The sequence below is a fragment of the Mesorhizobium sp. M0185 genome (assembly GCF_040322175.1).
Classification (GTDB): Bacteria; Pseudomonadota; Alphaproteobacteria; order Rhizobiales; family Rhizobiaceae; genus Mesorhizobium.
Genome location: NZ_JAMYSY010000011.1, coordinates 1 through 108,967, shown reverse-complemented (window position 1 = coordinate 108,967; position 108,967 = coordinate 1). Strand labels below are relative to the sequence as shown.

112 protein-coding genes and 3 pseudogenes (1 of these 115 cut by a window edge) are annotated in these 108,967 nt (G+C 63.1%); 69 read left to right on the top strand and 46 right to left on the bottom strand.

Annotated elements, in window-relative coordinates:
- The 3 genes from NKJ20_RS11780 to NKJ20_RS11770 all read right to left on the bottom strand — a co-directional run.
- On the bottom strand, positions 1-78 hold the start of the coding sequence (locus NKJ20_RS11780; protein WP_352744160.1) for an ArsR/SmtB family transcription factor. It extends 255 nt beyond the left edge of the window; the window shows 78 of its 333 coding nt (coding positions 1-78); it begins with the start codon at positions 76-78; the stop codon falls past the left edge of the window.
- 99 nt (positions 79-177) lie between these two features.
- The gene (locus NKJ20_RS11775; protein WP_352744158.1) at positions 178-2,265 is read right to left on the bottom strand and encodes a tetratricopeptide repeat protein; all 2,088 of its coding nucleotides are present in this window, start codon (positions 2,263-2,265) and stop codon (positions 178-180) included.
- A 55-nt stretch (positions 2,266-2,320) separates the two neighbouring features.
- Positions 2,321-2,944, bottom strand: coding sequence for an NAD(P)H-dependent oxidoreductase (locus NKJ20_RS11770; RefSeq protein WP_352614374.1), 624 nt, complete (start codon positions 2,942-2,944; stop codon positions 2,321-2,323).
- A 283-nt stretch (positions 2,945-3,227) separates the two neighbouring features.
- On the opposite strand from NKJ20_RS11770, the gene NKJ20_RS11765 reads away from it, so the two are divergent.
- Complete coding sequence (locus tag NKJ20_RS11765) at positions 3,228-3,971, top strand: SDR family oxidoreductase (RefSeq protein WP_352743728.1); 744 nt, start codon at positions 3,228-3,230, stop codon at positions 3,969-3,971.
- 46 nt (positions 3,972-4,017) lie between these two features.
- On the opposite strand, the gene NKJ20_RS11760 is transcribed toward NKJ20_RS11765, so the two are convergent.
- Entirely contained in the window at positions 4,018-4,608 is a 591-nt protein-coding gene (locus NKJ20_RS11760) for a DUF922 domain-containing Zn-dependent protease (RefSeq protein ID WP_352451428.1), read from the bottom strand.
- Between the two features lie 115 nt (positions 4,609-4,723).
- Between NKJ20_RS11760 and NKJ20_RS11755 the strand changes: the two genes are divergently transcribed.
- Positions 4,724-5,488, top strand: coding sequence for a pseudouridine synthase (locus NKJ20_RS11755; RefSeq protein ID WP_352744157.1), 765 nt, complete (start codon positions 4,724-4,726; stop codon positions 5,486-5,488).
- 221 nt (positions 5,489-5,709) lie between these two features.
- Here the strand turns inward: NKJ20_RS11755 and NKJ20_RS11750 are convergent, their stop codons facing one another.
- On the bottom strand, positions 5,710-6,219 hold the full coding sequence (locus NKJ20_RS11750) for a hypothetical protein (RefSeq protein WP_245274855.1): 510 nt from the start codon (positions 6,217-6,219) through the stop codon (positions 5,710-5,712).
- A gap of 140 nt (positions 6,220-6,359) precedes the next feature.
- Between NKJ20_RS11750 and NKJ20_RS11745 the strand changes: the two are divergent.
- The 4 genes and pseudogenes from NKJ20_RS11745 to NKJ20_RS11730 form a co-directional block, all read left to right on the top strand.
- Positions 6,360-6,554 (top strand): annotated as a pseudogene (locus NKJ20_RS11745) (pseudouridine synthase); the annotation flags it as partial.
- 157 nt (positions 6,555-6,711) lie between these two features.
- Positions 6,712-7,059 carry an antitoxin Xre/MbcA/ParS toxin-binding domain-containing protein gene (locus NKJ20_RS11740; RefSeq protein ID WP_254819704.1) on the top strand — a complete coding sequence of 116 codons (348 nt, stop codon included), beginning with the start codon at positions 6,712-6,714 and terminating at the stop codon, positions 7,057-7,059.
- Positions 7,060-7,650 carry an RES family NAD+ phosphorylase gene (locus NKJ20_RS11735; RefSeq protein ID WP_352579470.1) on the top strand — a complete coding sequence of 197 codons (591 nt, stop codon included), beginning with the start codon at positions 7,060-7,062 and terminating at the stop codon, positions 7,648-7,650.
- A 69-nt stretch (positions 7,651-7,719) separates the two neighbouring features.
- Positions 7,720-8,007, top strand: a complete 288-nt coding sequence (locus NKJ20_RS11730) for a hypothetical protein (protein WP_352472174.1) — start codon at positions 7,720-7,722, stop codon at positions 8,005-8,007.
- 74 nt (positions 8,008-8,081) lie between these two features.
- Here the strand turns inward: NKJ20_RS11730 and NKJ20_RS11725 are convergent.
- A pseudogene (locus NKJ20_RS11725) lies at positions 8,082-8,208 on the bottom strand (HAD family hydrolase); the annotation flags it as partial.
- Positions 8,209-8,296: 88 nt separating this feature from the next.
- Between NKJ20_RS11725 and NKJ20_RS11720 the strand changes: the two are divergent.
- Together NKJ20_RS11720 and NKJ20_RS11715 are read left to right on the top strand one after the other, a co-directional pair.
- Positions 8,297-9,688 (top strand): NfeD family protein, encoded by a 1,392-nt coding sequence (locus NKJ20_RS11720; protein WP_352451433.1) that lies wholly within the window; start codon positions 8,297-8,299, stop codon positions 9,686-9,688.
- On the top strand, positions 9,685-10,455 hold the full coding sequence (locus NKJ20_RS11715) for a slipin family protein (protein WP_023680344.1): 771 nt from the start codon (positions 9,685-9,687) through the stop codon (positions 10,453-10,455). The genes NKJ20_RS11720 and NKJ20_RS11715 overlap by 4 nt, the downstream gene beginning before the upstream one ends.
- Positions 10,456-10,581: 126 nt before the next feature.
- On the opposite strand, the gene NKJ20_RS11710 is transcribed toward NKJ20_RS11715, so the two are convergent.
- Positions 10,582-11,511, bottom strand: coding sequence for a LysR family transcriptional regulator (locus NKJ20_RS11710; protein WP_352744156.1), 930 nt, complete (start codon positions 11,509-11,511; stop codon positions 10,582-10,584).
- Positions 11,512-11,616: 105 nt separating this feature from the next.
- Between NKJ20_RS11710 and NKJ20_RS11705 the strand changes: the two genes are divergently transcribed.
- Positions 11,617-12,627, top strand: a complete 1,011-nt coding sequence (locus NKJ20_RS11705) for a zinc-dependent alcohol dehydrogenase family protein (protein WP_352744154.1) — start codon at positions 11,617-11,619, stop codon at positions 12,625-12,627.
- A 109-nt stretch (positions 12,628-12,736) separates the two neighbouring features.
- On the opposite strand, the gene NKJ20_RS11700 is transcribed toward NKJ20_RS11705, so the two are convergent.
- The 3 genes from NKJ20_RS11700 to NKJ20_RS11690 are packed head-to-tail and all read right to left on the bottom strand — an operon-like array spanning position 12,737 to position 16,520.
- Positions 12,737-15,058 carry a xanthine dehydrogenase family protein molybdopterin-binding subunit gene (locus NKJ20_RS11700; RefSeq protein WP_352744153.1) on the bottom strand — a complete coding sequence of 774 codons (2,322 nt, stop codon included), beginning with the start codon at positions 15,056-15,058 and terminating at the stop codon, positions 12,737-12,739.
- Complete coding sequence (locus NKJ20_RS11695) at positions 15,055-16,038, bottom strand: FAD binding domain-containing protein (protein WP_352744151.1); 984 nt, start codon at positions 16,036-16,038, stop codon at positions 15,055-15,057. The genes NKJ20_RS11700 and NKJ20_RS11695 overlap by 4 nt, the downstream gene beginning before the upstream one ends.
- On the bottom strand, positions 16,035-16,520 hold the full coding sequence (locus NKJ20_RS11690) for a (2Fe-2S)-binding protein (protein ID WP_352451438.1): 486 nt from the start codon (positions 16,518-16,520) through the stop codon (positions 16,035-16,037). Before NKJ20_RS11690 ends, NKJ20_RS11695 begins: the two co-directional genes overlap by 4 nt.
- A gap of 717 nt (positions 16,521-17,237) precedes the next feature.
- On the opposite strand from NKJ20_RS11690, the gene NKJ20_RS11685 reads away from it, so the two are divergent.
- Entirely contained in the window at positions 17,238-17,870 is a 633-nt protein-coding gene (locus NKJ20_RS11685) for a TetR/AcrR family transcriptional regulator (protein ID WP_352617164.1), read from the top strand.
- 18 nt (positions 17,871-17,888) lie between these two features.
- Here NKJ20_RS11685 and NKJ20_RS11680 read toward each other — a convergent pair whose 3' ends face one another.
- Positions 17,889-18,329 carry a lipid-binding SYLF domain-containing protein gene (locus NKJ20_RS11680; protein ID WP_352451439.1) on the bottom strand — a complete coding sequence of 147 codons (441 nt, stop codon included), beginning with the start codon at positions 18,327-18,329 and terminating at the stop codon, positions 17,889-17,891.
- Between the two features lie 265 nt (positions 18,330-18,594).
- Between NKJ20_RS11680 and NKJ20_RS11675 the strand changes: the two genes are divergently transcribed.
- Complete coding sequence (locus tag NKJ20_RS11675) at positions 18,595-19,536, top strand: hypothetical protein (RefSeq protein ID WP_352744149.1); 942 nt, start codon at positions 18,595-18,597, stop codon at positions 19,534-19,536.
- A gap of 119 nt (positions 19,537-19,655) precedes the next feature.
- On the opposite strand, the gene NKJ20_RS11670 is transcribed toward NKJ20_RS11675, so the two are convergent.
- The 3 genes from NKJ20_RS11670 to NKJ20_RS11660 form a co-directional block, all read right to left on the bottom strand.
- Positions 19,656-20,093 carry a hypothetical protein gene (locus tag NKJ20_RS11670; RefSeq protein ID WP_156937356.1) on the bottom strand — a complete coding sequence of 146 codons (438 nt, stop codon included), beginning with the start codon at positions 20,091-20,093 and terminating at the stop codon, positions 19,656-19,658.
- A gap of 182 nt (positions 20,094-20,275) precedes the next feature.
- Positions 20,276-21,838: a serine hydrolase gene (locus NKJ20_RS11665; protein WP_352744147.1), complete on the bottom strand. Its 1,563-nt coding sequence runs from the start codon at positions 21,836-21,838 to the stop codon at positions 20,276-20,278.
- Between the two features lie 132 nt (positions 21,839-21,970).
- A complete protein-coding gene (locus tag NKJ20_RS11660; RefSeq protein ID WP_352744145.1) occupies positions 21,971-23,404 on the bottom strand; it encodes a coiled-coil domain-containing protein in 1,434 nt (477 codons plus the stop codon).
- A gap of 451 nt (positions 23,405-23,855) precedes the next feature.
- Here NKJ20_RS11660 and NKJ20_RS11655 point away from each other — a divergent pair, with 451 nt between their 5' ends.
- From NKJ20_RS11655 to NKJ20_RS11630, 6 genes are all read left to right on the top strand, one after another.
- Complete coding sequence (locus tag NKJ20_RS11655) at positions 23,856-24,596, top strand: ATP-binding cassette domain-containing protein (RefSeq protein ID WP_352451444.1); 741 nt, start codon at positions 23,856-23,858, stop codon at positions 24,594-24,596.
- Between the two features lie 55 nt (positions 24,597-24,651).
- On the top strand, positions 24,652-25,713 hold the full coding sequence (locus tag NKJ20_RS11650; RefSeq protein ID WP_352451445.1) for an ABC transporter permease: 1,062 nt from the start codon (positions 24,652-24,654) through the stop codon (positions 25,711-25,713).
- Positions 25,714-25,766: 53 nt separating this feature from the next.
- Positions 25,767-26,771, top strand: a complete 1,005-nt coding sequence (locus NKJ20_RS11645; protein ID WP_023677316.1) for a sugar-binding protein — start codon at positions 25,767-25,769, stop codon at positions 26,769-26,771.
- 47 nt (positions 26,772-26,818) lie between these two features.
- The gene (locus NKJ20_RS11640) at positions 26,819-27,568 is read left to right on the top strand and encodes a glucose 1-dehydrogenase (RefSeq protein WP_352451446.1); all 750 of its coding nucleotides are present in this window, start codon (positions 26,819-26,821) and stop codon (positions 27,566-27,568) included.
- A gap of 183 nt (positions 27,569-27,751) precedes the next feature.
- A complete protein-coding gene (locus NKJ20_RS11635) occupies positions 27,752-28,660 on the top strand; it encodes a DUF930 domain-containing protein (RefSeq protein WP_352744142.1) in 909 nt (302 codons plus the stop codon).
- A 152-nt stretch (positions 28,661-28,812) separates the two neighbouring features.
- Positions 28,813-29,613, top strand: coding sequence for a class I SAM-dependent methyltransferase (locus NKJ20_RS11630; RefSeq protein WP_352451448.1), 801 nt, complete (start codon positions 28,813-28,815; stop codon positions 29,611-29,613).
- A gap of 64 nt (positions 29,614-29,677) precedes the next feature.
- On the opposite strand, the gene NKJ20_RS11625 is transcribed toward NKJ20_RS11630, so the two are convergent.
- From NKJ20_RS11625 to NKJ20_RS11610, 4 genes are all read right to left on the bottom strand, one after another.
- Positions 29,678-30,253: a dihydrofolate reductase family protein gene (locus NKJ20_RS11625; RefSeq protein WP_352451449.1), complete on the bottom strand. Its 576-nt coding sequence runs from the start codon at positions 30,251-30,253 to the stop codon at positions 29,678-29,680.
- A 101-nt stretch (positions 30,254-30,354) separates the two neighbouring features.
- On the bottom strand, positions 30,355-30,888 hold the full coding sequence (locus NKJ20_RS11620) for an SRPBCC family protein (RefSeq protein ID WP_352744140.1): 534 nt from the start codon (positions 30,886-30,888) through the stop codon (positions 30,355-30,357).
- Positions 30,885-31,274 (bottom strand): ArsR/SmtB family transcription factor, encoded by a 390-nt coding sequence (locus NKJ20_RS11615; RefSeq protein WP_352744234.1) that lies wholly within the window; start codon positions 31,272-31,274, stop codon positions 30,885-30,887. Before NKJ20_RS11615 ends, NKJ20_RS11620 begins: the two co-directional genes overlap by 4 nt.
- Positions 31,275-31,419: 145 nt before the next feature.
- Entirely contained in the window at positions 31,420-32,055 is a 636-nt protein-coding gene (locus NKJ20_RS11610; RefSeq protein WP_352451451.1) for an ankyrin repeat domain-containing protein, read from the bottom strand.
- 229 nt (positions 32,056-32,284) lie between these two features.
- On the opposite strand from NKJ20_RS11610, the gene NKJ20_RS11605 reads away from it, so the two are divergent.
- Positions 32,285-33,139: an aldo/keto reductase gene (locus NKJ20_RS11605; protein WP_352451452.1), complete on the top strand. Its 855-nt coding sequence runs from the start codon at positions 32,285-32,287 to the stop codon at positions 33,137-33,139.
- Between the two features lie 105 nt (positions 33,140-33,244).
- Here NKJ20_RS11605 and NKJ20_RS11600 read toward each other — a convergent pair whose 3' ends face one another.
- On the bottom strand, positions 33,245-33,550 hold the full coding sequence (locus tag NKJ20_RS11600) for a hypothetical protein (protein ID WP_023677305.1): 306 nt from the start codon (positions 33,548-33,550) through the stop codon (positions 33,245-33,247).
- Between the two features lie 236 nt (positions 33,551-33,786).
- Here NKJ20_RS11600 and NKJ20_RS11595 point away from each other — a divergent pair, with 236 nt between their 5' ends.
- From NKJ20_RS11595 to NKJ20_RS11545, 11 genes are all read left to right on the top strand, one after another.
- Positions 33,787-35,079, top strand: coding sequence for an Nramp family divalent metal transporter (locus tag NKJ20_RS11595; RefSeq protein ID WP_352744138.1), 1,293 nt, complete (start codon positions 33,787-33,789; stop codon positions 35,077-35,079).
- 732 nt (positions 35,080-35,811) lie between these two features.
- A complete protein-coding gene (gene msuE, locus NKJ20_RS11590) occupies positions 35,812-36,369 on the top strand; it encodes an FMN reductase (protein WP_023677302.1) in 558 nt (185 codons plus the stop codon).
- Between the two features lie 52 nt (positions 36,370-36,421).
- Positions 36,422-37,786 carry an LLM class flavin-dependent oxidoreductase gene (locus tag NKJ20_RS11585; protein ID WP_352744136.1) on the top strand — a complete coding sequence of 455 codons (1,365 nt, stop codon included), beginning with the start codon at positions 36,422-36,424 and terminating at the stop codon, positions 37,784-37,786.
- Positions 37,787-37,826: 40 nt separating this feature from the next.
- Positions 37,827-38,675 (top strand): ABC transporter permease, encoded by an 849-nt coding sequence (locus NKJ20_RS11580; protein ID WP_352744134.1) that lies wholly within the window; start codon positions 37,827-37,829, stop codon positions 38,673-38,675.
- A gap of 58 nt (positions 38,676-38,733) precedes the next feature.
- Positions 38,734-39,732 carry an ABC transporter substrate-binding protein gene (locus tag NKJ20_RS11575; protein ID WP_352617202.1) on the top strand — a complete coding sequence of 333 codons (999 nt, stop codon included), beginning with the start codon at positions 38,734-38,736 and terminating at the stop codon, positions 39,730-39,732.
- A gap of 37 nt (positions 39,733-39,769) precedes the next feature.
- Positions 39,770-40,531: an ABC transporter ATP-binding protein gene (locus NKJ20_RS11570; RefSeq protein WP_352451457.1), complete on the top strand. Its 762-nt coding sequence runs from the start codon at positions 39,770-39,772 to the stop codon at positions 40,529-40,531.
- 88 nt (positions 40,532-40,619) lie between these two features.
- A complete protein-coding gene (locus NKJ20_RS11565; protein ID WP_352744133.1) occupies positions 40,620-41,255 on the top strand; it encodes a BA14K family protein in 636 nt (211 codons plus the stop codon).
- A gap of 128 nt (positions 41,256-41,383) precedes the next feature.
- A complete protein-coding gene (locus NKJ20_RS11560; RefSeq protein ID WP_287286361.1) occupies positions 41,384-41,713 on the top strand; it encodes a DUF2934 domain-containing protein in 330 nt (109 codons plus the stop codon).
- Positions 41,714-41,716: 3 nt separating this feature from the next.
- Positions 41,717-41,866 carry a hypothetical protein gene (locus tag NKJ20_RS11555; protein WP_023677295.1) on the top strand — a complete coding sequence of 50 codons (150 nt, stop codon included), beginning with the start codon at positions 41,717-41,719 and terminating at the stop codon, positions 41,864-41,866.
- A 146-nt stretch (positions 41,867-42,012) separates the two neighbouring features.
- A complete protein-coding gene (locus NKJ20_RS11550) occupies positions 42,013-42,273 on the top strand; it encodes a hypothetical protein (RefSeq protein WP_352587141.1) in 261 nt (86 codons plus the stop codon).
- 3 nt (positions 42,274-42,276) lie between these two features.
- On the top strand, positions 42,277-42,537 hold the full coding sequence (locus NKJ20_RS11545; protein WP_352744131.1) for a hypothetical protein: 261 nt from the start codon (positions 42,277-42,279) through the stop codon (positions 42,535-42,537).
- On the opposite strand, the gene NKJ20_RS11540 is transcribed toward NKJ20_RS11545, so the two are convergent.
- The 6 genes from NKJ20_RS11540 to NKJ20_RS11515 all read right to left on the bottom strand — a co-directional run bounded on the left by NKJ20_RS11540 (position 42,534) and on the right by NKJ20_RS11515 (position 49,787).
- Positions 42,534-43,238, bottom strand: a complete 705-nt coding sequence (locus NKJ20_RS11540) for an SOS response-associated peptidase (protein ID WP_352744129.1) — start codon at positions 43,236-43,238, stop codon at positions 42,534-42,536. The two genes, NKJ20_RS11545 and NKJ20_RS11540, sit on opposite strands and share 4 nt — an antisense overlap.
- A 112-nt stretch (positions 43,239-43,350) precedes the next feature.
- On the bottom strand, positions 43,351-43,569 hold the full coding sequence (locus NKJ20_RS11535) for a hypothetical protein (protein WP_292659780.1): 219 nt from the start codon (positions 43,567-43,569) through the stop codon (positions 43,351-43,353).
- 1,080 nt (positions 43,570-44,649) lie between these two features.
- The gene (locus NKJ20_RS11530; RefSeq protein WP_352744128.1) at positions 44,650-46,437 is read right to left on the bottom strand and encodes an ABC transporter ATP-binding protein; all 1,788 of its coding nucleotides are present in this window, start codon (positions 46,435-46,437) and stop codon (positions 44,650-44,652) included.
- Positions 46,438-46,446: 9 nt separating this feature from the next.
- A complete protein-coding gene (locus NKJ20_RS11525; RefSeq protein WP_502894854.1) occupies positions 46,447-47,475 on the bottom strand; it encodes a glycosyltransferase family 2 protein in 1,029 nt (342 codons plus the stop codon).
- A gap of 6 nt (positions 47,476-47,481) precedes the next feature.
- Entirely contained in the window at positions 47,482-48,588 is a 1,107-nt protein-coding gene (locus NKJ20_RS11520) for a glycosyltransferase family 2 protein (RefSeq protein ID WP_352744127.1), read from the bottom strand.
- Positions 48,589-48,590: 2 nt separating this feature from the next.
- A complete protein-coding gene (locus tag NKJ20_RS11515) occupies positions 48,591-49,787 on the bottom strand; it encodes an acyltransferase family protein (protein WP_352744126.1) in 1,197 nt (398 codons plus the stop codon).
- A gap of 202 nt (positions 49,788-49,989) precedes the next feature.
- On the opposite strand from NKJ20_RS11515, the gene NKJ20_RS11510 reads away from it, so the two are divergent.
- Positions 49,990-50,178, top strand: coding sequence for a hypothetical protein (locus NKJ20_RS11510; protein ID WP_352578483.1), 189 nt, complete (start codon positions 49,990-49,992; stop codon positions 50,176-50,178).
- Positions 50,179-50,218: 40 nt separating this feature from the next.
- On the opposite strand, the gene NKJ20_RS11505 is transcribed toward NKJ20_RS11510, so the two are convergent.
- Complete coding sequence (locus NKJ20_RS11505) at positions 50,219-51,625, bottom strand: DHA2 family efflux MFS transporter permease subunit (RefSeq protein ID WP_352744124.1); 1,407 nt, start codon at positions 51,623-51,625, stop codon at positions 50,219-50,221.
- A 201-nt stretch (positions 51,626-51,826) separates the two neighbouring features.
- Here NKJ20_RS11505 and NKJ20_RS11500 point away from each other — a divergent pair, with 201 nt between their 5' ends.
- Positions 51,827-52,729 (top strand): sigma-70 family RNA polymerase sigma factor, encoded by a 903-nt coding sequence (locus NKJ20_RS11500; protein WP_352744123.1) that lies wholly within the window; start codon positions 51,827-51,829, stop codon positions 52,727-52,729.
- Positions 52,730-52,826: 97 nt separating this feature from the next.
- On the opposite strand, the gene NKJ20_RS11495 is transcribed toward NKJ20_RS11500, so the two are convergent.
- Positions 52,827-54,029 (bottom strand): MFS transporter, encoded by a 1,203-nt coding sequence (locus tag NKJ20_RS11495; RefSeq protein ID WP_352744121.1) that lies wholly within the window; start codon positions 54,027-54,029, stop codon positions 52,827-52,829.
- A gap of 216 nt (positions 54,030-54,245) precedes the next feature.
- Here NKJ20_RS11495 and NKJ20_RS11490 point away from each other — a divergent pair, with 216 nt between their 5' ends.
- Positions 54,246-54,674 (top strand): VOC family protein, encoded by a 429-nt coding sequence (locus tag NKJ20_RS11490; protein ID WP_352744120.1) that lies wholly within the window; start codon positions 54,246-54,248, stop codon positions 54,672-54,674.
- Positions 54,675-54,759: 85 nt separating this feature from the next.
- Here the strand turns inward: NKJ20_RS11490 and NKJ20_RS11485 are convergent, their stop codons facing one another.
- Positions 54,760-55,653, bottom strand: a complete 894-nt coding sequence (locus NKJ20_RS11485; RefSeq protein ID WP_352744118.1) for a LysR family transcriptional regulator — start codon at positions 55,651-55,653, stop codon at positions 54,760-54,762.
- 97 nt (positions 55,654-55,750) lie between these two features.
- Here NKJ20_RS11485 and NKJ20_RS11480 point away from each other — a divergent pair, with 97 nt between their 5' ends.
- Positions 55,751-56,500 (top strand): SDR family NAD(P)-dependent oxidoreductase, encoded by a 750-nt coding sequence (locus tag NKJ20_RS11480; protein WP_352744116.1) that lies wholly within the window; start codon positions 55,751-55,753, stop codon positions 56,498-56,500.
- 152 nt (positions 56,501-56,652) lie between these two features.
- Positions 56,653-57,036: a YybH family protein gene (locus tag NKJ20_RS11475; protein WP_352744115.1), complete on the top strand. Its 384-nt coding sequence runs from the start codon at positions 56,653-56,655 to the stop codon at positions 57,034-57,036.
- 69 nt (positions 57,037-57,105) lie between these two features.
- On the opposite strand, the gene NKJ20_RS11470 is transcribed toward NKJ20_RS11475, so the two are convergent.
- Positions 57,106-57,567, bottom strand: a complete 462-nt coding sequence (locus NKJ20_RS11470; protein WP_126105586.1) for an Lrp/AsnC family transcriptional regulator — start codon at positions 57,565-57,567, stop codon at positions 57,106-57,108.
- A gap of 155 nt (positions 57,568-57,722) precedes the next feature.
- Between NKJ20_RS11470 and NKJ20_RS11465 the strand changes: the two genes are divergently transcribed.
- Positions 57,723-58,730 carry an ornithine cyclodeaminase family protein gene (locus tag NKJ20_RS11465; RefSeq protein ID WP_352744113.1) on the top strand — a complete coding sequence of 336 codons (1,008 nt, stop codon included), beginning with the start codon at positions 57,723-57,725 and terminating at the stop codon, positions 58,728-58,730.
- A gap of 80 nt (positions 58,731-58,810) precedes the next feature.
- Here NKJ20_RS11465 and NKJ20_RS11460 read toward each other — a convergent pair whose 3' ends face one another.
- Together NKJ20_RS11460 and NKJ20_RS11455 are read right to left on the bottom strand one after the other, a co-directional pair.
- Entirely contained in the window at positions 58,811-59,743 is a 933-nt protein-coding gene (locus NKJ20_RS11460) for a dimethylarginine dimethylaminohydrolase family protein (protein ID WP_352743682.1), read from the bottom strand.
- 39 nt (positions 59,744-59,782) lie between these two features.
- Positions 59,783-61,372 carry a zinc-binding metallopeptidase family protein gene (locus NKJ20_RS11455; RefSeq protein ID WP_352744230.1) on the bottom strand — a complete coding sequence of 530 codons (1,590 nt, stop codon included), beginning with the start codon at positions 61,370-61,372 and terminating at the stop codon, positions 59,783-59,785.
- Positions 61,373-61,447: 75 nt separating this feature from the next.
- On the opposite strand from NKJ20_RS11455, the gene NKJ20_RS11450 reads away from it, so the two are divergent.
- The 6 genes from NKJ20_RS11450 to NKJ20_RS11425 all read left to right on the top strand — a co-directional run bounded on the left by NKJ20_RS11450 (position 61,448) and on the right by NKJ20_RS11425 (position 66,901).
- Positions 61,448-62,335 (top strand): LysR substrate-binding domain-containing protein, encoded by an 888-nt coding sequence (locus NKJ20_RS11450; RefSeq protein ID WP_023677271.1) that lies wholly within the window; start codon positions 61,448-61,450, stop codon positions 62,333-62,335.
- Positions 62,336-62,585: 250 nt separating this feature from the next.
- Entirely contained in the window at positions 62,586-63,680 is a 1,095-nt protein-coding gene (locus NKJ20_RS11445; RefSeq protein WP_352744111.1) for an ABC transporter ATP-binding protein, read from the top strand.
- Positions 63,681-63,746: 66 nt separating this feature from the next.
- On the top strand, positions 63,747-64,862 hold the full coding sequence (locus tag NKJ20_RS11440; protein WP_352744109.1) for an ABC transporter substrate-binding protein: 1,116 nt from the start codon (positions 63,747-63,749) through the stop codon (positions 64,860-64,862).
- A 17-nt stretch (positions 64,863-64,879) separates the two neighbouring features.
- Complete coding sequence (locus NKJ20_RS11435; protein ID WP_352744107.1) at positions 64,880-65,713, top strand: ABC transporter permease; 834 nt, start codon at positions 64,880-64,882, stop codon at positions 65,711-65,713.
- A 4-nt stretch (positions 65,714-65,717) separates the two neighbouring features.
- On the top strand, positions 65,718-66,524 hold the full coding sequence (locus NKJ20_RS11430; protein ID WP_352743677.1) for an ABC transporter permease: 807 nt from the start codon (positions 65,718-65,720) through the stop codon (positions 66,522-66,524).
- An 89-nt stretch (positions 66,525-66,613) separates the two neighbouring features.
- Positions 66,614-66,901 carry a DUF982 domain-containing protein gene (locus NKJ20_RS11425; protein ID WP_352451481.1) on the top strand — a complete coding sequence of 96 codons (288 nt, stop codon included), beginning with the start codon at positions 66,614-66,616 and terminating at the stop codon, positions 66,899-66,901.
- Between the two features lie 43 nt (positions 66,902-66,944).
- Here NKJ20_RS11425 and NKJ20_RS11420 read toward each other — a convergent pair whose 3' ends face one another.
- From NKJ20_RS11420 to NKJ20_RS11410, 3 genes are all read right to left on the bottom strand, one after another.
- Complete coding sequence (locus tag NKJ20_RS11420; RefSeq protein WP_352451482.1) at positions 66,945-67,253, bottom strand: HigA family addiction module antitoxin; 309 nt, start codon at positions 67,251-67,253, stop codon at positions 66,945-66,947.
- 115 nt (positions 67,254-67,368) lie between these two features.
- Positions 67,369-68,427, bottom strand: a complete 1,059-nt coding sequence (locus NKJ20_RS11415; protein ID WP_352743674.1) for a glycosyltransferase family 2 protein — start codon at positions 68,425-68,427, stop codon at positions 67,369-67,371.
- Positions 68,428-68,895: 468 nt separating this feature from the next.
- Positions 68,896-70,227 carry a dicarboxylate/amino acid:cation symporter gene (locus tag NKJ20_RS11410; protein WP_031211944.1) on the bottom strand — a complete coding sequence of 444 codons (1,332 nt, stop codon included), beginning with the start codon at positions 70,225-70,227 and terminating at the stop codon, positions 68,896-68,898.
- Positions 70,228-70,465: 238 nt separating this feature from the next.
- Between NKJ20_RS11410 and NKJ20_RS11405 the strand changes: the two genes are divergently transcribed.
- Together NKJ20_RS11405 and NKJ20_RS11400 are read left to right on the top strand one after the other, a co-directional pair.
- On the top strand, positions 70,466-72,325 hold the full coding sequence (locus NKJ20_RS11405) for a sensor histidine kinase (RefSeq protein WP_352744104.1): 1,860 nt from the start codon (positions 70,466-70,468) through the stop codon (positions 72,323-72,325).
- Positions 72,326-72,331: 6 nt separating this feature from the next.
- Positions 72,332-73,687, top strand: coding sequence for a sigma-54-dependent transcriptional regulator (locus NKJ20_RS11400; protein WP_352744102.1), 1,356 nt, complete (start codon positions 72,332-72,334; stop codon positions 73,685-73,687).
- 30 nt (positions 73,688-73,717) lie between these two features.
- Here the strand turns inward: NKJ20_RS11400 and NKJ20_RS11395 are convergent, their stop codons facing one another.
- Entirely contained in the window at positions 73,718-74,461 is a 744-nt protein-coding gene (locus NKJ20_RS11395) for a 2OG-Fe(II) oxygenase (RefSeq protein WP_352451486.1), read from the bottom strand.
- Between the two features lie 376 nt (positions 74,462-74,837).
- On the opposite strand from NKJ20_RS11395, the pseudogene NKJ20_RS11390 reads away from it, so the two are divergent.
- The 9 genes and pseudogenes from NKJ20_RS11390 to NKJ20_RS11350 all read left to right on the top strand — a co-directional run.
- A pseudogene (locus tag NKJ20_RS11390) lies at positions 74,838-74,933 on the top strand (tetratricopeptide repeat protein); the annotation flags it as partial.
- Positions 74,934-74,936: 3 nt separating this feature from the next.
- Entirely contained in the window at positions 74,937-76,688 is a 1,752-nt protein-coding gene (locus NKJ20_RS11385; protein WP_352744228.1) for a tetratricopeptide repeat protein, read from the top strand.
- Between the two features lie 487 nt (positions 76,689-77,175).
- Positions 77,176-77,901: a 3-keto-5-aminohexanoate cleavage protein gene (locus NKJ20_RS11380; RefSeq protein WP_352744101.1), complete on the top strand. Its 726-nt coding sequence runs from the start codon at positions 77,176-77,178 to the stop codon at positions 77,899-77,901.
- A gap of 736 nt (positions 77,902-78,637) precedes the next feature.
- On the top strand, positions 78,638-79,141 hold the full coding sequence (locus tag NKJ20_RS11375) for an Lrp/AsnC family transcriptional regulator (protein ID WP_352744099.1): 504 nt from the start codon (positions 78,638-78,640) through the stop codon (positions 79,139-79,141).
- Positions 79,138-80,301: a saccharopine dehydrogenase family protein gene (locus tag NKJ20_RS11370; RefSeq protein ID WP_352744097.1), complete on the top strand. Its 1,164-nt coding sequence runs from the start codon at positions 79,138-79,140 to the stop codon at positions 80,299-80,301. Before NKJ20_RS11375 ends, NKJ20_RS11370 begins: the two co-directional genes overlap by 4 nt.
- A gap of 110 nt (positions 80,302-80,411) precedes the next feature.
- Positions 80,412-81,200, top strand: a complete 789-nt coding sequence (locus NKJ20_RS11365; RefSeq protein ID WP_023677252.1) for an ABC transporter substrate-binding protein — start codon at positions 80,412-80,414, stop codon at positions 81,198-81,200.
- Between the two features lie 86 nt (positions 81,201-81,286).
- Entirely contained in the window at positions 81,287-81,958 is a 672-nt protein-coding gene (locus tag NKJ20_RS11360; RefSeq protein ID WP_352451492.1) for an amino acid ABC transporter permease, read from the top strand.
- On the top strand, positions 81,955-82,629 hold the full coding sequence (locus NKJ20_RS11355) for an amino acid ABC transporter permease (RefSeq protein WP_352455417.1): 675 nt from the start codon (positions 81,955-81,957) through the stop codon (positions 82,627-82,629). The genes NKJ20_RS11360 and NKJ20_RS11355 overlap by 4 nt, the downstream gene beginning before the upstream one ends.
- A gap of 29 nt (positions 82,630-82,658) precedes the next feature.
- Positions 82,659-83,387, top strand: a complete 729-nt coding sequence (locus NKJ20_RS11350) for an amino acid ABC transporter ATP-binding protein (RefSeq protein WP_352744094.1) — start codon at positions 82,659-82,661, stop codon at positions 83,385-83,387.
- 635 nt (positions 83,388-84,022) lie between these two features.
- On the opposite strand, the gene NKJ20_RS11345 is transcribed toward NKJ20_RS11350, so the two are convergent.
- The 3 genes from NKJ20_RS11345 to NKJ20_RS11335 form a co-directional block, all read right to left on the bottom strand.
- Positions 84,023-84,475 carry a nuclear transport factor 2 family protein gene (locus NKJ20_RS11345; protein WP_352744092.1) on the bottom strand — a complete coding sequence of 151 codons (453 nt, stop codon included), beginning with the start codon at positions 84,473-84,475 and terminating at the stop codon, positions 84,023-84,025.
- Positions 84,476-84,489: 14 nt separating this feature from the next.
- Positions 84,490-85,155, bottom strand: a complete 666-nt coding sequence (locus NKJ20_RS11340) for a hypothetical protein (protein WP_352744090.1) — start codon at positions 85,153-85,155, stop codon at positions 84,490-84,492.
- Between the two features lie 130 nt (positions 85,156-85,285).
- Entirely contained in the window at positions 85,286-86,572 is a 1,287-nt protein-coding gene (locus NKJ20_RS11335) for a LuxR C-terminal-related transcriptional regulator (RefSeq protein ID WP_352744088.1), read from the bottom strand.
- On the opposite strand from NKJ20_RS11335, the gene NKJ20_RS11330 reads away from it, so the two are divergent.
- The gene (locus tag NKJ20_RS11330) at positions 86,561-86,863 is read left to right on the top strand and encodes a hypothetical protein (RefSeq protein WP_352744086.1); all 303 of its coding nucleotides are present in this window, start codon (positions 86,561-86,563) and stop codon (positions 86,861-86,863) included. The two genes, NKJ20_RS11335 and NKJ20_RS11330, sit on opposite strands and share 12 nt — an antisense overlap.
- Positions 86,864-87,301: 438 nt before the next feature.
- Here NKJ20_RS11330 and NKJ20_RS11325 read toward each other — a convergent pair whose 3' ends face one another.
- The 6 genes from NKJ20_RS11325 to NKJ20_RS11300 form a co-directional block, all read right to left on the bottom strand.
- A complete protein-coding gene (locus NKJ20_RS11325) occupies positions 87,302-87,829 on the bottom strand; it encodes a c-type cytochrome (protein ID WP_502893757.1) in 528 nt (175 codons plus the stop codon).
- Between the two features lie 295 nt (positions 87,830-88,124).
- Entirely contained in the window at positions 88,125-88,577 is a 453-nt protein-coding gene (locus NKJ20_RS11320) for a GFA family protein (RefSeq protein WP_352744084.1), read from the bottom strand.
- A gap of 32 nt (positions 88,578-88,609) precedes the next feature.
- Entirely contained in the window at positions 88,610-89,662 is a 1,053-nt protein-coding gene (locus NKJ20_RS11315; RefSeq protein ID WP_352744082.1) for a Gfo/Idh/MocA family protein, read from the bottom strand.
- A gap of 55 nt (positions 89,663-89,717) precedes the next feature.
- The gene (locus NKJ20_RS11310; RefSeq protein WP_352743640.1) at positions 89,718-90,503 is read right to left on the bottom strand and encodes a ThuA domain-containing protein; all 786 of its coding nucleotides are present in this window, start codon (positions 90,501-90,503) and stop codon (positions 89,718-89,720) included.
- Between the two features lie 362 nt (positions 90,504-90,865).
- On the bottom strand, positions 90,866-92,407 hold the full coding sequence (locus NKJ20_RS11305) for a DUF2778 domain-containing protein (protein WP_352744080.1): 1,542 nt from the start codon (positions 92,405-92,407) through the stop codon (positions 90,866-90,868).
- Between the two features lie 569 nt (positions 92,408-92,976).
- Positions 92,977-93,789 (bottom strand): class I SAM-dependent methyltransferase, encoded by an 813-nt coding sequence (locus tag NKJ20_RS11300; RefSeq protein ID WP_352744078.1) that lies wholly within the window; start codon positions 93,787-93,789, stop codon positions 92,977-92,979.
- 191 nt (positions 93,790-93,980) lie between these two features.
- On the opposite strand from NKJ20_RS11300, the gene NKJ20_RS11295 reads away from it, so the two are divergent.
- Complete coding sequence (locus tag NKJ20_RS11295; RefSeq protein ID WP_352744076.1) at positions 93,981-94,403, top strand: hypothetical protein; 423 nt, start codon at positions 93,981-93,983, stop codon at positions 94,401-94,403.
- Between the two features lie 294 nt (positions 94,404-94,697).
- On the opposite strand, the gene NKJ20_RS11290 is transcribed toward NKJ20_RS11295, so the two are convergent.
- Positions 94,698-95,294, bottom strand: a complete 597-nt coding sequence (locus NKJ20_RS11290) for a cation efflux transmembrane domain-containing protein (protein WP_352452320.1) — start codon at positions 95,292-95,294, stop codon at positions 94,698-94,700.
- Between the two features lie 31 nt (positions 95,295-95,325).
- Complete coding sequence (locus NKJ20_RS11285; RefSeq protein WP_352744074.1) at positions 95,326-97,527, bottom strand: heavy metal translocating P-type ATPase; 2,202 nt, start codon at positions 97,525-97,527, stop codon at positions 95,326-95,328.
- Positions 97,528-97,590: 63 nt separating this feature from the next.
- On the opposite strand from NKJ20_RS11285, the gene NKJ20_RS11280 reads away from it, so the two are divergent.
- The 15 genes from NKJ20_RS11280 to NKJ20_RS11210 all read left to right on the top strand — a co-directional run bounded on the left by NKJ20_RS11280 (position 97,591) and on the right by NKJ20_RS11210 (position 108,882).
- A complete protein-coding gene (locus NKJ20_RS11280) occupies positions 97,591-98,016 on the top strand; it encodes a MerR family transcriptional regulator (RefSeq protein WP_352744073.1) in 426 nt (141 codons plus the stop codon).
- Positions 98,003-98,500, top strand: a complete 498-nt coding sequence (locus tag NKJ20_RS11275) for a hypothetical protein (RefSeq protein ID WP_352744072.1) — start codon at positions 98,003-98,005, stop codon at positions 98,498-98,500. Before NKJ20_RS11280 ends, NKJ20_RS11275 begins: the two co-directional genes overlap by 14 nt.
- 124 nt (positions 98,501-98,624) lie before the next feature.
- Positions 98,625-100,061, top strand: coding sequence for a multicopper oxidase family protein (locus NKJ20_RS11270; RefSeq protein WP_352744070.1), 1,437 nt, complete (start codon positions 98,625-98,627; stop codon positions 100,059-100,061).
- Between the two features lie 36 nt (positions 100,062-100,097).
- Entirely contained in the window at positions 100,098-100,538 is a 441-nt protein-coding gene (locus NKJ20_RS11265; protein WP_352703986.1) for a DUF411 domain-containing protein, read from the top strand.
- A gap of 38 nt (positions 100,539-100,576) precedes the next feature.
- Entirely contained in the window at positions 100,577-101,017 is a 441-nt protein-coding gene (locus NKJ20_RS11260; RefSeq protein ID WP_352473266.1) for a DUF411 domain-containing protein, read from the top strand.
- A gap of 14 nt (positions 101,018-101,031) precedes the next feature.
- The gene (locus NKJ20_RS11255; protein WP_352744068.1) at positions 101,032-101,202 is read left to right on the top strand and encodes a hypothetical protein; all 171 of its coding nucleotides are present in this window, start codon (positions 101,032-101,034) and stop codon (positions 101,200-101,202) included.
- Positions 101,189-101,797: a DsbE family thiol:disulfide interchange protein gene (locus NKJ20_RS11250; RefSeq protein ID WP_352744066.1), complete on the top strand. Its 609-nt coding sequence runs from the start codon at positions 101,189-101,191 to the stop codon at positions 101,795-101,797. The genes NKJ20_RS11255 and NKJ20_RS11250 overlap by 14 nt, the downstream gene beginning before the upstream one ends.
- Before the next feature lie 2 nt (positions 101,798-101,799).
- Positions 101,800-102,321 carry a TlpA disulfide reductase family protein gene (locus NKJ20_RS11245; RefSeq protein ID WP_352744225.1) on the top strand — a complete coding sequence of 174 codons (522 nt, stop codon included), beginning with the start codon at positions 101,800-101,802 and terminating at the stop codon, positions 102,319-102,321.
- Between the two features lie 13 nt (positions 102,322-102,334).
- Positions 102,335-102,646: a hypothetical protein gene (locus NKJ20_RS11240; RefSeq protein ID WP_352703990.1), complete on the top strand. Its 312-nt coding sequence runs from the start codon at positions 102,335-102,337 to the stop codon at positions 102,644-102,646.
- A complete protein-coding gene (locus NKJ20_RS11235; RefSeq protein ID WP_352744064.1) occupies positions 102,646-103,404 on the top strand; it encodes an SCO family protein in 759 nt (252 codons plus the stop codon). Before NKJ20_RS11240 ends, NKJ20_RS11235 begins: the two co-directional genes overlap by 1 nt.
- A 62-nt stretch (positions 103,405-103,466) precedes the next feature.
- Complete coding sequence (locus NKJ20_RS11230) at positions 103,467-104,264, top strand: DsbA family protein (protein WP_352542788.1); 798 nt, start codon at positions 103,467-103,469, stop codon at positions 104,262-104,264.
- 26 nt (positions 104,265-104,290) lie between these two features.
- On the top strand, positions 104,291-105,013 hold the full coding sequence (locus NKJ20_RS11225; protein ID WP_352473258.1) for a cytochrome c biogenesis CcdA family protein: 723 nt from the start codon (positions 104,291-104,293) through the stop codon (positions 105,011-105,013).
- Between the two features lie 21 nt (positions 105,014-105,034).
- Positions 105,035-105,601: a hypothetical protein gene (locus NKJ20_RS11220; protein ID WP_352473256.1), complete on the top strand. Its 567-nt coding sequence runs from the start codon at positions 105,035-105,037 to the stop codon at positions 105,599-105,601.
- 126 nt (positions 105,602-105,727) lie between these two features.
- Positions 105,728-105,970 (top strand): hypothetical protein, encoded by a 243-nt coding sequence (locus tag NKJ20_RS11215; protein ID WP_352744062.1) that lies wholly within the window; start codon positions 105,728-105,730, stop codon positions 105,968-105,970.
- Positions 105,971-106,347: 377 nt separating this feature from the next.
- A complete protein-coding gene (locus NKJ20_RS11210; RefSeq protein ID WP_352744061.1) occupies positions 106,348-108,882 on the top strand; it encodes an NAD-dependent epimerase/dehydratase family protein in 2,535 nt (844 codons plus the stop codon).
- The last annotated feature ends 85 nt before the right edge of the window (positions 108,883-108,967 follow it).

Here is a 108,967-nt window from a genome sequence, read left to right as displayed (position 1 = left end):
CACCAAAAGGCGAAAAACGTCCAGCCGGGTCTCCTGGCCGAGCGCGGCAAGTGCCGAAAGGGCGAGCGTCTTGTCCATATTTCCAGATTTCCAGAAATGGGGAATAGAGTCAACGCGCGAAGACTGTGTTGAGTAACGAAATCTCACCGAAGGCGGGGAAGTCCGTAGCGGCGGCAGCTAAGGCGACAGCTCGCGCAGGGCTGCGTTGGCGGCAACAAATTCGTAGGAGTTATTGGGGCAATCGCTGGCGGCGAGCCGATAGAGCCGCAAAGCTTCATCGCTGTGCCCCTGCAGTCGGCTCAGCTCGGCGCTGAACATGTTTGTCTCGCACAGGTTTCCGCGTTTCTTTATCGCATCAGGGTCGTCGGCTTCTGCAATTGTCGCGGCGAGAGTCTGCTCGCCAAGCAGCATTCGAACAGCCGGCGCCGGCCATCGCGTCATGTCGAGCTTCTTGGTCGCTTCCTGCAAATGCCCTGCTGCGCCATTGCGACGCTCGGCAAAATCGAGCCAGATCGCAACATACGCATCCTCTGGTTTGACTGTGGCGGCTTGCGCGAAATCGGCTTGGGCTTTCTCCATGGCACCGGAGTAGAAATGGACGATACCCCGGCCCAAATAGGCGTAGACAATCGTCGGATCGAGGCTGATTGCCTGGTCGTAATCTGCCGTTGCACGTACGTATTCGCCTTTTATTGACCAGACGAGACCTCTGCTGAGATAAGCATGGGCATATTTCGGATCGAGCCCAATTGCTTTGCCATAGTCCTCGAGGGCGCGGTCGTATTCGCCATTCTTGTCCCATATCCAGCCGCGCTTCCTGTAGGCACTGGCGTGTTTCGGGTCGAGCAGGATTGCCTGATCGAAGTCGGCAATCGCGCGGTCGTCATCGCCTTTGTGTGCCCAAGCCGTACCTCGATCGTCGTAAGCATTGGGGTCTTTCGAATCGAGGCCGATCGCCTGGTCAAAGTCGGCGATGGCGCGGTCATAGTCGCCTTTGTCAGCCCAAACGTTGCCTCTGTTGTAGAAGGCACTGGCGCGTTCCGGATCGAGACTGATCGCCTGGTCGGCGTCGGCGATGGCGCGGTCGTAGTCGCCCTTATATTTCCAGGCCCGGCTTCGATTGCCATAGGCACTGGCGTCTTTCGGGTCGAGGCTTATCGCTTGGTCGTAGTCGGCGATCGCACGATTGTAATCGCCTTTGATTGTCCAAGTCAGGCCTCTATCGAGGTAGGCACGGGCGTTCTTCGGATTGAGGCTGATTTCCTGGTCGTAGTCGGCAATGGCGTAATCAGAATCGCCTCTGAGTGACCAGGCCATGCCTCGATGATGATGGACTCCGGCGACATTCGGATCGAGGCTGATCGCCTGTCCGAAATCGGAAATGGCATGGTCATAGTCGCCCTTGAGTAGCCAGGCCATGCCCCGATTATCGTAGGCGCTGGCTTCCTTCGGATCGAGGCTGATCGCCTGGTCATAATCGGCGATCGCACGGTCGTAGTCCCGCTTCCTTTTCCACACGAGACCTCGGTTGTTATAAGTTCGGCCATCACGGGGATCGAGGCTGATCGCTTGGCCGAAATCGGCGATAGCGCGGTCGTTGTCGCCCTTGCGTGCCCAGGCCAGGCCCCGGTCGCCATAAGCTCCGGCATTCCGGGGCTCGAGGCTGATGGCCTGATCGTAGTCGACAATAGCTCGGTCGTTGTCGCCTTTGTCGAGCCAGGCAGAGCCTCGGATGCGGTATGCATCGCTCTTCGGGTCGAGGTTAATCGCCTGGTCGAAATCGGCGATAGCGCGATCAGCGTCGCTCTTGAGTGCCCAGGTGATGCCTCGGTAGTAATAAGCACTGGCATCTTCCGGATCGAGGCTGATCGCCTTATCGAAATCGGCAATGGCGCGATCATAATCATTCTGCCTCGCCCAGGCGACGCCGCGCTTGAAATAGGCCGTCAAACGGCTGCTGGCGGGCTCTGTCACATCCTCTATCATGAGTGTACAAGCGGCAATTCGCCGAGCCGTATCGGCCTCGTCGTCCCCGACACAATCGCTGCTGGCAGCCAAAGCTGGGCCGCTCAGGGCAAACAAGACCATGAGCCCACGCAGCAGCGACCGACAAAAAGACCTATGCCATTTTCGAATCATCGGCTCATGGATCATGTCGTTTATTTGCATCGCAGTGCGCTTGATCAAGAAGGCCTTGATCTTTGCAACCCAACACTGCACCATTCTTGGGTCAAGGTGAGACTTGATTTTTTTGACCTTTGCCAAACCGACACCCGCCCGTGACATTCGGCGGAGACAGCGGCGGCTCGCCTGGTCCAAATCAGCCAGGCACTGTGGCGGCGACCGCATCAGCGCGACCAAGGCCGGCAACCGCTTTTCTGACCCGCTGCAGATGCGCCTGGCGTCCGGCGGCCGAGACGCTGTCCATCCGGTAGAGCGCCAGGAATTTGGTCCGGCATAGTGGATGGCAGACGGAGCGGAAGCCGCGCAGCAGGGTCCGCCGGCCGGGCTGTCCCATGATCCACGACATCAGCGGCGTGGCGCCACATGTGGTCATTGCCATCACCCGGCGTATGTGCCGCAATTTGGGCCGCGGGCCGCGTCGTGCCGTCGGCATCTCGAAAGCGAAGCCCGGCACCAGTACACGCTCCAGCCAGCCTTTCAGCATCGCCGGAAGGCCATACCACCAGGTCGGATAGATGAAGACGACCGCCTCCGCCCAGAGCAGCTCCTGCGCATGTTCGTGCACCGGTTGCAGGTTCGCCGCCTTGTCGTGGTAACCGCGCCATTCCTGCGTGCGCATGACCGGATCGAAGCCGGTCGCATAGAGGTCGAGCAGGTGGACCTGGTGGCCGCTTTCGGCAAGCGTCTCCAGCACCGTGTCGCGCACCGCGCCGCTGAAGCTGTCGGCGCAGGGATGGCAATGGACGACGAGGACCTTCATCTGGCGCTCAGACCTGTCGGTCGCGAGAGGATCGCGGGGGTGCATGCAAGCGTCGCATGCAAACAAGCCACCCGCAGACGTAGTCGATCAGCTGTTTTCATGCGAAGCCCCGCAGCCCCCATATCAAGACGCAACACCTCCGGTCGCGTCAAGGCCCGTTCATGCGCAGACGTGGGCTTGCTGGGGCCAAAACCCTAACGGTGGATTCGGTTTTTCGATCAGCATTGTTCCAGAAAGCCGGCGCCCTAGCTTCAGGGCGGGTCCAAAGCGTCAGGAGAAAAAGATGCAGACAGGAAAACTGAGCGGCAAGATCGCCTTGGTGACTGGCGCCTCTTCCGGCATCGGCGAGGCCACCGCCCTGGCACTGGCGGCAGAGGGCGCCACGCTGGCGATTGCCGCGCGGCGCGCCGAGCGCCTGGACGACCTGGCGAGGCGGATCCGTGAGACCGGCAGCGCGGCACTGCCGATGACGGTCGACGTCACCGACGAGGCGCAGGCCTCGGCCATGGTCGAACGGGTCGCGCGTGAATACGGCCGGCTCGACATGCTGCTCGCCATTGCCGGCGTTGGCGTCGCGGCGCCGTTCCGCAACACGACGCCGGAAGAGTACCGCCGGATGGTCGACGTCAACATTCTCGGGCTGCTCTATCCGATCCATGCCGCACTGCCCACGATGCAACGGCAAGGCGCCGGCCACATCGTCGTGGTCTCGTCCGGCACCGGCCGTTACATCCACCCTTCGGTGGTCTATTCCGGCACCAAGCACGCGGTGAGCGCGATGGCGGAATCGCTGCGTCGCGAGATCGGCAAAGACGGCATCCGTGTCACCTGCATCGAGCCTGGCGCCGTCAAGACCGAGTTCACCCAGAATATGCGCGCCGATGTGCGCCAGGCGGTCGAGCAAAGGCTGGGCGACATGGAGCAACTGGAAAGCGAGGACATCGCCGCCGCCATCCTTTATGCGGTGACGCAGCCGCCAAGGGTCAACGTCAACATCCTGACGCTCTATCCGACCGAGCAGGCGTGAGGGCCGCAAAGGTGGTACCCTGCGCCGCCCCCGCAGCCCTGCAGCATCATCCGCCGATCATCAGCGTGAACACAAGCTGCCGCAACTTGCCGCCCGGGCCGAATTCGACCCGGTCGAAATCGCGGCTCGCCTGCCGTTGTGCCTGCGAGATTCCGGCGAGCCGTCTCGTCACTTCGATCCTGATCTTGCTGCAGCCGCGGTCATCGGCGACGGTCAGGCCGATGGTGGCCGCCTCGATCTTGTGCACCATGTCGACGATGCTGGCGCCATGCACCTTCTCGTGAGCTGCGAGGCCGGCTGCGAAAACCTCCCAGTTCTTCTGGATTGCGCCCGGCAGCTGCGCGGCCGGCTTCGGCAAGGTGTAGGTGATGATCAGCTTCGGCCGCGCCGACACCAGCACGCAGGCGTCGCCTTGCGGCTGGTAGTCCCTCACCCAGGTCAGCTTGAAATTGGTATGCGCGATGACGCGGCGTTCGCCGAGCAGCGGCCCGCGCCCGCCGATCGAGGCGTAGAGCTCCGGCCCGGATTGCCCTGAGATGGCATAGGTCTCGACCTTCTCGACCGCCTGCCAGCCGGCATGCGCCGGCGATGTCGGCAGGAAGGCGAGCAGCAGGCAAAGGCGAATGGCTGTTTTCATGCAAGTCCTCGCAGCCGCTGCGCACGACGCAAACGATATGCAGTTCCCTTCCGTGGACATAGCCGGCGGCCGGCTATAGTGGGATGCTCGTATACAAGAATCCACAGGCAACATCATGTCGCCGCGACCGAACATTGCCCGGCAACGCCCTGCCCCCGGGGCCCAGCCTCCCGGCGTCAGCCTCTGTCGTGCACTGTCGAAGCTTGGCCTGTGCTCGCGCAAGCAGGCCGAGCTTCTGGTTGCCGAGGGGCGCGTGCGGGTCGCCGGCAAGATCGTGCGCAACGGCTCGATGCGTGTCGATCCAGGCCGCGATCGCATCGAGGTCGACGGCCGCCGCGTCGCCGCCGAGCGCAAGGTCTATCTGATGCTCAACAAGCCGCGCGGGCTGGTCACCACTCGCGACGACCCGCAGGACCGCGGCACCGTCTATGATTGCCTGGCAGGCCTCGACCTGCCTTTCGTCTCGCCGGTCGGCCGCCTCGACAAGGCCAGCGAAGGCCTGCTGTTGATGACCAACGATACCCGCTTCGCGCAGCGCCTGCTCGATCCCGCCTCGCATGTCGCCAAGACCTATCACGCGCAGATCGGCGCGCTGCCCGACGAGGCCATGCTGGCGCGGTTGCGCGCCGGCGCGACGGTCGACGGCGAATTGCTGACGGCCCGGTCCATCGAGCTGCTGCGCGGCGGCACCAGCACCGCCTGGCTGGAAATCGTGCTCGACGAGGGCCGCAACCGCCATATCCGCCGGCTGCTCGCCGCCCACGATATCGAGGTGCTGCGCCTGGTACGGATCGCGATCGGATCTCTGCAACTCGGCGACCTTGCCAAGGGCAAGGTACGCCATCTGACTGCCGAAGAGCTGGCGCTGCTTCAGGCCTAGCCGGCTGGCGGCGACTCGATTGTCAGGCAGCTGCCCGCCAAAGCTGTTCCCTGTCGGATACAGCATCAATTGCCCGCAAGAGAACCGACACCGCGGTGTCCAGGCTGCTTTCCTCGGCCTCCGGTTCGACAAGCCCTGTCCAGGGATCGAGGTTAGCGGGATCACGCTCTATCTTCGCAACCAACGTCTCGCGCGGTTCAAATTGAAATGTAAGGGGCTCATCAGTTGTCATTGTCGGAAGAAGCCTTGGCTTTGCCGCACTGGGCCAGCACCTTGCCGATGGCGGCGGATGAGCCGGCAAGCGGAAAGCTGTTCTCGCCATATTTGCCCGAGGCGACCGTGACCTCGCCCTTGGAGCGCAGCAGGGCCAACAGCGGGTCGGTGCTGCTCAATTCCACGGTGAAGGTGTTGTACATTTCTTCGAGTTGAAGCGTCTTGGTCACCGCCTTGCCGCCGGCCTTGAACGCGAACGAAGCGATGCCGGGTTCCAGTTGCGGACCGCTGTCGCCCAAATCATAGCTCAGCGTCGGCTTGCCGAAACAGGCCAGCGTCAGCTGGGCGCCGCCATTCGATCCGCCGCAGACCGACGCCATCAGCACTTTGCCGCCCTCCTCTTCCTCCAGTTTCGCCGTCCAGCCGCACGGCGCGGCAAACGCCGGCTGCGCCGCTTGCAGGACGACCTGAGCGGCGACGCAACCCGCCACGACGAATTTCGCCAATCCGCTTCGCATGATCTTCCCTTCCCAAGTCATCGAACCATCGTCGGCCACGTGGCATCAAGGACTATACAAAACAAATTGTCCCGTGGCATTACCGGCGACACCAGGGCGCTGTAGCAATTCAGGCGATTGATTTTCGATCGAGTGGAAGCGGCACCAGCACCGCCTGGCTGGAGATCGTGCTCGACGAGGGCGGCAACCGCCACATCCGCCGGCTGCTCGCCACCCACGATATCGAGGTGCTGCGCCTGGTACGGATCGCGATCGGATCTCTGCAACTCGGCGACCTTGCCAAGGGCAAGGCACGCCATCTGAGCGCCGAAGAGCTGGCGCTGCTTCAGGCCTGAGCGACCAGGCACTGGAGGCCCCTTGAACCGAAGCGGCAATTGACATTTGCATCTCTGTTTCATATTTTCCATTTGTGAAACTGAAATGCGCCGATGCAGTCAAAGTGTCAGGGCTGACACGCATGGGCGAAGCTGGCTTGGAAGCCGGAGAGAAAACATGGCTACTGCGTTGCGGGCGGTTCCCAGATTCCTGGACGAATTGGGTACGTTTGGCGGCCTCAAGGGAACCGATATTGCAAACATCACCGACGTGTCCAAGGCCACGGTTTCGAGGTGGAAGGCCGGCGACATCAAGCCCCAGCCGCGCAGCGAGCTCATTCTGTCGGACCTGCACTATATCGTCGGCCGACTGCAGGAATTCTACGAGCCAAGCGATATCCGCACCTGGCTTTACGCTCGCCACCCGCAATTGAACGGTGAAAGGGCGATAGATCTCATTCACGACGACCGCGCCCTCGACGTGCTCAAAGTCATCGACCGGCTTGAGAACGAGGTCTTTCTGTAATTGGCGATCGCCGGGCGGATGAGACGAGACAGTCGGCTCATCGATGCTATCGAGGAAATGGTTCCGGTCGAATACTCCGGGACGGTTTGGCGTGTGGTGCGCCAGGGCCGCAGCCCGATCCAGTGCTCGAGCTCCGGCGGCCGTTGGGACGATGGAACGTTCGACGTGCTCTACACCTCGCAAGAGCGCGAAGGTGCCTTGAGCGAGATGAGATTCCACCTGACGCGGGGGCAGCCAGTGATCCCTTCGCGCGTCAGATACAATCTCTTCGAGATCGATCTTGCTTTGGACCGGACGCTCAGACTGCTCGACCTGGCAGCCTTGCAGACCCTTGGCCTCGACACCGCGCGCTACGGGCAGCTTTCGTATCAGGAAAAGCACGCCGAATATCCGAGGTCGCAAGACATCGGCGAGGCCGCGCATTTCCTCGATTATGACGGTCTGATCGTGCCCAGCGCGCGATATGATTGCCTGAACGTCGTCGCGTTTTGTGATCGGCTGCCGGCCGGAGCGATGACGATCAGAACCGATCACGGGGAAATTGCCTGGGCTAGCGGCGGCCCCGCTGCCATCCATCCCCCGCACGGGTGATGCGGCCAACGGAAGTGGCGCGCTAACATTGCCTCCAAGTGCAGAGGTCTAACGCGCAAGGGAGGATCCATGCGTATGCTCCGACTGATACCGACGCTGCTGGCGCTGCTGGCCGTCTTGCCATTGAACGCTGAAGCGACCACGAAGAAGTACCCTAAGGGCCACGGCACGAATTGCGCCGAGAAGGACCAGGCGTGCCAGAAGAAATGCCAGGCTGTGCCGATCGACTACAACAGCGTCAAATCCATCCAGGGGCGCAACGAATGTCTGAATAATTGCACCATCGGCTACGATCAGTGTCTCGGGGCACCCGCCCGAATCCAGGAACAGACAATCCAGGAGGACGCCGCGCAATAGAAGCCCGCCAGAGATGGCTCCAATGCGCAAAACATAGGTGTGATCGAATGACGGCGACAGCCCGCCGGTCGCCTTCATGTGCGGCCGCCGACTTCGTCGACATGGCGCAGCATGTCGTCGGGATCTTCATAGACGCGGAACGTGCCCGATTGGCGGAGCTTCTACGGTGCCGTAGCCGCCGCTGAGCAGGCCGACATCCAGTAGGACCGTGCGATGCGTCACCCGCCGCGCGCCGCGTCATGGATTTCGGCAAAATCCAGCCCATATTCCTAGATGTGGAGCTTTGAGCGTGAAACTCGCGCGTGCGGTCCTGCTTGCCGCGGCTTTCGTGGCTGTTGCGGCCGTTTGTCCCTCTTCCGCAACCGGAGAGGCGGACGGCCGGGAGAAAATTGTGTTGCGCGTCGAGATAGACGGCGCCATCGGTCCGGCGAGTGCCAGGCAGCTCGAGGAAGCACTGGCGGTGGCCGCGGACCGAAATGCCCAGGCTCTCATCCTGCAGATGGACACGCCCGGCGGGCTGGTCACCAGCATGCGCGAGATGATCGCCGGCATTCTCGCCTCGCCGGTTCCCGTCATCGGCTATGTCGCGCCCGCCGGCGGGCACGCGGCGAGCGCCGGAACCTACATCCTCTACGCCACCCATCTGGCGGCGATGGCGCCCGGCACCAATCTGGGCGCGGCAACGCCGATCGAGATGGGCGGGCCGCTGCCATCGTTTCCCGGCGGCAAGAACGATGGCCCGGAGGCGGACAAGGACAAGAAGAACGCACCCGCGGGCGATGCGATGATCGCCAAGGCGACGAACGATGCCGTTGCCCTGATCCGCAGCCTGGCTGAATTGCGCGGGCGCAATGCCGAATGGGGAGAAAAGGCCGTGCGCGAGGCGGCCAGCCTGTCGGCCGGCGCGGCGCTGCAGCAGCATGTCATCGACTTCGTCGCCCGCGACACCACCGAACTGCTTCAACTGGCCGACGGCCGGACAGTCGAGATCGTCGGCAAAAAAGAGGCAATGGCGACGAAAGGACTGCCGGTCGAAACGCTCGAGCCAGGCTGGCTCATCCGGCTTCTCGCCGTGATCACGGACCCGAACATCGCCGTCATCCTGATGCTGGTCGGCGTCTATGGCCTCGTCTTCGAATTCACGAGCCCGGGCGCGGTCGCGCCCGGCGTGATCGGCACGATTTGCCTTCTGCTCGGACTCTATGCGCTCAATCTCCTGCCGATCAGCTATGCCGGCCTTGCCTTGATGCTGCTTGGCATCATCTTCCTGGTCGTCGAAGCCTTGAACCCGACTGTGGTCCTTGGGCTGGGAGGCGTGGCTGCGTTTCTGCTGGGCGCTGCAATGTTGCTCAGGATCGAGGGGCCCGGCTTCGAGATGTCGTGGGCCGTTATCGGCACCGCCGCCGTCCTGACGCTCGGCCTGGCGCTGTTGACCGGCAGCTATCTGTGGGCGGCCCGCAAGAACGTTCCGCGTGTTGGCGCACAGGCCATGCAGGGGCTGCCGGCGGAGGTCCTCGACTGGCAGGGCAGCGAGGGCCACGTGCTCGCCCGGGGCGAGCGCTGGCGGGCAAAAGCCGACGAACCGCTTGCAGTGGGCGACAGCGTCGAGGTGGCCGATGTCAGGGATCTTGTGCTGACGATACGGCGCCGCAATGTGAGAAGCGATGGAGCGAGGCAATGATCATCGGTTATGTGGCCTATCTGGCAGCAGCGCTCGTCGTGGTCATGTTCCTATCCGCGGCCATTCGCATCCTGCGGGAATATGAGCGCGGCGTGGTCTTCACGCTCGGCCGCTTCACCGGGGTCAAGGGCCCCGGCCTTATCATCCTCATCCCCTTCGTGCAGCAGATGGTGAAGGTCGACCTGCGAGTGGTGGTCCAGGACGTCCCGCCGCAGGACGTGATCTCGCGCGACAACGTCTCGGTGAAGGTCAACGCGGTGCTGTATTTTCGTATCGTCGACGCCGAGCGGGCGGTGATCCAGGTTGAAGACTTCATGACCGCCACCAACCAGCTGGCACAGACCACGTTGCGGTCGGTGCTCGGCAAGCATGAGCTCGATGAAATGCTGGCCGAACGTGACAAGCTCAACAGCGATATCCAGGAGATTCTCGACCAGCGCACCGATGCCTGGGGCATCAAGGTCTCCGATGTCGAGATCAAGCATGTCGACCTCAACGAGAACATGGTCCGCGCCATCGCCAAGCAGGCCGAGGCGGAACGGCTGCGGCGTGCGAAAGTGATCAATGCCGACGGCGAACAGCAGGCGGCGGCAAAGCTCGTCGAGGCCGGCAAGATGCTGGCCGAAGCACCGCAGGCCATGCAGCTACGCTATTTCGAGGCTCTCCATGACATCGCCGGTGAGCGCTCGTCGACGGTCGTGTTTCCGGTGCCGATGGATCTGCTCGGTCATTTCATCAAGCAGGGTGGTGGAGGCGGAGGCGGCTGAGCGCGTAATCTCCCCCCTCGAGGGGGAGATGGCCGCGAAGCGGCCAGAGGGGGTCGTCTCACATAGATCGCCGACGCCTTCCTCTACGAGAGACGGCGCTGACGCTCCACGCGCCGCGACCCACCCTCACCTCCGCCACGGCGGGACCGGCGCAAAGCGTTTGCCGATCCAGTCGGCGAAGGCACGTGTCTTGGCGGCTTGCCCCTTGGCCGAAGGCATGACGACATAGACGGCGCCCTCGTCGGCAAGCGTCCAGTCCTCCAGCACTGGCACCAGCCGGCCGTCGGCGAGCTCGCGTCCGACCAGCCAATCCGTGCTCATCATCAGTCCGACGCCTTGCACGGCGGCTTCGACCAGCACCTCGGCGTCGTCGGTGACCAGCGGCCCGGAGACCTCGATACTGACGCGCCGGCCCGAACTGTCGGTCATCTCCCAGGCCGGAAAGGTCTGGAAACCTGAGAAGCCCAGGCAACTGTGTTCCAGCAGTGCTTCAGGTTCAGTCGGCGTGCCCCGGCGGGCGAGGTAGGACGGCGCGGCGCACAGCAGCCGCCGGCGTGTCGCGACCTTACGCGCCACCAGCCGCGAATCCTGCAGCGCGCCGAGACGCACGGCGACATCGAAATTCTCGGCGACGAGATCGACGAAACGGTTGGAGAACTCGGCCTCGATACGAACGTCGGGAAATTCGGCGAGAAACTGCGGCAGCAGCGGCCCGATCCACATGCGCCCGAACGAGCCGGGCAGCGCCAGCCGCAGCACGCCGCGCGGCCCGCCGCCGGCATGCGCCGACGCGGCAGCCTCGGCCTCGTCGACCGCAGCCAGGATGGCGCGGACGCGAACGAGAAATTCCGAACCCGCCTCGGTTAGCGACACGCTTCGTGTCGTCCGGTGCAGCAGGCGCACGCCCAACCGCTCTTCCAGCGAGGCAAGGCGCCGCGACAGGATCGTCGCGTCGCGGCCGATGCGAGCAGCCGCCTTGGTGAAGGAGCGTGCTTCGGCGATTGCCGCGAAGGCGGCCATTTCGACCAATGCTGCCGGTTCGTGCGATTGCTGCATCAGGCGCAGAGCTCAAATGTAAAACACAAGGATTATATACCAATAGCGCAGCAGCTAGTTTCATTCAATCCCGGCCCGTCAATCGGCCATCAACCGGAGTGAGACATGAAAGCGATCGAACTGACTGCCCCGAGACTGGACGCGTTTCGCGCGGCCACCGTTCCCACGCCTGAACCGCAGCGCGGCGAAGTGCTGATCCGCCTGCGCGCCGCAAGCCTCAATTTTGTCGATGTCGCGATAGCGAGCGGCAACTATCCAGGTCCGAGCTTTCCGCTCATTCCCGTCGTCGACGGCGCCGGCGAGATCGTCGGCATCGGCGAGGGCGTGTCGAGGCTCGCCATCAACGACCGCGTCATCGCCCATGCAAAACCGCGCTGGATCGGCGGCCGTCCGCGGCCTTATGAGACCAGAGAGATGCGCGGGCTGACACTGCCCGGCTCGCTCGCCGAATACGTCGCGCTGCCGGCCAATGCCGTCGTGCCGATGCCGGCGCATCTGTCCTTCGAATCGGCAGCGACGCTGCCGATCGCCGGCACCACCGCGTGGAATGCGCTTCGCGCCGCCGATGTCGGGCCGGGGTCGGTCGTCGTCCTGCTCGGTACCGGCGGTGTCTCGATCCTGACCCTGCAGCTGGCCAAGGCAGCCGGCGCCACGGTCATCATCACCTCGTCGTCTGACGAAAAGCTGGCGCGCGCCAAGGCCTTGGGTGCGGATCATCTCATTAATTATCGTGAGACGCCGGACTGGGACGCCAAGGTGCTCGAGTTGACCGACGGGCTCGGCGCCGATCTGATCGTCGAAACCGCCGGCGCGGCTACCTTCGCCCGCTCCATCAATGCCGCGGCGCCCGGCGGCACGGTGTTCGCCATCGGCTTCGTCACCGGCGCCGAGGCCACCACGAACCTGCTGCCGATCATCATCAAGGCACTCAAGGTTGTGGGCAACAACACCGGTTCGGTATCCGACCTGTGCGACGCGGCGCGCGCCATCGGCGCCGCCCGTATCGATCCGGTCATCGACACGGTCTACAGCCAGCACCAGGCGACCGAGGCCTACGCCCACATGGCGGCCGGCGGCCGGCATTTCGGCAAGCTCGCGTTCAGTCTGTCGTGGTGAGCCTGAAAAAGGCAGAGCGTTGAAGCTGCCGATCTCCCCTCTCGTGGGGAGATCGGTCGTCACCTCGGCTTTCGCCAATCGCCAATGCGCCGACAGTCCCGACCTCCGCCTAAATCAGCTTCTCCAGCGTGATCGGCAGGTCCCGCACCCTTTTCCCGGTGGCGTGGAATACCGCGTTGGCGATCGCCGGCGCCACGCCGACAATGCCCAGCTCGCCGACCCCCTTGCCGCCAAGCGCCGAGGAATGCGGATCGGGAATACCGACCGAGATCACCTCGATGTCGGGAATGTCGGCATTGGTGGCGATGAGATAGTCGGCGAGATTGTTGTTGACGATGCGGCCGTGGCGGCGGTCGACGATGCCCTCCTCGAGCAGCGCCTGGCCGATGCCCATGATGATGCCGCCCTTCCATTGGCTTTCGGCGAGCTTGGGGTTGTAGAGCCGGCCCGAATCCAGCGCCGACACCACGCGGGAGACGCGAACCGTGCCAAAGTCCTCGTCGACGCGGACTTCGATGAAATGCGCGCACCAGCTGTGGCGGGAATAGTCGCCCTCGGTGTGCGGCAGCGCCATGGCTATGGTGGTGTAGTTCTTGTAGCGGTCCTCGACCGTCGAATTGGCCGGCATGGTGTCGCCCTTCGCCTCGATATGCTCGCGCCCGACGCTGCTGAGCAGTTCGGCGATGGAAACTTCGGGGCCGTTGCCGCGCGGTGAAGCGACGCGGCCATTGGCGACGACGAGCGTGTTGGCCTGCAGTGCATGGAACGGCGAAGCCGGATCGCTGATGGCGAGCCCGATCAGTTGGTCGAGCGCGGCACTCGCCGCCTTGTGGACGGCGCCGGTCATCACCCCGGCCAGCCGCGAACCGCCGGTGACGCCGGCACGGGCATAGCGGGAATCGCCAAGCTTGACGACGACGTTTTCCGCCGGCACGCCCACCACCTCGGCGGCGGTCTGCGCCAGGATCGTGTAGGTGCCCTGCCCCATGTCGATCGATGAGCTTTCGACCTCGACCGAGCCGTCGGCGAGAATGCGCACGACCGCCTCGCCATAGGCGCGCCGCACCGGGTAGGTGCCTGCCGCGACACCCCAGCCGATCAGCTGGTTGCCGTCGCGCATCGAACGCGGCCGGGGGTTCCGCTTCGACCAGCCAAAGGCTTCGGCGCCGGCCGCGAAGGCCTCACGCAGTTGCCGTGTCGACCACGGCTTCTTCGCATGCGGATCCTGCTCGGCATAGTTCCTGAGACGGATTTCCAGCGGGTCGATACCGACCTCGTAGGCGAGCTCGTCGATGGCGCTTTCGATGCCGAAGGCGCTCGGGTTCTCGCCCGGCGCGCGCAATGCCCCCGGCACCACCGTGTTGACCCGCACGACGTTCTGCCGCGACGAGAAATTCGGCGTCGCGTACATGACCGAGGTGACCGAGCCGAGCGGCTCGACCCACATGCCGTCGACCGAGGTCTCGTTGACGCCGCGATGCACGATCGACTGGATCTGGCCCTCCGCGTTGGCGCCGAGCGCCACGGTCTGGCGCGTCGCCGCCCGTCCGCCATAGGCGGTGAAGGTCTGCGGCCTGGTGACCGCCAGCTTCACCGGCCGTCCCAGCATTTTCGCGGCGACTGCCGCTACAGCGCCGTAGCCATAGGCAAACGCCTTGGAGCCGAAGCCGCCGCCAATATAGGGCGAGACCAGTCGTACATTCTCGAACGGCACGCCGAACCATTCGGCATAGGTCCGCGCCATGCCGTCGAGCCATTGGCTCGGCTCCCAGACCGTCAACTGGTCGCCCTGCCACTTTGCGATCAGGCCATGCGGCTCCATCGGCGCCTGGTATTCGCGCGGCGTGTTGTAGGCGTTGCAGATCCTGACCGGAGCCGAGGCGAACGCTGTCTCCGCTTCGCCCCATTCCTTGGTCATCGCATCGACGGGGATGCCGTCGCCGGCCTTTGGATCGCTGAGGTCGACGATCGCCGGCGCCTCGTCATAGGCGATCTTGACCAGCGCCGCGGCGGCGACCGCCTGCTCGAAACTCTCGGCCACCACCGCCGCGACATGCTGGCCGCTGAAGGTGATGTCGCGCGCCAGCGGGCAATAGGCGACGTCCGGCGGCGGCGTGCCCAGCCAGTCCGTTGCGGTTCTCAGCGGCAGGATATTGTCGGGCGTCAGCACCAGCAGCACGCCGGGCGACGCCTTGGCCGCGGCCGTGTCGATCGAACGCACCCGGCCGGCGGCAATGGTGCTCTCGACCAGCACCGCATGGGTAAGCCCCTCGAGCTGCTGCTCGACGGCGTATTTGGCGGCACCGGTGATCTTGGCCGGGCCGTCGACGCGCGACAGCCGGCCGCCGACCTGGTCGGCGAGGACGGCACCGTCCGAAGCGTCGCCGCGTTTGGCATCGCCGGGTCTTGTTCTCAACTCGTGAACGGTCATGCCGTTTCTCCCATTTTGAAGATGGCGCGGGCGACGACGCGCGGCGCCAGTTCGATCTTGTAGTGGTTGGCGCCATGGTCGACGGCGCCCTCGACGGCGAGCAGGCTGGCCTGCCTGACGACCTCCGGCTCGAGCACTTTGCCTTTCAGCGCCTCTTCGACGGCAAGGGCGCGCCATGGCTTGGTGGCGACGCCGCCAAGCGCGACGCGCAGATCGCGGATCGTCCTTCCGTCGGCCTCGAATTCGATGCCGACCGCGGCACTTGCCGCGGCGAATTCATAGGACTGGCGGTCGCGGACCTTGAGATAGGTCGAGCGGCGGGCGGCCGCCGAAGCGGGAATGCCGATCGCGGTGATCATCTCGCCGGGCTCGATCGCATGTTCCCTTTCGGGCGTGCTGCCCGGCAACAGGAAAAAATCATCGACGGCGATCTGACGGTCGCCGAGATGGACGATCGCGTCGAAGGCGACGAGTGCAACCGCCAGGTCGCCGGGATAGGTGGCGACGCAGGCCTCGCTGGTGCCGAGCACGGCATGGCCGCGGGTGACGCCGCCAATCGCCGAGCAGCCGCTGCCGGGCGAGCGCTTGTTGCAAGCGGGGAAATTTGCCGGATCGCGGAAATAGGGGCAGCGTGTACGCTGCATCAGATTGCCGCCGATCGTCGCCATGTTGCGCAGCTGCGCCGATGCCGCCTGCCACAATGCTTCCGAGACTGCGGGGAACCGGCTCTTGATATCGGCATGGTCGGCGACGCGGCTCATCCTGGCCAGCGCGCCGATCGTGGCGCCCCGGTCATCAACGGCAATCGTGTCCAGTCCTTTGAGATGGGTGATGTCGACCACGGTCTCGGGTTCGGCAACGCCGCATTTCGCGAGATCGACAAGCGTCGTGCCGCCGGCCAGAAGCATGGCGCCGGGAAGTGCTGCTGCCTCACGGGCTGCATCGACGGAGCCGGCGCGGAGATACGAAAAGTCCCTCATGACGCGGCCTCCATGGCCGCCTGGCGCACGGCGGCGACGATATGCGGATAGGCGCCGCAGCGGCAGAGATTGCCGGCCATGTATTCGCGGATCTCCTCATCCGAGCCGGCATGGCCTTCGCGAATGCAGGCGACCGCCGACATGATCTGGCCCGGCGTGCAATAGCCGCACTGGAAGGCATCCTGTTCGAGGAAGGCGGCCTGCACCGCATGCAGCGTGCCATCCTCCCCGGCAAGCCCTTCGATGGTGGTGATGTCCCTGCTTTCAGCCTGAGTGGCAAGCGTTAGGCAGGCCAGCACGCGCTGGCCGTCGATATGAACGGTGCAGGCGCCGCACTGGCCCTGGTCGCAGCCCTTCTTGGTGCCGGTCAGCCCGAGATGGTCGCGCAAGGCGTCGAGCAGGGTAACGCGCGGTTCGACCTCCAGCTCATGTCGATGTCCGTTGATTCGAAGTTGGATTGGAGTTCGGGTTTTGCTTGTCATGGGGCGTCTGGCTCCAGTTGCTTGACGCGGGAGGGGATGATCTGGTGCCCGGCCGGCGAGCGGCAAGATCAGCTTATGGCTAGGTGAAGGCTATCTTCCCCTTGGGGGAAGTGCCCGGCAGGGCAGAGGGGGTCGGTTCGACTTGGCGCGAGCTCCGGGAGGGCTGCGGCTTGGGAGGTCGAAAGACGTGACATACCCGATCCCGTGATTACATGAGAAAGGCGCTCCACAATCGGAGGCGCCTCCGCTTATTACCTAAGGGCCTGCTCCGCCCTGTTCAAGCCCCGGATCGAAAATGATCAAAATTGGAGGAAATTGGCAGGGCAGCCGGCCGTCATGTCTGGAGACAAAAAAGCACCACCGGCCCAAGCCGGTGGTGCTCTCTGAACTGTCTGTAGGGGCAGGACAGTCCAATGATCCTGAGGGGATCGTGCTCAACATGGGCTCATTTTTGCCCCACGGCATCGGCCGAACAGATGACGAGTGCCGGCCGCGAGGAAATATCCTCCGTCGTCATCCACCGGACGTCATCCACGGGCCGTGCACCGGAGGCGGGCAAGATGCCTCGCCTGCCGGAACGCCGGCCCAGACTCGATCCTGTGATTATATTTACTTGCGATTATATTTGTCGGAGACGTAACGAAGGTGGAAGCGTCTGCGTTCTTGAAACGGGGCCTGCCTATCCGGGTATGCTTCGGATCAGCACTGGAGAAAAAATTGGCCGCGGAGCCGCCCGTCATTTCTGGAGACAAAACCGAAGCCGCCGTTGCAAAACCGCTGCGCGCCGACGCGCAGCGCAACCGCGATGCGCTGGTCGAGGTCGCGGCAAAAGCCTTTGCCGCGCAAGGCGTCGATGCCTCGCTGGAGGAGATTGCGCGCCAGGCCGGCGTCGGCATCGGCACGCTCTACCGGCATTTCCCAACCCGCGAGCACCTGGTCGAGGTGGTTTATCGGCGCGAAGTGGAAGGACTGTGCCAGGCGGCCGACGAACTCGCCCACGATCATGCGCCCGACATGGCGCTCGAACAATGGATGCAGCGCTTCGTCGACTACATCGCCACCAAGCGCGGGCTGTCGACAAGCCTGCGCATCCTGCTCACGACCAACTCAACCCTGTTCTCCGACGTTTCCGGCAGGGTGACACTCGCCTTGCGGCGGCTGATCGATGCTGCGGTCGCCGACGGCTCGATCCGCGGCGATGTCGATGCCTCCGACGTGCTGCATGCGCTGGGCGGCATCTATTCGGCCCCGGACACCAAGGACTGGCGCGACCGCTCGCGCCGATTGGTGTCGCTGCTGATGGATGGGCTGCGGTTTGGAGCGGCCAAATCCGACCCATCCAAGGAATAACGAATGCAGTGACTGTCCTTATTTCAGCGAGATGCTCATACCGCTGAGATCGGCATTGACTTGCAGGCCTACCTGCCTGCCCGTGAGTTCGAGTTGGGCGCCCTTGTCATTTGTCATGACGATCACCTGGGCTCCTTTGCCGAGCGCGCCGCCACCGCCCGCTGCACCGTACACCCCCGTCACATCCCGGGCGCGGCGTATGTGGCGCACGGTACCTTTGAAATAGGTCTTGGAGGCGCCGAAGGCGAGGCCGCCCGAGATGCCGCCGACCGAGATGGGATATCGGCGACCATGGAAGGTCAGTGTGCCCTCGCCTCCGGAGCCGCCGATGAAAAAGGCCGCCTTGTAGACGGCGAAGCGGATCGTACCGCTGTCGGCATGCGCGACGCTGGCAAAGCTAACTGCCGCCGCAGCGATGACGGCAACTGCGACTGAACGAAATCTGGACGAAATCTTCATGATGAGAACTCCTCAAGATCGCCGCATGCCCAGCCGGCCGGGCACGTCGGCGTCGTATCAAAGTCATAGCTGAACAGTCTCGCCGGTCATTGGTTCCAAGCACGCGGCCTGAATCCGGCTGCGAGAAGACCGCCACGAAACGAGGCGGATGGCGAGCGTAGTCCTGGCTGTAAGAACAGTGGCCGAATGGTGGGGATGATCGTAGGTGTTGAGGCGGAATGGTATTAGTCTGCGCTGTCTGGGGTTTCGGGAGCGCGGCAAAGCAATGGACTTCAACTCACGCCATGGCTACCTGCTGATCGGTGGCCTGATCCTGGTCGGCGCCGGGCTCCTGGTCGTTTCGCTGATCGTCAATCTTCGCGTGGCGCACAGTGTGCGTGACGACGTACGCCATCGTGAAAAGCTGCTGGAATATTATCGCAATATCTTTTCGCAGCTGGGCGTGATCCTGATCGGAATTGGCGTGTCCCTGTTCATCTTCTTTTTTCAGCAGAATTATCAGGACCAGCGCAAACGCGAAACGGAGATCCAGCAGGTTCTCGCCAAACTGGCGGCGCGTGTTGCCCGCGGCAGCGCTGTCGTGGAGGCCCTCGGCGAATTCGACGCGCTGCTGGATGATGGCGGTGCCTATGTCAGTCCGGAACACGGCGGAAACAATGCCGCCGTCAGCGCCCACGGAACGGCGCTCGCCAAGCAGGTTTCGCAGATCCTTCTGGTCGAGCGCGACGTCGATGTTCAGGGGTTCGATATCCTGAATCTGTCACGCGATTTCGAAGCATCGTTCGTCGTCAACGAGCTCAACCCAACGCTATGGTTCAACATCGTCCGGGACGAGAGCGATATCAAATATGCCACTACCCAGATCGGCCTGGATTACAAGGACCTGCAGGATGCGATCGGCGGCGGGCCGATCGAGGTTGCGATCGCCAATCCCGAAAAGGAGCGGAAGATCAAGCAGGAGGTGCTCGACGTCTTTTATGATGCCGACCTCCTGCGCCAGCGCAGCAGGCGGTTTCTCGGCCGCGCGTGCTGGCTTTTCAGCAACGGGCGCGGCTTCGTCAAGCTTGCACCGGCCAATGAAATCGAAGCCGATGCCAGATCGCACCAGGAATGGCTCGACCGGTCGAAACCCTTCCTGACGCAGTTGAAGTCGGGAAGCGGCGATTGCTTCAAATTGCTCCAGTTCGGCCCGGCGTCTTTGAGTTGAGCGCGGCGTCGTGAGTTGAGAACGCGCCGGCGGCACGGTTCAATTTGAGTCCGGCGGCCTGGGAGCAAAACTCGATCAACTGGCTGCCGCCAAATGGCCGAGATGGATGGAAAGCGGACCTACTCGGCATTCGCATTGCGACTGAACACCTCGGCAGGAACTCGCAACTCCTCGGATTGTACGGCGGCAGGATACCCTGGAGCGGAAAATTTGATGCAGACGTCGCGCTTGTCCCTCTTGAGGTCGTAGGCGCCGAACTCTGCAAGGAAGGTGTCGCTGTATCGGATGCCGGATTCAGGATGTCGTGCCACGAGATAGATGTCGTATTGTTGGCGCTGACGAGTTTCAAACGGCCCGAATGCGATGACTTTCGAGTCCTTTTGGCCGGAGGCAGGGCATAGCCGTGCGAGCAGATAGACGTGCTCTCTGCTCGACCTTTCCAAATATTGTGTGATGTCGATGGTAGATGACACCTCCACCTTGAAATACTCTCCGTATGGAAGCTGCTTGCCAAGACTGGTCGGGGGTCTTCCTTCCACCACGCCTTGGTATTTCAACGAGCCGAGTCCCGCGCAACCAGAGAGGGACAGAGCTATGACGGCATAGAGAGCACGTACCCTCAACATCATGGAACTTTCACAACCTTCGCGCACGACAGTTCCGGCTGACGTTTGCCGGAATTACTGGATGTCCGCAATGGGGTCGAACTCGGTCGTTCGGATTGGTTGGGTGCTGACCCCTAGTCCCCCACGCGCTGCAGCGTACCGAGATGATTGTCGTCGAGAAATTCGATGGTCATGGTTGACGCCTTGCCGTCGGGGCCGACGGCAAAGCTGACGGCCGAGGGCCTGTCCGGCATCTCGGCATCGGGGAAGGTCACGAAGAGGTCGCGGTCGAAATGCTTCAGCGAATAGGACCGCGCGCCGGCGGGCCCGACCTTGAGGACAAGAGTGTCTCCTTCGCCCGACACAATAGCTTCGCCGAAGAAGTCGTTGAAGTAACGGCCTTCATAGGCACTGGCCGGCTCGGCCGGACTTGCTGGAGAGGGTGACGCGGCATAGGTAGCCTTGGCCGCCGCAATCACCGGGCCGAACATGCTCGCATAGATATTATTCCATGCCTTTACCTTATCCTTCCCCAGCGTTCCGTCGAAAACGAGATCGGCGAAGCTGTCGGACAGCCCCTCCGGCACGCCTGTCGGAAAGGCGTTGGCGACGACGACGATGCCAAGCTTCTCCTCGGGGAAGAGCATCACCAGGCTGCGTGCGCCGGCGCTGAAGGCGCCCGCGTGACCCCAGATCAGCCCGTGCCGGCCGAATTCGATATTCCAGCCGAGGCCGTAGAAGGCCTCGCCTCCGGAGACGGGATTCTTGCCGCGAGCCGTCAAGGGAATATGTGTCTGGTCCAGCGCATCGGCGGCAATGAGTCTCTTGCCGGCATAGACCCCGTTGCCGAGCACAAGGCGCATCCATTGCGAGAGGTCGCGTGCGGTGGAACTGACGCCGCCTGCTGGCGCCTGCGCATCCGGATAGCGCTGGACTTTCGCGGTCCAGGCGCCATCGATTTTGGCGTGAAGCTCGGCGCGGTTGGCGTGCTTGATGAAGTCCGAATGACGGGAGCTGGTCGAGGCCATTCCAAGCGGACGATAGAGCTTCTCTTCGGCGACCTTTTCCCATGATTTACCCGTCGGCTTCGCGGCCGCGACGGCACCCTCGGTCAGTCCGAAATTGCTGTAGGAATAACCCGCACGAAAGCTCGATGACGGCGACACGAACCGCAGCCGGCGCAGGATCTCCGCGCGGTCATAGCCGATGTCCTCGAGGTCGTCGCCGGCGGTGCCGGGAAGCCCGCCGCGGTGCGCAAACAGGTCGCGGACCGTGAGTTCGCTGGTTGGATAGGGCTGAGCGAGCCGGAAAGCCGGATCGAGGTCGGCGATCTTGGAATCCCACGAAGCGATCCCGTCGCTGACCAGCGCCGCCACGACGGTGGCGGAGACCGGCTTGGAGAGCGAGGCAATCTGGAAGACCGTGTCAGCATCGACGATCTCCGGTTTTCCGGCTTCGCGATGCCCGAACCCCTTGAGGAAGATCACCTCGTCGCCGTGCACGACGCCGATGGCCAGACCGGGCACGCTACCATCCGCGACGACGCCTTCGGCCAGCAATTCGAGCTTCGCAATGGCCGCGGCGATCCTGTCGGGTGGGATGGTATCGGCCGACGCCGCTTTCGGCGAAAGCGTAATGAGGGCGATGAAGGCCAACATCCTCCACCGGAGGTGATTCCGGTTTGTGAACAGCCGCATGCTCAGCCCCTCCGCTTCACCGGCGTGCACTATTGCAGGCCGACGCAGCGAAGGCCAGCCTCACGCTCGACCCGCGATCCTTTGACGGATATCCGCTTCACACCAGTCGAAATTCAGACAGCCGCGCCTGAGCTACGAAGCAGCGCGCAGGCGAAGGCGCCGCCTGCTGGCGCGGGCCTTCTCCGCCACCGCGGCGGTGATCTCGACCACGCCGTCTTCACGCGGTCTGGCGTTGGTGGCCTTGTGGAGCCGCTCATAGGGCAACAGTTCCTTGACCCGGGCTTGAAGCGACGCGACTTCGGCTCGCAGATCCTCGCATTCCTGCCGCTGGACGTCGAACTGTATCTGTTCGGATGCCTGCTGCAGGGAAAGCTGCGAAAAATTCGCGCTGACCGCGGAAAGGTTCATCTTGTCGTGTTCGCTCTCCTTCGTGAGAGCGGACAATTTTTGCTCGACAATTTGCTTTTCGGCCACCGCGTCGCTCGCTTGAGCCTTGAGCCTGGCGATCTCGGTGACGGCTTCGCTGTTGTGGTTGGAGGCGGCTTCCAGCCGCGATCGAAGGTCCTCGATTTCAGAACGCAAGCCGGTCATCTCCGCGACACTGCGTGCAAGCTCGGCTTCCCTGTCACCGTCCCTGAGGCGGGCCGCTTCCGTTATTTCCGATAGCTTCGTCTGCGCCATATCGAGCGATTTCTGCAGCCGCATTTCCTCTTTCTCGCTCTTGCCAAGCGCGGCCAGCAGTTCGGAAACCTGCGCGGCGTCATTGGCATGGACGGTCGAGAGTTCGTCCAGCCTGTGCCGCGCCTCGGCCTCCCGTTTCAGCGCCTTGTCGAGATCGATCGACAGACTGACATGCTTCTCCCGCAGCATCTCGTTCTCGCGCGAGCGTCTGTTGGCCTCGACCGCTCTGGCCGAGAGCGTTTTGACAAGCTCGCCGAACTCGGCCTCGCGTTTTGCGCTCGCATTGCCTGCCACGACGAGTTCCAGCCTTGCCGCCGCCAGCGCGCCGCGAAGTGCTTCCTTGTCCTCGACCAGGCTCGCCTCGTGCTGCTGCAGGGCCTCGATAGCGCTGTCGCGCTCGCGCTGCTTTCTGGTCGCTTCGTGGAGCTGTTCGGACAGCACTCTTTGCTGCGCGGTCAGGCCGGTATTTGCCAGCTCCAATTCGTTGGCGCGAAGAATGTCGCCGTGGAGCAGTTTTAGAAATTCGCCCGTCAGATGATGCGAGGTCGCGATCTCCGACAGTTTCGCATTGATCTCCCCCAGATACTCCTGCGCGTCGTGAAAGAGCCCATCGACCGCACTTAAGGCAGCCAGCCGGGTTTGCGTATGGGGGGACAGCCGTCGTGCGGTCTCGAAGGCGTCCGCATTGGCCTCGAGCTGCGAGTTGTCATCCGTTGCCGGGAGATTCTCATCCGATACAGTTTCATCCGGCACAGTGACGTCGTTCAGCGGCGACTGATCGTCCACATTGAGACATTCGCTAAACGCATCCGCCAAATCGGTTTCGAGTTCCTTGAACGCTCTCTCCACAGTCTCGGCACGCTTGATCAAACCTTTGAAATTCATGACCGAATATCCCTCTCGTGCAGCGCCGTTAAGGAGCGGATTTTCAACACTTGACCCTCGCCTCCCCCGAATGCGGGTTCATCTCCTGACGTGCGCTCTGGCCGACGCACGCTAGGGACAGGCTTGGCCACTGTCCTCGTGTGTTTGAATGACGCATAGCCGTGTTCTGCCGCGCTCCATACCCGAGGCGTTGGCACCGCTCGAAAAATGCCCACTCATTTCACCCGAAACGGATATGAAGCGGCGCAAGCATGAGGATCGCCTGGTGGCTGTTGTACGGATCGGCCGAGCGCCTCGGTGCTCTGCAGCAGCTACAAGTCACACTTGGACGAGGCGCGTTACGGCCGGAAGGCCTGACCTAATAAATGATTGTGTTGAATACGTTTCGCTGATTAGCTGCTGTGCATTGACCAGGGACAAGACCGATAAATGTTGTCCCGGGAGGACCGCGATGCCGGTGCTTGAGGTTTGCCACGTCTCCAAGAATTTCGGGGCTATCCAGGCCCTGACTGACGTCAGCTTCCAGGTGGAGCGAGGCGAAGTCGTTGGTCTGATGGGGGACAACGGCGCCGGCAAGTCGACGATAGTCAAGACTGTGGCCGGGAATTTTCCTCCGAGCGACGGCGAAATTGTAGTCGAGGGCGAGGTGTGCCACTTCCACCAGCCTGTGCAGGCCCGCGCCAAGGGGATCGAAGTTGTTTATCAGGACCTGGCGCTCGCCGATAATCTGACGGCCGCGCAGAACGTCTTTCTGGGGCGCGAGATCAAGAAAGGCTTCTGGCCGATCAGGATTCTTGACAAGCAGGCGATGATCGATCGCTCGGCAGCGCTGTTCAAGGAACTCAAATCGGAAACCCGGCCGCGCGACCTCGTCAGGAAGATGTCGGGTGGGCAGCGCCAGGCGGTCGCCATCGCGCGGACCCGGCTTTCAAATGCCAAGCTGGTGCTGATGGACGAACCAACGGCCGCCATCTCCGTGCGCCAGGTGGCGGAAGTACTCGAACTGATCCGACGCCTCAAAGCACAAGGAGTCGGCGTCATGCTGATCAGTCACCGAATGCCTGACGTGTTCGCCGTGGCAGATCGCATTATCGTCCTCAGGCGGGGCTCGAAAGTTGCCGACAAGCCAGCCGACAAAACATCGCCCGAGGAAATCACTGGACTGATAACGGGGGCCATCCGTGGCGAATAGTGTTCAGGAGTCAGTTGGCGTTCAGGGCTCAGTCGAAGAACATGGCCGGCCGGTAATGTCGGATTTCGTCCCGACCAAGGAAAAAACAGTTCTCCAACGGGTGATTTCAAGTCAGCCCTTCTGGGTGATGATCGCGCTCATCGCGCTCGTCATGTTGATGACTGCGATGGAGCCGAGCTTCGGCACGTCTGAAAACGTCGCCAATGTGACGCGCAATTTCGCACCTTTCGGCATCATGGCACTTGGCATGACGATCGTCATCATCACCGGCGGTATCGATCTGTCGGTCGGCTCCGTCATGGGTCTCGTGGTCATCGTCGCCGGCCTGTTCCTCACCTGGCATTATCCCTGGTACGTCGCCTTCGCCATGGGCCTTTTCTCCGGTCTGGCCTGTGGCGCGGTCAACGGATTCTTTGTCGCCTATGTCGGGATGCCGTCCTTTGTGGTCACCCTCGGTATGCTGTCCGTCGCGCGCTCGCTGGCGGTCGTATTCTCGGCCAACCAGATGCTCTACCAGTTCGGGCCCGATGCTCCGATCGTGAAGGCAATCGGTCAGTGGAAATGGCCGCGGCATGGTCCGAACGACTGGGCACCGCATTGGATACCAGAACTGTCGTCACAATTCTGGACCATGGTGATCTTGGCCCTGATTCTCGGCTTCGTATTCAACTTCACAGCCTGGGCCCGGCATCTCTTCGCCATCGGCGGCAATGAGGAGGCGGCACGGCTCACCGGCGTTCCGGTCAACTGGATTAAATTCCAGGCCTATGTCTTCTCGGCTTTCACCGCCGCGCTCGCCTCGCTCCTGCTCCTTGGCTATAACGGCTCGGCCATCAATGCCATGGGCCAGGGCTACGAGCTGCGCGTGATCGCCGCGACAGTCATTGGCGGCGCCAGTCTCATGGGCGGCGCCGGCACGGCCTTCGGTGCGATCATCGGTTCGGCCTTCCTCGAGGTGATCAGGAATGCGCTGCTGATGGCCGGCATCGATTCAAACTGGCAGGGTGCCTTCGTCGGCGCCTTCATCGTTCTTGCGGTTCTCTTGGGCATGCAAACCGGCGGCAAATCGATTCTCGCCGCGTCGCTGGCAGTCTTGATGCCCAAAAAACGCCGCTAGAAACCCGCCGGCGGGAGGCTTGCGGGACATCACACCAAGGAGGAGAACGTCACATGAAAAAACATCTGCTCACGGCCGCCGTCGCGCTTGGCGCAATGGTGCTCGCCGTTTCCGGCGCCCAGGCGAAATACACCTTCGCCCTGGTGCCGAAGAACATGAACAATCCTTTCTTCGACCAGGCACGCGACGGCTGCAAGAAAGCCGAGGCCGAATCCAATGGCGCCGTGGAGTGCATGTATATCGGCCCCGGCGAGCATGGTGGTGGCGACGAGCAGGTGCAGATCGTGCAGGACCTCGTGGCCAAGAAGGTGGACGGCATCGCCGTGTCGCCATCGAACGCCGCGGCGATGGCGGTTGCGCTGCAGGCCGCCAAGGAAGCCGGCATCCCGGTCCTCACCTGGGATTCCGACCTCCTGCCCGAGAACAAAGATCTTCGCGTCGCCTATATCGGCACGCACAATTATGAGATCGGCGAGAACCTCGCCAAGCTTGTCATGCAGATCAAGCCCAAAGGCGGCACGATCTGCATCCAGTCCGGCGGCGCCGCGGCGGCCAACCACAACGAGCGCATGCAGGGCATTCGCGATACACTTTCGGGCACCAAATCGGCGGCCTCGCCCGGGGATCGGCTGACGGGCCAGAACGGCTGGACTGAAATCGAAGGCTGTCCGCTCTACACCAACGATGATTTCCCGCTTTCGGTGCAACAGTTCGAGGATATCATGGCGAAAAACCCGAACCTCGACGCATTCGTCCCGACCGGTGGCTTCCCGCAGTTCATTCCCGATGCCAACCGCGCCGCGGTCGCACCGTACAAGGACAAGATCGCCTCGAAAGCCCTGGCCCTTGTCGTTGCCGACACGCTTCCGGTACAGATCGACCAGATGAAGGAAGGTTTCTCCCTTGGCCAGGTCGGCCAGCGGCCGTTCGAGATGGGCTACAAGACGATGATGGCGCTGAAGGAAATGAAGGAGGGCAAGGCTCCGCCGGCCGACCCGACCTACACAGGCCTCGATGTCTGCACTCCGGAGACAGCCGACACTTGCGTCGCCAAATAGTGCTTTTGGGCGGGAGGAAACTCCCGCCCTTTTCATAGGGGATCTCAATGCCGGAATTGTTCTCGCTCAAGGGCCGTGTCGCATTGGTCACGGGTGCCTCGCGTGGTCTTGGTTTTGCCATGGCCAAGGCACTTGCGGAAAACGGCGCGACGGTGATCGTCAATGCGCGCGACATGGCCGCCCTTTCCGCGGCCGCCGAAAGGATCGGTGCAGAAGCCCTGCCGTTCGATGTCACCGACGCGGCGATCTCAAGGGCGTCGCTCGAAGGAATCGTCGAACGCCACGGCCGCCTCGATATTCTGGTCAACAACGCCGGCATCCAGCATCGGAAACCGCTGGTCGAATGGCAGGACGAGGATTTCAACCATGTGGTTGCCGTCAATCTGTCGGCTTGCTTCCGCATGATGCGCGACGCGGTGCGCCTGATGCTGCCAAACAAGTTCGGGCGCATAATAAACACCGGATCGGTCGCAGCGATCCTTGGCCGTCCCACCATTCACGCCTATGTGGCGGCAAAGGCGGGGCTGCACGGGCTGACACGCTCCACTGCCGCTGAGCTGGGCCGTCACGGCATCACCGTCAACGCGATCGCCCCCGGCTATTTCGCCACCGAGCTCAACACCGCACTTATGCGCGACGAGGCCTTCACCAAATGGGTCGAGGCACGAACCCCCGCGGGCCGCTGGGCCCAGCCTGAGGAGCTCGGCGGAGCCGTGGTGTTTCTCGCCTCCGACGCTGCCGCTTACGTCAACGGGCACGTGCTCGCGGTTGACGGCGGGCTATCGGTTTCCCTGTGATTTCAACCGGTGACACCGTGCCGGCAGGGCGTGCCTGCTAGCCGCCTGAAATGACGACTTGCTGCATCCGCTGCTGGCCCGGTCCCCTGCACGGACGCCGACGCCAGACGATTGGATGACGCGCCGTATTGCAGCCGCCGACTTTCGATTCGCAACGGGTTATTTCGACGTCCGGCGGCATCGATGCTTGATGCCGCCAATATTTCATTCCACACACCGGTCACGATGAGAGACGACATACGGGATCAGCGCCGGGTATTCGGGTGGGCCTTGCCTGCCTCCGCGGTCGTGCATTTGCTCGCCGCCGCGCTTCTTTTGTCCGCACTGCCGCTGTCGCCCCCGCAGCCGCAGAAGGAGCAGGCCATCGCAGTGGATATCGTGCCGCCGCCTAAACCGCCGGAAAAAACCAAACCTCCTTCCCCCGCTGAACCGCCCAAGCCGGAAAAGCAGCCGGAAGCCAAGGTCGAGACGCCGACGAGCCGTGAGGTCACCGCGCAGAGACCTGTCTTCCAATTCGGTGAGAAGGACGCCGGTCCTCGCAAGTCTCTGGACGGCAACAGTGCGGAGGATGGTTCGGAACAATCGCTAGCGCCGCAAGTTCCCAGTAACCAGGATCTTGCACAGCCACCTGCCGTGACAGCGGTCGAGGGGAAAGACCAGGCTCCGTCGCCTGGCGCATCCGGGCCGCCTAAGCCCAAGCCAGCGAACGTCAAGGAGCAAAAACCCTTGAAGCTTCAGCAAGCCAAGACGTTGTTCTCGGAAGCAGCAACCGGTGATCCGATAGCGACAAGCGCAATGGGCAATATACCCCGCCCCGTGCGGATCGGTCAGCTCTGCCTCACGGAATTGCGCGAACAGTTGCGCCGCGCCTCGCCCCCCTATTTTCCCGACCTCTTGCGTTCATTCAGGCTGAAGGAAGGCACTATCATGCAAGTTCCCAGGACCGCCTTCCGTGCCAACGGGCAGTGGTACGATTTGAGCTATCGTTGCGAGGTCGATCCGGACGCGACGAAAGTCATTTCCTTCGCCTTCCGTGTCGGAGATCCGGTGCCGCGCAGCGAATGGAAGCGCCGCGGGCTACCCGCCGAATAGGTGGTCGAGGCCACGGAGGCTGGCTGGCCGGCGCCATCAAATCCGGCCGGCGATGTCTTCGCGCGCTCCGGGCTGCCGAACCAACACGCGCGAAAAGTGGCTTTCGTCAGCGGCCGCCGAAGTCTAGCATACGGCTTTGGGAGGAGGCTTCGATGACTTCAAGTTTCAACGTTCATCATGCTGCCGGCTATGAGCAGCTCATGGGCCGCTGGAGCCAAAGACTCGCGCCGCTGTTCATCGACTTCGTGGGGCTTGCCGACGGCGAAAACATCCTCGACGTCGGTTGCGGTACCGGCAGCCTGACCTTCGCGCTCGTCAAGGCCGCTGACCTCGGCGAGGTCGCGGCGATCGACTTTTCGGCCGTTTTCGTCGAGGAGGCAATCCGGCGCAACACCGATCCGCGGATAAAAATCCGTCAGGCGGATGCCTGCGCCCTGCCCTTTGAGGATGGCGCGTTCGACCGTGCCCTGGCCCTGCTCGTGCTCCATTTCGTGCCCGAAGCCGGCAAGGCAGTCGCCGAGATGCGCCGCGTCGTGCGGCCGGGCGGCGTCGTCGCGGCGACGGTATGGGACCATCTCGGCGGCATGCCGGGGATGCGCATGATGATCGACACGGTGGCGGTGCTCAGTGAAGGCGGACGCCAGCTGCGTGCCCGCTATTGCACGCAGCCGATGATGCAGCCGGGTGAAATGAAACGGACCTTTGTCGAACAGGGTCTCCGCGACGTTACGGAAACCGAGTTGATGATCCGCATGAACTACCAAAATTTCGATGATTACTGGGCGCCGATTGCCGCCGGCGAAGGGCCGCTCGGCAAATATGTGGCCGCGCTCGACCCGGAAGAGCGGGCGCGCACCGACGCCGCCATGCGCGACGCTTACGAGGCCGGCCGGCCCGACGGCCCGAGGTCCTTTGCCAATGTCGCCTGGGCCTGCCGCGGCGTCGTTGCCTGACGTTGGCGCTAATGCATGCCGCGCAAAAAGCGCATCGCATGAGGCCGATCGAACGCGACGCGCTTTAGCCGATCCCGTAGACCAGCCCGACGCGGCCGTCCGAAAGCTGTTCGACCTTGCGCAGTTCGAGCCCACGACGATTTTTCGCCGTCCCAAACAGCGCCTTTCCGTCACCGGCGAGCAGCGGATAGACGATCAGCCTGAGTTCATCGACCAGCCCGGCATCGATAAGGCTCGCGGTAATTCGGGCGCCGCCCATAAGGTAGATGTCCTTGCCGGGCTGCTGTTTCAGCGCAGCGATATCCTCGAAATTCCGCACGAAGCGCGTCTTTGGCCAGGCCGCCGAAGTCATTGTGTTCGACAGCACATAATGCGGCGTCTGCGCGGCGAAGCTGGCCCATTCGAGCTCGGCCGGCTTCGGTAACTTGCCGGTCATCGGCAGCGGCTTGTCGGGCTCGTTCTGGATGGCGCTCCAGTAGCGCTCGTAGCCGGCATACATGACGCTGCCAAGCAGGCAAGCGTCGATTTGCGGCGTCAGGCCGTATTCGTCCGACCACGCGTCGACCCAATCGGCATAGCCCTCGGGCCCCTCCATCTTGCCGTCGACGGAAATTTTCATTCCAGCGATCAATTTGCGCATGACTTCCTCCATCAGGCTTGCCGGATGCAAGCACGTTTCATCGTTTCAGCGTTGCTTCGTGTTGCTGGCGGCGACCTCAGGGATGGCCGCCGCGAGTTACATCAGGCCGGCAGGCGGCGGTCGTATTCTTCCCGCAGGCGGCTCCAGCCGTGCCAGAACGAGGTCGGCGTCTTGCCCGCCAGGCGGGCGGCCAGCAGGTCGAGGTGTATGTGCCAGCCGGCCGTGATGTTGAGCTGGATTGCACGTTCCGGCAGGCGGCGATGAACGACGGTGAGCAGCACATCGTTACCCTTCGCCTCCAGCAAGAAGGAGACGCCGCCGGTGTTTCCCCATGTGATGGAAAGCTTGCGCGGCGGATCGAGTTCGGTGATCCGGCCCTCCATCCGATGCTCTTCGGGAAAGCCCGCGGGGCGCTGGCCAGGCGGGTCCGTCAGCTCGTCGTTACGCCAGACCAATTCGAACGGGCTGCCGGCCTTCATTTCCATCTGGCCCGCGGCCATCCATTGCCGGCGCAAGTCACTCTCGGTGAGATAGGCCCAGACGCGCTCGATGGGGCCGGGCAAGAGGCGCTGGATGGTGAACGTGGCGGGCTCGCTCAGCTCGCCATAGGCGTCGATGGTTCTCATCTGGCTCATTGCTCGTCTCCTTCTTTCGGGTTGGGCGATTTCCTGGACTTATCCTGGGCTTTGCGTGCGTCCTCTTCGCGAAGAAGGCGTTCGAGAACATCGAGACGACCGGTCCAGAAGCGCTCGTAGAAGCTGAGCCACTGATGGGCGCTGGCCAGCGGTCCAGGGGCTAGTCGGCACAGATGCGTGCGGCCCCTCACCTCTCGACGAATAAGCCCTGCGTTCTCCAGCGCCTTGATGTGCTTGGAGGCCGCCGCGAGCGACATCGGGAAGGGTTCCGCCAGCTGGCTTACCGTTTTCTCGCCATCGGCGAGATCGCGAAGCATGTGCCGCCGGGTGGCGTCGCCAAGGGCGTGAAAAACCGCGTCCATCTGGGGTGTCTCTAATTCAACCATGTAGTTGAATATAGACGCATGCATTGAGATAGTCAACCGTTTGGTTGAATAATTTATGTGAAGCGCCGCGGGGCCGTTTGCGCCGTCGAACGTGTCGACGTGACGGGAGATACGGACGCGCCCCGCGACAGTAAGGGCGAGGCCCTTATTTGCCGTCGAAGAAACTGTGGATCGCGGCTTCCAGCTTTTCGATAAGCTGAGGGTTGTGGCAGCTGCCAGCCCAGATCAGGGCGTTTAGCCTCATCTCTTTGTTGATAAAGCTCACTTTCCCAGAATCCAGCAGGTATTCCGCGATCTCGTAGTGCCGCCCCTTGATAGCCTCGATGAGCGCGTTGTTTCTCCCTGTCTTGTCGGTCAGATTTACTTCCGCGCCATTCTCCACGAGCAACTTGACGACTTCGAGATGCCCGTTCTTCGCCGCCTCGATAAGAGCCGTTCTGCCGTAGTAGTCAGCTCGCGCGTTGATCTCTATTTGGGGGTGTCTCACGAGGACTGCGATACACGCGTAATGTCCCTTGGCCGACGCAAGGCTCAAGGGCGTGCTCTTCCACTTGTTTCTGGCATTCACGTCGATTTCCGGGTCTTCGATCAGCGCCTCCACCACAGCTGTGCGGCCATTGAGGGCTGAAAGGTGAAGTGCAGACCAGCCGCCGTCGTCCGACTGATTGATGTCGGCGCCAGCCGCCAATTCCGATCGAACCGCCTCCGCATCGCCTTGTTCTGCCGCGACCAGCAGGGGCGACCAGTCTCTTGCCCCTTCGGCTTCCAAGCTGTTGGTCAACGCAGTCGCCTCCTCGGATAGTCCACAGAATACCACAGAATCCGCGATAGTGGGGTCGTCCTGTATAGAGTTCCCTGGAGTCCGTGGGTCACAGAGAGCTGTCGGCCCGAAGCGGAGGATCAGCGCTTCACGTCCGTCTCCTCACATTCTCCTGATATCGACTGGCTTTGGCGGCCATTCAGACTAGATAGAGCCTGCGCCGGGCGGAACGATGCAGAAGGACCTGAACATGCCTGAACAGATTACCCTGAATAGACCTGAACAAATCAGATTGAACGACGGCTCCGCCATTCCGCAAATCGGCCTCGGCGTGTGGCAGGTCGATCCAGCCATCACCGCCAAGGTGGTGCGCTGGGGAATCGAGGCCGGCTACAGGCTGATCGACACCGCCGAAGGCTATCAGAACGAGGAAGGTGTCGGGCAGGCGATCCGCTCGGCCGGCGTGCCGAGAAGCGAGTTGTTCATCACCTCGAAACTGCGCAACGGCGCGCATCAGCGCGACGCCGCCTTGCGCGCCTTCGACGAAACGATGAGCAAGCTCGGCATCGAACAGATCGACCTGTTCCTGATCCATTGGCCGGTGCCCAGCCAGGACAGATATGTCGAGGCCTGGAAGACGCTGATCGAACTCAGGCAATCAGGCCGGATCAAGTCGATCGGCGTTTCGAACTTCAACCAGGACCACCTCGAACGGATCATCGGCGAGACCGGCGTCACGCCGACCGTCAACCAGATCGAGCTCCACCCCCGCTTCCAGCAGCGTGACAAACGTGAATTCCACGACAGGCACAACATCCGCATCGAGAGCTGGAGCCCACTGGGCAGCGGCCGGCTGTTGAGCGATCCGACGCTTGAAAGCATCGCCAGGAAACACGGCAAGTCGGTGGCGCAGACGATCGTCAGGTGGCACCTTCAGGAAGGGCTGATCGTCATTCCAAAGTCGATCCACCAGGACCGCATCGCCGCCAATTTCGATGTCTTCGATTTCGAGCTGGAAGCGAAGGACCTCGAGCTTATCCGGGGCATGGATTCGCCCGACGGCCGCACCGGCCCGAACCCCGCTACAGCCGCATTCCTGTTCTGAGGGCCGACAGTGAAGCTGCCAATCTCCCCCCTTGTGGGGGAGATGTCCGGCAGGACAGAGGGGGGCGCTGTCCCGGCAGCGATCAAAACGACCCTTCCCGCTAGCTCATATCCCCGAGCCATCCACCAGCGGCACATCTTCGCCCTCCCAGGGGCTCGGCATCGATCCCTTGCTGAGATTGGCCGACGGCAGCGGCATCCAGCACTTCAGTTCGGGTTCGGCATATTCGACGATGCGTCCTGGAGACGAGTCGGAGGCGCGCCAGCCTTCGCTGCCGAACTGATCGGCGCGGGCCCAGTAAGCCATGTCGACCTCGGCCGGACCCTGCTCGGACGGCCGAACCGTGACAAGGATTCTGCTGCCGTCCCTTGGCGCGCTCGACATGTGGCGCCACTGACCGGGCTCGTCCATTGCATTTCCTCCTGCGATCTTCGCCTCGAACGGATAGTCGCTTCGCGTTCGGAAGTGGTCAACCTGAACTTTTTTGCCTGAGACAAAACCCCTGTCCGGTCGTCGCGGAACAAGTCATGGCACGCCGGGTTTGGGCAAGTTGTTGAAGGAAGCAAAATGAGACCAGCGCCGCGACCCATCCTTACCATTATTGCATGGCAGGCCGCGTCTTTCGTTCGCAACCCGGTCCGTTCGCAATGAGGCAGGCCGGTTCCGATCATTCCATCCCACCGAAGGAGGGCAAGGGCGGCATAGGACGAGCGCTCGGCCTCGGCCTGATAACAGGGGCGGCCGACGACGATTGTTCCGCTATAGGCACCTATGCAAGTGCCGGCGCCCGTTTCGGACCCGACCTGCTCTGGACGGCCCCGGTGACGTTGCCGATGATGTACGCGGTTGTCTATCTGTCGTCGAAGCTCGGCCAGGTGTCGGGGCGCGGATTGTTCCACGTCATCAAGGACTTCTACCCGCGGTGGCTGCTCTGGTCGGTGCTGCTGGGTGTGCTCGTCGGCAACACCATCGAGGCAGCGGCGGATCTTGGTGGAATGGCGGCGGCGATCAACATATTCGTGCCGCTTCCCATTCCGCTGATCGTGCTGTTCGTCGCCGCCCTCATCTTCGCCCTCCAGGTCTTCGGCTCCTATACTTTGATCCGCAACATCTTTCGCTGGCTGGCGCTGGCGCTGCTCGCTTATGTCGGTGCCGCCATTCTGGCCAAGCCGGATGCCGCGGCGGTGCTGCGCGGAACGCTGCTTCCCAGGATCGAATTCAACCGGGAGTTCCTGTCGATCCTGGTCGCCATCATCGGTACGACGCTGTCCGCCTATCTCTATACGTGGCAGTCCAATGAGGAGGTGGAGGAGGAGATTGCCCAGGGGCGCACAACGCTCAGCCAAAGGAAGGGCGCTACCGACAGCGAACTCCGCCGCTCGCGCCGGGACATCCTCATCGGCATGATGTTTTCAAATCTCATCATGTATTTCATCATCCTGTCGACGGGGGCGACGCTCTACAAGGCGGGGCATCACGATATCGACACGGCCGCGCAAGCCGCGGAGGCGCTGCGGCCGCTCGCCGGCCAGGCCGCAAGCGTTCTGTTCGCCGCAGGTGTGATCGGCGTCGGTTTCCTAGCGGTTCCTGTCATGACCACCGGCGCTGCCTATGACGTGGCACAAGCCATCGGCTGGAAAAACAGCCTGCACGCCCGGGCTCGAGAGGCGCCCAAATTTTACCTCGCCATCGGATTTTTTACGGCGATCGCCGCTGGCCTGAACTTTCTCGGCTTCAATCCGATGAAGGCGCTGGTCTGGTCCGGCATCGTTCAAGGCTTCTCGACACCGCCCTTGCTGCTGCTCATCATGCTGATGACGAACAGCCGCAGGATCATGGGCGATCAGGTTAACAGCCGCAGCACCAACATACTCGGCTGGGCAACGACCGTCGCCATCTTCTCGGCGACGATCGGCCTGGTGGCAACCTGGTTCATGTAAATCCGGCAGGACAAGGGACGCCGCCAGTTGGACTACCCGTTCCCGCTTGCGGATTGCCCCAGCTTTGCCGGCCTTGGAAACTCCACAACATCTCCCACCGGCCGCTTGTATTGCGCTGCGACAATTGCATCGATCAGGAGATCCAGAGCCGCACGAGCCGTGCGGCTCGTCTCGTCCTCGCCGCTCAAATAGTGGCAGGCTCGTTCAAGGTGCAGGTGTGCGGCGGCAAAGTCGCTTGTCATAGGCATCTCCCTGTTGCCCGCCCGCCGGCAAGATGACCGCCTCGATTTAGCTAAAAGCAAATATCCACAGCCGGATTTGAATCAAATTGGCCTGACTCACTGCATGCCGCGGAGCCACTCCAGCGCCGTGGCCTGTGCCTCGCTTGCATCCTCCCCGAGGACCGCTAGGCCGTCGAGGATCGTGGTATCGGGACATAGTTCCTCGACGTCGCGCCGGGAGCGTCCGAGGGCGACTTGCCTTATATGTCCGGCCGGCTTCATGCGCTCTGTCCGACGCGCTGCGCCATCGCGGCTGAAGGCGCTGTGGCGGGTTTTCAGCGCGCTGCGGCGCATTGAATGAACCAATTGTGGGCGATGTGCCGCAAACTCCGTTCGCCCAATGCGCTACTTTTGAAATTTTCTCACTCTCTTAATTCTACAAACTCTCTAGATTTAACATAGATCGCTAGACCCAAGATCTTAAAATAGAGCGCTTGAGAGGGAGCCAGGAATGTCGAAAAAGCTCGTGGTGGGGCTGTCGGGCAATTTGACCCGGCCCTCGAAGACCAAGGCGTTCGTCAGCCACATTGTCGGGCAGGCCGCCGAAAGCATCGGCGCGGCCTCGGCCGTCTTCGATATCGAGGATCTCGGCGCTTCCCTGCCGCAGGCAAGGCGCCTCGGCGACCTCGACCCGGCGGCGCGCAACATTGTCGAACGGCTGCTGGGCGCCGACATCCTGGTGGCCGGCTCGCCGACTTTCAAAGGCAGCTATACCGGGCTTTTCAAGCATTTCTTCGACCTGCTCGATCCGTCGTCGCTGAGGGGCAAGCCCGTCATTCTCGCCGCGACCGGCGGCGGCGAGCGCCATTCGCTGATCGTCGAGCACCAGTTGCGGCCGCTGTTCGGCTTCTTCGAGGCGCTGACCGTGCCGACCGCGATCTACGCCTCCGACAAGGATTTTGCCAATGGCGTGCTGGTGTCGGAAGCCATCCACGCCCGCGCCCGGCAGGCGGTCGCCGAGGCATGCCGTGTAACCGGGGTGCCCTACGGCGTCGGCCTTGCCGCCTGAACGCACCACTGACCCGAGATCCCCTCTCCGATCCGTCCAGGAGCACGCCGCGATGACCAGATCCACCAAATCCAGGCAAATCAAACTGGGCGCTTTCCTGCCCGGCGGCGGACAGCATATCGCCGCCTGGCGCCACCCCGAGGCGCCGGCCGACGGCGCCACCAATTTCGAGTTCCACAAGCAGCTCGCCCTGACCGCCGAGCGCGGCCTGTTCGATGCCTATTTCCTCGCCGACAATCTGACGGTCGGGCTCGGCGCCCGCGAAGGCGGCAATGCCAAGATCGCCGGCTTCGAGCCAGTGACGCTGTTTGCAGCGCTGGCGCCGCTCACCACGCATCTCGGCTTCATCGCTACCGCCTCGACCACCTACGAGGAGCCCTACACGCTCGCCCGCAAATTCGCCTCGCTCGATCATCTGTCGAATGGCCGCGCCGGCTGGAACGTCGTCACCTCGGCCGGCGACGAAACCGCGCGCAACTTCAATCGCGAGACGCAGCCTGCCCACGCCGAGCGCTATGCCCGCGCGCATGAGCATGTCGAGACGGTCAAGGCGCTGTGGGACAGCTGGGAGGACGATGCCTTCATCCGCGACAAGAAATCGGGGCGCTTCTACGACAAGGACAAGCTCCACGACATCGACCACAAGGGCGCGCATTTCAGCGTGAAAGGGCCGCTCAACGTGCCGCGCCCGGTGCAGGGGCACCCGGTCGTGGTGCAGGCGGGGCAGTCGGAAGACGGTCGCAAGCTCGCCGCCCACTCGGCGGAAGTCATCTTCACCGCCCATCAGAACCTGGCGTCGGCGCAGGAATTCTATCGCAATATCAAGGCGCGCGTGACGGCCGTCGGCCGCGATCCCGAGCAGGTGCTGATCATGCCCGGCGTGGCACCCTTCGTCGGCCGCACCGAAGAAGAAGCGCGCGCCAAGTACCAGCAACTGAACGATCTCATCCTGCCCGAAGACGGCGTCGCCCTGCTCAACGGGCTGGCCGGCCAGACGCTCGACATCACCGGCTATCCGCTCGATGGACCACTGCCGCCGAGCAAGGAGACCGAAGGCATGAAGAGCCGCCAGGCGCTGATCCGCCAGATTGCTGACGAGCACAACTTCACCATCCGACAGCTCTACCAATGGGTGGCAACGGCCCGCGGCCATTATACCGTCATCGGCAGCGCCACGCAGGTCGCCGATCAGCTGGAGGAATGGTTCGGCAACGAAGCCGCCGACGGCTTCAACATCCTGCCGCCCTGGCTGCCCGGCGGGCTCGACGACTTCGTCGAGCTGGTGATCCCCGAACTGCAGCGCCGCGGCCTGTTCCGCACCGCCTATGAAGGCAGGACCCTGCGCGAGAACCTCGGCCTCAGGCGGCCGGAAAACCCCTGGACCGCCGCCCGCTCGGCGGTGCTGGCCGCCGAATAATCCCGAGAAACCCGATATTTTCCAAGCAGGAGGCAACACGATGACCTTGCAGCACATCGAACAGGCCGCCAGCCTCGGCACGCCTGACAGCACGACAAGCCTCGGCACGGACTTCCTGCGCCTCGGTGGCCGGGCGGGCATCCGCTTCCTGTCGCGCTACGGCGTCCTCATCGCTTTCCTCGCAATCTGGCAAGTGTCGAGCAGCGCGGGCTGGGTCAACGCGGCCGTGCTGCCGCCGATCGACATGATTGTCGCGGCACTTTGGAAGGGGCTGGTCGGCGGCACTCTGCTCAGCGACATCGCCATCAGCCTGCAGCGCGCCGGTCTCGCTTTCGCGGCCGCCGTGCTGGTCGCCATCCCGCTTGGCCTGTTCATGGGTCAGGTGCGCACGGTCGAGACCGCGCTCGATCCCATCCTGCAGGTCTTCCGCCAGACCTCGGCGCTGGCGCTCTATCCCGTCTTCATCCTGTTGCTTGGGCTCGGCGAAGCCTCCAAGGTGTTCGTCATCTTCTGGGCGACGCTGTTCCCGTTGCTGCTCAACACCATCGGCGGCGTCAAGCAGGTCGATCCGAAACTGCTGGAGATGGCCCGCGTCTATGGTGCCAGGCAGCTCATCGTCTTCCGTCGCGTCGTGCTGCCCGGCGCCGTGCCGTCGATCTTCGTCGGACTGAGGCTCAGCGCCACCACGGCGCTGCTGCTGTTGATCGCTTCCGAAATGATCGGCGCCAACAAGGGCATCGGCTTCCAGGTGATGAACGCGCAATACAATTTCCAGATCCCGCTGATGTTTGCGGCAATCGTCATCCTCGCCGGCCTCGGCCTGATTGCAAACCAGGCGCTGGTCAGCCTGCAGCGCCGGCTCTGCCGCTGGAGCAATTCCGTCGACTGACCACCCGCCCTTACCAATCTCAACCAGGCCAGAACTCAAATCAGGAAAGACCCGGACCATGAAAATCTCCCGCCGTTCCCTGCTTGCTGGCGCGCCCTTCGCCGCCGGCCTTCTCACCGCCGGCCTGCCGCGCTTCGCCTTTGCCGAAGCGGCACCCGTCAAGTTCCGCTCACTCGCCAGCCGTGGCAGCATCTCTCCGCATGAGTTGGCCGCCGAGCTCGGCTATTTCAAAGGCCTCGGTATCGAGGTCGAGAATGTCGGCTATTCCGGCGGCGGCCCGGAATCATTGTTTGCGCTGGCCTCCGGCAGCGTCGATATCGGCTCGGCTGCAACCGCCGCCGTGATCAACTCGATCTCCGGCGGCAACGACTTCGTCGCCGCCTATCCGAGCAACGGCATCAACAGCAAGGTGCGTAGCGTCTTCTACGTGCTGGACGACAGCCCGATCAAATCGATCGCCGACATCGCCGGCAAGACCATCGCCGTCAACACGCTCGGCGCCCATCTCGACTACACCGTGCGCGAGGCGCTGCACAGCGTCGGCCTGCCGCCGGATGCCGCCAATCTCGTCGTCGTGCCCGGACCGCAGCTCGAACAGACCTTGCGCTCCCGTCAGGTCGACATCGCGGCGCTCGGCTACTGGCAGGCGACGTTTGCCGGCGCCCTCGTCGACAACGGCGGCGTGCGTGGCGTGTTCAACGACACCGACGTGCTGGGCGAGCTGGCCGGCGGCTTCGTCGTGCTCAGGCGCGACTTCATCGCCGCGCATCCCGACGCCGCCCGCAATTTCGTCGAACAATCGGCGCGCGCCTCCGACTGGTCGCTGCAGAACCCCGACGAAGCGCGCAAGGTGCTGGCAAATATCCTCGACAAGCGCGGCGAGAACGGCGAGCTGGCGCGTTACTGGACCGGCTTCGGCCTGCGCCAGGGGGCCAAGGCGACGGACCGCGACATCGACTTCTGGGTCAGCGTGCTCGAGCGCGACGGCCGCCTGCCAAAGGGCAAGCTGAAGGCAGCGGACATCCTCTACCGGCCGGGCGAAACCAAGACCAACTGACAAAAGCAACCGACCAACCAGTTGGGAGACGCGCGCGATGAGCAGCACAAGCGGCGGTCAGGTCAGCATACGCGACCTGTCCAAATCGTTCAGCATCAGTGGGCGCTCGCTCGCCGTGTTGAGGACCCTCAACCTCGACATCCGCTCGGGCGAATGCCTTGTCATCGTCGGCGCCAGCGGATCGGGCAAGACCACGCTGCTGCGCATACTTGCCGGGCTGGAGGCCGCCGACAGCGGCGGCGTCGCTATCGACGGCAAGCCGGTGCACGGCGTCGGCGCCGAGCGTGCGGTGATTTTCCAGGAGCCGCGCCTGCTGCCCTGGCTGACCGTGCTCGGCAATGTCGCCTTCGGTCTCGAAGTGCGCGGCGTGCCGAAGGCGGCGGCCGAGGAAAGGGCGCACTTCTATATCGCGCTGGTCGGCCTCGCCGAATTCAGCGATGCCTTTCCCCGGCAGCTATCGGGCGGCATGGCACAGCGCGTCGGCATCGCCCGCGCCTTGACCGTGCAGCCCGAAATCCTGCTGCTCGACGAGCCGCTGGGCGCGCTCGACGCGATGACCAAGATCGGCATGCAGGAGGAACTGGCGCGCATCTGGAGCGAGGAGAACGTCACCATGGTGATGGTGACGCACGACCTCGAGGAAGCGATCTACCTTGCCGACCGGGTACTGATCCTGCCCAAGGAGAAAGGCGGCGCGGCGCGGCTGATCGACATCGACCTGCCCCGCCCGCGCGAGCGCAGCGAAAGCCGCTTCGTACGTTACCGCGAGGAACTGCTGCGCGAATTCGGCCTGCACTGAAAGCCGCCTAAGATCCCCGCCCCGCGCTTTCCTGGAACCGGATTCCCCGCCCCCGCATTTCCTTAACCGGGAGGCGAAGGAGCGCGGCATGAAAGCCTTGTTCGCAATCTTTGGCGGCTTCGTGCTGACGCTTGCCGTATTCGCCAGCGGCCTCGCCTTCGCCACCTGGCTTCTAATAGCCAAGCCGGTACGGCCGGCCGCCCCGGTCTCCAGCGTCGCCGAACTGTGGACCAGGGACCCGCGACCGGTGAACCCGGCCTCGCAGCGCCTCGAGCGCCTCCCGGCCCGCCCGGTCCCCGTTCGCACCTCGGAAGTCGATCGCACCTCGAAACCCGCCGATGCCGCCGCAGCGTCGACAACCGACATCACCGCGACCGGCTCTATCCAGCCACCAGCGGAAGAGCAGCAGACGCTGCCCGCCGCTCATGTCGAATGGTGCGCCAGCCGCTACCGCTCCTACAGGCCGGACGACAACCACTACACATCCTACAGCGGACAACAGCGCCCCTGCATCTCGCCCTATCTCGGCGCCGCCGATGACGGCAGCTATTTCGAGGCGAGCGATACGTCGTCGGTGGAGGGCTACCCGCCATCGGATGAACCCGGCGCCGCCGAGCTCTCATTCGACCACGTGCAATACTGCTTCAGCCGCTACCGGTCATATCGACCGGAGGACAACAGCTATCAGCCGTATTCGGGCGGGCCGCGCAGGCAGTGCGAGTAGGCAGGCCGTGGGGTGGCTGGCGGCCGCAGTGCATAGCGCCTTGTGCGACCCCACCCAACGATCACGCAGATTTCTTGGATCGTTCGGGTTGGCGCGGCGTTCATCCGATATCCAAAGGAGAAATCAACATGGGCGACGACCGGGAAGACAAGATTCGTGAGCGCGCATACCAGATCTGGGAACGCGAAGGCGGGATCCATGGCGATCCCGAGCGGCACTGGCACCGGGCCGAGGCCGAGATCGACAGGGAGGCGGCCCTGCCACTGACGGCAGGCGATGCCCTGCCGGAAACCCGCGAGGTCGCGAGCTCCGACGTTTTGACGGTGGAGGCCCTGGCGGTGCGCACCGGCATATCGGGCGAACAGGCGCAGGAGCTGATCGACAGGCTGGGAAACGACAGGGCGGCTATCGAACAAGCCGCGCGCAACCTTAAGGGGAAGCAGCGGCTCGGGGAGTGACAGATGATCAGAAAACTCAAAGACGGAAAATACCGCCTCTATTCGCGCAAGAAGGACGAAAAGACCGGCAAGCGCCGCAATCTCGGCACCTTCGATACCCGCGAGGCCGCCGAAAAGCACGAACGCGAGGTGCAGTATTTCAAGAGGCATTGAGGCGGCGTGCTGTCGCTTCGGTGCCTCCATTAGTTGATATTGAACAAAACGGGAACAAAAATGTCAAGAGCGAATTGACTCTGCGAGGAATGCCTTCCTATTTGTCAGTAGGTGGGGCGGTTGCTCACAAATCGAGGAGAGCCGCGATGGGCAGACGAAAAAGCCGGTTCGACAGGCTGTCGGCGAGGGATGCGGAGGCGATCATCAGGGACACTTTGAGCCTGCGCCGGACGGTGCTGTCGTCGCAGCTGCATCTGAAGGCGCATGGCGAGCTGTTCTGGCAGCTTTGCGGGCTTGTCGAGAAATTGCATGAGGTGCTGGCCAGCGTAGCGGAGAAGGAGCCAGATTATCGGATGGCGGAGCTTGGCCTGCTTCCGCTGCCCGAGGATTACTCGACCCGGAAATGAGCCATGGCCGGGCCGATGGACAGCGTTGGACGTGCCGCCAAGGCCAACATGCTGCTTATCGTGGAGTGCGGCCACTGCTACCACGTCGGGCGCTTCAGGGCGAATGACGTGGCCCAGGTGGTGGGCTGGAACAAGCCGCTGGAAGCGATCAGGTTCAGGTGCAAGCGATGCAGCCGCAAGGACACGATGGTGAAGACGCAGTTCATCGACCAGGATCATCCGCCCAAGGGCTACATCTGGGTGCTGCAGAAATTCAAGCGCTAAAACAATGAGCCTTGCGCCGGCGCCTGCTGCGGAAACTTGATCTGTGTCGCCGGTTTTTCGACGATCACCAGCGCGTCATCGGGCGCCGTGCGCTGCAGGTGCCTTGCCTCCGACCACGGCGCGGTGAGCCAGGTCTCGGTTTCTTCAGGCGTGGTCAGGATCACCGGCATTGCCTTCTCGTGGATCGGCGCGATCAGCGCGTTGGGCTGGGTCGTCATGAAGCCATGGACCTGGTGATCGCCAGGGCCGTCCTTGACCTTGCGAATGCCCTGCCAACGTGTCCACAGGCCGGCAAAGAAGAACAGCGGGCGGTCCTCGCCGAGTGCAAACCAGTAGTTGCGCTGAATGCCGGTCTCGGGGTCCTTGTCGCCGGGCGTCGGGCTGGGCTCGGCGAAGCTGGTGACGGGCACAACGCAGCGGTTCTCGATGCCGAGATATTGCTGCCAGTGGCCGTATTGCGGGTTGCGGATGTTGGTGGTGCCGTAGTCGGCCTTGCCCTTCACCCGCTCCAGCGGCGTCGGCATGCCCCACAGCAGATTGGCCAGTTCGCGTTCGCCGTCCAGCGCATTGCGCACCACCGGGCCTGGCTGGTTGGGATAGATGTCGATGGACGGTTCGAGATTGCCGAGGATATCGCGCAAGGCGCTTGTCCATTGGCGGATGGCCTCCTGGCTGGTCGTGATATTGTAAAGATTGCACATTTCAGGCCGTTCCCGGATGCTCAGGCATCTTGTTGGAAACGGTCCAAAATTTCCAGCGCTGTCCGTTGGGTTGCTGACACGGCAGGCCGTGTCAGCAATGGTTTTGTGAGACCTACCGCGCCGATTGTCTCATAGCTTGTGCGGCGACTGCCGCGAGAAAGGCCCTCGCCGCGGCATCGCAGGCCGCTCGAGACGGGCCTTTGGCGAAAAGAAGAAGCTCGGCGGCTCGAATGTTGAGCCCGTGCTTCCTTGCGAATGTGGCTAGATCGTAAGGCTTGTTGTCGTAAGGTTCGTCGTCGTAGTCGATCGTCAGATCGTAGTTTTCTTTCATTTTCTTCCTCCCTTTAGCGATCTCCCCCCTCCTGTCGCTAACGCAAAATTAACGTCGATGGCGGCGGGCGAGTCCACCAATCAGAGATTGTGTAAAAAACGTACGAGCTCGCATGCTCGCCCTCGCAACGGGCCTGCGAGCAATCGCCGCCGACCGGACCGGTCGAAAGAGCCGATTATGATGGCAATGTTGGAAAGGCTGCCACGGCCTAGTGCTACGAGGTGTCCGCGACGCCTAGCGTGCCTAAATGGCCGGCATTTTCATCTTCCAGGCCCCGGTCCGCAGCCGGCCTCGTTGGGTCCGGCTAAAGGATAAATCCGGCTAATAACACCGTAAGGAGTAGTGACAGCGGAACGGCCGCAAGCCACCAGATCTCCAACGTGTTGTTTTGCAGCGGGTCCATCATCAGCCTCACTTTTTGGTTTGTCATTGTGACACTAACGGTTGGTCGGAGGTAGCGGTTCCAAGCGACGCCGTTCATAGAGCGCTGCGTGTGCTGCATATTAGCAACAGCTTGACGACCGCTACGTACCGCTTGGACAACTTCACTGGCGCCGGTGGATGCGTATTCCGCAGGACTGCAAGCGCCCCTCGGCATCAGTCGTGCGGGGATCGATCGCCGCCCATGATCAGCGCCGAGCCGGTCATGCCCCGGAACCCGATGGCTGCATCTACCTCCGGCCGAAGTCTCGCTACCACCGAGCCGATCCGATGTTCACTCCGGCCAGCGATGCCCGTTTACAGGGACCTAAGTCTGACCTGCCTGCGCAATGGTCTTGTGTACGGCCGGCGTCGGGAACAACTGCGCCAGTCTTCAGTTGATGGCGTCACCTCCTCGAGGAGACATCGGCGCAGAATCAGTCCCTTCATGCGCTGATTAGGGTCCGCCTGCCATTGCTGGATTTGGCAGGCGGACCCTTGGTTCTGTACGCTCCAGATGAAAAGCGGGTAAGCTCGGGATCACTCATCATCCCAGAAATCCCGTAGAGACGTATGGCGGAGGTCTTCCTCGCCCCTGAGATGCTTGACCTGGCTTGACATCCGAGACGACCTCCCAGCGCGCGCGCAGCGGGGTCGCCCTCAGCCTTCCAGCGCCTCGTGCTGGTAAAGCTCGTCCATGCTGAGCGTCGCAAGCGCGGCGAACGGCGCCTGCTTTTTCACACGGCCGTGGCTCAGGATCACGACGTCGTCGCAGAACGAGATGGTGCTGCGATGATGGCTGATGACGATGGTAGTGCGGCGGCCGGCCCGCGACTTGAGCGTCTCGACGATTGCCGCTTCCGACAGGCCGTCCACCGCATTGGTGGCTTCGTCCAGGATCAGGATATCGGGATCGCGCACCAGCGCTCTGGCCAGCGCGATCCGCTGTCGCTGTCCCGCCGAGAGATTGACGCCGCGGTAGCCGACGACTGTCAAGTAACCCTGCGGCAGTTGCTCGATGAAGCCATGCGCTTCGGCCAGTTTTGCCGCGCGCTCGGCGTCATCGGCCGAGGCCGCGTCCTGGCCGTAGATGATGTTGTCGAAAATCGTGCCGTCGACCAGCTCCAGCTCCTGGCTGGCAAGCGCGATGTGCTTTCGCCATTGGCTGGGGTCGATGCGGTCCAGAGGCGATCCATCAACGAGGATCCTGCCGCTATCCGGTTCGACGAAGCGGCACAAAAGATTGACGATCGTCGTCTTACCGGCGCCCGACCGGCCGATCAGCGCGGTCGAGCGGCCGCTACGGATATCGAAGCTCGCCGCATGCAGCACCACCGCGCGCTGCTCCGAGCCGGAATAGGTAAAGGTGACGTCCTCGAACTTGATGCCTTGGCTGAGCCCGGGGAACGCTGCGCTGCCTTGCGGCGGCGCTGGCTTGTCGGATGGGTCCAGCATCCACGTCACCTCTTCCAGCGATCCGCTGAGGCCCTGCAGCTGGCTCCAGGCCATTTGCAACGATCGCATGTAGGGCTGCAGCCGGTAGAGCAGGATGACGAGGGCGACGATCAACGGGAAGCTGACATTGGCGAACCAGGCGCCGATCACCACCGCCAGGAACAGCATGGCGTGCAGAACCTCGGTCAGCGGCGGCAACGCTCCCTGACGCGTCAAAAGCACGAACGCCGCCCGGCGCACCGCATCCGATGCCTGGTCGAAAGCCGCTTTCTCGCGTTGCTCCTGGCCGAAGATGCGGATCAGCCGCCCGGCATGCACCAGATGCAGCATCTGCGATGCGAGCTGGCTGTTGCGGGAGGCGACGCTGCGGCTCGGCGCCTTCAGATTGGCCGACAGCACGGCGTGCGCGACCTGGACCAGCGCCAGACCCAGCGTCACCAGCAGCGTCATTTGCCACGACAGAAGCAGCAGGAAGGCCAATAGGATGATTGCGGCCGATGCATTGACGATTGCCCCCAAAGTGATCTGGATGGCATCCGAGGCCCGCCAGGATTCGTTGGAGATGATGTTGAGCAGCCGTCCGGGACTTTGCTGCAGGAAGAACGGGTAGCCCACCCGCAGCAGCTGCTCCGACAGCGCGCTGCGGATCGAATGGCTCGCCTTGCCGTAGATGAAGGTGGTCAGCAGCGTGTTGGCGAAAGCGAACAGGTTCTTCAGTACGATCGAGCCGAGAATCGCGACGGATATGACGATCAGGCGGTCGCGCTCGCTCAAACTCGATCCGACATGCTGGAAGACGGCGGAAAAGCCGGCCATGCCGGTCTGCCCCTGCTGCCCCATGATTATGTTCAGCAATGGGATGATCAGGCCGATGCCGAAGCCTTCAAGCGCGGCGCTGAGCAGCCCGAGCACCACCACGGCAGGAAGCAGGCGCAACTGCTTTCTTCCAAGCGCGCGGCGCAGCATCGGCAGGCTGGGCGGCATCAATCGCATGGTGGCGGATCACCTCGCCTCGGCATTTGCCTGTTGCTCCTGTCGCATTTGCGCCGGCTGCGGCGATTTCGCCAGCAAAAGCACCGCGAACTTGGCCGCGCCGAGCAAATTCATGCCGACGATCGGCCAGTGCGACAGCTTGAGTTCACGGTCGAACAGAGGGCCTTTCACCAGTTCGCGCATGGCCGCCCTCATCGACCAGTAGCAATGCCGAAGCAGCCACGGCGCGTGGCGGATATGTTTCAGGCAAAGCCCGCCATTGCCCATGCTGTAGTCGCGGTGCAGCCTTTCGATGGCCTTGCGGTCGCGCCGGCCGTGATGGTGATAGATAGTCATGTCGGGCACATATTCGACCGGGATCCCAAGTAGCACCGCCCGCACTAGATAGTCCGTATCCTCTGCGGAGCGCAGCGGGCCGCCGGCGCCGAACCGTTCGTCGAAACGGCCGATGCGGGCGGCAACGTCGCGGTGCATCGTCATGTTGCAGCCAAGCACGAAGCCGCCGGGATGGACGTCTGGGGTAAGCCGCGCGCGCACCGGCGACCGCTTGATGGTGAACGGCAGGTCGCGAGGATCGCCGATCTCGACGCGGCCACCGCGGATGACCCGTTCGCCGGCCGCATAGTGCCGCTGCAGATCGCGCAAATAATCCTTGTGGACCGCGCAATCATCATCGACGAAGACCAGCACGCGGCCCCGCGCCCGCTCCAGCCCGGCGTTGCGCGCGGCCGCCAATCCGGGTCGCGGCTCGCGAATGGCCGTGAACGGAATGTCCGACAGTTCGGCGATGCTGGCCAGCCGTTTGGCCGTGCTGTCGGTCGAGCCGTTGTCGACAACCACCAGCTCGGCGGCAAAGTCGGCATGGGCACGACACGCGGCCTGGATCGAGCTGATGCAGGGCTCGAGTACGGCGACACGGTCGCGTGTGCAGACAATGAAGCTGACCGCCGGCGCCGGTCCTTGCTGCGGCCGCGGCGACATGGCCGCCGGCACCGTCGAGCGGCCGCGCTGCTGGAGCTGGTGCGATTTGACGAACATGCGTTGCTAGCTCAACTGGTTCGAAGGCAAAACCGCCGCGGCCGGCACGGACTGCAGATACCGCGACAGGGCATCCACCTGCCTGGTGACCGACATCGAGGCGAGACTGAAGCGCGGCGCGAAGGCACCGGTCCGAAACACGTACTGCTCGCGCCGCCGGATGAGGTTCCATTTCGCCGTCCGCGTCAGGAATTCGTGCATCAGCAGCGGCTGCCTTTCCCCCGATATCAGCTGGTAGAGGAAATAGAACAGGTTCAGCGTGCCGGCCTGGTAGCTCGGCCTCGTCTCGGCCGGCAGTGCCGAAATCCTTTCTTCCAGCGCAAGGATCCATTCGGCGGCACGGCGAACCGTGTCCATCGACAGGACCTCAACGATGTCGCGCAGGCCTTGCGTCTCTTGTGCGAGCCCTTCGCGCTCGAGGTTCTCGGCGACGATCTTCAAATGGGTCCTGCGCATTTCGCGCTTGTGCCTGTTGGTCACGCTGTCGTCATGGATACGATAGGCGATCAGGCTTTCGGGGATCATGGCCGCCGGGTAGCGGTCGGTCAGCCGCCTGAACAGGTCGAAATCCTCGGCATGCTTGTAGCTTTCGTCATAAAATAGAACGCTCTCTTCGATGACCTTCCTGTTGTAGACGACCGTGGAATGCATGAAGATCGTGAAGAACATCGACAGTATTCGCAGGATATTGTCCTGGAATATCGGATCGGGCGAACCCCTGACGATGCGGTTGCCGAGCAAGGTATCGAAACCCGCGCCGCATAGAGCCAGGTCAGGCTGCTGGTTGAACAGCGCGACCTGCCGCGACAGGCGCTGGGGATAGGCGATGTCGTCGGCGTCCATCCTGGCGACCAGATCGCCGCGCGCCACGGCCAGGCCTTCGTTCAAAGTTGCGATCAGGCCACGGTTTTCGCGTGAGATGATCGAGATGCGATTGTCGGTCTGGCGGTATTTCTGCAGGATCTGCAGCGAGTTGTCGGTCGAGCCGTCATCGATGGCGATGACCTCCAGACGCTCGTAATCCTGGCGCAGGACGCTGCCCAGCGCAGCGGCGAGATAAGGTCCCGCATTGTAGATCGGCAGCAGAACGGAAACCAAGGGAGCAGCAGCCATGATCAGCTCCGATCGGTTCGGTGCAGCTTGCGCGGCAAGGGTGACGTGCCACCATCAAGCGGCCTGCCCGGATATGCTCCGGCCGCGAGCCATCCGGCATTGCCCACGTCCATGCCTGCCGAGATGGCGCCTGGGCCTTTTCCAGCAACATAGGGGAAGTGGCGCTTGAGGCTGTTGAGCGGCTTTTCGAAAAGCAGCCACGAAACCGAAGCCAGCATGAGCGTCGCAGTTCCCGCGACCAGGAACCGCCCCGGCCCTTGCTCCGAGACGTTGAGCGAGATCCAGGGCTGGGACTTAACGACCAACGCCAGCACTATCGGATGGTAGAGATAGACGCCGTAGCTGATGCAGCCAAGGCCAAGCAGCGGCGGCAGTTCGAGAAGTTTTCCGATATAGCCGCCAACCCCTGTCGAACAGCTTGCAACGATGACCACCAGCGGTACGAGAGGCAGTATCTGCAACAGCAGCCAGAGGCCCCATTCCTGCACCGGATTTGCCGGCGCCGGCGCAAACCACTGTAGAACGAAAAACGCCACCGCGAGCCCCGGCCAGCCATTTCGAAGCCATTGCGGCAAGCCGGCTGTTCTTGACCGGTAGGCGGCGAGCAGCGCGCCTGACGCCAGTGCATCCATCGACGCCGGCGGCAGCAGGTCGCGCGCCAAACCAGGCGTTCCAGCGATCGGCCAATAAAACCGATAGGCCAGCGACAGCACGATAACGCCGATGCAGATCGCTTCGAGGCGCTGGCGCGGCGCCAGCAGGACGATCAGCGGCCAGGCGATATAGAACTGCTCCTCGATGCTCAGGCTCCAGAAATGGCAGAGCAGCCAGGGCGTCCATTCATTCTGCGCCGCGTACCAGAAATTCGACAGATAGAACGCATGCCAGGCCAGCGATCCTCTGGACTGCTCCAGGTCCACCAGCCAGACGAAACCCAGCACGGCGAAATAAGGCGGGAATATCCGCAGCGCCCGCCTGATATAGAAGGATTTCAGCGCCGGTCCGGTTTCGAATTCGGCGGTCGAGCGGGCTTCGAGCAGCAGGCGGGTGATCAGAAAGCCGCTCAGCACGAAGAACAGACGCACGCCGATATGGCCCCAGAACGAGGACCCTCCAGCCGCGAAGAAATGGGAATACAGCACCATCGTCACGGCGATGGCCCTCAGCGCGTCCAATTGGGTGTCGCGCGCATTTCCCATTAGTGACGTACGCCGGCGGGACGGCGAAACTGCCAATCGGTCAATATAGCGGCTTCGTTCACGGCGCATTCCAATCGGAAGCGCCCCCCTTGCGCAGAATAGGACCACCATTGTGCAACGCAACACAAAAAGTTGACACATTTGAAACAGGAACGTGAGGCACGGCTAATAAAAGCCAAAAAACAGCAGGAACCAGCCCGAATTGTCCATTTTTGACGATTTTCTCGCACTCCCTTGGCCCGCCGATATCGGCGGCAGGGTGCTGCGATGCAGCATGTTCGCCGCCATCACGGGCGCGCAAGATCTGGGTCTGGACACAGATGCCCCCACAGGACCGGCCGGCAACCGACGCTCGGCGACCTTTTTGCTGCGCTGGCGCGGCTGCTGTTAACGCGACAACAGTGGAGCAAGCGCAAGCTTCCCCCTCCGAGTTACGCCTCCTTGCTGGCATTCGCGAGCACCACTGCGCGACGCTCCGGGAGCCCCAATCCGACGAGCGCGCCGGCGAGCGAGAGCAGAGCGGAGACGTCGATTGCCGAGGTGAAGCCATCGCTGAACGCGTCGGTGGACGAGAAGCTTCCAGTGCCGGCGAACACCGCACCGGCGATCGCGATCCCGGATACGCCACCAAGGAAGCGGAATGTGTTGAACGTGCCGGCAGCCTTGCCGACCTCCGGCCGGGCGACCGCATTGAGAACCGCGTTCTGCGCGGCAGGCATGGCCATCGACACGCCGGCACCGGTAATGATCAGCGGGGCGACTAGCTGGATATAGGGCAGATCAGGTGCTGCGATCTGCGCCAGCCAGGCCATTCCAGCCGCTTGCAAGATCAATCCGGCCACGACAAGCCAGCGCTCGCCAACGCGGTTGATCAGGCTGCCGGCGATCGGTGCGACCACGAAAAGCGTGGCGGTCCAAGGCAGCAATCCCATGCCGGCGCCGAGCGGCCCACGGCTCTGGGCAAACTGCAGAAACTGCGGCAACAGGAACACGAGGCCATACATGGCGACGCAAAGCAGGAAGTTCGCCCCTACGCCCGAGGAGAATGCGCGCGCCCGAAAGAACCGCAAAGGCAGCATGGGCTCACGGGTACGCAGCTGCCAAAGGACGAATGCGATGGCCAGAAGCAGCCCGGCCGTCAGCGCCGACAGCACTTCAGAGCTGCTCCAGCCCACAATGTTGCCGCGCATCAGACCCCAGACCACTCCAAATGCCGCCGCAGTTACCAGGACGACGCCGAGGACATCGATTGCCGTGCCCGGCCCGTAACTCTCCGGAATCCGACGCATCACCAGCGGGATGAGAACGATGCCGATCGGAACATTGAGCCAGAATATCCAGTGCCAGGAGAGGCCTTCGGAAATCGCACCGCCCGCCATCGGGCCGATGATCAGGGCCAGGCCGGTGATGCTGCTGAAGATACCCAGCGCCTTGCCTCGCTCCTCCGGGGGAAAAGCGACGCTCAGCAGCGCCATCGCCAGCGGCATGACCATTGCGGCACCTGCGCCCTGGACCGCACGCGCCGCAATCAGCAATCCGGCATTGCCAGCGAGCGCGCAGGCAACCGACGCTGCGACGAACAACGCCAATCCGGCAACGAGCGTACGGCGGCGGCCGAACCGGTCACCGAGCGCAGCCCCGGTCATGAGCAGGACGGCAAAACTCAAATTATAGGCGTTCATCGTCCATTGCAGCGTCTCCAGCGAGGCATCGAGCTCGACCCGCATCGTGCTCAATGCCGTCGCCACGACCATCGCATCGAGAACGACCATCAAGGAGCCTATCGACGTGAGGGCGAGAACCCAGACCTTCGTTGATCCCGCACTTTGCTTGCTCATGACTATGGCGCCTCCGGCTTGAACAAAGGGCCCGCCAGGTTACGGGCCCGTGATCCAGAGACGCGTAGGAACCATCAAAGGATTCCAGCAAGAGAAAGTTTTTTCGACCGAATCCTTTTGCCATCGTCGAGCGTCTATAAGACGCTGCGCCTGATGACGGGCGCCTGCCTGGGAGATACGCATGAAATTGATCCTTGTGCGATGACCGGATCCGCAACCGGCACCCCAGAAGGACGGGAGCCATTTGATCGGCTGCTCGGCGAATTGCGGCCGAAACTGCACCGCTATTGTGCCCGCATGACCGGTTCGGTGATCGATGCCGAGGATGTCGTCCAGGAAGCTACGGTCAAGGCGCTTGAGGCGTTCCCCGGGACCGGGCCGATTGCCAATGTCGAGGGCTGGCTGTTCCGCATCGCTCACAATGCCGCGCTCGACCACCTGCGCCGTCGTGCCAGGTTGGATGCCGCGCATGTCGTTGAGGATATCGATATGATCCCTGACCCCGGTATGTCGGCCGAGGGTCGACACACTGCAGCCGCAAGCCTGCAGACCTTCATGCGCCTGCCCGCGGCGCAGCGTAGCAGCGTCATCCTCATGGATGTGCTCGGCTATACGATCGAAGAGATCGGCAACATTATCGACAGCAGCGTTCCGGCGGTGAAAGCCGCACTGCATCGCGGCCGTCTGCGCCTGCGCCAAGTCGCCGGCGAGCCTCACGATCGGCCTGTGCCGGTGTTGGCCGAGCCCGAACGGGCGCGTCTGGCAGCCTATGTAGAGCGGTTCAACGCCCGCGACTTCGATGCGATCCGCGACATGCTGGCCGAGGACGTCCGGCTTGATCTCGTCAACCGGCTCCGGGCGAGTGGCCGCACGAAAGTGGGCCGGTACTTCCACAATTACGCGGGTATCCACGATTGGCGGCTGCTTCCAGGCCTGGTGGATCGGCAGCCAGCCATTCTTGTGATCGATCCGGACGACTCGGCCGGAGGGCTAAAATACTTTATCCTGCTGGAATGGGCCGGCGACAGATTGGCGAGAATTCGCGATTTCCGCTATGCGCGCTATACGCTTGACGGCGCCGAGGTGGTGCCTCTGCGGGCATAGCAATTCGCGTTTCATAATGCCGAACAAACACTGCCAGCTATTTTTGGATCGCGGCCGCTTGCCATCCAAGCGGCCGCCCTTTCCCGCCGATCCTGCTTTAAGCCGGTTGCAACTCCCTGCGCGGCAGCGGCGGGAAGGCGATAGCAATCGCCATCGCGCCAAGCCCGACAAGGGCCGAGCCGATGAACAGCCAGGAATAGCTGGCATAGGCATCGAACACCATGCCGCCGGCGAGCGGGCCGAAAGCCATGCCGAGGCTGGACAGCATGGTTACTGCACCGAACACCGTGCCGAGGATGCGCTGGCCGAAATATTCGCGCGCCAGCACCGCATAGAGCGGCATGACGCCGCCATAGGTGGCGCCGAAGATGACGGCGAGCGTGTAGAATTGACCAAGCTCGCTGACCGCCAGATAGGCGGCGATAACCACGGCCTGTATGGCCAGCCCGGTGATCAGCACCGGTTTAACGCCCAACCGATCGGCAAGCACGCCGTAAAGCAGCCGGCCACCCAGCCCTGCCAGGCCCTCGATGCTGTAGATGCTGACCGCCGCCATCGGCGCTATGCCGCACAGCATCGCATAGCTCACCATGTGGAAGATCGGCCCGGAATGCGCCGCGCAGCAGGCAAAGAAGGTCAGTCCCAACACGATGAATTGCGGCGAGCGCAGCGCCTGCGCAACCGTCATGCCGGCACCCTCGGCCGCAACGCTTGGGGCAGCGCCGTCGGCAGCGGGCTTGGGCGGCTGGCGCACCAGAAGCGCGGCCGGCAGTAGCAGCACCCACGCGGTTATGCCGATGTCGAACATCGCGGTGCGCCAGTCGTAGGCCGAAATCAGCCAGCGGGCGAACGGCGAGATGGTCATCGGCGCCACGCCCATGCCGGCCGAGACCAGCGAGACGGCGAGGCTGCGGTTCGTGTCGAACCAGGCGGAGGTCAGCGCGATCATCGGCGCGAAGAAGGCGCTTGCCGCGAGGCCGACGAGCACGCCGTAGGCCAACTGGAAAACGAGCAGCGAACCGGCGCGGCTGGCCAGGACCAGCGCCAGGCCGAGCAGCACGGCGCCGGTCATGACGACGATGCGGGCGCCAAAGCGGTCGTAAATGGCGCCCCAGGCGAAGCCGCCGAGGCCCATTACCAGGAAGTTCAGCGTCATCGCACTCGATATGCCGGCGCGCGACCATTGTGTGTCGAGCGCCATCGGTTCGAGAAAGATCGCCAGCGAGAACATCGCCCCGAGGGCGACACAGGTCATCAGCGCGCCAGCCGCGACGATAACCCAACGATAGGGAAGGCTCATTTCACTTTTCTCCCATGCCGGAAGCGTTGATACGGCACGACCTTTTCGAGCTCCGCCGAGCCGCTTGCGTCCGAAGGACGTTGGAGATGTCTTGAATCCGACAATCCGGTTGCATTTTTTATCCAGTCGGCGCGATGGCGCCATTCCACGGCTTTCTGGATTGACCGCGCACCATTCGAAGCTAGACTTCCAACCGGCGATCAGGAGCTGTCAAGCATGGCAAATCAGGAACTTCATCGCGGGCGTCTCATCGACCACCTCCAGCTGGTGGTCAGGGATATTGCGGCCAGCCGTCGTTTCTACGAGGCGGTTCTCAACGTGCTCGGCATACCGATCGGTGGCGCCGGCGATGGTTATTTCTGGGCCGACGAGCTGTTCATCTCCAGCCCCGACAGCCCGGCGGCCCTGGGAAAGCTGACCGGCCGCCATCACCTGGCCTTCCAGGCAAATGACCGCGCCATGGTCGACGCATTCTACAGGGCCGGCCTCGACGGCGGCGGCACCGACAATGGCGCGCCCGGCGAACGATCCTACCATCCCGGCTATTACGCCGCCTTCCTGCTCGACCCCGACGGCAACAACATCGAGGCCGTCCACCACGGCGCGGCCAACCGCAGCGCCGATTCAGTGAAGATCACGTTCTAGCTTCGGGTAAGGGTGGTTCGCACCGGCCGGCACGGTTGGTCTCTGCCAAAAGCTGGGTGTTTGCGTCATAGACCATGCGTCTGCCCTATCGCGTCAGCGCAGCCATTTGGCCTGCAAGGAAATCGACGAACAGCCGCGCCCGGACCGGCAGCTGTCGCCCGTAGGCATGGACTATGTGCACCGGCATGGTTGGCATCGCCACCTCGGGCAGGATGCGGACCAGGCGACCCGCGTCGAGATCGTCCTGCACGGCAAACCGCATCAGATGCGCGATGCCGGCGCCGGCAAGTGCGGCATTGCGGATGGCGCCGCCGTCATCGGTATCGAGCCGCCCATCCGGCACGATCATCGTACCGTCGGCAAATGTGACCGGATAAGGCCGGCCAGCCATCTGGTGGCGGACGAATTCATGGTCCCGTAAATCCTCGACCGATGCCGGACGGCCGCGCCGCTCGACATAGGCCGGTGAGGCCACCAGCATGATCGGCAGATTGGCGATCTTGCGCGCGACGAGCCCGGTGTCTGAGAGCGGCCCCATGCGCACCGCAACGTCATAGCCTTCGCGGATCAGATCGGCGTGACGGTCGGTGACGCTGAGCTCCAGTTTGACTGCGCCGTGCTGCGCAAGGAACGCTTGCGCCCATGCCGCGATCAGGCCACGCCCAAGCTCGACCGGCGCTGTAACGCGCAGCAGGCCGCGCGCCGTATCGGCCATCTGGACGATGTCTTCGGCATCGTCCAGCGCCCTGAGCAGCGGCGCCACGCGCTCGTAATAAGCGATGCCTTCGCTGGTCAGCCCGAGCCGGCGCGTCGAGCGCTGGATCAGCCTGACGCCGAGCCGACGCTCGAGCCGCGCCACGCTTTTCGACACTGCCGACGGGCTGGAGCCGACCAGCCGGCTGGCGGCATGGAACGAGCCGGCATCGACCGTGCGGACGAAGGCGACGAGACCGGCGGTCTTTTCGAGGATGGTGGTCATTCCGGAATTCCAGGCACGAAAGAACGGATTGCGGGCACCATAATACGCGTTTCGATCATGATTAAATACCGCTCATCGTCAACAAAGGAGAGATTTGATGAGCAAGCTGAACGGCAAGGTCGCCATCGTCACCGGCGCCTCCAAGGGTATCGGCGCCGCCATCGCCAAGAGTCTTGCCACGGCCGGCGCCGCAGTGGTCGTCAACTACGCCTCGTCACGGGAAGGCGCCGACCGCGTCGTCGCCGAGATCGAGGACCGTGGCGGCCGCGCCGTCGCCGTCCAGGGCGACGTGTCGCTAGCGGCTGATGTGCGCCGCCTGTTCGAGGCGGCGAAATTGGAGTTTGGCGGGCTCGACATATTGGTCAACAATGCCGGAGTCTTCGCATTCGAGCCGCTGGAAGCGGTTACCGAGGCCGAGTTTCACCGCGAGTTCGACACCAATGTGTTGGGCATCATTCTGACCACGCAAGCAGCAGTGAACCATTTTGGCGCGGGCGGCGGCAGCATCATCAACATAAGCTCGGTCGCCAGCCGCAATCCGCAGCCGAACTCGCTCGTCTACGCCGCGACCAAAGGTGCGGTGGACACGATCACGCTGTCGATGTCGCGGGAGCTCGGCGCACGCAACATCCGCGTCAACGCCATCGCGCCCGGCGGCATCGATACCGAGGGCCTCGCGCGCATCGGCATCGTCGGCAGCGAATTCGAGAAGCAGATTATAGCCATGACGCCGCTCGGTCGCTTCGGCCTGCCCGACGACGTCGCCCGCGTCGCGGTGTTCCTCGCGTCCGACGAAGCGTCATGGCTGACCGGCGAGCGCATCACCGCCTCCGGTGGCTGGCGATAGGCATGGAGGGCGCGAACCTGCCGGCTCGCGGACCGTGCCACCCGCGGCGCGACGCACTGCAATCGATGACGGGTGCGATCCAAGCCCTATGTAGCAGCGAGGGAGGAGCGCCGTGCGCCATCGATGACGGCGAGAAGCCAGGGAGGTAACGGATGACGGGCGACGAAAAAGCAATCCGAAAGCTGGTCGGGACGTGGATGGATGCGAGCAAGCGTGGAGACATCGCAACCGTCCTCAGCTTGATGACGGACGATGCGATCTTCATGGTTCCCGGCCGGGAACCCTTCGACAAGGAGATCTTCGCGGCAGCCGCGCTGGAGACGGCCGGCGTTCATATCGACGGCACGAGCGATATCGTGGAACTACAGCTTCTCGGCAATTGGGCCTTCATCCGCAGCCGCATCGATATGACCGCGACGCCGCCGGACGGGAAGCCAGTCCATCGATCGGGATATGCGCTGACGCTCCTGCGCAAGGAGGCGGATGGTGAGTGGCGGCTCGCGCGCGACGCAAACCTGCTGACCGTGCAAGGCTAGAGCCGGTCTCCGGCATCTCTGCACCTGGGCGAAGATGCGATGCAGGTCGCTCTGATCCTCCTCCACTGATCACACCGGCAAGAGGGCGTTCGGCTTGACATCGGCGATGGAGGCGAAAGTGTGCGTTTCGCGCACGCCGGGCAGCGGCAGGATGACCCGCTGCAGGAAATCCTGGAACACCGCCATATCGGCGATCCGCGCCTTGACCAGATAATCGAAACCGCCAACCACCATATGGCACTCCAGAACCTCCGGAGCTTTCGCCACGGCTTCGGCGAAGCGGTCAAAGACATGAGGCGCCGTGTGGTCAAGCCGGACCTCGATGAACACCAGCGTTCCCCGGCCGACCTTGCGCGGATCAAGCACGGCCCTGACCGCGGTGATGAACCCGTCGCGGAACAGGCGCTTCACCCGCTGGCTGGTTCCAGTTGGCGACAGCCCGACACGCCCGGCAAGATCAAGCGTCGTCCGGCGTCCGTCTTCCTGGAGCAACCGGAGCAGGCTGCGGTCTATCTGGTCGAGGTCGCTCATTTCACAATCCACGCTATCTGAGGGATTTGCGTGTTGATTTCACGCAGAGATGCCGAAATCGACGTATTTCATAACATAAAACCTCGCAATAGCCTGCGCTTCCCTCACCGCTGAAAGCAAACGTGGTGAGCCGATTTCGAACACAGGAGTGCAGGATGACCAAGGAAGCGTTCAGCCCAGCCGGCAGGAGTGCGGCGGAAATCAGCAAGGGAGCGACCGAGATCCTGGTGCTGAGCGAAGCCGACGTGATGGAATGCATCGACCTCAGTCAGCTTCTCGATGTTCTGGAAGACGGCTTCAAGGCGCTGTCACAAGGCAAGGTCGTCAATCCACCCCGACCACAACTCGACATCCCCGGGGCCGGCTACAGCCTCGCCATGCCGGCCTGGATGGAGGGCATGAACCTGACCGTCAAGATCGTCAACGTCTTCGAAGGCAACCTGGCCAAGAACCTGCCCAGCCACCTCGCCACCATCAGCCTGTTCGATCCGCTGTCCGGCCTGCCGGTCTGTATCATGGACGGCACCTTCATAACCGCGGTGCGGACCTCCGGCTCCGCCGTGCTGTCGGTGCGCGCGCTTGCGCGCCGGGATGCCAGGATAGCGACCGTGGTGGGCGCCGGCGTGCAGGCCAACCAGCACCTGCATCTGTTGCCGCTGGTGCGCGACTTTGCCGAAATCCGTGTCGCTTCAAAGAGTTTCGACGATGCGGCAGCGCTTGCCCGGCTGCATCCGTCGGTGGTGGCGGTCGCCGACCTCGAGGCAGCAGTGCGCAGTTCCGACGTGGTGTGCCTGGCGACCCACTCCTACCAGCCGGTGATCGACGCAGGCTGGGTCCAGCCAGGCACGCATGTCTCGTCGGTCGGGGTGGCGCCGCCCGGCGGTGAAATGCCGTTCGAGCTCATCGGCAGATCCAGTCTTTTTGTCGAAACCAGGGATGCATTCAAACCGACCCCGGTCGGATCTTGCGAGCTTGCCGGCTTCGACCCGGATTTCGGCATCGAGCTTGGCGCCATGCTGCTCGACCGCGCGCCGGGCCGCGTTTCGGATCAAGAGATCACCACCTACAAGGCGATGGGCATTGCGATGGAAGACATGGTCGCTGCCGACCTCGTCTATCGTTGCGCCCGGCGTCTGCGCAAGGGAAAGCTCATCGTGCTGTAGGCGCGCGCCGCGCGCCAGGCGGGATCGACGGTGCTGACAATGGCGCTTTCGCACAAGCGGCCGGGCTAAAGGCCGGCCCCTCAGGCCGGCTCGCGCTTCAGCGCCTGCGCCATGCAGTGAATGCCGCCGCCGGTCTTCGAGATCTCGCTCATGTCGATGGCCGCCACCTCGAAGCCGCGCGCCTTGAGCTGACCGATCAGCGTCTGGCTCGAGGTCGGCGCGATGACCCGGTCCTTGCCCAGCGACATGAAGTTGCAGCCGAGCGCCATCGTGTCCGGGAACGGCACGTCGATGATCTCGTGGCCCTTGCCCTTCAGCCAGTCGACGATGCCCGGCTCCGTGCAGGCGAGGCAGACAGCGGTCAGTTTTTCAGCGATCGGCACCACCATCAGGTCGATATGGACATAATATTCGTCGATGAAGGCGATCCGGGTCTCCCAGCCCTCCTTGTCGAACCAGGCCTGCACCTGGCGCGCGCCCTCCTCCTGCGTGCGGGCGCCGCCGCAGCCGATCAGCACCATGCCGTCCTCGATGACGTTGAAGTCGCCGCCTTCGAAGGTGCCGGCGGTGACCATGTCGTAGATCGGAATGCCGAGCCTCTCATAGGTGCGGATCGCCGCGTAGTTCTCGCCGCGCCGCCACCATTGCGACATGGCGGTGATGATGGCGCCGTACGGCGTCATGACGCTGGAATCGCGCGAATAGACCTGCATCGGCAGCTCCGGCGTTGGCTCGTGCCAGTGGGTGTTGACGCCGAAATGCTCATAGGCGGCGACCAGGTCCTTGTGCTGCGCCTGCGCGATCTGGACGTTGCACGGCGCCTCCCGCAGATGTTTGCGCGACAGCGAACTGGTCGAGAGATGACGCAGGAAATTCGGCGAGCCGAGCAGCACGTCGGTCAGCACGTCGGTCTCGTTGGCGAAGCCCCAGGCGGTCAGCGGCTTGGTTCCGCCGGCCGGGTTGCGGCGCTGCAGCGAAAACGGCTCGGTGACGATGCGGTCATGGACGGTCATGGGGTTTCTCCTCGTGAAGGGCGGCTTGGTTGATGTTGATCATGCGGCTTGGTTGCTTGGTATCCACCAATCCCGTCCGCGCGGGGTGGTGATGTATTCCGGCCAGCGAAATCCGATTGGCGGATCGTAGTCGCAGAGCGGCGCGATCCAGTTCGAGCCACCGATGCCGCCGCCGGTGCGGGTGACGAATTCATCCATCGCAGCGTCGCGCGCAGCCTCGTCTTCCAACAGGCGAAGTGCTGCCAGCGCGGCCGTCTTTGCGGCGCAGATGACCATCGGGTCGATGGTGGCAGAAATGCCGCCCAGCGCATTCATCGCCCAGGACGAAAACGCGTGGCCGTTCTCGGATCGCAGCGCCGGCCGGGCGACGTAGAATCGTGCCGTCGGTGTATGCCACGACATGTCGGTGTAATCGTCGGAGGTGGAATTGAGCTGCGATGGCGGCAAGTCACGGCGCAGGATCGCCTCGGCATCCTGCGGTGCAATCAGCCGCTCCAGTTCGTCGATGAATGGTTCCTCGGTCGCCTCGCCCCCGGCATTGACCTGGACTTCGCGGGCGATCGCCTTGGCCGTCTCGTCCCAGCACGGGGGCCCGACCGCCGCCAGCGCGTCGAAGGCAATGCCGGCCATGACGTGATTGGCCAGCCCCGGCCGCGACTTCGACACCCAGTGCCGCTCATGGCGGCAGCCGCTCATCCTGGCTGCGGCTTCCGCATTGCGGTCGAGCACGGCGGTGACCTGCTCGGCCATCGCCAGCGTCGGCACACGGATCATGTACTGGATCTCGGCCAGCCCGGCCGGCAGATTGTCGGCGGTCGCCTGGCCCGCCGTCAGGATCGCCTCGCTGATCGACCAGCCGCCCTGATGCGGCAGCATGGAATCGCGCAGCGCCTTGGACGCCATATACATCATCATCAGCGCGTCGTTGGCGCCGGGCGCCCTGACCGCCGAATGCGCCTGCGGGATGGGTGCTGCATCGCTTGCGCGAACCCAATTTTCGGGTTCGTCGCACACAAAGCGGTAGATCATCGCATAGGCCGCACCGCAATGTGTGTCCCAGCGCGCCGTGTTGCACAGCGGCAGCATGTAAAATGGATGGAAGGAGATCATGCCCGCCAGCCCATCGTAATAGCCCTTCGCGGCATGGATCGGCTTCGATCCCCTCACCTTCTCCGCCGGCTCGCCGGTGAAGCGCAGCGTGCCTGATATGCCGTGGCGCTGCATCGCCGCCTTGGTCGCCAGCAGCCCGCCGAGGTTGGCAATGCCGAGGCCGGAATGCGGATCGGTGTGGCCGCCGGCCTGTTCGCCCAGCCCCGGGCGCGGTCGCTTCACCGTCGCCGCATCCTGGCAATTGCCGGGCACTGCATCATACTCGGCATACAGGCCGATGGTCGGCCCCGCGCCATTGGTCCAGTGGGCGCAGAAGGCGGTCGGCATGCCGCCAGAACCTTCCTCGACGGAAAAGCCTTCGTGCTTCAGATGCTCGACATACCAGGCGGCCGACTGGTATTCGCGCCAGGCGGTCTCGCCGAAATCGAAGATCGCCCGCGTCCACGCCGATAGCGACGGCTGGATGTCGTCCAGAAAGGCAAGTGCGGTCGCTTGCGCGGAGGTCACCGGTTTCTCCATGGCGGAAAGAAAGCAGTGAAGCGCCCCGCCAAAAAGTGATATGTTTTCCCGGCTCATGCAAATTCGGTTCACCTCTTGAGAATTCCCTCGACGCAGGCGCTGCGCGCCCTCGACAGTTTTGCCCGCCACGGCAGCGTCTGGCGCGCCGCCGACGAACTGCATCTGACCCGCAGCGCAGTCAGCCATCAGCTTCGCCTGCTCGAACGCGATCTCGGCTTCGACCTGCTCGAGCGCATCGGCAAGGGCGTGGCGCTGACGCCGCGCGGCCAGCGCTATGCCAGCGACGTGCGCAAGGCGCTGACGGTGCTGGGCGACGCGGTGACACGCCATGCCGGCACCGGCATCGGCGGCTCGTTCAGCGTCAGTTGTACGCCGGGTTTCGCCTCGCTGTTCCTGTGCACCCATATCGGCGAGTTCCGGCAGATGTACCCCGATGTCGCGCTGCGCATCCTGACGCCGCGGCGTCTCGATGATGTCAGCAATGCCGAGGCCGATGCCTTCATCGCCTTCGGCGTCGGCAATTGGCCGAACCGCGCGGTCGAGCTGTTGTGCGGGATCTCCTTTACGCCGCTGTGCAGCCCGACGCTGCTCAACAAGATCGGCGGCTTCTCCAAGCCGGCAGACGTGCTGCGCGCCAATCTCCTGCATCTCGGCGACACCGAGGACTGGGCGCGCTGGCTGGCGCTGTCCAAGGTCGAGAACCCCGACCCGGAAGGCGGCATCTTCTTTTCCGACATGAACCTGGTCTTTTCGGCGGCGATCGCCGGCCAGGGCATCGCCATGGGCGACGAGCTGACCAGCGGCCGGGCACTGAGCGAAGGCCGGCTGGTCCGCCCCTTCGACATAGCGATCAATTCACCGCGCTCGTATTTTCTGGTTTCCGAGCACGCCAAGGCGGCGCATCCGGTGCTGGAGGCGTTTGGGCGGTGGCTGAGGTCGAAGCTGTCGGAGAACCAGCGTTAATCTCCCCCTCGAGGGGGAGATGGCCGCGAAGCGGCCAGAGGGGGTCGGTCCAACTGGGCTCGGCCTGCTGCTGCAGAGGAGGTTGGCACTTCAAGCGAAGCGACCCCCTCTGTCGCCTTCGGCGACATCTCCCCCTTGAGGGGGAGATTGGCGCATAGATGAATCAAATTTGCCGATCAGGCGAAAACTATTCGGTTGCGGTGAGCCGCCGCCCTGCCTACGATTTCGGCTACGCTAAGGAAAGGGCAGGATGCAGCACCCCGGCCGGGCCGCAGAGATCAAGGCAATCGGGATCGGCAAGAGCTTCGGCTCGTTCCGTGCGCTGGACGATCTGACGCTCGATATCGGCCGTGGCGAGTTCCTCACCCTGCTCGGCCCTTCCGGTTCCGGCAAGACCACCTTCCTGATGATCCTTGCCGGCTTCATTCAGCCGACCGACGGCCGCCTTTACAGCGACGGCGTCGACATCACCGAGCGGCCGGCCGAGCAGCGCGCCGCCGGCATGGTTTTCCAGGGCTATGCGCTGTTCCCGCATATGAGCGTCGAGGCCAACATCGCCTTCCCGCTCAAGGTGCGCAAGAAATCGGCGGCCGAGATCAAGCGCCGCGTCGGCGAAATGATCGAGCGCGTCGGGCTCAAGGGCCACGAGAAGAAACTGCCGTCGCAATTGTCCGGCGGCCAGCAGCAACGCGTGGCGCTGGCGCGGGCGCTGGTGTTCGAGCCGGGCGTACTTTTGCTCGATGAGCCGTTTTCGGCACTCGACAAGGGCCTGCGCGGCCAGATGCAGGCCGAGATGAAGCGGTTGCACCAGGAGACCGGCACCACCTTCGTCTTCGTCACCCATGACCAGAGCGAGGCGCTGGCGTTGTCATCTCGCGTCGCCATCTTCAACCATGGCAAATTGCTGCAGGTCGGCGCGCCGGACGAGGTCTACGACCGGCCGGACAACCGCTTCGTCGCCGAGTTCCTGGGCGAGATCAACATGCTGCCGCTGAAGGGCGTGCGCCCGGCCGACAATGGCTCGACGGGCCTCTGCGAAGACCGCGCGATCAGCATGCGCTGCAGGGCCGAGAAGGTCCATGGCGATGCCATCCTGGCGATCCGGCCGGAATACATGTCGATCGCCCGCGAAGCCGCGGCAGGCGAGAACGGCATTGCCGCGACTGCCGTCGCCTCGACCTATCTCGGCGCTGCAACGCGGCTCGATCTGACGACGCGCCAAGGCGCCAAGGTGACGGTCTCGGTGCCGAACGAGGTCGCCGCCTCTGCCCTCAGCAAGGGCAATTCCGTCTGGCTGACCTGGCCCGCGGAGAAAGGCTTCCTCCTTCCGGATGGAGAGCAATGACGATCGGCGTGGCGAATTCGCCAAGCTGACATTCAGGAAATACCAACGACAAAAAGGGGAACTGACATGACAAACCAAACCAAGAAAAATTCCATCGAGGCGCTATCCGCCAGGGCAGTGCGCGGCGAGATCTCGCGCCGGCAGTTCACGCAGCTGGCCGCAGTGGTGCTGGCCGGCACGCCGATGCTACTGCGCTCGACCGGCGCCTTTGCCGCGGCGAAGGAACTGGTGCTGGTCAACTGGGGCGGCGACGCCATCACCGCCTACGATGCGGCTTACGGCCAGGCCTTCACCAAGGAGACCGGCATCACCGTCAAGATGGACGGCTCCGGCCCGACCGAAGGCGCGATCGCGGCGCAGTTCAAGAGCGGCGCGCCGACCTGGGATCTGGTCGACGTCGATCCGTTCTCGGCCATCACTCTCGGCGCCCAAGGCATGCTCGAGCCGATCGACTATGCGGTCGTCGACAAGAAGAAGATGCGGCCGGGATTCGGCTGGGAGTACGCTGCCTCGACCTATTTCTTCTCCTACGTCATCGCCTACGATGCCGAGAAATACGGCAGCCAGGCACCGACCGGCATGGCCGACTTCTTCGACGTGGCAAAATTCCCCGGCAAGCGTTCGCTCTACAAATGGGGCGTGTCGAGCTGGGAAGCGGCACTGCTCGCCGACGGCGTCGCGCCGGCCTCGCTCTACCCGCTCGACCTCAAGCGCGCGCATGACAAGATCGCAGCCTTCAAGGAAAACGTCGTCGCCTATTGGGGTGGCGGCGCCGAAAGCCAGAGCGTGCTGCTCAATGGCGAGGCCTCGATGGCGATCGTCTGGTCGACCCGGGCTTCGCTCATCGAGCAGGACAGCGGCGGCAAGATCAAGTTCATCTGGGACCAGGGCCTGATCTCGCCCGGCGCGCTCGCCGTGCTCAAGGGCAATCCCGGCGGCAAGGACGCGGCGATGAAGTTCATCGCCAGCACCCAGGACCCGGAGAAGGAACTCATCATGTTCGACAAGCTCGGCCAGGGTCCGGCCAACCCGGCCACCGATGCGCTGATCCCCGCCGACAAGAAGCGCATCAACCCGGTCGATCCCGAGAACATGAAAAAGCAGATTCCGCTCGACATGGATTGGTACGCCAAGAACTACGGGGCAGCACTCGACGAATACACGAAGATCATCTCCGCCTGACAAGCCGGGATAACCGGATGAGAGCATACCTCTCCGACAGGATGGGCGCGGCGCTGTTGATGGCGCCGCTGCTCCTCTTTCTTGTGCTGGCCTACGCCTGGCCATTCCTTGGCGTGGTCAAATGGAGTTTTACGCTGCCCACGCCGGGGCTGGGGCAGTACAATGCGCTGCTCACGGATCAGTTGGTGCAGTCGGTCTTCATCCGCACGCTGCGCATCGCCGCGATCGTGACGATCGTTTCGGTTGTCGCCGCCTACGTCATCACCGTTGTCTGGGTACGCGGCACGCCGGTGCAGCGCGTGGTGGCCGAGTTCTGCATCCTGGTGCCGTTCTGGATCTCGGTGCTGACGCGCGCCTTCGGCTGGGTGGCGCTTTTGTCCAATCGCGGCCTGATCAACACCTGGCTGCAGGCGGTCGGCTTCATCTCAGAGCCGCTGGCGCTGGTGCGCAACGAGTTCGGCGTTATCGTCGGGATGACGCATTTCCTCATTCCCTTCGCCGTGTTTCCGTTGGCCTCATCGATGCGCAGCCTCGACGATCGCGTGCTGCTGGCGGCGCGTGGCCTCGGCTCCAGCCGTATGCGCACCTTTTGGTCGGTATTCGTGCCGATGACCCGCTCCGGCATCATCGGCTCGGCGCTGATCGTCTTCGTCTTTTCGCTCGGCTTCTTCGTCACGCCGGCGATCCTCGGCGGCGGTCGCAGCGTGATGATCGCCGAGCTGATCTACCTTCGCATCTTCCAGAGCCCGGACTGGGGCCTGGGTGCGGCGATCAGCGTGGTGCTGGTGCTGTTCGTCGGCGCGCTGATGGCGCTGCTTTTCCGCTATATCAGACCCAAGCAATTGGTGTAGCGCGATGCCGACCTACCGCCCCGGTCCCGTCTCGCTGGTCCTCGCCGCCCTCGTCGCGCTGTTCCTGCTGCTGCCGCTGCTCGCCGTCATCCCGGTGTCGCTGACGCCGAGCCGCATGCTGGCGATGCCGTCGGGCGAATTGTCGCTGCGCCATTACCGGGCGCTGATCGAGGATCCGCGCTGGATCAGTTCGATCCTGCTCTCGATCAGGATCGGCATCGTCAGCAGCGCCTTTTCCACCGTGCTGGCGCTCTGCTTCAGCCTCGGCATCTGGATGTTCCAGCCGCGCTTCACGGCAGCATTGGTCGGTTTCGTGCTGCTGCCGATGGTGGTGCCGCCGGTGGTCTCGGCAATCACGCTCTACTTCCTGCTGACCTCGATCTCTGGCGTCAGCTCATTCTTCGGCTATGACACCTGGCTGGGTGTCGCCATGGCGCATGCGGTGATGACGGTGCCCTTCGCCACGGTGCTGATCCTGGTGTCGCTCAGCCAGCTCGACCGCCGCATCGACCTCGCCGCCCGCGGCCTCGGCGCCACCGTGTGGGAGCGCGCCACCCGCATCATCATGCCCAATATCAAGTTCGGCATCGTCACCGCGGCGTTGTTGTCCTTCGTGCTGTCCTGGGAAGAGATCGGCGTCACCCTGTTTATCACCTCGGTCAACGCCATCACGCTGCCGCGGCTAATGTGGATGGGCCTGCGCGACAACATCGACCCGGCGATCGCAGCGCTCTCGGTGATCCTGATCGTCATCACCGTGCTGGTGCTTGTGGCGCGAAGCGTCGTGGTCAGGCTGCGCGCAGCGCTGTAGACGCCGCCTCACGCCGAGGTGACTGGCGCGAATGAAACCTTGGGCTACGATTTTCGTTATAGATGGTTCAACAGGTCGAAGGCCCCGCCATGAACCAGGGATGGTTTGCCAAGCCGGTTGCGGTTGCGGTCGGCATCGTGGGAGATATCCGCAACATTTCCAACGCACGGCAGGCTGTCGCATTGCTGGAAGCCCACTGGCGTGACACCGGCAGCGCCAAACACGGGGTGGCACTGCGCACATGCCGCCGCGCCATGAGCGACGATCGCTGGACCGAAGCCGCCAGGAACGCGTTCATCGAGGCCGCGCGGGAAGCGCATGTCCTGGTCGAGCGAGCCGTCGAACCGCAGGACCGGTCCAGGCAGGCGGGACCGTGATCGATTTGTGAGAGCCTCGGTGGTTCGGCCGATCTATTGCATCTCAGGCAGCATGCAGCCTTGGAATGGCGCTGACGTCAACCTCGCGTTCCGCGTGCCACGCATCATAGGCGGCCTGCATCCTGAGCCAGATCGCGGCGCCGTCGCCGAACATCTTTCCAAGACGGGCAGCGACAGCCGGCGACACCGGCTTCTTTTCGCGGATGATGTCATAAAGCTGCTGGCGCGAGATTCCGAGCAGATTGGCGATCTCCACCTTGGTCTTTCCGGTTGCCGGGATAATGTCGTCAAGCAGCGCTCCAGGGTGGGATGGGCAGCGCTCCATCGGACGCATCGGCTCATAAGAGGTCATGGGCTGGTTGTCCTTTCGCTTGGGGCGCCACGTACCCATAATGATATTGTTCGAAATCTACCCGGGTTGCCAGACCTCCCAAAAACCTGGCGGAGTTGTGGCACAGCGCCACCCACTAACCCATGGCATGGCGGATTCTCTTGGACAGGCGGCTCAAAAATGCCGGCCTCGACGACGCATCAAGCTTCCACGACAGCACCGCGGTCGCCATTTTCCGCGGCAACACTCCGACCGACAGGAACCAGGCGGCAAGGATTGCACGCCGCCGCAGGGATGCGGTCATTTCGAGGCTGGCGACGGCGCCGGCCGCCCCGAGCGCCAGCCGGGAATCGTCGGCCACGGGATGTCGGTCTCTGTCCGCGCAAAGCGATGCCAGCCGCTCTTCCAGGTGGACCGGATCGTGGCGGACGGCATTCGACGGCACGATGGTCAGGCCGATCCCGGAAGCCTGGTCCGACAGCGCCTGCATGCGGCGGAAATCGTGAGTTACCCGCCAGCGTGCCCGCTCGGCGAGCTTTTCACCGAAGACTGAATGGTTGGCGCCATGGATCCGGTAGGCGCCGAGGCATTCGTCGATCGATTGGACATGCCCGTACATCGGCGCCAGCGTTGCCAGATAGCCGTCGGCGCCCTGGCGGAACTCCGGCTCCGGTATCGGCATGATCGATTCGAGCGTTGCGCGGTCAAAGGCGAGCCCGCTGGTCACGGTCGTCTGATAGCGGCCCTTGTGCAGGAGTTTCGGCATGACGTCGCCGCTGTCGAAAGCCAGTTCGGGCGGCGGAAAGACATCCTTGATGCGTTGCCCCTCGTCGACGATATGCAGTCTGGACTGGACCTGGGCGGTTGCCTCGTCCCAGGTTTCGACAATGGTAGAGACGGCGGTTGGATAAAGATAATCGTCGGCGTCGAGGAACAGGACGATCTTGCCCGAGCTCGCCGCGAAGCCGGTGTTGAATGCCGCCGCGTGTCCGCCATTTTGCGCTCGCGGGCATGCGAGTATCTCATCGCGATAGGATTCCATGATTGTCGTGGAATTGTCCTGCGATGCATCGTCGACGACGATGACTTCGACATCGGCGTAGTCTTGCTCGAGGGCGCTGTCGATGCTGCGTTTGAGGAACCGCGCATAGTTGTAGTTCGGGATGATGATGGATACCGGAATGACAGGCTGCATCGCGTTTGACCTCGCATCTTGCTTTGGTTCGGCAAAGGCCCTCATGGGCCTGCCCCTCTTCAAGTGCCCCTCTTCAGGCGCGACGAGTTCCCCTCAGAAAAGCTTGCGCTTTCCACCAGGAGACGGGTCACGTTTCGCTTGCGACTTCGCAGTGAGGCCGCCATTGCCTTCGAGGGCTGCCGCCATAGTCAGAACGCGGTCGGCAGCAAAAGCTCCGACGTTCGGCCAAGGTGATGTCGCAACCGAGCCCGACGGAAATGTCTCGCCTCGCAATCAGGTCGGGAGCGAAGCGGACGGGTGCCCTGAAGGCATGGCGGATACTGGCCTGCAAATGCGGCTGGAACAAGCCCCGCGTCGAAAATAGGGCCACTTCAGGTTGCGTTTCAGGCGGCATGCCGCGACCGCCGGCCCTTTTGCCCCGGAGCCGGTGAACCGCCTCCGGGGCTTATGACCATGCAGCCTAAACAGTCAGGCGGCCTGCAAACCCGGCAGCGACAGGTCGACTTCCTCCGGCAAGTCGCCGGCCATGGCGGCGGCAAACTTCGTCTGGTCGAGTTCTCCCTCCCAGCGTGCCACCACGACCGTCGCTACCGCATTGCCGATGAAGTTGGTCAGCGCCCGGCACTCCGACATGAAGCGGTCGACGCCGAGGATCAGCGCCATGCCGGCGACCGGCACCGTGGGGACGACCGAAAGCGTCGCCGCCAGGGTGATGAAGCCAGCGCCGGTGATGCCGGCGGCACCCTTGGAGCTCAGCATGGCGACGGCGAGCAGCAGGATCTGGTCGCCGTAGGTGAGTGGCGTGTCGGTCGCCTGCGCGATGAACAGCGCCGCCAGCGTCATGTAGATGTTGGTGCCGTCGAGGTTGAAGGAATAGCCGGTCGGGATAACCAGACCGACCACCGAGCGGTTGCAGCCGGCGCGCTCCATCTTGGCCATGAGGCCTGGCAATGCCGCTTCCGAGGACGAGGTGCCGAGCACCAGCAGCAGCTCTTCCTTGATGTAGCGGATCAGCGCCAGGATCGAGAAGCCGTTGTAGCGGGCAACCGCGCCGAGCACCACCAGCACGAACAGCAGCGCGGTCAAGTAGAACGTGCCGATCAGCATGGCGAGATTGGCGATCGAGCCGATGCCGTATTTGCCGATCGTGAAGGCCATGGCGCCAAACGCGCCGATCGGTGCGGCCTTCATCAGGATGGCGACGAGGCGGAAGATCGGCGTGGTCAGCGCCTGCAGGAAATCGACAACCGGACGGCCGCGATCGCCGACCAACGCCAGGGCGACGCCGAACAGCACCGAGAAGAACAGCACCTGCAGGATGTCGCCCTGCGCGAAGGCGCCGGTGATGGTGTCAGGGATGATGTTCATCAGGAACCCGACGATGGTTGTGTCGTGCGCCTTCTCGGCATACGCCGCCACCTTGGCGGTATCGAGCGTCGCTGGATTGATGTGCATGCCGGCGCCGGGCTGGACGACATTGGAGACGACCAGGCCGACGACCAGCGCCAGCGTCGAGAACACCAGGAAATAGATCATCGCCTTGCCGGCGACGCGGCCGACCTTCTGCAGGTCGGAAACACCGGCGATGCCGGTCGCCACCGTCAGGAAGATCACCGGCGCGATCACCATCTTCACCAGCTTGATGAAAGCATCGCCGAACGGCTTCATCGCCTCGCCGGTTTCGGGATAGAAATGGCCGAGCAGCACGCCGGCGGCGATCGCCGCCAGCACCTGCACATAAAGATGCCGGTATAAGGGAAGTTTGCCGCGCGGCTCGGCGGCAGCGATTGCTGTCTGCATGACGTCCTCCATGGCGCCCCGATCGAAAGCTCGACTCCCCGGGGCAGTTGTTTTGAGACCAGCAGCCTCGCGACTGCTGAATTCGTGTTTGCAACAGCCGTGCCAGATACGCAGAAGAGTGCTTCAGCATTGATTTTATTGAGCATTCGCAAACGTCCGCACTGCCGGACGCATGGCCAAGTGCGACTCTCCGCATAGGTCGAATTGCGTTTTGTGCGAGTTCATGCACAAATGGGCGATGCTGCAACGCCCCGCCGGTGCCTTGTCTTCGACGCCCGAGCAACTCGCCAGGCGGGCGCGCCGAGCCTGGCTGCTGTTTGCGGCCGTCGCCCTGCTGATCGTCACCGCAGCGCTCTACGGCGCCGGCCTCTACGGCCGCACCGCCGAGGTCGAGACCCTGGCGGCGCAGGGGCGTACCGACGCCAACCTGAAGGTCGCGCTGCTGCGCGCCGTGCTCGAAAGCCCGCGTGCCCTGCCCCTGCTTTTATCCGCAGACCAGCAAGTGCGTGACGCGCTGACGCAGAAAAATGCCGCGGCAATCGATGTGCTGAACCGCAAGCTCGAGGGGCTGGTCTCCGGCACCAAGGCGTCGGTGCTCTATGTCATCGGCACCGATGGACTGGCGATCGCCTCCAGCAACTGGCGCGAGCCGATCAGCTTCGTCGGCAACGACTACCGTTTCCGCGATTATTTCTCCGGCGCGATGCAGGCCGGAACCGCCGAGTATTTTGCGCTCGGCAATGTCAGCAAGCGTCCCGGCCTCTACATTTCGCGCCGCGTCGGCGACACAGACGCACCGCTCGGCGTCGTCGTCGTCAAGATGGAGTTCGACCAGCTCGAAGCCGACTGGCGCGAGGCGAATCGCCCGGCTTATGTCAGCGACGAGAATGGCGTCGTGCTGATCACCAGCGTGCCGTCCTGGCGTTTCATGACAACCGCACCGCTGGCCGCACCCAAGCAAGCCGCGATCCGCGACAGCCAACAGTTCGGCGACGCGCCGCTTGTGCCGTTGCCGATCATGCACGCGCAGGCGCTCAGCCCGGATGTGTCGATCGTCCACGCAGTAACGCCCGGCGGCAGCGACGCGGAGTATCTCAGCCTTTCAACACCGATCCCTTCGACCCCCTGGCGGCTCGACTATCTGATCCCGGCTGAAGCGCCGATCGCCGCCGCCGTCCGCGAAATGCGGCTTCTTGCGCTCGGCGTCGTCGTCCCGCTGCTCGGCCTTGCCGCGTATCTGTTGTGGCGCCGGCAGTCGGCGCAGATGCGGATTGCTGCCGAACAGGCAGCCCGCACCGAACTCGAACGCCGCGTCGTCGAACGGACCGAGGATTTGAGCCGCGCCCGCGACCGGCTGCAGGCCGAGATAACAGGCCACCGCAGCACGGAAGCCAAGCTCCAAATCGTGCAGCAGGATCTGGTCCAGGCCAACCGCCTCGCCATCCTCGGCCAGGTCGCTGCCGGCGTCGCCCATGAGATCAACCAGCCGGTCGCCACCATCCGCGCCTATGCCGACAATGCCCGCACCTTCCTCGACCGCAAGCAGACCGGGCCGGCCGAGGAAAACCTCGGCGCTATCGCAGCCCTTACCGAACGCATCGGCTCAATCACCGAGGAGTTGAAGGCATTTGCCCGCAAGGGCCGCACCGCCGCCGAGCCTGTCGAATTACGTGGTGTTATCGAAGGCGCCGTCATGCTCTTGAGAAGCCGCTTTGCCGGCCGGCTCGACGCGTTGGTCATCGACCTGCCGCCGCCGAGCCTCAAGGTCATGGGCAATCGGGTGCGGCTCGAACAGGTGCTGATCAACCTCTTCCAGAACGCGCTCGAAGCACTCGACGGCCGCGACGACGCTCATGTGCAGGTGTCGGTCGAGGAGACCGCGGACGGCGTGACGGTCGGCGTGTCCGATAACGGACCGGGCATTCCACCCGCGATCCTCAAATCGCTGTTCACGCCGTTCAACACCTCCAAGGAAAAAGGCCTTGGCCTTGGCCTCGTCATCTCGAAGGACATCGTCGCCGATTATGGCGGCCGCATCGAGGTTTCGAGCGACGACAGCGGCACCCGCTTCACCATTCATCTCCAGACAGCAGCGTAAGCCATCATGACGAACGACAATGCCGCGCCGGTGATCCTGATCGACGACGACCGCGATCTCCTCAAGGCCACCGTGCAGACGCTGGAGCTTGCCGGCTTCTCGGTCTCGGCCTTTGCGGCGGCGGCCGAGGCGCTGGCCGGGCTCGACGCCGGTTTTGCCGGCGTCGTGGTGTCGGATATCCGCATGCCTCAGATCGACGGCTTGCAGCTTTTCAACCGCATCCTGCGGCTGGATACCGACATTCCCGTCATCCTCGTCACCGGACATGGCGACATCGCCATGGCCGTCAAGGCGATCAAGGACGGCGCCTACGACTTCATCACCAAGCCCTTCGCCGCCGACCGGTTGGTACAGAGCGTGCGCCGCGCAGCGGAAAAGCGCCGCCTGGTGATGGAGAACCGGGCCTTGCGCGAGGCGGCCGGAGAGGCGCAGGACGGCCTGCCGCTGATCGGCCAGACGCCGGCGATGGACAGGCTGCGCCGCACACTACGCCAGATCGCCGACACCGACGTCGATGTGCTGGTGACCGGCGAGACCGGCTCCGGCAAGGAGGTGGTGGCAAGCCTTCTGCATCGCTGGGGCCGCCGCGCCAAGGGCAATTTCGTCGCGCTGAATTGCGGCACGCTGCCGGAGACCGTCATCGAAAGCGAATTGTTCGGCCATGAGGCCGGCGCCTTCACCGGCGCGCAGAAGAAACGGATCGGCCGCATCGAGCACGCCAGCGGCGGCACGCTGTTCCTCGACGAGATCGAAAGCATGCCGGTCTCGACACAGGTGCAGATGCTGCGCGTGCTGGAGATGCGCGAGGTCACCCCGCTCGGCACCAACGAGGTGCGGCCGGTCGACCTGCGCGTCGTCGCCGCCGCCAAGGTCGACCTCGGCGATCCGCGCCAGCGCGGCACGTTTCGCGAGGATCTCTATTACCGGCTCAACGTGGTGACGATCTCGATCCCGCCGCTGCGCGAGCGCCGCGACGATGTCGCCCTGCTGTTCTTCTATTTCGCCGAGCGCGCCGCCGCCCGTTTCCACCGCCAGGTGCCGGCAGTGCCGGCTTCGGTGCATCGCCATCTGAGCGACCATGACTGGCCGGGCAATGTGCGCGAACTGGCGCATTTCGCCGAGCGGTTCGTGCTTGGGTTGGAGGAAGGCGCCGAAGCACAACCCCCTGCCCCGACCCAATCGAACACCGCCATGAAGCTGCCGGAGCGGCTGGAGCGCTACGAGGCCGACATCATCCGCGAGACGCTTGGCCGCAACGACGGAGACGTCAGGCGCACGATCGAAGCGCTGGGGATTCCGCGCAAGACCTTCTACGACAAGCTCCAGCGCCACGGCATCGTGCGCAGCGATTTTTCCAGGTAACCGCCGCCGGGCCTCGACCGGGCGGCTCGGTTACTTGGCGTCGTGGAAGATGATACCGACAGTGTGGCGCATGCCGGAGCGAAGCCGGCTGACGCCGTGCCTGAGATTGACGCGGTAATTGCCCTTGCTGCCCTGGACCGGACGATTGTGGACCGCGAAGGCGACTGCATCGCCCTGGCGCAGCGGCACCACCTCGGCGCGGCTTTGCATGCGCGGACGCTGCTCGGTCAGCACGAACTCGCCGCCGGTGAAATCCTTGCCTGGTTCGGACAACAGGATCGCGACCTGCAACGGGAACGCCAGATCGCCGTAGAGATCCTGGTGCAGGCAGTTGAAGTCGCCGTTAACGTATTGCAGCAGGAGCGGCGTCGGCCGCGTCTGGCCCTGCTCGTGGCATTGCCTGAGGAACGCGGCGTGTTCGTCGGGATAGCGCTGCGCGATACCCATGCGCTGGTTCCAGTCGTTGGCGACCGCGGCCAGGCGCGGATAGAGCGCGGTGCGCAAGCCGCCGATCAAGTCGGGCAAGGGATAGCGGAAATAGCGGTACTCGCCCTTGCCGAAGCCATGCCGCGCCATATGGACATGGCTGCGGAAATGGCTCTCGTCCGAATAAAGTCCGGCAATCTGCCGGCACTCCTGCGGCGTCAGCAGCTTTTCCATCACCGCGCAGCCATAGCCGCTCAGCTCATCGGCCAGCGTCCGCCAATCATATCCGGCAACGCGCACCTCCGCCGATTTCACCGCCGCTTTCGCGCCTATCGAATCGATGGTCATGGCTTCGCCTCCTGTGGCTTCTCTGTCATTGAGATGGGTGAAACGGCGCGCGCGGACCACCCGTTTCTTGCCGGGTGAGCTCGTTAGCGATTGTCTCGGGGATTTCGTTGAATACAATGCAGCTGGGCTTGCCGCGATGGGGGGCGAATTGATCCGACGGGTTCGACAAAGGGACGGGGCAGTCCGGCAATTCCTCGTTTGCCTCGTCGCGATGCTGGTCTCGGCGCTCCCGGCCTTGTCCGCCAGCAGCGACTGCGTCAGCGACGACGAGGTCGAGGCCAGCACGCGGATCGCCGCCTGCACGCGCATGATCGAGGATCCCACGGAGCCTGTGGCCAACCGCGCGACTGCCTAGTACAAGCGCGGCGAGGCACGGGCATCACAAGGCGACTACGACCGTGCGATTGCCGATTTGGGCCAGGCGATCGACCTCGATTCGAAATTCGCCGGTGCTTACTATGCCAGAGGCGCCACAATGGTCGAGGAGGGCGAAAATGATCGCGCCATCGCCGATTTTGGCCAGGTGATCAGCCTCGACCCGACAAACCCCGAGGCGTACAACAGCCGAGGTGTCGCCTGGGAGCACAAGGGCGACTACGACCGCGCCATTACAGACTATGGTCAGGCCATCAGCCTCGACCCGAAGCATTCCGATGCCCACAGCAACCGGGGCAACGCCTGGGCAGACAAGGGCGACTACGATCGTGCCATCGCCGACTACGACCAGGCAATCAGCCTCGATCCTAAAAATGCGGGAGCCTACAACAACCGTGGCGTTGCCTGGAAACAGAAGGGCGAATACGACCGAGCCATCGCCGACTACGAACAGGCGATCAGTCTGGATGCGAAAGACGCCAAAGCCTACAGCAATCGTGGTGCTGTCTGGGTACTAAAAGGCGACTATGACCGAGCCATTGCCGACTACGCTAAGGCGATCGGCCTCGATCCTCGCGATGTCGATGCCTATCAAAGTCGAGGCATCGCCTGGGCACGCAAGGGCGACTACGACCGCGCCATCGCCGATTACGACCAAGCGATCAGCCTCGACTCGAAAGACGCCAGCACCTACTACAACAGAGGCGTGGCTTGGTCGCACAAGGGCGACTACGACCGCGCCATCGCGGATTATGACCAAGCAATCGGCCTCAATCCTCAGGACGCTAGTGCTTACAACAATCGAGGCGTTGCCTGGAAACACAAGGGCGATTACGACCGCGCTATCGCGGATTATGACCAAGCGATTGGCCTCGATTCCCGGGACGCCACCGCTTACAACAACCGTGGCATTGCCTGGAAGAAGAAGGGTGACGACGACCACGCTATCGCCGACTACACGCAGGCAATCAGCCTCGACCCAAAAAACGTTAATGCCTGGTACAACCGGGGCCTCGTCTGGTCTGACAAGGGCGACTATGATGGCGCCATCGCCGACTTCAGCCAGGCAATCACGCTCGATCCTAAAGACCCAACTGCCTACGACAACAGAGGCAATGCCTGGGCACGCAAGGGCGACAATGACCGTGCCATCGCCGACTACGGCCAGGCGATCATGCTCGATCCAGTACATGCCAAAGCCTTCAGGTACCGAGGCCGGATCTGGCAAAAGAAGGGCGAGGACGACCGCGCCATCGCCGACTACGACAAGGCGATCAGCCTCGATCCGAAAGGTGCCCCTGGTTACGACGGCCGCGGCTTCGTCTGGTCGGCAAAGGGCGACTACGCCCGCGCGACCGCCGACTACGATCAGGCAATCAGCCTCGATCCGAAATATGCCTATGCCTATCTTGGCCGCGGCATTCTCTCCTTCTATTCGAGCGCGCTGGCCAAGGCGCAAGCCGATTTCGGACAGGCGGCCACGCTCAAGCCCGACAATGCCTATTTTGCGATCTGGCTGGAGATGACCGAGCGGCGCAGCGGTGCGGTGGGCCACTTGCAGGAAGCGACTGAAAAGCTCGATATGACCAAATGGCCGGCGCCAGCGGTTCGCATGCTGCTTGGAGAACTGACGCCGGCCGAGGTATCGGCGGCAGCCGACGACCCGGACCCGGCCAAGAAACGCGGCAATCTGTGCGAGGCGAACCTGTTCATAGCCGAGTTCGATCGGCTGCAACGACATGACGACGAAGCCTTGCGGCTCTACCGGGTCGCTGCCAGCGATTGCCCCGCGGAATATTACGAATACGTTGCGGCCAAGGCCGCTCTGCACGAGTTGGGCGCGGTTCCGTAAGACAATTTCCAAGACTTTTTGATGACCCGAGGAGCGAATTGACCGGACCGGTTCGAGAACGGCACAGGTTTTTCTGGCGCACGCTGGCTGGTCTCATCCTCCTGCTTGTCACGGGGCTTCCGGCGCTTGCCGCCAGCAGCGACTGCGTCAGCGATGACGAGGTCGAGGCAAGCACGCGGATCGCAGCCTGCACGCGCATGATCGAGGATGCGACAGAGCAAGGCATACGGTCAGCTATTGTCCCAAGAGTTTTATCGAATACCGTGCCGCCAACGCTGCATTACGCGAGTTGGATGTTTCGCCGTAACTCTGCCCGACGGATGTTCGTTTGCTAAGAAGACTATGCCGAACAACACGATACAGGTGCATTCTGCCAGACTGATTCAGGCTGTGCCGCGTCCATATGTCAGGAGCCTTCGCCAGCGCGATTCCGGTTTTCACTGGCCCGCGCTAGACTGGCAGCAACCGCAACCGGACTGCCCCTGGCATGATCGTCCAGACCTGCATCAATGGCGCGCGCAGCGCCGATTTCCACCCGCAACTGCCGCTGACGGCGGAGGCCATGGCGCGTGACGGCGCGGCCTGCATCGCCGCCGGCGCCGCCGAACTGCATGTTCATGCCCGCGGGCTGGACGGTCGGGAAAGCCTGGCTCCGGCGGCGATGGATCGGACGGTGCTGGCGCTCCGCCGCGCCTGCCCGGGGACGCTGATTGGCGTGTCGACGGGTGCCTGGATCGAGAACGACGACCAGCGGAAGCTGGTTGCGATCGCCGGCTGGAGCGAGCTGCCCGACTATGCCTCGGTCAATCTGAGCGAATACGCCGCGCCCGCAGTCATGGACCGTCTGCGCCAGCGCGGCATTGGCATCGAGGCCGGGCTCGCCTCCGTTGCCGACGCCGAACGCCTGGTGAGCCTCGACCATGGCAACCGCGTGCTGCGCATCCTGATCGAAATCTCCGAGCAGGAGCGGGACGCTGCGCTTGAGATCAGCGACGATATCGCCGCCGTGCTCGACGGCGCCGGTATGCACCGGGCAATCCTGCTGCACGGCGCCGACGCCACGGTCTGGCCTTTCGTGCACCGGGCGGCGGAACGCCGTTGGTCGACGCGCGTCGGACTGGAAGACGGCAAGGAGCTTCCTGATGGAACAGTAGCACCCGGTAGCGCTGCGCTGACAGCGGCAGCCGTCGCTATCTTCGAGGCCAGTCGTTAGCGCGGGGAAAGCGTTGATGTCCGCCGATCTCCTCTTTACGGGGGAGATGCCAGGATTTGACAGGGAGGCAGGCCAAAGTCGGGCGGGTCTAAAGTATGGCCGCGAGCTAGTGTCAGTAAAATCTAATATTGGGCGACGCTTCCTACTCTCTCTATCATCCTATCGTGCTGCTTGCGATCGCTCCTGTCGTTGCAAGCGCCAATGTGTCACCATGGATGCAGGCATGGTTATTGTCACCGCCTGCATCGCCGTCTCCCTGGCCAGCTACCGTTTTATTGAAAAGCCGCTTTTGGCCATTTCGCGGATGAGCCTCTCCGCCTATCGGATGAAGGCACAATGAGTTGCGGCCGCGCCCCACCAACTTGGTCGACCTGCTATGGAGGTGCGTTGCACCTCTTGCGCCACTTGCTTCTTCACCCTCGAACACGGCGCGTCCCGAACGGCGCTGTCCCGCCAACCTCAAGCCGGCGGCGCTGAACCATCAAAGGTATCCTAAAAAACAAAAAACCGCCTCGGCGGGCGGGTCGTCGGTGCGAATCAGCACCATACAGAAATTAGTAGCATAGCTGCCGGCACAAAGCAAGAACAAAATGTGGCGACATCGACGAAACTGCCGATAGGCACAGCGGCACGGCGGATGACATGGCTCTTGCCGTTGTTAAAAATCTCTCATAAGGTATTTTCATATCCGAAAGAAAATACGATTGTTTCTTTCCCTTTATGAAAGCCTGAGTGTTTGCGGGAACATCTCGATCAGACCGACCGGCGACTGGTCAAGCTGCTGTCGCAGGATGCGCAGCTTGGCGTCAACCGCCTCGCCGAGAAGATGGCGATCTCGGTGCCGACGATGCGCATGCGGCTGCGCAACCTGCTCGACCGCAACCTGCTCAAGATCGTCGGGCTGCTCAACCTGACAGAACGCCCCGAGCTGATCTCGGCCATCGTCGGCATCAATGCGCAGGGACGCGGCCGCGCCCGGGAACTGGCGCAGCGCATCTCCGAACTGCCTTTCGTGAACTCGGCCGCCGTCGTCACCGGGCGCTTCGACATCATCGTCGACGTAACCGTGGCCGGTGATGTCGCCGATCTCTACCGCGTCACCAGCGAGCTGATCCCCGGCGCCGGCGAGCCGGGCGAAGTCGTGCGCAGCGAGACCTTCGTCGTCATGGCGTCCTGCAACAAATGGGTCAGCCTGCCGGAAGGCTGCTGGTCGGACGAGACGCGGAAGGAAATGGCATGAAGATCGCGGTTCTCGGCGGCCTCGGCCTGCAAGGCCGGGCGGCGATCGCCGATCTCGTTGCCAGCGACGGCGTCGAGCAAGTGGTCTGCCTCGACACGGCAACCGACGGCGCTGCGCGGCTTGGCGGCCTGACCGACCTTGCCAGGGTGCGTTTTGTCGTGCCGGAGGGCGCGATCGGTCCGGTGCTGGTCGATGTGATGAAGGACGTCGACGCGGTCATCGACCTGTTGCCGCAGCCGCTGATGCGCGAGGCGGTGCAGGCGGCGATCGCGACGCGCACGCCGCTGGTCACCACCAATTACGGCAAGGCCATCGCCGATCTCGCGCCCGAGGCCGAAAAGGCCGGCGTCTCGATCGTCACCGAATGCGGGCTCGACCCCGGCATCGACCTTGTGCTCTACGCGCGCGCCGCAAGCCAGTTCGACACCATCACCGCGATCGATTCCTACTGCGGCGGCATTCCCGAGCCGAAAGCGGTGGTCGAGCCGCTGCGCTACAAGGTGAGCTGGAATTTCGACATGGTTCTGGTCAGCCAGAACCGCGACAGTGTGCTGGTCGAGAACGGCAAACGGGTCGATGTGCCGGCCGCCCGCCAGCACGACAATCGCTTCATCCACGAGATCGAGGTGGCGGGGCTGGGCAGGCTGGAAGCCTTCCCCAATGGCGACGCGCCGCATTATGCCGGCATGCTCGCCGCCGCCAAGGGACTGCAGCGCTCCGGCCGCTATTCGCTGCGCTGGCTTGGCTGGTCGGCGTTCTGGGCGCCGCTGAAGCAGCTCGGCTTCCTGTCCGAGGACAAGGTGCCCGGCACCGGCATCAGCCCACGCGAATTCCTCGGCCGGCTGCTTGGCCCGCAACTGCAATATGGCGCGGACGAAAGGGACCTTTGCGTCATGCGCAACGTCTTTGTCGGCAGCGAAGGCGGCCGCCGCAAGACGGTGACCTCGGAGCTGGTCATCGAACGCGACCTCGCCTCCGGCCTGTTCGGCATGAGCCTTGGCGTCGGCTATCCCGCCAGCATCGTGGCGCAGATGCTGGCACGGCGTGAGATCGCCACGCCCGGCCTGCTCAACCCGCTGCTGCATGTGCCCGATGGCCGCTTCCTCGATGAGCTGGCCAGGCGCGGCATCAAGGTCGCCGAAACGGTGAGCTGGGATTGAAGATTTTCGAACGGTGGTTGCCACCGGCAACGGCGCTGCCGCTCAAAAGGCACCCCGATGGGGTGAAACAACAAGTGGAACAACAAACGACAACAAGGAGGAATGCCCAAATGAAGATTGCCAAGCTTTTCATCGCCGGACTTGCGCTCGCCGGCCTTACCGCCGCCGCCAGTGCCGGAACCCTCGACGAGATCACCAAGCGCGGTGAGTTGCGCGTTGCGGTGCAGACGCAAGGACCACCCTTCTCGCTGGTGGGTGCTGCCGGCGAGCGCACCGGTAGTTCGGTCGAACTCGCCGAACTGATGGCCAAGGAAATGGGCGTCAAGATCACCTTCCTCGACTTCGACTGGGACGGCCTGATCCCGGCGCTGCTGTCGGGCAAGGCCGATCTTCTGGTCGCCGACATGACGCCGACATTGGCACGTGGCATGAAGGTCGCCTTCACCAAGCCTTACATGTACACGGGCAGCACCGTCTTCACCAAGGCTGGTACCGCCTTCAAGTCCACCGAGGACTGCAAGGCCAAAGGCACTAAGATCGCGGTGCTGCTCGGCGCCACCGGCGAGAAGGAAGCCAAGGCCGCCTTCCCCGATGCCGACATCAAGAGCTACAAGGGCGGCGGCCCGCTGCTGCTCGACGCCGTCAACAACGGCCAGGCCGATTGCGGCGTCAACGACGTCTCGGCGGTCAAGGGCCAGTCGACCGCTTACCCAGCCGGCAGCTTCACCATCATGCCGGATATGCTGTCGAAGGAGCCACTGGCCTTCGCCACACGCTATGACGAGCAGGACCTGCTGGTCTGGATGAACCTGTTCCTCGACCAGGTCAGCCTCGACGGCCGCCTGCAGAAGAACCTCGATTACTGGGTCAATTCCGACGCCTGGAAGAAGGATCACTGAGTAGGGTGAATAGTGAGTAGGGAGTAGTAAAGCGCTACTCGCTACTCGCTACTCGCTACTCGCTACTCGCCATTCACCGCCCCACCATGCTCGAAAACTTCAGCTTCCGCACCATTGTCGAATATCTGCCCCTGTTCGGGCAGGGCCTCGTCACGACCGTGTGGCTGTCAGTCCTCTCCTTTGCCGGCGCGCTCGCCGTCGGCATCGTGCTCGCCGCCATGAACCTGCAGCGCGGCCGGCTGTTCCGCGTCCCGGCCAAGGCCTATATCGACGCGGTGCGCGCCACGCCGCTGCTGGCGCAGCTTTATTTCCTCTATTTCGGCCTGCCGCGGCTCGGCTTCGTCCTGCCCGAGTTCGTCGTCGGCATTCTCGCTTTGTCGCTGAACAGCGGCGCCTATGTCGCCGAGATCATCCGCGCCGGCATCCTGTCGATCCCGCGCGGCCAGGTCGAGGCCGGCGTCGCCTCGGGCATGACCTATGTCCAGCGCATGCGCCTCGTCATCCTGCCGCAGGCGTTCAAGGTGACGATCCCGCCGCTGCTCGGACAGGCGATCGTGCTGGTCAAGGATTCCGCCCTGCTGTCGCTGATCTCGGTCGCCGAATTGACGCGCGCCGGACAATTGCTCGCCTCCGACCGCTTCATGCCGGCCGAAGGTTTCATCACCATCGCCGCCTTCTACCTCCTGCTCTATTACGGGCTGAAGGGGTTGGCGGCGCTCTCCGGGCGCTGGCTCGGCCTCGCGGGGGCACGGACATGATCTGGCAGCAGCTGCAAAGCGTCGCCGGCAGCTATCCTCTCGCGCTGCGCGGCCTCGGCATGACCGTGGTGCTGTCGTTGATCAGCCTGGTGCTGGGCACCTTGCTCGGCTTCGGCCTCGGCATCCTGCGCACCGGCGGCAACCGGTTGATCAGCGGCGCGATCGGCGCCTGGGTCGACCTGATCCGCGGCACGCCGTTCCTGGTGCAGATCTTCCTGATCTTCTTCATCCTGCCGGAACTCGGCATCGAGCTCGACGCCTTCACCGCCGGCATCATCGCGCTGACCAACCTGGCCGCCTGCTTCATCTGCGAGATCGTCGTCGCCGGCATCCGCTCGGTCCCGACCGGCCAGGTCGAGGCAGCACTTGCGTCCGGCCTGTCGCGCTGGCAGCGCATGCGCCAGGTGGTGCTGCCGCAGGCGATGCGCATCGTGCTGCCGCCGCTGGTCGGGCAATATGTGCTGCTGATCAAGGATTCCTCGGTCGTCTCAGCCATAGGCCTGACCGACCTCACCCGCGTCGGCTGGCTGGTGGTGCAGCGTGTACCCAATGGGCTGCTGGTCTTCTTCCTCGTCGGCCTCGGTTACTTCATCGTCTGCTACCCCCTGATCATGCTGGCCCGCCGGCTGGAGCAACGCATGGGCGCTGCGCATGGCGAGGTGCAGTTGTGACATCGAACCCCAGCAAAAATGGCACCGGCATGATCGAATTTCGCGGCGTCAACAAATGGTTCGGCCAGCTCAACGTGCTCAGGGATATCACGCTGAGCGTCGAGCCGCGCGAAGTGGTCGTCGTCTGCGGCCCGAGCGGCTCGGGCAAGAGCACCCTGATCCGCTGCATCAACGGCCTGGAGACGATCCGCGACGGCGACCTGACGGTCGACGGCCAGCGCCTCGGCGACCCCGCCACCAACATGACGCGGCTGCGCACCGAGATCGGCTTCGTCTTCCAGTCGTTCAACCTCTACCCGCACAAGACGGCGCTCGAGAACGTCACCCTGGCGCCGATCCATGTCCGCAAGATCCCGCGCGCTGAAGCCGAGAAGGCCGGGCGCGAATTGCTCGCCAAGGTCGGCCTCGCCGACAAGGTGAACGCCTATCCGGCGCAGCTGTCTGGTGGCCAGCAGCAGCGCGTGGCGATCGCGCGCTGCCTCGGCATGCGCCCCAAGATCATGCTGTTCGACGAGCCGACCTCGGCGCTCGACCCCGAGATGATCTCGGAAGTCCTCGACGTCATGGTCGCGGTGGCCGAGGAAGGCATGACCATGATGGTGGTGACGCACGAGATGGGCTTTGCCCGCAAGGTCGCGCAGCGGGTGGTGTTCATGGATGCCGGCGCCATCGTCGAGAGCGGCACGCCGGATGAGTTCTTCTCCAACCCGAAGACCGACCGCAGCCGCGCCTTCCTGAGCAAGATCCTGCGGCATTAGGGCTAACAACTCAATTAGCTGACTGCCGGCTGCGACCGAGATGAGTGGAAATCGACCTTAGGACTCGCGCACCGTGACCTTGGTCACAGCTCTGTCGCCACGCTCAATCTTAATGCGCTTGTCACTCGGGATAGGCGGTGGAGCTACGTTAGCAATCTTTCCATCCTCTAACCGATCCGCAGTCAAAAGCTCTTCCCCTTTCGCCGTCTTTAGGCGCTCTAATTGATTGATATACAATCCTGACATGCCGGCCTCCCAAACGAAAAAATCGGACAAGAATATTGTTAATAGCGAGCAGGCAGGCGGAAGAAGCAACTTGCGAATTAGAGAAAGCGCACGCTTTCAATATAGCGGCCGAGTCCCTGGCCCTCAATATCAACTAACGGACGTGGTTTACACAGCGTGCCGAGAGGTCTGCAGAGGGTTCAACCCGGTCGTTCAGAATGATTGGGTTTTGACCTAAAACGTCAGCCGGCCGTGGCCGGCGTCTTCAGCCAAACGTCGCCAGAGGGTCGGCGCTGATCTCGACCCAGCCGACGGGCTGAAAGAAGCACAGTTCTGGCTCGATGACGTCGGCAGAGCCGATGGTCCCGCCAGCGCAAATCCTTTCTCTGCCCGTTTCGGACCGACGCTTCTCAGAACGCGAAATCCGCGTACTGAACGACATCGGCTGGGAGCCAGGTTTCATGAACTTGCAATATCTCGGGCCCCCGACTGTAGCCGCGGTCGCGGACCACCATCGTCGTGACCCGGCCATTGTTCGGTTGATCGGAGTCCTTCGCGTCGCGTTGCCATTCGTGGTAGTTCACGACCGCCAGGTCGGCGCTTTGATGGCTGATCCGGATGTCGCGTATCTTGATACGGAAGGCCGGATTCGATCTGTAGATGCTCTTCATGTAACCTGCGAAGTCTTTTTTCCCGAACGCCCTGCCGCCTGGCATGATGGCGACCAGATCATCGCTGATCCGGTCGAGCGCGTTCTTCTTGAACGTCGCATCGTCGCCACGGCATCGGCCCGTCACCCAGTCAGTGAAGAATTCGTGGACGTCGTGGATCGTCGCTTCGATTTCCTTCGTTTGAAGGGACATGTTTTCCTCCTGTCTTAAGATGATGCTGGATCAGGCGCTTTGCGCTGTGGCTTGCCCGACCGGAGGCTCCTTGAGGACAGCCCGTACCACGCGAGCCACAGGCACATGAGAAGCGAGGAAATCAGCCAGATCGGACCTCCGATGCCGATCCCGAGCTGCTCACCGAGTGTCCACCCGGTTGCCGAAAGGATACCGAACGCCGAGCCGACGATCGCGGCCCATCGGGGCAGTATCCCGACGTCATCGCGGGCGTCGTGATACGCGACAAGCGCTGTCGCCAGGGCGAGCGCCCAGAATCCGTTACCCATGCCGCCGGAAAACGCCCACCAGGTCATGAAGGCGTTGGTGTCACCCCGGTCGGCCGCGACCGCGACCACCGATGCCTCGGCGACTGCGGTGGAGAACGTGGTCAGGGCGCCGAGAGCCATCACTATCCAGGCAGAACTCAGCATCGGCGAAAGCCGGACGCGGGGGTTGAGTGCCAGGTTCAGGAACGAAGCGCCGGCGATCAGGAACAGCGCCGCTGCCGCCGTCCAATGGACCGTAGCCCATCGCCCATGGCCCTCGGCGATATTCTGCATCTGAACAGACAAATCCGCGTCCGGTGGCCCGTGAAAGACGAGCGCAGCCGCCAGCAGCAGCGTTCCGGTGGCGAGCCAGACACCGCCCGGCCCGCTCATGTTGTTATTATTCGTTTGCATCGGGAAAACCTCCTGTGGCCTTTACCACGCCATGAGGTTTAGACCCGCGCCACGGTTGCCCGCTTCGGCGTAAGTACCCACGCAACGAGAAATTTTGGCTTGGGTAGGATTACCCAGATACGACCATGCCGATCAGGCCGTGCTCGACCGCATAGGCCGTGGCTGCCGCGCGCGTGCGCACGTTCAGCCGCGTCAGGATATCGCTAACGTGATGGTCTACCGTCCGCTGGCTCAGACCGAGCTCGCCGGCAATTTCCGGGTTGGTCAGGCCTGACGCGATCAGGCGCAGAACCTGCGTCTGTCTGGGGGTGAGAACTTCGCCGCCTGTCGCCGTCATGGTGACCCGCAGCTTGCCGGCAACGGCTTCGTCGGGGCGCGCGCCGAGCTCGCGGAAAAGTCTTATCGCTTCGTCCAGTTCGGTCTGCGCCGCTTCAGTATCGCCGGTTGCGAGACAGGCCCGCGCTGTCAGCACCCGCATCCGGGCAAGATGATAGGGCGCCCGAAGGTCCCAGAGGATCGCTACCGCGCGCCGGATATGGGCCAATGCCTCCGCGGCTCGACCAGCATGGATCAGCACCCGCGCGGTAGCCTCGGCGGCTGCGGCGCGGACTGCATCCGCGGAATATTGGCGCGCGCAGTCGTGCAGTGTTTCGCACAGCTCCCAAGCGTCATCGGCCGAACCGACGGCGAGAGTGATTTCCACCGCAGCCGGCAAGAGGCGGAGTTTGCCCGGCAGGTCGTCGACGGACTGCAGTGCGCGGCGGATCGCCGAAAGGGCCGGCTGCTCGTGCCCCTGCTGCAATCGCATAAGCGCCAGCCCCGGCTGCGGATCGAACCCGAGCCTGCTCGCCGCGCGATAGGCGGCATCGGCCTCGTTCCATTGGCCGCGGAGTCGAAATACCTCGCCCTTCTGGTAGAATGCCGGACCGGCGTGGTGCTTCGAGGGCCCCTGCTGAAGGCGGATGCTGGCGACACCGGCCTCGCGGCCGGCCTCGTCCCAGTGGCCGTCGAGGATCAGAATTTCGGCCCGGTGGATCAGGCATCTGCCGGTGAAGGCAACGATGTCGGGCTGTCCGGCGCACCATCCGACCAGTGCCGAGGTCCATTCCCTCGCCCGGCCCGTGGCATGAAATTTCTGACAGATCTCGATCACGCTGCAGTAGACCAGCCCGGTAACGATCGGTGAGAGCCGGCCCGAGGTGACCGAAACCATCGCCTCGTCCAGCAGTTCGAAGCCGCGCACATAGTCGCCGCGCAGGATCAATATCCGGCCCTGAAGGTGGCGCGCGATAGCCAAGAGGTCCGGATCTTCGCAGCGCTGTCCGATCTCCGCGGCACGTGTTGCGTGCGCGAATGCTTCGTCCGGACTGTCGGCGGCGAGGCTTTGTTCGACCATTGGGAGCTGAAGGTAACCGTGTTCTGCACATTCCTGCGTGTGATCCTCGACCAGCCGGTTGGCGCGGGTCAGCCATCCGCTGCCTTGGGCGAATTCACCGCGAAACATCAGGGTGAGCCCGATCCAGAAGCCGCAACGCGCTGCGGATCGTTCGCGTCCGTTCCGGAGATGGTCTTCGAAGGCCCTCTCGTAGTCCCGAACGAATTCCTCCTCGCGCCCAAGCATGTAGGCGGCTTCCCCGAGGCGCTGGAGCTCGGCGCCGCCAAGTTCACTGCAGCGGTCTCTGTCTGACAGTTCGCGGTGAAGCCTGGACCAATCGCCGCGATTGGCTAGCTCCGCATACGGATCCGATGCAACTGCACCGTCTTCCGGCGACTTGTCGCGTGATCGGTCGGAGGGCGCGGGCATAGCCTCAGAATAGCACATATCTTGCTGAGGAGGTGGCGGCAGGTTACTGATGTGACAGAAGTTCGTTTCGGGCTCAATCGAGCCGTTCATCGCGTCCGCCGCCGAGGACCGGGAACGGTGGTGGAATGCTGCCATTCGTCTCATCGATGGAAACGAGTAGGTAGCGCCAATATCGCGACATTCATGGCGCTTCTCAAAAGCTGCCCTTCGCACAACGGCTCGAATCGACCCATTTCTGCCGTTCCGATATCGGCCTCACCATCTCCAAGGCGGACATTCACCCATTATTCGGCGAAAAATCTCGTTCCGATCAAAGCCGCCCTACTTCGTCGCAGCGGCTGCGGCTTCCCCCGGCGGCATAATCCGCATCATGAACGTCGACACCGCTTCCCCGGGTTTGAACGGGCCGGGAACCTGGTGGCTGACCGGCTTCACACTTTGGAGGAATGCCGCGATCGCCATGGCGTCATCCGCGGTGAGATGCGCAAAATCGCGCCAAGGCATGATCGGCGCCAGGATGCGGCCGTCCGGCCGTTCGCCGGTCTGGATCGCGGTGACGATCTGCTCCGGGGTCCAGCTTCCGATACCGGTCTCCCTGTCAGGCGTGATATTACGGGCGACAAAGACACCAAGACCAGGAATCTCGAAGCCCACATCCGAACCGCCGAGGAAGCGCGACATGTCGGGCTTCCCGAAGAAATAACCGGATGTGTGACAGTCGCTGCAGCCGGCAATCGTAACCAGATATTCGCCGCGCGCGATCTGTGTGTCATCGGCCATGGCCGCGTAAGATGGCAGGGCAACAATCGACGCTGTCAAGAATGCAAGATGAACTGGTGTCCGAAACATTGCTTCCTCCCTGTGATCTGTTCGTGTTTGTCCGTCGACCTCCCGCGCCGTCAACCGGTCGCAATTCCCCGATTTTAACCACGTCGAGGACGCTGAATTCTAGCATGGCCAGCACGTAGTAACCATCAGCGATCAATGGTCAGCACTTGTCGCGCCCCGTTTGAGCGCAACTGTGACGGGGCTTGCTCAGCCGACGCACACGCCTTCCTTTGGCGCGATCGAGCCACGCACGGTGATGGATCGACTTCGTCGCCTGAAATGCCTTGTACGGTCGGACCGGGTCGAACTCGGTCGTTCAGAGTGATTGGGTTTGATCCTGAAACGTCAGCCAGAGGAGACCAGCGTCTTCAGCCGAACGTCGCCAGAGGCTCAGTGCGGATCTCGACCCACTGGCAGCGCCGGCTCTCGTGGAGAAGGACAGGAAGGGCGGCGGGAACGCAGGGTCGGCGAAAGCGCCCACCGGGATGGCGGTCAGACCGGGTTGAGCGTCGATCCGGTAATGGACGGTGGTGCCGCAATCCGGGCAGAAGCTGTAGATGACGCGGCCGCCCTCGTCGCCAATGCGCGTGAACTTCGCCGAGCGGCCCTGGACAGAAACGTCACCGTCCGCAAACCGCGCGTTGAAGCTGAACGCGCTGCCGGTGCGTCGCTTGCAGGCCAAGCAATGGCAGAGCGAGACGCGTACCGGCTCGCCCGAGCAGGTGGCTGACAGCTGAGCGCAGGAACATTCGGCGCGCCGCGTGACCATGGCTGGCTCCTCTCAAGATTCCCTGAACGATATCACTGCGTATCGGTGCTCAATTCGGCCCGCTTCTCATCCGACACGACTGCGAGGTCGAGTACCTTCTGCAATTCGGCCGCATGGCGGAACGACGGTTCGGCCTGGACGCCGTTGCGGACCGCATCGACGAAGCGCCGGTAGTTGGTCTGCACCGTTCCGGCATTCAGAACTTGCCATTTGGCGTTCTCGACATCGTCGCCGATGCAGGCTTTCAGCTCCGAGCCGGTCAGATTGTGCACGACTTCGATGCCGCCCTTGTCGCCGTAGATGCGCAGGCGGAGTTCGTTCAAATGGCCGGTTGCCCAGCGGCTGGCATGGACGACGCCGAAGGCGCCATTGCTGAAATCGAGCGCCATGGTGAAACTGTCGTTGGCGTCGAGCTCGTATTCGCCGATCCGGTTGCCGGGCGCCTTGTCGAAGGATCTCAGCCGGCAGAACACATGGTCGATGTCGAGCGCCGCGCCATAGCTGGCGAAATCGAGAATGTGGATGCCGACGTCGCCCAGCACGCCATTGGAGCCGTGGCCGCGCGACAGCCGCCACAGCCATTTCGGATCGGTGCGCCAGTCGCCCCAGAACTTGGATATCAGCCAGCTCTGCAGATAGGACGCCTCGACATGCCTGACCGTGCCGATCTCGCCTGCCAGCACCATGGCGCGCGCTCTCTGCAGCGGCGCGACATTGCGATAGGTCAGGTTGACCATGTTGATGATGCCGGCCCGCTCGGCGGCAGCGGCCATCTCACTGGCTTTCTGGTAATTTTCGGCCAGCGGTTTCTCGCACAGCACCGGCTTGCCCGCCGCGATCAGCATCATGGTGGTCGGATGGTGGATGCGATCGGGCGTCACGTTCGCGACCGCGTCGAACTTGCCCCATGCCAGCGCCTCGTCCAGCGACGCGAACCGGTTGGGGATACCGTAGATGTCCGAAAACTTGTCGACACGCATACGGTCGAGATCGACGGCGCCGATCAGTTCGACGCCCTCGATCTTACCGAACTGCCTGGCGTGCTCCTCCGCCATCCAGCCGGTTCCGAGTATCAACAGACGCATGATTCTTATCCTTAGGACAGGGCTTTATCTTCTTGTTCGATCATGGATTTGTCGTCTAGCGGAAGCCGGTTTCGCCGGCGGAATGAAGCTTTCCGCCGCGCTCGACGATCGGCTCGAGCGCCTTTTCCACCGGCACGTTCGGCGCATCGAGGATGGCTGGATTGGAGCCTTGCGGGTTGTGCGCCCATCTCACCGCATTGCGCAGCACCTTATGGACGTTGGCGTCGTGATAGGTCGGATAGGTCTCGTGGCCGGGCCTGAAATAGAAGATGTTACCGGCGCCGCGGCGATAGGTCAGCCCTGACCGGAACACTTCGCCGCCCTGGAACCAGGAGATGAAGACGGTCTCGAGCGGCTCCGGCACGGCGAACTGCTCGCCATACATCTCCTCGTTCTCGAGCTCGAAATACTCGCCGATCCCGGCAGCGATCGGGTGGTTGGGGCTGGTCACCCAGAGCCGTTCGCGCTCGCCCGCCTCGCGCCATTTCAGCGTGCAGGGCGTGCCCATCAGCCTCTTGAAGATTTTCGAGAAATGGCCGGAATGGAGAACGATCAGCCCCATGCCTTCCCAGACGCGGCGCGCCACGCGCTCGACCACTTCGTCGGCGACGGCGCCATGGTCTTTGTGCCCCCACCACAGCAAGACATCGGTCTTGGCCAGACGGTCGGCCGGCAGCCCATGCTCCGGCTGCTCCAGCGTTGCCCAGGACACTGATATCTCCGGGTCGAGCTTCAGTGCATTGGCGATCGTCGCATGCATGCCCTCGGGATAGATGCCCGCGACCACCTCGTTGGTCCGCTCATGAATATTCTCGCCCCAGACGACAGCGCGTATTGTCATGATGTCCTCGTGATTGTTTGAAGCCGGAGCCGCCCCACCGGCCACTCATACTGTCCCTGGACGGGATTGAAAACCTTCGAGATTGGCCAAACCTCCCCAGCTTCGTCATCCCAGGGCGGAGCAGGCGCGAAGCGACGTCGCGAAGACCCTGGGATCCATGCCGTGACCTCTCCGCGCTGCAACGGCCGGGACTTTTTGATGCGGGAAGGACAGGAGGTGAAAGGGATCGCTACAGAACGGCTTTCAATCTGCGTCGTTGCATTCTTCGGCTGACGTAACGGCATGGATCCCAGGGTCTGCGCTCCGCTTCGCGTTCGCTCCGCCCTGGGATGACGAAGCCATGAAGGACTGCCGCGAACGACCTAAGCCCCTCGCCCCTCTTGGGCGACGCGTGTCAGCGGCTTCGACAGGCGCGGCACCACCACGAGGCGCTTGATCTTGCCTTTCTTGTAGGCGGCGAGGAAGCGGGCATAGTCCTTGAAAACGAGGCAACCATTGGACTCGGCACGCCCGCCGCGCAGCATGTAGGTGTGCGCAAGCAGGCCGTCGCGGCCAAACTTGTTCTTGCCGTCGACAGGGGTGAGCCGAATCGCCTCGACGCCGTGAAAACGCGATTCGCGCAGCCTCAGATCGTAAGTGTTTGGCGGCGTCGGGCCCACATTCTTGCGGTTGACGTAGCGCGGCTGGTCGACCATCGAACCGTATCCCGAATGTGCCTCCAGCCGCGAGCCGTCGGGCATATAGACGGTCTTGGCCGAGATGTCGTAGACGGCGACGCCGCTGCCCAGGTTAGGCGTGGTGAACAGGTTCCTGAAGGCTCCGCCGAGACCGCCGGAAGACATGTCGGGCTTGGCATAGGCCAGCATATCGCCGCCCTGCGTCTTCGACCGTTTGCCCGGCTTGCCCGACACGGCCGGCACTGCCGCTTGTGACGAATTGCGAGGCGACAGGCTGCCGGGCGTCTCGACCGGCGGGGCGTCGGCCGTCTGCACCTTGCTCGCCTTGGCGGTCCTGGAGGCCTGCGCCTTGGGCGGCTCCGTTTTCGATGGCTGATCCTTTTGCGCCTGGGCCTTTTGCGCCTGGGCCTTTGGCGCCTGGTCTTTTGGCGCCTGATCTCTTGACGCTTGAGCCCGCGGCGCCTCGGCCGGCTTATCGATGTCCGCCCGCGGACGCAGCGTCGGCAGCGGAATGCTGTCGGACATGTCGTCTTGCGGCGGCAGCGAGGCCAGTTGGACCTCAGGTTCTTGCGGCTCTTGTGAGGCTGCGGGCTCGCTTGCCGCGATGGCGGCCGGGAGCACATCGATCATCTGCTCCGGCAATGTATTCGCCAGCGCCAACGCAAGGCGCGACGAGCGTTCGATCTCCGCCACCGCCGGCCCGAAGCGCACCGACGCCGGGCCGTTCGGGTCGGGTATGCGTACCGGCTCGGCGAACCGGGCGTCGGCCGGCAGGCTTGCGAGCATGACGGGTGAGCCGGCATGGGCAAAGGCGGCGGCAAGCTTTTGCGGCGACAGCCCTGCTTTGGCGACCACGTCGTCGAAGCTCGATTGCCGCGATGCATCGGCGACAAGCGGCACGGTATTGCGCTTGAGACGGGCCGATTTTCCCTGGTGAACGAAGTTCGACGCCGACCGCAGGCAGTTGGCATCGCAGCCGTGCTGCAGCAGCTTGGCCGACAGCGCCGCGTTTGCTGCGGCCCACGTCGGGGCCTGCGCTTTTGCAAGGCTGCGGCGAGGATCGGCGAGCGCGATGGTGCGCGGCGCGAGCAGGCTTTGCGGGAGACCGTTGGAAGCGGCGGTTAGCGAGCTTCCCATCGAATAAAGGCCGGCCAAGGTCGCCACCGACCATAAAGCAATGGCTGCGCCGACGGCCGGAACCGCGACCCAGCGCAGGCCGGGCCTCATCGAAGTCAATCCAGTTGCAGGACTGTCACCCCGGGTTTTCGCACTTACAAACGCCATTCAACCACTCTCAATCGGCCGATGCCGGCTAGCGGATTTCGCAGCCGTGACATTCACAGTTCGCCTGGTGCCCCCAGCACGCTTTGCGTCTGTTGCCGATTGATTCAAAAGATGGACAAAGTTGGTTAACCAATCCCTCTACCGACCGCCGATTGGGCGACGGTCACACCGAAAAACGCCCTCCAAAACCTACATAGTTGGCAAAACTGCCCTCCAATGATGACTTTGCTGCCCGTTTTTGTCGGCCGAGTCAAGAAAGCGAAATGACTAGACCTTGCTGGGCGGAGTCGGCCATGGCTGCGAAAGTGAAGCCGGGCCGACCAGAATCTTGAGGCCGGCAGCCGCCGCCATCAAGCCCCGGCGATCGGTCAAACCGGCGATTATCGAGCGGGCACTTGTCGACCTGCCACTCGGGCGAATGAACGTTAACGTCTGAGAATTCGGGATAGCGGCAAGATGTTTGCCGCACAGCAGCTGAATGTCGCCAAATGCCGGAGCGGGATATCCAACACCTAGGCCACAGCCACCACTATGTGAGCCTGGATTTTGGCGGCAACCTTGCCGCTGCCATGCCTGTCTGCAATCGCGGCTGCGGCGTAGTCGGTTGCAGCGTCCAGTTTTCCCGCCTCTCTGGCCTCGATTTCATTGCGAAGGAGAGTGCCCTGGCAATAAGCAACGGCTGGAACGCGGGGCGAGGAGGCACGGCTTTGTTCGGCTCTCGTCTCGATCACCACACCGGAAAAACCTGCGTCCTCCAACTCGCTGCGGATCAGTGCCGTATCGTGGTAGCCATGCGGCGTGCGTGCCAGAAAGCGCGGCGGATCGTTCGGAAAAATCCTTGCGAGAGCATTCGTCACATCGTCGGCAAACACGTTCTCCTCGATGCGATCCCATACGCTGAATAGAAAATGTCCTCCGGGCTTCAGGACTCGCCGGGCTTCGCGATAGGCAGATGAGCGGTTGGGAAAGAACATCGCGCCGAACTGACAACAAACGAGATCGAAGGCCGCATTTTCGAACGGTAGCGCCAGAGCATCAGCCTGACGCCATTTGATGCGATCGTCGGGAGCTTGCCGCGAAGCGGCGTAGTCGAGCATCGGCTGGTTGAGGTCGGTTACGACATAGCTTGCATCGGCGGACAGTTTTGGCGCCAATGCGCGGGTGACAACCCCGGTGCCCGCGGCGGTTTCCAGAACGGCGCTTGGCGACAAGGACGCTGCCCGTCGTGCAAGATCTGCGGCGAACGGCTCGAAAATCAACGGCACCATATAGCGGTCGTAGTTTTCCGGAATTGAGCCGGCGAATACCTTGTCCGTTTCCAACATTGCTATCCCCCGCCGTCCGTTTGATGGCTCGCCAGCATAGCATGGAATTGTTTGCTGTTCGGTCGCATTCGACCGGGAGGCGGTTCGCTCCCGGAAGCTCCGAAACGCCGTACTGCAATTATCTGCATATGTGTTAATATATTGTGGTCATGCGCATTGGTGCGTGGCCAAACATAAAATGGGAGGATGCGATGAAAACCATAAATCGCAGGTCTGCAATTGCGCTCGGCGTGACGGCGGCAGCGGTAACGCCTTTGTTCACGCTGGCGGCTGCTGCAAAGGTCAAGAAATACGGCCCGAAGGAAGGCAAGGAGATAGCCCCCGGCGTCAGACTGGTCGAGGTCGGCACCGGCAATTCCGACATCCCCGCCTACAAAAGCATCTCAATTGTCGATGTGGTATTTCAACCGGGAGCAGCCGCTCCTGCAATGGTGATGGACAACGACATGGTGTGCACCATTACTGCCGGTGAATTCACGATCAAGAAAGCCGGCAAGGAATTCAAGCTTAGGGAAGGTGACGTATATACCTGCTCCAAGGGCAAGACCGATGAGGCAGCCAACACCAGCAAGGTGGTCGGCATCCACCGCATCGCCGTCTTGATACCTGCCTAGCGCATGCCGACGAAAACCGGCCCGCGTCCTCTTCGGAGACGCGGGCCTTTTGATGACGTGCGTGGCCTTGAGCGGTTCATCGTTTCACCGCTTCGACCCGGTCGACTTCGTCCAAGTGTGGTGAGGCTCATGCTGTTCATGGTTTTCCTCCCGATTTTTACTTATGAGCGGTTCTCCCTCCGCCCGGGTGCGATTATATTAGAGATCGCGCATGTTTCTGGCTGACTGCTGGCCGGTATAGGGGCCCTGCATTGGCGGATTGGCAATCCGGCAGCGCGCTGAGCGTTTTGGAGCTCACGAAACGGCCCGGTGCTCTTCCCGAGCTGCCTCCCAGACCTCGCGCGCCGCATCTGCATTCAGTGCCGCGATTCCCAGGCCGACGATCAGATCCGGCCACGCCGAGCGCCACAGGAAGGCCGTCACCAATCCGGCCAGTATGATCGCAATATTGGCGACCGCATCGTTGCGGGCCGAGAGGAATGCCGCCCTGGTAAGACTGCCGCTGTGATGGCGGTAGCGCGCCAGCATGTAGGCGCATGACAGATTGACCGCCAGAGCGCCCAATCCCGCCAGCGTCAGCGCCGTTGGCTGCGGCGGCACCGGCATGTTGAACTTTTCCCACGCGGTCCACAGCGTCGCCAGGCCCGGCACCAGCAGGATAAGCGCCAGCGCCATGCCGACCCGCGAGCGGGCACGCAGCGACCATCCCATGGCGAGCAGTATGAGGAGATTGACCGAGGCATCTTCCAGAAAATCGACGCTGTCGGCGAACAGCGACACCGAGCCGATCGCCAGCGCGACGGCGAATTCAATGCCGAAATAACCCAGGTTCAGCAGTGCCACGACAAGCACCACCCGGCGAAGGCCGTCCGACGCAATGGCTTGCTGCATGGTCTGCCCTAACACGATGCCGTTGTCGCTCTTACCAGCTGCTCTTCCACCGCAACAGCCGCATGGCATTGGCCGTCACCAGCACCGTCGCCCCGGTGTCCGCGAGAATGGCGGGCCAGAGGCCGGTGATGCCGGCGATCGTCGTCACCAGGAACACTGCCTTCAGGCCCAACGCAATGGTGACGTTCTGCTTGATGTTGGCCATGGTTGCTTGGGACAGCCTGATCATGGCCGCAACATCGCCGACGCGTCCACGCAGCACCGCTGCGTCAGCCGTTTCAAGGGCGACATCGGTGCCGCCGCCCATGGCAATGCCGACATCGGCCGCGGCAAGTGCCGGCGCATCGTTGATGCCGTCGCCGACCTTGGCTACCCTAAGCCCCTGCCCCTTCAACTCGCCGAGGATGCGCTGCTTGTCCTCCGGGAGCAGTTCGGCGCGCACCTCGATGCCGAGCTGTTTGCCGATGGCAGCCGCCGTGCGCTTATTGTCGCCGGTTAGCATGACTGTCCTGATGCCTGCATTGGTCAGCGCCTTTAGTCCGGCGAAAGCATCCGGCCGGGGTTCGTCGCGCATGGCAATGAAGCCGGCCAGCGCGTTGTCTACAAGCAGCACCGCCACTGACTTGCCTTCATCGTTCAATGCCACGATGCGTGCCGCCTGATCTGCTGGCAGCAGGTTTATCTCGCCCGCCGCGACTGGCGAGCCCAGAAACAGGTTCTTGCCGCCGACACGACCGATAACCCCTTTACCGCCGATCGCTTTGGCTTCGGCGGCAGGCGGCACGGGAATGTTGCCGGCTTTGGCCCTTTGGAGGATGGCCAAAGCGAGGGGATGGCTCGAGCCGATCTCAAGCGCTGCCGCGAGCGAAAGGATGTCGCGTTCACCGGCACCCACCGCAACGACATCGGTGACCTGTGGCTTGCCGAGCGTCAGCGTGCCGGTCTTGTCGAGCGCCACGGCGTTGATGGTCGCGAGCCCTTCCAGCACCGCCCCACCTTTCATCAGCAGGCCGCGCCGGGCTCCGGCCGAAAGCGACGCCGCGATCGCCGCCGGAACTGAAATGACCAGCGCGCACGGGCAACCGATGAGCAGCAGCGCCAGCCCCTTGTATATCCATTCGTTCCAATCGCCGCCCAAGAGCAGCGGCGGTGTGGCGGCCACGAGCGCCGCGACGGCGACAACGCCGGGCATGTACCAGCGCGAAAAGCGATCGATGAAGCGCTCGGTCGGCGCCTTGTTTTCCTGCGCCTCCTCGACCAGCTTGATCACGCGTGCAATCGTGTTGTCTGCGGCGGTCGCCGTCACCTTGACGCGCAGCACGCCGTCGCCGTTGATAGTGCCGGCAAAGACCGTGTCGCCGACGTCCTTGCGCACCGGCACGCTTTCACCGGAGACGGGTGATTCATCGATGGCGCTCCCGCCTTCGATGATCTCGCCGTCAGCCGGAATCCGGTCGCCCGGCCGCACGAGGATGATGGCGCCCACAGCCAGACTTTCTGCCGGCACCTCGCGGGTCTGGCCGTCTTTCTCGACGAACGCGGTTTTGGGAACGAGGGCCGTGAGCGCTTGAATACTGGACCGTGCGTTGCCGGCCGCAACCCCTTCGAGCAACTCGCCGATCAGGAACAAGAAGACCACCGTCGCCGCTTCCTCGCCGGCACCGATGATGACGGCCCCGGCCGCCGCCACAGTCATCAGCATTTCGATTGTGAACGGAATGCCTGCGGCTGCGGCCAAGGCCGCTCGGCGCGCGATCGGAGCCAGGCCGAGCAGCATTGCGGCGATGAAGGCCCACGGGCCGGTCGCGGGCCAGGCGTAATCAATCGCGAAAGCCAAGGCCAAGGCGACCCCGCTGGCGATGGCCAGGCGGCCCTTGGCGCTGTCCCACCATAGCTCCGACGCCGGCGCATCATCGTTATCATGTAACCCCGCTACGTTCTCGTCGTGATTGCGCCTTCCGTCGGCATGGTTGTCGGCGGATTGATCGGATGCCGCCGTCCCAGACTTGGAGGTCAGCGGAGCGACGGCGTAGCCGAGGCCGGTGACCTTCCTCTCGATCGCGCCGAGATTGCTTTCAGGAGTATGAGTGACCGTCAGAGTGCCCGCCGAAACGGATACGTTGATGTCCTGAACACCAGGCATCCGCCGCACGGCCGTATCGATTTTGCTGGCGCAACCGGCGCAATCCATGCCTTCCACGCGGTAGCGGGTCTGTTGTTTGGTCGCAGCCATGGTGAACCTCTTGTATCTTCGAGCGCGACGCTACATCCTCTAGCGACTAGAGGAGCAAGCGAAATGTCAACAGGTGTGACCATCGGTGAAGCGGCCCGACACAGCGGCGTGAAGGTTCCAACCATCCGCTACTATGAGCAGATAGAGTTGCTTCCTGCCGCTGCCCGCAGCGAAGCCAATCGCCGGCATTATGAAGCGGCAGACTTGCGCCGGCTCGCCTTCATCAGGCACGCGCGCGAGTTGGGGTTCGAGATCGAAGCCATCAGGGCGCTGCTGACGCTGCAGGATAATCCCAGCCAGCCTTGTGCGACCGCCGACGCCATTGCCCAGGCGCGTCTGGCCGACGTGGTTCAGCGGATACGCAGCCTTACAGCGTTGAAAGCCGAGCTGGAGCATATGGTCGAAGGCTGCCGGCACGGAAAAGTCTGCGAATGCCGTGTCATCGAGGTGCTGGCGGATCACGATAAATGCGAGCATGCCCGGCACTGATTGGGTCCCCCTTGGTCGCTATGTCACAGCATTGGCACTTGCAAAAACCGTACTTTGCGGTCAGCCTGAGCAGATGTTGGCTCGGCTGTCGCCAAAACATATGCTCGTCACGCTGCTCGCGGTCTTCCTGACCGTGGGGCTCAGCCTGTCCGGTGCACAGGCCAGCATCATGTCGGCAACGATGACGGCCGGCATGGCTGCCGACGATGGCATGACCATGCCTGCGGGGCCCGGCATGGGCAAGATGGCCGATGCCGCCATGAAGGGTGACTGCAAGGGGTGCCTCAAGGGTGCCGGCGGTGATGGCAAGGGGATATACTGCCCGCCGACCTGCATTGCGCCGGCGCTTGCATTGCTGCCGCAGAAGCTCGAGATGACGACGACCCCGCTGCCGTCGCAGATATCGCCGCTGCCGGCGCCGTTCCTGCACGGGCGAAGTTCCCTGCCCGACCCATACCCTCCAAGACCCAGCGCTCTCGTCTGACGCCGTTTCAGCCGTCCCACGGCTGATGTCCGGCGTCCGGTCGCCCGCTCGCGTTGATGCGCGACGGGCGCGGAGAGCAATCAGTCGACGCTCGCCGTCGATCGAGATCGCAAGGAACGCAAGGGTGAATAGCAATTCCAGTCTTTTCCTGTCGCGCCGCAGGTTCCTGCTTGCGGCGGCGGGCGTCGCCGTCTCGACGTCGATGCGCCCGGCGCGGGCAGCCGCAGTTGATGAGCGCCGTATCAAGGTCGCGCCGGCCCATGCCCGGTTAATCGACGCAGGTGGCCCGCAAACCACGGTATGGGCCTATGACGGCACAATTCCCGGCCCGACGCTGCGCCTGCGGCAAGGCCAGCCGGTCCGCATCACTGTCGAGAACGGTCTCGACGAGGATACGACCGTCCACTGGCACGGCATTCGCCTGGCAAACGCCATGGACGGCGTGCCGGGCCTGACCCAGAAGCCGATCGGGCCGGGGCAAAGTTTCGTCTATGAGTTCACACCGCCGGACGCCGGCACCTTCTGGTACCATCCGCACGCCGACAGCCTGGTCCAGCTCGGCCGAGGCCTTGCCGGCGCACTGGTCGTTGAGGAGGTCGAGCCGGTCGCCGTCGACCGTGACATTCTGTGGCTGCTGCAGGACTGGCGGCTTGCGGCCGATGGGCAGATCGCCGGCGGCTTCGGCAGCGCCATGGATGCGTCGATGTCGGGCCGCGTCGGCAATGTCGTCACCGTCAACGGCACGGGGCCAGGCGATCGGAGCGTGAAAGCCGGCGAGCGCGTCAGGCTGCGGCTCGCCAATGCCTCGCTTGCCCGCATGATGGCGCTGCGCTTCGAAGGCCACCGTCCGGTCGTCGTCGCCATCGACGGCCAGCCCTGCGATCCGCATGAACCGGAGGGCGGTCGCCTAGTGCTGGCGCCCGCCATGCGCATCGACATCGTGCTCGACATGCAGGGCCACCCCGGCAGCCGCCACGCGGTGATCGACGATTTCTACGACGGCCTCGCCTATACGCTGACCACGCTGGCCTATGACGCAGCGCCGCCGATCAGGGCGCATCCGCTCGACGCGCCAGCCGGCCTGCCGCGCAACCCTCTGCCCCAGCCCGACCTCGCTGGCGCCGAGCGCCAGGAAATCTTGCTGCAGGGCGGCATGATGGGCGGCGGCAAGCTCAAGGGCGTCGGCGGCATGATGGGCATGGGGATGATGGGCATGAACGGCGGTGCGGCCTGGGCGATCAACGGCATGTCGATGACCGGCGACGGCCATGCCGGCATGGCGCCGCAGTTCACGCTGAAACGCGGTGTGACCTGCCATCTCACCATGCGCAACGAAACCGCCTGGTGGCACCCGATGCATGTCCACGGCTTCAGCCTGTCGATCATCTCGCGCAACGGCTCGCCGGTGCCGCACCGGCAATGGCAGGACACGGTGCTGCTCGCCCCCAAGGATACGATCGAATGCGCCTTCGTCGCCGACAATCCGGGCGACTGGATGCTGCACTGCCATGTCGCCGATCACCAGATGGCCGGCCTGATGACAGTGTTCCGCGTGACCTGATTTTTTTGCCACCCAATCACCCAAGGAGAACTGCAAATGAAACTGCCCTACTCAATCGCCGCTCTCGCGGTCGCAATCGCAATGCCGATGCCTGCATTCGCCGCAACGATCCAGGCGGTGATGTACAAGAACCCGAGCTGCAGCTGCTGCGAGACCTACGCCGCCTATCTCGAACAGAACGGCTTCAAGGTCGAGCTCAAGCCGACCAACGACCTCAGCCAGATAAGCGCCGGGCTCGGCGTTCCCGCGCAATTGCAGGGCTGCCATTCGGTGGTGATCGGCGACTACGTGGTCGACGGCTTCGTGCCGGTCGACCTAGTCAAGAAGATGCTGACGGAACGGCCCCAAATCACCGGCATCGCCATGGCCGGCATGCCGATGGGCTCGCCGGGAATGGGCGGCGAGAAGACCGAGACCTGGAAGATCTACGCCTTCACCAAGGACGGCAAGGCGCCGACCGTCTACGCGACGCAGTGACGGCCGGCGATGAATTTCTGGAACCCGAGGAGACTGCCATGAAACTGACCTACTCGCTTGCGGCCTTCGCCGTCGCGATCGCCATGCCCCTTCCGGCCGTCGCCGCGACGATCGAAGCGGTGATGTACAAGAACCCGCAATGCAGCTGCTGTGAATCCTATGCTAACTATTTGGAGCACAATGGCTTCAAGGTCGAGATCAAGCCGGTCAACAACCTCTCGCAGATTAGCGGCGATGCCGGCGTGCCGGCCGACCTGCAAGGCTGCCATACGCTGATGGTCGACGGCTATGTCGTCGACGGCCTAGTGCCGGTCGAGATCGTCAAGAAGCTTTTGACCGAAAGGCCAGCAATCACCGGCATCACGCTGGCCGGCATGCCGACGGGCGCGCCCGGCATGGGCGGCGAGAAAGACGGGACCTGGACGATCTATGCTTTCACCAAGGACGGCAAGGCGCCGACCGTCTACGCGACGGAGTGAAAGGCACCGCAATGTTGACCGACATTTCCGATTGTCCGGCCAGAACCTGGCTTGCGATGACCTTCCTGTCCGTTGCCGGTTTCCTCGTGCTGCTGGTTCTGGTGCTCGCCGTCGCAGCACTCGCAAGATACGTGCTGACGGGTCGTCGGACCACAATCGGCCGGGTGCATCATGACCAGCGGTGACGTTCAATCCGATGCGGGACCGGCAGCCATTCGGCGCGCCTTGCTTCGACGATTACTGGTCGTCCTGCCCGTGATGATTTTCGTCGGGCTGGCCGTGTTGCTCGCCTGGGGGCTCACGCGCAATGCGTCCGACATTCCATCGGTGCTGATCGGCAAGCCGGTGCCCCAATTCAGCCTGCCGCCGGTCCAGGGTCGCACGCTTGGTTTGTCGAGCGGTGACCTGCGGGGCGACGTTTCGCTGGTCAACGTCTTCGCATCCTGGTGCTTGGCCTGCCGCGAGGAACATCCTGTGTTCATACAACTGGCGGCGAGCAAGACGGTACCGCTGCATGGGCTCAATTACAAGGACAGGCCCGATGACGCCGCACAATGGCTCGACACGATGGGCGATCCTTATACGCGTACCGGCGCGGATCTGAACGGCCGCGTCTCCATCGATTGGGGCGTCTACGGCATACCGGAAACCTTTGTCGTGAGTGCCGACGGCCGCATTGTCTACAAGCACATTGGCGCGGTGACGGAAGAGGCCCTTGAGAAAACGATCATGCCGCTCGTCGAGCGCCTGAGGGCCGAGGCGAAGGAGCGGCAACCGTGAAGATGCTCGCTCTCGCGCTCTTCGGCGCCTTGCTCGCGGTGGCGCAGCCCGCATCGGCCGTCGAGCCGCCGCAGGACTTCGCCGTTCATGAGGCTCCCGTCCCCGTGCCGGAAATCAGCTTTGAGGACGCCGACGGTCAACCGAAGACGCTTGCGGATTTCCACGGCAAGGTCCTGCTGCTCAACATCTGGGCGACATGGTGCGCTCCCTGCCGCAAGGAAATGCCGACGCTCGACCGGTTGCAAGCCAAGCTCGGCGGACCGGACTTCGAGGTCATCGCGCTGTCGATGGATCGCGGCGGTCCGGACATCGTGAAAAAGTTCTTCGCCGAGATCGGCGTCGAGCATCTCGCCCTCAACATCGACACAACGGGCAAGGCGATGTTCACGCTCGGCGCCCTCGGCCTTCCCATGACATTGCTGATCGACCGCGAGGGCAAGGAAATCGGCCGGCTGATCGGCCCAGCCGAATGGGATTCACCCGAAATGATGGCGTTCATCCGCAGCCATTTCGGGGCCAACTGAGAAAGGAAAAGACATGACCACAACAGAATCGCCCCAAACCTCGCAGGCTTCGCTTGGCCGCAGCATTCTTCACGCCATCCGCCACTATCTCGGTGACCGGCGCGGACTAATCGCTGCCGGCACGGTCATTGCCGTCGCCGGCCTGGCCTTCAACTGGACATGGCTGGTCGCCGCGGGCATTGCGCCACTGCTGCTCAGCGTCCTGCCTTGCGTGGCCATGTGCGCGCTCGGCCTGTGCATGAACCGGATGACAGGCCGCACCTGCCAAACGGAAAACGCTGCCCCAAAAGCGGATGGGGAAGGCACCACGAAAGGCAGCGGTTGATGCCTATCCAGACCCAAAACGAGCGGCAAGCGCTCTCGCCGACTTTGGGCACGCGCTTGCTGTGCGGCCTGATCGCACTGGCGGCGCTGATCCTCGGCCTTTTTCACGGCGCGCAGGCGCATTCGCTCGATGAAGTCGACGCCATGCTCAAGGGCGACGAGAAGTATTTCCAGCCGATTGATAAGCCGATACCCGATTTCACCCTGCGCACCGCTGAGGGGCGTATCGTGCGGCCGACCGAGTTGCATGGCAAGGTCGTCGTCCTCCACTTCGTCTACACGTCGTGCACGGACGTATGCCCGCTCCACGCCGAGAAGATCGCCGAGATCCAGGCGATGGTGAACGCCACGCCGATGAAGGACCAAGTCACCTTCGTGACTATCACCACTGACCCGACGCGGGACACGCCGGACGTGCTGCGCAGCTACGGGCCGGCGCACGGGCTCGATCCGGTCAATTGGTTGTTCCTGACCACGACACCCGATCAGCCGGAGGACGCGACCCGCAAGCTGGCGGAAGCCTTCGGCCACAGATTCAGCAAGACAGATGACGGCATTCAGGCGCACGGCATCGTCACTCATGTCATCGACAAGGAAGGCCGGTGGCGCGCCAATTTTCACGGCCTGGATTTCGCGCCGGTCAATCTTGTCACCTTCGTCAACGCGCTCACCAACGGCGTCGAGCGTCCGCACCATGAACAGGAAACGGGTGGGGAGCCGGACGAAGGCTGGCTGGCAAAATTGAAGAACTTCTTTTGACGCGCAATTTCGCCGGCGGCATGCCGACCGGGCGCCTCGACGGAGAACAAGGAGAGATGCATATGACGATCAGCGTAAAACAGGCAAACCGATATGGGAGCTGGCTTGTCCGCGCCCTGCTGCTTGCCGCCGTGACCGGATGGTTCCTGCTAAATCCGGGCCTTCAGGGCGCCGGGCGATCGGCGATGGCGGCTGGCGGAATGTCCCAGGACCAAATCGACCAGCGCATCCACGACTATATCCTCGCCCATCCCGAAGTCCTGGTGCAGGCGCTGCAAAGCCTGGATCAGCGCCAGCGCGAGGCCGAGGCGGCCCAGGTAAAGGCGGTTCTGGCGTCGCGCGCGGACGACATTTTCCGCGACAAGCAAAGTCCCGTCGGCGGCAATGCGCAAGGCAACGTCACCATGGCCGAATTCTTCGACTATAATTGCCCTTATTGCCGCCAAGTGGCGCCGATCATGGCGCAAGCCGCGGCCAACGACCCGCAGTTGCGCATCGTCTACAAGGAATTCCCCATCCTCGGCCCTGATTCCGTATTTGCGGCCAAGGCAGCGCTCGCGGCTCAGATGCAGGGCAAATATGCGGAGTTCCACAAGGCCCTGTATGACGCCAAGAGCCGGGTGAACGAGACGATCGTTCTCAGGATCGCGGCCGAGGTCGGCCTCGACGTCCCTCGCTTGAAGACCGATATGCAGCATCCGGACATCCAAGCGGCGATTGACCAAAATGCGAAACTGGCTCAGGCGCTGAAAATCGCCGGAACGCCGACTTTCGTCGTCGGCGACCAGATTTTTCAAGGCGCGACCGATCTTGCTTCGATGAAGAAATTGATCGGGCAGGCAAGGGCCCTGAAGAAGTAACGCCGGCAAGCGGGAACAATTGACCGATGCCCGAACTCTCCAACATCGGCGTGCTGACCGCCTTCGTGGCCGGCATCGTCTCGTTTCTCTCTCCTTGCGTGCTGCCGCTGGTGCCGGGCTATGTGTCCTATGTCGCCGGCAGGACGCCGATGGACGGGTCGGCGCGCCTGTCGGCGGCCGCTTTGAGCCTCTGTTTCGTGCTCGGGTTCTCGACCGTCTTCATCGTGCTAGGCGCCAGCGCCACGGCGCTCGGCCGATTGCTGCTCCGCCACCGCATCGAGCTCAACCTTGCCGGCGGTGCGATCGTCATCCTGTTCGGCCTGTTCCTCACCGGTCTGCTTCGCCCATCCTGGATGATGCGCGAAGCGAGATTTCATGCCGATATGCCCGGTGGTAAGGCGACGTCGGCCTATGTTCTCGGCCTCGCCTTCGCCTTCGGCTGGACCCCGTGCATAGGCCCGATCCTCGGCGCCATCCTGACCGTCGGCGCCGCGTCGGCCACCGTCGCCGAAGGCGTGACGCTGCTCGCCGTCTATTCGCTCGGCCTCGGCCTTCCCTTCCTGCTTGCCGCTCTGTTCACCGACAGTCTGGCGCGGCGGCTGAAGGCGATGCGCCGGACCGGCTCGATGTTGCAGTTCGCCGCCGGGGGTATCATGGTCGTCATGGGGCTCGCCATGGTCACCGGACGGATGTCGACATTCTCGTTCTGGCTGCTCGAACAGTTTCCAATATTCACGCGCATCGGCTGAAGACCGGGAAAGGAATTAGTCATGGTCCGGACAATGTCCCCAAACAGACGAATGGTTGTTTTCGGCGGTGTTTTCGGCGCCGCGATGGTTGCCGGCTTTGTCAACGAACCGGATTTGGCAATCGCTGCGGAAGACCCCGGTATGGCGGGTCGCTTCAAAGACCTCAGCGAAAATGGCAACAGCACGTGTTCGGCCAAATTCACGGAGTCGATCGCAACCATGCCAAGCACGTCGCGGATCAAGGGCTCGTGTTGCAGCCCGATGGAAATGAAGCGCTACATCGAGCAGTTGAATGGGCTGACCAAGTATCGCGATATCGCCATGATCCCCGTCGATCCATACGACATTCCGGCTGGCATCGCCCAAAAATTGATTCCTTACTACGATGTGAAACTCTCCGGCGAAGAGCAGCAGGCCTACGACTACGCGATGGCCAATTCCAACGAGAAAGGCCCATGCTGCTGTCAATGCTGGCGCTGGAAAGTGTATGGCGGGCTGGCGAAGTTCCTGATCCGCGAGCACGGTTTCACCGGCAAGCAGGTCGTCGACGTCTGGGATCTCTCCGACGGCTGCGGCGGTGGAGAGTAGAGCCGGGCGACGCCTCGGATGCGGTTCAACAAGCGCTCTCAACCTGTTCTAGCTTCTTGAAAGGTGCGCTTGACCTTCCGGTGGCTGGAACGGTTAGGCTCATTGCCAACTTCCGGAGATCGTCCAATGGCGGACCGAACCATGAATTTCGAAAGGCAGCTATTGGCCCTGTTCAGAGAGGCATATCGGCAAGGCAGATCAGATGTCGCGGAGCATTTGCTGCGAGCGCTGGAGGCACTGATCACAGCCCTGCCGTTCCCGAGTTACCGCACGGCCAGCATGTTTTGGCCGAAGCCCACTATGAACTCGTTCGTCGATAGCATTGAACATGCCCTGATTGACCGGCAAGCCACCGCCTTCGTGGGCTGATCGAGTTGATCGAGTTCGCCTTGACGGGCATACATGGCGAACTAGTTCCCCTCGCAATCGCCGGTGGCAGCGGCGGCGGGAGGGATGATTGTAATGATGATGGACGGTTCAATGTGGATGATGGGCGGCATGGCGCTCATTTGGGTCCTGGTGCTTGTCACCCTCGTGCTCGCGATCGCGGCGCTGGTCAAATATTTGCGAACCTGACAGCATAGGCAGTCGGGGTCAAAAGAGCAAAAAGGGCGGAAAGTTGTAGTCGTCATCGGAAGCAGCAGCGTCATCGGGTCGGCGTCGGAACTGGTCCGGCCCCCTCGGCTCTTAACGTCTGTCGCCTTCGGCCCTCTCAGGAGTGGCAAATCGCCGGCTATGAGGTCTGGATGGCGAAGCGCAAAGACACGGTTATTGTTACCGGCAGCACCGGCTTCATCGGCTCGGCTCTGGTCAACAGCTTCGCCGACCGGTTTGCTCTCGTCGGCCTCGACCGGGCGGCGACGCGTCAGCCGCCGCCGGCCGCGGAGTGCGTCTGCATCGACCTGACATCGGAGGACGCCGTGGCAGCCGGCTTGGCGCGCGTGCGGACGGCCTATGGCGCCCGCCTCGCCTCGGTGATCCATCTTGCGGCCTATTTCGATCTCACAGGCGAACGGAACCCGCTCTACGAAAAGATTACGGTTGGCGGCACCGAGAAGCTCCTGCGCGCCCTGAAACAATTTGAGGTCGAGCAGTTTGTCTTCATGAGTTCGATGCTGGCGCACAAGGGTGGCCGACCAGGCGACATCATCGATGAGGATTGGCCGCTCGAATCGAACCTACCCTACCGCACCTCGAAGATCGAGACCGAGCGCCTGATCCATGAGCAGCACGGGGCGATCCCTGTCGTCTATGCCAGGCCGGCCGGCGTCTATGATGATCTCGGCCGTAACGCATTCCTCGCCAATCAGATTGCGCGTATCTACGAAGAGGATCCGACCGGGCATGTATATCCGGGTGACCTGCGCACCGGGCAGTCGTTCCTGCATCTGGAAGACCTCACCGATGCGGTGGCGCGCCTTATAGATCGGCGGAAGAAACTTCCCACGGAGCTGGCGCTGCTTCTCGGCGAGCCTGAGGTCATGGGCTACGGCGAACTTCAAGCCGAGATTGGTCGGTTGATCCGTGGCGAGAACTGGGAGACACGGGAGGTGCCGAAGGCGCTCGCCAAGGCGGGTGCCTGGGTCCAACAGGACGTGCTGGGCGAAGAATCATTTGTTCGTCCCTGGATGGTCGATATCGCCGACGACCACTACGCGATCGATATCAGCCGTGCCCGCAATGTCCTCGGCTGGCAGCCCCGGCATTCCCTGCGCGAGACGTTGCCGCGGATCGTCGACGCGCTCAAGGCAGATCCCGCCGGCTGGTATCGGGCCAACAAGCTCAACGCCGCCAAGGTGGCCGGCAGCGGAACAAAAGCGCGAGAGAACGACAAGGCGTTCGAGGCCAAACACGACAAGATGAAACCCGGACACATGGCCGAGATGGCGGGGATGGGCAAGCAGATGCTCTGGGCTCATTTCCTGGTCATCACGCTTGGCGTGTGGCTCCTCACCAGCCCGCTTCAGTTCGCGCTGTTCGATCCGGCGGCGGCCGGCACTGTGCGTGACGTCACGCAAGAGCGTGGACTGTGGGAACCGGTGCTGCGCAACGCGCTCACCGGCTGGAGCGACATTGTCTCGGGCTTGCTGCTGATGCTGTTTGGCGGGCTCGCACTGTCGCCGCGTTTTTCCTGGGCGCAATGGGGCACGACGATCGCCGGCCTGTGGCTGCTGTTCGCGCCGCTGTTCTTCTGGACGCCGAGCGCCGCCGCCACCATGAACGACACGATCGTCGGCGCGCTGGCCATCGCTTTCTCGGTGCTCGTCCCGATGATGCCGGGCATGAGCCACGAAGGGATGATGGACGAGAGCACCGTTCCGCCTGGCTGGACCTACTCGCCGTCATCCTGGCTGCAGCGCCTGCCGATCATCGCGCTCGGTTTCTTCGGTTTCCTCATCGCCCGCTATCTCACTGCCTACCAGCTCGGCCATGTGGGTGCTGTCTGGGAGCCGTTCTTCCCCGGCGGAGACGGCAGGAACGGCACGGAATTCATCATCACATCCGACGTTTCTCGAGCCTGGCCAGTCGCTGATGCCGGGCTTGGCGCCGTGGCCTATATGATCGAAACCCTGATGGGCGCGATGGGCACGGCGACCCGCTGGCGCACCATGCCCTGGATGGTGGCCTTCTTCTTCATCCTGGTGGTGCCGCTCGGCGGCGTCTCGATCTTCTTCATCATCATCCAGCCGATCATGATCGGCACCTATTGCACACTGTGCCTCATCGCGGCGGCGGCCATGCTGGTCATGATCCCGCTGACGCTGGACGAGGTGGTCGCCATGGGCCAGTACACGCTGCGCAGCGTGCGGGCAGACCGTCCGTTCTGGCGCACCTTTTTCCAAGGCGGGCCGGAGCCGAACGGCGAGGCGGACAAGAACGATCCCGGCTTTTCCGCCGCGCTTGCCGCACAGTCCGCCGCAGCCATTCGCGGTGTCACGTTTCCATGGACGCTGGTCGCATGCTGTATCGTCGGCGGTTGGCTGATGGTCTCGCGGCTGGTCTTCGGCACAGCCGGCGCCATTGCAAACAGCGATCACCTCTCGGGCGCCATGATCATCACGATCGCGGTCTGCGCCATGGCCGAGGTGGCACGGCCGTTGCGTTTCCTCAACCTGCCGTTCGGGTTATGGCTGATCGCAGCGCCCTGGCTGCTCGACGGCGCGACCAGAGGTTCGACATTGAACAATGCCGTTGCAGGGCTAGTTGTGATCGGCCTCAGCCTGCCTCGGGGGCGCCGAAGCAAGGAGCACTACGGCTCATGGGACCGCTATGTCGCCTAGAGCGTCGGACGTTCAGTTTGAATCGCGAGGGATTGAACGAAGCCGCTGACGCGTCATTTGGTGCGTGGGTTTGCGGATGACGCTT

Excerpts from the sequence above, each read along its gene's own strand:
- NKJ20_RS11580 (WP_352744134.1), top strand. The coding sequence starts at position 37,827 with ATGACCTTGCAGCACATCGAACAGGCCGCCAGCCTCGGCACGCCTGAC.
- NKJ20_RS11215 (WP_352744062.1), top strand. The coding sequence starts at position 105,728 with ATGGCGGACCGAACCATGAATTTCGAAAGGCAGCTATTGGCCCTGTTC.
- NKJ20_RS11770 (WP_352614374.1), bottom strand. The coding sequence starts at position 2,944 with ATGAAGGTCCTCGTCGTCCATTGCCATCCCTGCGCCGACAGCTTCAGC.
- NKJ20_RS11490 (WP_352744120.1), top strand. The coding sequence starts at position 54,246 with ATGGCAAATCAGGAACTTCATCGCGGGCGTCTCATCGACCACCTCCAG.
- NKJ20_RS11285 (WP_352744074.1), bottom strand. The coding sequence starts at position 97,527 with ATGGCTGCGACCAAACAACAGACCCGCTACCGCGTGGAAGGCATGGAT.
- NKJ20_RS11410 (WP_031211944.1), bottom strand. The coding sequence starts at position 70,227 with ATGCAGACAGCAATCGCTGCCGCCGAGCCGCGCGGCAAACTTCCCTTA.
- NKJ20_RS11520 (WP_352744127.1), bottom strand. The coding sequence starts at position 48,588 with ATGGCTGCTGCTCCCTTGGTTTCCGTTCTGCTGCCGATCTACAATGCG.
- NKJ20_RS11675 (WP_352744149.1), top strand. The coding sequence starts at position 18,595 with ATGGACTTCAACTCACGCCATGGCTACCTGCTGATCGGTGGCCTGATC.
- NKJ20_RS11295 (WP_352744076.1), top strand. The coding sequence starts at position 93,981 with ATGAAAACCATAAATCGCAGGTCTGCAATTGCGCTCGGCGTGACGGCG.
- NKJ20_RS11565 (WP_352744133.1), top strand. The coding sequence starts at position 40,620 with ATGAAAGCCTTGTTCGCAATCTTTGGCGGCTTCGTGCTGACGCTTGCC.
- NKJ20_RS11395 (WP_352451486.1), bottom strand. The coding sequence starts at position 74,461 with ATGACCATCGATTCGATAGGCGCGAAAGCGGCGGTGAAATCGGCGGAG.
- NKJ20_RS11505 (WP_352744124.1), bottom strand. The coding sequence starts at position 51,625 with ATGAGCAAGCAAAGTGCGGGATCAACGAAGGTCTGGGTTCTCGCCCTC.
- NKJ20_RS11700 (WP_352744153.1), bottom strand. The coding sequence starts at position 15,058 with ATGACCGTTCACGAGTTGAGAACAAGACCCGGCGATGCCAAACGCGGC.
- NKJ20_RS11210 (WP_352744061.1), top strand. The coding sequence starts at position 106,348 with ATGGCGAAGCGCAAAGACACGGTTATTGTTACCGGCAGCACCGGCTTC.
- NKJ20_RS11370 (WP_352744097.1), top strand. The coding sequence starts at position 79,138 with ATGAAGATCGCGGTTCTCGGCGGCCTCGGCCTGCAAGGCCGGGCGGCG.
- NKJ20_RS11485 (WP_352744118.1), bottom strand. The coding sequence starts at position 55,653 with ATGACCACCATCCTCGAAAAGACCGCCGGTCTCGTCGCCTTCGTCCGC.
- NKJ20_RS11315 (WP_352744082.1), bottom strand. The coding sequence starts at position 89,662 with ATGCGTCTGTTGATACTCGGAACCGGCTGGATGGCGGAGGAGCACGCC.
- NKJ20_RS11750 (WP_245274855.1), bottom strand. The coding sequence starts at position 6,219 with ATGCGAAGCGGATTGGCGAAATTCGTCGTGGCGGGTTGCGTCGCCGCT.
- NKJ20_RS11460 (WP_352743682.1), bottom strand. The coding sequence starts at position 59,743 with ATGACCGTCCATGACCGCATCGTCACCGAGCCGTTTTCGCTGCAGCGC.
- NKJ20_RS11765 (WP_352743728.1), top strand. The coding sequence starts at position 3,228 with ATGCAGACAGGAAAACTGAGCGGCAAGATCGCCTTGGTGACTGGCGCC.
- NKJ20_RS11550 (WP_352587141.1), top strand. The coding sequence starts at position 42,013 with ATGGGCAGACGAAAAAGCCGGTTCGACAGGCTGTCGGCGAGGGATGCG.
- NKJ20_RS11640 (WP_352451446.1), top strand. The coding sequence starts at position 26,819 with ATGCCGGAATTGTTCTCGCTCAAGGGCCGTGTCGCATTGGTCACGGGT.
- NKJ20_RS11555 (WP_023677295.1), top strand. The coding sequence starts at position 41,717 with ATGATCAGAAAACTCAAAGACGGAAAATACCGCCTCTATTCGCGCAAG.
- NKJ20_RS11445 (WP_352744111.1), top strand. The coding sequence starts at position 62,586 with ATGCAGCACCCCGGCCGGGCCGCAGAGATCAAGGCAATCGGGATCGGC.
- NKJ20_RS11280 (WP_352744073.1), top strand. The coding sequence starts at position 97,591 with ATGTCAACAGGTGTGACCATCGGTGAAGCGGCCCGACACAGCGGCGTG.
- NKJ20_RS11525 (WP_502894854.1), bottom strand. The coding sequence starts at position 47,475 with ATGTTCGTCAAATCGCACCAGCTCCAGCAGCGCGGCCGCTCGACGGTG.
- NKJ20_RS11705 (WP_352744154.1), top strand. The coding sequence starts at position 11,617 with ATGAAAGCGATCGAACTGACTGCCCCGAGACTGGACGCGTTTCGCGCG.
- NKJ20_RS11570 (WP_352451457.1), top strand. The coding sequence starts at position 39,770 with ATGAGCAGCACAAGCGGCGGTCAGGTCAGCATACGCGACCTGTCCAAA.
- NKJ20_RS11560 (WP_287286361.1), top strand. The coding sequence starts at position 41,384 with ATGGGCGACGACCGGGAAGACAAGATTCGTGAGCGCGCATACCAGATC.
- NKJ20_RS11710 (WP_352744156.1), bottom strand. The coding sequence starts at position 11,511 with ATGCAGCAATCGCACGAACCGGCAGCATTGGTCGAAATGGCCGCCTTC.
- NKJ20_RS11500 (WP_352744123.1), top strand. The coding sequence starts at position 51,827 with ATGACCGGATCCGCAACCGGCACCCCAGAAGGACGGGAGCCATTTGAT.
- NKJ20_RS11455 (WP_352744230.1), bottom strand. The coding sequence starts at position 61,372 with ATGGAGAAACCGGTGACCTCCGCGCAAGCGACCGCACTTGCCTTTCTG.
- NKJ20_RS11650 (WP_352451445.1), top strand. The coding sequence starts at position 24,652 with ATGTCGGATTTCGTCCCGACCAAGGAAAAAACAGTTCTCCAACGGGTG.
- NKJ20_RS11380 (WP_352744101.1), top strand. The coding sequence starts at position 77,176 with ATGATCGTCCAGACCTGCATCAATGGCGCGCGCAGCGCCGATTTCCAC.
- NKJ20_RS11300 (WP_352744078.1), bottom strand. The coding sequence starts at position 93,789 with ATGTTGGAAACGGACAAGGTATTCGCCGGCTCAATTCCGGAAAACTAC.
- NKJ20_RS11350 (WP_352744094.1), top strand. The coding sequence starts at position 82,659 with ATGATCGAATTTCGCGGCGTCAACAAATGGTTCGGCCAGCTCAACGTG.
- NKJ20_RS11245 (WP_352744225.1), top strand. The coding sequence starts at position 101,800 with ATGCTCGCTCTCGCGCTCTTCGGCGCCTTGCTCGCGGTGGCGCAGCCC.
- NKJ20_RS11340 (WP_352744090.1), bottom strand. The coding sequence starts at position 85,155 with ATGAGCGGGCCGGGCGGTGTCTGGCTCGCCACCGGAACGCTGCTGCTG.
- NKJ20_RS11235 (WP_352744064.1), top strand. The coding sequence starts at position 102,646 with ATGCCTATCCAGACCCAAAACGAGCGGCAAGCGCTCTCGCCGACTTTG.
- NKJ20_RS11645 (WP_023677316.1), top strand. The coding sequence starts at position 25,767 with ATGAAAAAACATCTGCTCACGGCCGCCGTCGCGCTTGGCGCAATGGTG.
- NKJ20_RS11760 (WP_352451428.1), bottom strand. The coding sequence starts at position 4,608 with ATGAAAACAGCCATTCGCCTTTGCCTGCTGCTCGCCTTCCTGCCGACA.
- NKJ20_RS11240 (WP_352703990.1), top strand. The coding sequence starts at position 102,335 with ATGACCACAACAGAATCGCCCCAAACCTCGCAGGCTTCGCTTGGCCGC.
- NKJ20_RS11615 (WP_352744234.1), bottom strand. The coding sequence starts at position 31,274 with ATGGTTGAATTAGAGACACCCCAGATGGACGCGGTTTTTCACGCCCTT.
- NKJ20_RS11515 (WP_352744126.1), bottom strand. The coding sequence starts at position 49,787 with ATGGGAAATGCGCGCGACACCCAATTGGACGCGCTGAGGGCCATCGCC.
- NKJ20_RS11305 (WP_352744080.1), bottom strand. The coding sequence starts at position 92,407 with ATGAGGCCCGGCCTGCGCTGGGTCGCGGTTCCGGCCGTCGGCGCAGCC.
- NKJ20_RS11465 (WP_352744113.1), top strand. The coding sequence starts at position 57,723 with ATGACCAAGGAAGCGTTCAGCCCAGCCGGCAGGAGTGCGGCGGAAATC.
- NKJ20_RS11430 (WP_352743677.1), top strand. The coding sequence starts at position 65,718 with ATGCCGACCTACCGCCCCGGTCCCGTCTCGCTGGTCCTCGCCGCCCTC.
- NKJ20_RS11690 (WP_352451438.1), bottom strand. The coding sequence starts at position 16,520 with ATGACAAGCAAAACCCGAACTCCAATCCAACTTCGAATCAACGGACAT.
- NKJ20_RS11290 (WP_352452320.1), bottom strand. The coding sequence starts at position 95,294 with ATGCAGCAAGCCATTGCGTCGGACGGCCTTCGCCGGGTGGTGCTTGTC.
- NKJ20_RS11320 (WP_352744084.1), bottom strand. The coding sequence starts at position 88,577 with ATGGTCACGCGGCGCGCCGAATGTTCCTGCGCTCAGCTGTCAGCCACC.
- NKJ20_RS11695 (WP_352744151.1), bottom strand. The coding sequence starts at position 16,038 with ATGAGGGACTTTTCGTATCTCCGCGCCGGCTCCGTCGATGCAGCCCGT.
- NKJ20_RS11665 (WP_352744147.1), bottom strand. The coding sequence starts at position 21,838 with ATGCGGCTGTTCACAAACCGGAATCACCTCCGGTGGAGGATGTTGGCC.
- NKJ20_RS11470 (WP_126105586.1), bottom strand. The coding sequence starts at position 57,567 with ATGAGCGACCTCGACCAGATAGACCGCAGCCTGCTCCGGTTGCTCCAG.
- NKJ20_RS11740 (WP_254819704.1), top strand. The coding sequence starts at position 6,712 with ATGGCTACTGCGTTGCGGGCGGTTCCCAGATTCCTGGACGAATTGGGT.
- NKJ20_RS11355 (WP_352455417.1), top strand. The coding sequence starts at position 81,955 with ATGATCTGGCAGCAGCTGCAAAGCGTCGCCGGCAGCTATCCTCTCGCG.
- NKJ20_RS11220 (WP_352473256.1), top strand. The coding sequence starts at position 105,035 with ATGGTCCGGACAATGTCCCCAAACAGACGAATGGTTGTTTTCGGCGGT.
- NKJ20_RS11480 (WP_352744116.1), top strand. The coding sequence starts at position 55,751 with ATGAGCAAGCTGAACGGCAAGGTCGCCATCGTCACCGGCGCCTCCAAG.
- NKJ20_RS11225 (WP_352473258.1), top strand. The coding sequence starts at position 104,291 with ATGCCCGAACTCTCCAACATCGGCGTGCTGACCGCCTTCGTGGCCGGC.
- NKJ20_RS11605 (WP_352451452.1), top strand. The coding sequence starts at position 32,285 with ATGCCTGAACAGATTACCCTGAATAGACCTGAACAAATCAGATTGAAC.
- NKJ20_RS11595 (WP_352744138.1), top strand. The coding sequence starts at position 33,787 with ATGAGGCAGGCCGGTTCCGATCATTCCATCCCACCGAAGGAGGGCAAG.
- NKJ20_RS11575 (WP_352617202.1), top strand. The coding sequence starts at position 38,734 with ATGAAAATCTCCCGCCGTTCCCTGCTTGCTGGCGCGCCCTTCGCCGCC.
- NKJ20_RS11535 (WP_292659780.1), bottom strand. The coding sequence starts at position 43,569 with ATGAAAGAAAACTACGATCTGACGATCGACTACGACGACGAACCTTAC.
- NKJ20_RS11385 (WP_352744228.1), top strand. The coding sequence starts at position 74,937 with ATGGTCGAGGAGGGCGAAAATGATCGCGCCATCGCCGATTTTGGCCAG.
- NKJ20_RS11400 (WP_352744102.1), top strand. The coding sequence starts at position 72,332 with ATGACGAACGACAATGCCGCGCCGGTGATCCTGATCGACGACGACCGC.
- NKJ20_RS11475 (WP_352744115.1), top strand. The coding sequence starts at position 56,653 with ATGACGGGCGACGAAAAAGCAATCCGAAAGCTGGTCGGGACGTGGATG.
- msuE (WP_023677302.1), top strand. The coding sequence starts at position 35,812 with ATGTCGAAAAAGCTCGTGGTGGGGCTGTCGGGCAATTTGACCCGGCCC.
- NKJ20_RS11600 (WP_023677305.1), bottom strand. The coding sequence starts at position 33,550 with ATGGACGAGCCCGGTCAGTGGCGCCACATGTCGAGCGCGCCAAGGGAC.
- NKJ20_RS11360 (WP_352451492.1), top strand. The coding sequence starts at position 81,287 with ATGCTCGAAAACTTCAGCTTCCGCACCATTGTCGAATATCTGCCCCTG.
- NKJ20_RS11715 (WP_023680344.1), top strand. The coding sequence starts at position 9,685 with ATGATCATCGGTTATGTGGCCTATCTGGCAGCAGCGCTCGTCGTGGTC.
- NKJ20_RS11440 (WP_352744109.1), top strand. The coding sequence starts at position 63,747 with ATGACAAACCAAACCAAGAAAAATTCCATCGAGGCGCTATCCGCCAGG.
- NKJ20_RS11730 (WP_352472174.1), top strand. The coding sequence starts at position 7,720 with ATGCGTATGCTCCGACTGATACCGACGCTGCTGGCGCTGCTGGCCGTC.
- NKJ20_RS11585 (WP_352744136.1), top strand. The coding sequence starts at position 36,422 with ATGACCAGATCCACCAAATCCAGGCAAATCAAACTGGGCGCTTTCCTG.
- NKJ20_RS11435 (WP_352744107.1), top strand. The coding sequence starts at position 64,880 with ATGAGAGCATACCTCTCCGACAGGATGGGCGCGGCGCTGTTGATGGCG.
- NKJ20_RS11275 (WP_352744072.1), top strand. The coding sequence starts at position 98,003 with ATGCCCGGCACTGATTGGGTCCCCCTTGGTCGCTATGTCACAGCATTG.
- NKJ20_RS11365 (WP_023677252.1), top strand. The coding sequence starts at position 80,412 with ATGAAGATTGCCAAGCTTTTCATCGCCGGACTTGCGCTCGCCGGCCTT.
- NKJ20_RS11345 (WP_352744092.1), bottom strand. The coding sequence starts at position 84,475 with ATGTCCCTTCAAACGAAGGAAATCGAAGCGACGATCCACGACGTCCAC.
- NKJ20_RS11415 (WP_352743674.1), bottom strand. The coding sequence starts at position 68,427 with ATGCAGCCTGTCATTCCGGTATCCATCATCATCCCGAACTACAACTAT.
- NKJ20_RS11265 (WP_352703986.1), top strand. The coding sequence starts at position 100,098 with ATGAAACTGCCCTACTCAATCGCCGCTCTCGCGGTCGCAATCGCAATG.
- NKJ20_RS11540 (WP_352744129.1), bottom strand. The coding sequence starts at position 43,238 with ATGTGCAATCTTTACAATATCACGACCAGCCAGGAGGCCATCCGCCAA.
- NKJ20_RS11420 (WP_352451482.1), bottom strand. The coding sequence starts at position 67,253 with ATGACCTCTTATGAGCCGATGCGTCCGATGGAGCGCTGCCCATCCCAC.
- NKJ20_RS11335 (WP_352744088.1), bottom strand. The coding sequence starts at position 86,572 with ATGGTCGAACAAAGCCTCGCCGCCGACAGTCCGGACGAAGCATTCGCG.
- NKJ20_RS11495 (WP_352744121.1), bottom strand. The coding sequence starts at position 54,029 with ATGAGCCTTCCCTATCGTTGGGTTATCGTCGCGGCTGGCGCGCTGATG.
- NKJ20_RS11545 (WP_352744131.1), top strand. The coding sequence starts at position 42,277 with ATGGCCGGGCCGATGGACAGCGTTGGACGTGCCGCCAAGGCCAACATG.
- NKJ20_RS11425 (WP_352451481.1), top strand. The coding sequence starts at position 66,614 with ATGAACCAGGGATGGTTTGCCAAGCCGGTTGCGGTTGCGGTCGGCATC.
- NKJ20_RS11655 (WP_352451444.1), top strand. The coding sequence starts at position 23,856 with ATGCCGGTGCTTGAGGTTTGCCACGTCTCCAAGAATTTCGGGGCTATC.
- NKJ20_RS11625 (WP_352451449.1), bottom strand. The coding sequence starts at position 30,253 with ATGCGCAAATTGATCGCTGGAATGAAAATTTCCGTCGACGGCAAGATG.
- NKJ20_RS11230 (WP_352542788.1), top strand. The coding sequence starts at position 103,467 with ATGACGATCAGCGTAAAACAGGCAAACCGATATGGGAGCTGGCTTGTC.
- NKJ20_RS11620 (WP_352744140.1), bottom strand. The coding sequence starts at position 30,888 with ATGAGCCAGATGAGAACCATCGACGCCTATGGCGAGCTGAGCGAGCCC.
- NKJ20_RS11250 (WP_352744066.1), top strand. The coding sequence starts at position 101,189 with ATGACCAGCGGTGACGTTCAATCCGATGCGGGACCGGCAGCCATTCGG.
- NKJ20_RS11680 (WP_352451439.1), bottom strand. The coding sequence starts at position 18,329 with ATGAAGATTTCGTCCAGATTTCGTTCAGTCGCAGTTGCCGTCATCGCT.
- NKJ20_RS11325 (WP_502893757.1), bottom strand. The coding sequence starts at position 87,829 with ATGTTTCGGACACCAGTTCATCTTGCATTCTTGACAGCGTCGATTGTT.
- NKJ20_RS11530 (WP_352744128.1), bottom strand. The coding sequence starts at position 46,437 with ATGCGATTGATGCCGCCCAGCCTGCCGATGCTGCGCCGCGCGCTTGGA.
- NKJ20_RS11660 (WP_352744145.1), bottom strand. The coding sequence starts at position 23,404 with ATGAATTTCAAAGGTTTGATCAAGCGTGCCGAGACTGTGGAGAGAGCG.
- NKJ20_RS11310 (WP_352743640.1), bottom strand. The coding sequence starts at position 90,503 with ATGACAATACGCGCTGTCGTCTGGGGCGAGAATATTCATGAGCGGACC.
- NKJ20_RS11405 (WP_352744104.1), top strand. The coding sequence starts at position 70,466 with ATGCTGCAACGCCCCGCCGGTGCCTTGTCTTCGACGCCCGAGCAACTC.
- NKJ20_RS11260 (WP_352473266.1), top strand. The coding sequence starts at position 100,577 with ATGAAACTGACCTACTCGCTTGCGGCCTTCGCCGTCGCGATCGCCATG.
- NKJ20_RS11630 (WP_352451448.1), top strand. The coding sequence starts at position 28,813 with ATGACTTCAAGTTTCAACGTTCATCATGCTGCCGGCTATGAGCAGCTC.
- NKJ20_RS11635 (WP_352744142.1), top strand. The coding sequence starts at position 27,752 with ATGCTTGATGCCGCCAATATTTCATTCCACACACCGGTCACGATGAGA.
- NKJ20_RS11755 (WP_352744157.1), top strand. The coding sequence starts at position 4,724 with ATGTCGCCGCGACCGAACATTGCCCGGCAACGCCCTGCCCCCGGGGCC.